General features: G+C 43.6%; 96 protein-coding genes (1 of these 96 running past the window's edge). 14 read left to right on the top strand and 82 right to left on the bottom strand.

Features of this window, described 5'->3' with window-relative positions:
• Nucleotides 1-1,762, bottom strand: partial view of a 1,3-beta-galactosyl-N-acetylhexosamine phosphorylase gene (gnpA, locus tag DW835_RS01615; protein ID WP_118730557.1) — the 5' portion only. Its footprint begins 416 nt before the window's first position; the window shows 1,762 of its 2,178 coding nt (coding positions 1-1,762); it begins with the start codon at nt 1,760-1,762; the stop codon falls past the left edge of the window.
• A gap of 289 nt (nt 1,763-2,051) precedes the next feature.
• Here gnpA and DW835_RS01610 point away from each other — a divergent pair, with 289 nt between their 5' ends.
• Nucleotides 2,052-2,894 (top strand): AraC family transcriptional regulator, encoded by an 843-nt coding sequence (locus DW835_RS01610; RefSeq protein WP_118537391.1) that lies wholly within the window; start codon nt 2,052-2,054, stop codon nt 2,892-2,894.
• A 76-nt stretch (nt 2,895-2,970) separates the two neighbouring features.
• Here DW835_RS01610 and DW835_RS01605 read toward each other — a convergent pair whose 3' ends face one another.
• From DW835_RS01605 to glnA, 5 genes are all read right to left on the bottom strand, one after another.
• The gene (locus tag DW835_RS01605; RefSeq protein WP_118730556.1) at nt 2,971-4,086 is read right to left on the bottom strand and encodes a DUF6056 family protein; all 1,116 of its coding nucleotides are present in this window, start codon (nt 4,084-4,086) and stop codon (nt 2,971-2,973) included.
• Between the two features lie 38 nt (nt 4,087-4,124).
• Nucleotides 4,125-5,345, bottom strand: coding sequence for an LL-diaminopimelate aminotransferase (locus DW835_RS01600; RefSeq protein WP_022312868.1), 1,221 nt, complete (start codon nt 5,343-5,345; stop codon nt 4,125-4,127).
• A 216-nt stretch (nt 5,346-5,561) separates the two neighbouring features.
• On the bottom strand, nt 5,562-6,449 hold the full coding sequence (dapF, locus tag DW835_RS01595) for a diaminopimelate epimerase (protein ID WP_118668976.1): 888 nt from the start codon (nt 6,447-6,449) through the stop codon (nt 5,562-5,564).
• Between the two features lie 84 nt (nt 6,450-6,533).
• A complete protein-coding gene (locus DW835_RS01590; RefSeq protein WP_022312869.1) occupies nt 6,534-7,082 on the bottom strand; it encodes an ANTAR domain-containing protein in 549 nt (182 codons plus the stop codon).
• Nucleotides 7,083-7,139: 57 nt separating this feature from the next.
• Entirely contained in the window at nt 7,140-8,474 is a 1,335-nt protein-coding gene (glnA, locus tag DW835_RS01585; protein ID WP_117464793.1) for a type I glutamate--ammonia ligase, read from the bottom strand.
• A 196-nt stretch (nt 8,475-8,670) separates the two neighbouring features.
• Between glnA and DW835_RS01580 the strand changes: the two genes are divergently transcribed.
• The gene (locus DW835_RS01580; protein ID WP_181968577.1) at nt 8,671-9,387 is read left to right on the top strand and encodes a hypothetical protein; all 717 of its coding nucleotides are present in this window, start codon (nt 8,671-8,673) and stop codon (nt 9,385-9,387) included.
• Nucleotides 9,388-9,738: 351 nt separating this feature from the next.
• Nucleotides 9,739-10,884, top strand: a complete 1,146-nt coding sequence (locus tag DW835_RS01570; RefSeq protein ID WP_118730554.1) for a DUF3880 domain-containing protein — start codon at nt 9,739-9,741, stop codon at nt 10,882-10,884.
• A gap of 68 nt (nt 10,885-10,952) precedes the next feature.
• On the opposite strand, the gene DW835_RS01565 is transcribed toward DW835_RS01570, so the two are convergent.
• The 3 genes from DW835_RS01565 to DW835_RS01555 all read right to left on the bottom strand — a co-directional run bounded on the left by DW835_RS01565 (nt 10,953) and on the right by DW835_RS01555 (nt 13,220).
• A complete protein-coding gene (locus tag DW835_RS01565) occupies nt 10,953-11,492 on the bottom strand; it encodes a hypothetical protein (protein ID WP_117464612.1) in 540 nt (179 codons plus the stop codon).
• Nucleotides 11,489-12,655, bottom strand: coding sequence for an AAA family ATPase (locus DW835_RS01560; RefSeq protein WP_118730553.1), 1,167 nt, complete (start codon nt 12,653-12,655; stop codon nt 11,489-11,491). The genes DW835_RS01565 and DW835_RS01560 overlap by 4 nt, the downstream gene beginning before the upstream one ends.
• 187 nt (nt 12,656-12,842) lie before the next feature.
• Complete coding sequence (locus DW835_RS01555) at nt 12,843-13,220, bottom strand: hypothetical protein (RefSeq protein ID WP_147353689.1); 378 nt, start codon at nt 13,218-13,220, stop codon at nt 12,843-12,845.
• Between the two features lie 611 nt (nt 13,221-13,831).
• Between DW835_RS01555 and DW835_RS01545 the strand changes: the two genes are divergently transcribed.
• The 5 genes from DW835_RS01545 to DW835_RS01525 all read left to right on the top strand — a co-directional run bounded on the left by DW835_RS01545 (nt 13,832) and on the right by DW835_RS01525 (nt 17,598).
• Nucleotides 13,832-14,194 carry a hypothetical protein gene (locus DW835_RS01545; protein WP_117464615.1) on the top strand — a complete coding sequence of 121 codons (363 nt, stop codon included), beginning with the start codon at nt 13,832-13,834 and terminating at the stop codon, nt 14,192-14,194.
• Nucleotides 14,195-14,552: 358 nt separating this feature from the next.
• Nucleotides 14,553-15,131, top strand: coding sequence for a hypothetical protein (locus DW835_RS01535; protein ID WP_118730551.1), 579 nt, complete (start codon nt 14,553-14,555; stop codon nt 15,129-15,131).
• A 73-nt stretch (nt 15,132-15,204) separates the two neighbouring features.
• Nucleotides 15,205-15,462 carry a hypothetical protein gene (locus DW835_RS17785; protein ID WP_147353688.1) on the top strand — a complete coding sequence of 86 codons (258 nt, stop codon included), beginning with the start codon at nt 15,205-15,207 and terminating at the stop codon, nt 15,460-15,462.
• A 283-nt stretch (nt 15,463-15,745) separates the two neighbouring features.
• Nucleotides 15,746-16,669 (top strand): LicD family protein, encoded by a 924-nt coding sequence (locus DW835_RS01530; protein ID WP_117464617.1) that lies wholly within the window; start codon nt 15,746-15,748, stop codon nt 16,667-16,669.
• On the top strand, nt 16,600-17,598 hold the full coding sequence (locus DW835_RS01525) for a LicD family protein (RefSeq protein WP_147353687.1): 999 nt from the start codon (nt 16,600-16,602) through the stop codon (nt 17,596-17,598). The genes DW835_RS01530 and DW835_RS01525 overlap by 70 nt, the downstream gene beginning before the upstream one ends.
• 106 nt (nt 17,599-17,704) lie before the next feature.
• On the opposite strand, the gene DW835_RS01520 is transcribed toward DW835_RS01525, so the two are convergent.
• The 30 genes from DW835_RS01520 to DW835_RS01370 all read right to left on the bottom strand — a co-directional run bounded on the left by DW835_RS01520 (nt 17,705) and on the right by DW835_RS01370 (nt 55,196).
• The gene (locus tag DW835_RS01520; protein WP_118730549.1) at nt 17,705-18,523 is read right to left on the bottom strand and encodes a flagellin; all 819 of its coding nucleotides are present in this window, start codon (nt 18,521-18,523) and stop codon (nt 17,705-17,707) included.
• Nucleotides 18,524-18,819: 296 nt separating this feature from the next.
• Nucleotides 18,820-19,344, bottom strand: coding sequence for a hypothetical protein (locus tag DW835_RS01515; RefSeq protein ID WP_118730548.1), 525 nt, complete (start codon nt 19,342-19,344; stop codon nt 18,820-18,822).
• A 377-nt stretch (nt 19,345-19,721) separates the two neighbouring features.
• Entirely contained in the window at nt 19,722-20,945 is a 1,224-nt protein-coding gene (locus tag DW835_RS01510) for an ATP-binding protein (protein ID WP_118730547.1), read from the bottom strand.
• Nucleotides 20,946-21,137: 192 nt separating this feature from the next.
• Nucleotides 21,138-21,611: a flagellar protein FliT gene (locus DW835_RS01505; RefSeq protein WP_117464620.1), complete on the bottom strand. Its 474-nt coding sequence runs from the start codon at nt 21,609-21,611 to the stop codon at nt 21,138-21,140.
• Nucleotides 21,611-21,997 carry a flagellar export chaperone FliS gene (fliS, locus tag DW835_RS01500; RefSeq protein WP_118730546.1) on the bottom strand — a complete coding sequence of 129 codons (387 nt, stop codon included), beginning with the start codon at nt 21,995-21,997 and terminating at the stop codon, nt 21,611-21,613. Before fliS ends, DW835_RS01505 begins: the two co-directional genes overlap by 1 nt.
• Before the next feature lies 1 nt (nt 21,998).
• The gene (gene fliD / locus DW835_RS01495; protein ID WP_118730545.1) at nt 21,999-24,137 is read right to left on the bottom strand and encodes a flagellar filament capping protein FliD; all 2,139 of its coding nucleotides are present in this window, start codon (nt 24,135-24,137) and stop codon (nt 21,999-22,001) included.
• A gap of 26 nt (nt 24,138-24,163) precedes the next feature.
• On the bottom strand, nt 24,164-24,616 hold the full coding sequence (locus DW835_RS01490) for a flagellar protein FlaG (RefSeq protein ID WP_117464624.1): 453 nt from the start codon (nt 24,614-24,616) through the stop codon (nt 24,164-24,166).
• 122 nt (nt 24,617-24,738) lie between these two features.
• Nucleotides 24,739-25,941 carry a Wadjet anti-phage system protein JetD domain-containing protein gene (locus tag DW835_RS01485; protein ID WP_118537415.1) on the bottom strand — a complete coding sequence of 401 codons (1,203 nt, stop codon included), beginning with the start codon at nt 25,939-25,941 and terminating at the stop codon, nt 24,739-24,741.
• Nucleotides 25,928-29,170 carry an SbcC/MukB-like Walker B domain-containing protein gene (locus DW835_RS01480; RefSeq protein WP_182430197.1) on the bottom strand — a complete coding sequence of 1,081 codons (3,243 nt, stop codon included), beginning with the start codon at nt 29,168-29,170 and terminating at the stop codon, nt 25,928-25,930. The genes DW835_RS01485 and DW835_RS01480 overlap by 14 nt, the downstream gene beginning before the upstream one ends.
• On the bottom strand, nt 29,139-29,735 hold the full coding sequence (locus DW835_RS01475; protein WP_243037003.1) for a DUF4194 domain-containing protein: 597 nt from the start codon (nt 29,733-29,735) through the stop codon (nt 29,139-29,141). The genes DW835_RS01480 and DW835_RS01475 overlap by 32 nt, the downstream gene beginning before the upstream one ends.
• A gap of 19 nt (nt 29,736-29,754) precedes the next feature.
• Entirely contained in the window at nt 29,755-31,140 is a 1,386-nt protein-coding gene (locus tag DW835_RS01470; protein ID WP_117464629.1) for a Wadjet anti-phage system protein JetA family protein, read from the bottom strand.
• Nucleotides 31,141-31,190: 50 nt separating this feature from the next.
• Nucleotides 31,191-32,444 carry an ATP-binding protein gene (locus DW835_RS01465; RefSeq protein WP_118730543.1) on the bottom strand — a complete coding sequence of 418 codons (1,254 nt, stop codon included), beginning with the start codon at nt 32,442-32,444 and terminating at the stop codon, nt 31,191-31,193.
• Nucleotides 32,445-32,634: 190 nt separating this feature from the next.
• Nucleotides 32,635-32,853 carry a carbon storage regulator CsrA gene (gene csrA, locus DW835_RS01460; RefSeq protein WP_117464631.1) on the bottom strand — a complete coding sequence of 73 codons (219 nt, stop codon included), beginning with the start codon at nt 32,851-32,853 and terminating at the stop codon, nt 32,635-32,637.
• 1 nt (nt 32,854) lies between these two features.
• The gene (locus DW835_RS01455; protein WP_022313086.1) at nt 32,855-33,313 is read right to left on the bottom strand and encodes a flagellar assembly protein FliW; all 459 of its coding nucleotides are present in this window, start codon (nt 33,311-33,313) and stop codon (nt 32,855-32,857) included.
• A gap of 32 nt (nt 33,314-33,345) precedes the next feature.
• Nucleotides 33,346-34,926: a hypothetical protein gene (locus DW835_RS01450; protein ID WP_117464632.1), complete on the bottom strand. Its 1,581-nt coding sequence runs from the start codon at nt 34,924-34,926 to the stop codon at nt 33,346-33,348.
• A gap of 206 nt (nt 34,927-35,132) precedes the next feature.
• Nucleotides 35,133-37,049, bottom strand: coding sequence for a flagellar hook-associated protein FlgK (flgK, locus tag DW835_RS01445; RefSeq protein ID WP_118537418.1), 1,917 nt, complete (start codon nt 37,047-37,049; stop codon nt 35,133-35,135).
• A gap of 30 nt (nt 37,050-37,079) precedes the next feature.
• Nucleotides 37,080-38,810 carry a flagellar hook-associated protein FlgK gene (flgK, locus tag DW835_RS01440; RefSeq protein ID WP_118730542.1) on the bottom strand — a complete coding sequence of 577 codons (1,731 nt, stop codon included), beginning with the start codon at nt 38,808-38,810 and terminating at the stop codon, nt 37,080-37,082.
• Between the two features lie 49 nt (nt 38,811-38,859).
• The gene (locus DW835_RS01435; protein WP_117464635.1) at nt 38,860-39,366 is read right to left on the bottom strand and encodes a flagellar protein FlgN; all 507 of its coding nucleotides are present in this window, start codon (nt 39,364-39,366) and stop codon (nt 38,860-38,862) included.
• Between the two features lie 16 nt (nt 39,367-39,382).
• Nucleotides 39,383-39,658: a flagellar biosynthesis anti-sigma factor FlgM gene (gene flgM, locus DW835_RS01430; protein WP_022312249.1), complete on the bottom strand. Its 276-nt coding sequence runs from the start codon at nt 39,656-39,658 to the stop codon at nt 39,383-39,385.
• Nucleotides 39,659-39,796: 138 nt separating this feature from the next.
• Nucleotides 39,797-40,909: an ABC transporter substrate-binding protein gene (locus tag DW835_RS01425; protein WP_243028753.1), complete on the bottom strand. Its 1,113-nt coding sequence runs from the start codon at nt 40,907-40,909 to the stop codon at nt 39,797-39,799.
• Nucleotides 40,910-40,941: 32 nt separating this feature from the next.
• Nucleotides 40,942-42,639 (bottom strand): methyl-accepting chemotaxis protein, encoded by a 1,698-nt coding sequence (locus tag DW835_RS01420; protein ID WP_118537419.1) that lies wholly within the window; start codon nt 42,637-42,639, stop codon nt 40,942-40,944.
• Nucleotides 42,640-42,743: 104 nt separating this feature from the next.
• On the bottom strand, nt 42,744-43,769 hold the full coding sequence (locus DW835_RS01415) for a branched-chain amino acid ABC transporter permease (RefSeq protein ID WP_022312246.1): 1,026 nt from the start codon (nt 43,767-43,769) through the stop codon (nt 42,744-42,746).
• A 1-nt stretch (nt 43,770) separates the two neighbouring features.
• Entirely contained in the window at nt 43,771-44,871 is a 1,101-nt protein-coding gene (locus tag DW835_RS01410) for an ABC transporter permease (RefSeq protein WP_022312245.1), read from the bottom strand.
• On the bottom strand, nt 44,864-46,387 hold the full coding sequence (locus tag DW835_RS01405; protein ID WP_347475407.1) for a sugar ABC transporter ATP-binding protein: 1,524 nt from the start codon (nt 46,385-46,387) through the stop codon (nt 44,864-44,866). Before DW835_RS01405 ends, DW835_RS01410 begins: the two co-directional genes overlap by 8 nt.
• 232 nt (nt 46,388-46,619) lie before the next feature.
• The gene (locus DW835_RS01400) at nt 46,620-47,678 is read right to left on the bottom strand and encodes an ABC transporter substrate-binding protein (protein ID WP_117464638.1); all 1,059 of its coding nucleotides are present in this window, start codon (nt 47,676-47,678) and stop codon (nt 46,620-46,622) included.
• Nucleotides 47,679-47,854: 176 nt separating this feature from the next.
• On the bottom strand, nt 47,855-49,294 hold the full coding sequence (locus DW835_RS01395) for a sensor histidine kinase (protein ID WP_117464639.1): 1,440 nt from the start codon (nt 49,292-49,294) through the stop codon (nt 47,855-47,857).
• A 27-nt stretch (nt 49,295-49,321) separates the two neighbouring features.
• Nucleotides 49,322-50,926, bottom strand: coding sequence for a response regulator (locus DW835_RS01390; RefSeq protein WP_118537420.1), 1,605 nt, complete (start codon nt 50,924-50,926; stop codon nt 49,322-49,324).
• Between the two features lie 127 nt (nt 50,927-51,053).
• Complete coding sequence (gene araA, locus DW835_RS01385; protein WP_118730541.1) at nt 51,054-52,550, bottom strand: L-arabinose isomerase; 1,497 nt, start codon at nt 52,548-52,550, stop codon at nt 51,054-51,056.
• 314 nt (nt 52,551-52,864) lie between these two features.
• Nucleotides 52,865-53,947, bottom strand: a complete 1,083-nt coding sequence (locus DW835_RS01375) for a GntR family transcriptional regulator (RefSeq protein ID WP_118502271.1) — start codon at nt 53,945-53,947, stop codon at nt 52,865-52,867.
• Between the two features lie 82 nt (nt 53,948-54,029).
• Nucleotides 54,030-55,196, bottom strand: a complete 1,167-nt coding sequence (locus DW835_RS01370; RefSeq protein ID WP_243036999.1) for a guanylate kinase — start codon at nt 55,194-55,196, stop codon at nt 54,030-54,032.
• Between the two features lie 385 nt (nt 55,197-55,581).
• On the opposite strand from DW835_RS01370, the gene DW835_RS01365 reads away from it, so the two are divergent.
• From DW835_RS01365 to DW835_RS01350, 4 genes are all read left to right on the top strand, one after another.
• Nucleotides 55,582-56,166 carry a hypothetical protein gene (locus DW835_RS01365; protein ID WP_182430195.1) on the top strand — a complete coding sequence of 195 codons (585 nt, stop codon included), beginning with the start codon at nt 55,582-55,584 and terminating at the stop codon, nt 56,164-56,166.
• Between the two features lie 131 nt (nt 56,167-56,297).
• Nucleotides 56,298-56,768 carry a helix-turn-helix domain-containing protein gene (locus DW835_RS01360; RefSeq protein ID WP_022311777.1) on the top strand — a complete coding sequence of 157 codons (471 nt, stop codon included), beginning with the start codon at nt 56,298-56,300 and terminating at the stop codon, nt 56,766-56,768.
• A gap of 153 nt (nt 56,769-56,921) precedes the next feature.
• Nucleotides 56,922-57,764: a DegV family protein gene (locus DW835_RS01355; RefSeq protein ID WP_022311778.1), complete on the top strand. Its 843-nt coding sequence runs from the start codon at nt 56,922-56,924 to the stop codon at nt 57,762-57,764.
• Between the two features lie 144 nt (nt 57,765-57,908).
• Nucleotides 57,909-59,834 carry an EAL domain-containing protein gene (locus DW835_RS01350; RefSeq protein WP_118730539.1) on the top strand — a complete coding sequence of 642 codons (1,926 nt, stop codon included), beginning with the start codon at nt 57,909-57,911 and terminating at the stop codon, nt 59,832-59,834.
• 142 nt (nt 59,835-59,976) lie between these two features.
• Here the strand turns inward: DW835_RS01350 and DW835_RS01345 are convergent, their stop codons facing one another.
• From DW835_RS01345 to DW835_RS01255, 18 genes are all read right to left on the bottom strand, one after another.
• On the bottom strand, nt 59,977-61,710 hold the full coding sequence (locus DW835_RS01345) for a carbon starvation CstA family protein (RefSeq protein WP_118730538.1): 1,734 nt from the start codon (nt 61,708-61,710) through the stop codon (nt 59,977-59,979).
• A 146-nt stretch (nt 61,711-61,856) separates the two neighbouring features.
• Complete coding sequence (locus DW835_RS01340) at nt 61,857-62,369, bottom strand: hypothetical protein (protein ID WP_118730537.1); 513 nt, start codon at nt 62,367-62,369, stop codon at nt 61,857-61,859.
• A gap of 294 nt (nt 62,370-62,663) precedes the next feature.
• The gene (locus DW835_RS01335) at nt 62,664-63,002 is read right to left on the bottom strand and encodes a DUF1622 domain-containing protein (protein ID WP_022152741.1); all 339 of its coding nucleotides are present in this window, start codon (nt 63,000-63,002) and stop codon (nt 62,664-62,666) included.
• Between the two features lie 89 nt (nt 63,003-63,091).
• Entirely contained in the window at nt 63,092-63,523 is a 432-nt protein-coding gene (gene sufU, locus DW835_RS01330; RefSeq protein WP_022311782.1) for a Fe-S cluster assembly sulfur transfer protein SufU, read from the bottom strand.
• Nucleotides 63,513-64,736, bottom strand: coding sequence for a SufS family cysteine desulfurase (locus DW835_RS01325; protein WP_118730536.1), 1,224 nt, complete (start codon nt 64,734-64,736; stop codon nt 63,513-63,515). Before DW835_RS01325 ends, sufU begins: the two co-directional genes overlap by 11 nt.
• 16 nt (nt 64,737-64,752) lie before the next feature.
• On the bottom strand, nt 64,753-65,853 hold the full coding sequence (locus DW835_RS01320) for a SufD family Fe-S cluster assembly protein (protein ID WP_118730610.1): 1,101 nt from the start codon (nt 65,851-65,853) through the stop codon (nt 64,753-64,755).
• A gap of 25 nt (nt 65,854-65,878) precedes the next feature.
• Nucleotides 65,879-67,291 carry a Fe-S cluster assembly protein SufB gene (gene sufB / locus DW835_RS01315; protein ID WP_118537424.1) on the bottom strand — a complete coding sequence of 471 codons (1,413 nt, stop codon included), beginning with the start codon at nt 67,289-67,291 and terminating at the stop codon, nt 65,879-65,881.
• Between the two features lie 18 nt (nt 67,292-67,309).
• Nucleotides 67,310-68,056: a Fe-S cluster assembly ATPase SufC gene (gene sufC / locus DW835_RS01310; protein WP_118730535.1), complete on the bottom strand. Its 747-nt coding sequence runs from the start codon at nt 68,054-68,056 to the stop codon at nt 67,310-67,312.
• Between the two features lie 215 nt (nt 68,057-68,271).
• Nucleotides 68,272-70,359, bottom strand: a complete 2,088-nt coding sequence (locus DW835_RS18165) for a heavy metal translocating P-type ATPase (RefSeq protein WP_207665405.1) — start codon at nt 70,357-70,359, stop codon at nt 68,272-68,274.
• Nucleotides 70,360-70,385: 26 nt separating this feature from the next.
• Nucleotides 70,386-70,685, bottom strand: a complete 300-nt coding sequence (locus tag DW835_RS01295; protein ID WP_118730534.1) for a DUF6110 family protein — start codon at nt 70,683-70,685, stop codon at nt 70,386-70,388.
• Nucleotides 70,686-70,824: 139 nt separating this feature from the next.
• Nucleotides 70,825-71,835 (bottom strand): J domain-containing protein, encoded by a 1,011-nt coding sequence (locus DW835_RS01290; protein ID WP_118730533.1) that lies wholly within the window; start codon nt 71,833-71,835, stop codon nt 70,825-70,827.
• Nucleotides 71,836-72,069: 234 nt separating this feature from the next.
• Nucleotides 72,070-73,251 carry a D-alanine--D-alanine ligase family protein gene (locus DW835_RS01285; protein WP_118730532.1) on the bottom strand — a complete coding sequence of 394 codons (1,182 nt, stop codon included), beginning with the start codon at nt 73,249-73,251 and terminating at the stop codon, nt 72,070-72,072.
• A 76-nt stretch (nt 73,252-73,327) separates the two neighbouring features.
• On the bottom strand, nt 73,328-74,905 hold the full coding sequence (gene murF, locus DW835_RS01280) for a UDP-N-acetylmuramoyl-tripeptide--D-alanyl-D-alanine ligase (RefSeq protein ID WP_118730531.1): 1,578 nt from the start codon (nt 74,903-74,905) through the stop codon (nt 73,328-73,330).
• Entirely contained in the window at nt 74,902-75,672 is a 771-nt protein-coding gene (locus tag DW835_RS01275) for an alpha/beta hydrolase (RefSeq protein ID WP_118730530.1), read from the bottom strand. Before DW835_RS01275 ends, murF begins: the two co-directional genes overlap by 4 nt.
• Nucleotides 75,673-75,765: 93 nt before the next feature.
• Nucleotides 75,766-76,059, bottom strand: coding sequence for a hypothetical protein (locus tag DW835_RS01270; protein WP_182430193.1), 294 nt, complete (start codon nt 76,057-76,059; stop codon nt 75,766-75,768).
• 7 nt (nt 76,060-76,066) lie between these two features.
• The gene (locus DW835_RS01265) at nt 76,067-77,230 is read right to left on the bottom strand and encodes a hypothetical protein (protein WP_118730529.1); all 1,164 of its coding nucleotides are present in this window, start codon (nt 77,228-77,230) and stop codon (nt 76,067-76,069) included.
• Complete coding sequence (locus tag DW835_RS01260) at nt 77,223-77,930, bottom strand: M15 family metallopeptidase (protein ID WP_182430191.1); 708 nt, start codon at nt 77,928-77,930, stop codon at nt 77,223-77,225. The genes DW835_RS01265 and DW835_RS01260 overlap by 8 nt, the downstream gene beginning before the upstream one ends.
• Nucleotides 77,931-78,092: 162 nt before the next feature.
• Nucleotides 78,093-79,487 (bottom strand): ATP-binding protein, encoded by a 1,395-nt coding sequence (locus DW835_RS01255; protein WP_118730527.1) that lies wholly within the window; start codon nt 79,485-79,487, stop codon nt 78,093-78,095.
• Between the two features lie 341 nt (nt 79,488-79,828).
• On the opposite strand from DW835_RS01255, the gene DW835_RS01250 reads away from it, so the two are divergent.
• Together DW835_RS01250 and DW835_RS01245 are read left to right on the top strand one after the other, a co-directional pair.
• A complete protein-coding gene (locus tag DW835_RS01250; RefSeq protein ID WP_118730526.1) occupies nt 79,829-80,935 on the top strand; it encodes an endonuclease/exonuclease/phosphatase family protein in 1,107 nt (368 codons plus the stop codon).
• 285 nt (nt 80,936-81,220) lie between these two features.
• Nucleotides 81,221-82,138: a calcium/sodium antiporter gene (locus DW835_RS01245; protein ID WP_118730525.1), complete on the top strand. Its 918-nt coding sequence runs from the start codon at nt 81,221-81,223 to the stop codon at nt 82,136-82,138.
• A 67-nt stretch (nt 82,139-82,205) separates the two neighbouring features.
• Here the strand turns inward: DW835_RS01245 and DW835_RS01240 are convergent, their stop codons facing one another.
• The 25 genes from DW835_RS01240 to DW835_RS01120 form a co-directional block, all read right to left on the bottom strand.
• The gene (locus tag DW835_RS01240) at nt 82,206-82,595 is read right to left on the bottom strand and encodes a DUF1284 domain-containing protein (protein WP_022312953.1); all 390 of its coding nucleotides are present in this window, start codon (nt 82,593-82,595) and stop codon (nt 82,206-82,208) included.
• Nucleotides 82,596-82,609: 14 nt separating this feature from the next.
• A complete protein-coding gene (locus DW835_RS01235) occupies nt 82,610-83,176 on the bottom strand; it encodes a biotin transporter BioY (RefSeq protein ID WP_118730524.1) in 567 nt (188 codons plus the stop codon).
• Between the two features lie 119 nt (nt 83,177-83,295).
• Nucleotides 83,296-84,873 (bottom strand): GGDEF domain-containing protein, encoded by a 1,578-nt coding sequence (locus DW835_RS01230; protein ID WP_118730523.1) that lies wholly within the window; start codon nt 84,871-84,873, stop codon nt 83,296-83,298.
• Between the two features lie 60 nt (nt 84,874-84,933).
• A complete protein-coding gene (locus DW835_RS01225) occupies nt 84,934-85,800 on the bottom strand; it encodes a TIGR02452 family protein (RefSeq protein ID WP_118730522.1) in 867 nt (288 codons plus the stop codon).
• On the bottom strand, nt 85,787-86,167 hold the full coding sequence (locus tag DW835_RS01220; protein WP_118730521.1) for a hypothetical protein: 381 nt from the start codon (nt 86,165-86,167) through the stop codon (nt 85,787-85,789). The genes DW835_RS01225 and DW835_RS01220 overlap by 14 nt, the downstream gene beginning before the upstream one ends.
• A 22-nt stretch (nt 86,168-86,189) precedes the next feature.
• Nucleotides 86,190-86,480, bottom strand: a complete 291-nt coding sequence (locus DW835_RS01215; RefSeq protein WP_118730520.1) for a cyclic-phosphate processing receiver domain-containing protein — start codon at nt 86,478-86,480, stop codon at nt 86,190-86,192.
• Nucleotides 86,477-86,707 (bottom strand): hypothetical protein, encoded by a 231-nt coding sequence (locus DW835_RS01210; RefSeq protein ID WP_022312946.1) that lies wholly within the window; start codon nt 86,705-86,707, stop codon nt 86,477-86,479. The genes DW835_RS01215 and DW835_RS01210 overlap by 4 nt, the downstream gene beginning before the upstream one ends.
• 152 nt (nt 86,708-86,859) lie before the next feature.
• On the bottom strand, nt 86,860-87,270 hold the full coding sequence (locus DW835_RS01205) for a peptide deformylase (protein ID WP_118730519.1): 411 nt from the start codon (nt 87,268-87,270) through the stop codon (nt 86,860-86,862).
• On the bottom strand, nt 87,270-87,611 hold the full coding sequence (locus DW835_RS01200; protein WP_118730518.1) for an arsenate reductase family protein: 342 nt from the start codon (nt 87,609-87,611) through the stop codon (nt 87,270-87,272). The genes DW835_RS01205 and DW835_RS01200 overlap by 1 nt, the downstream gene beginning before the upstream one ends.
• 12 nt (nt 87,612-87,623) lie before the next feature.
• Nucleotides 87,624-87,896, bottom strand: coding sequence for a hypothetical protein (locus tag DW835_RS01195; protein ID WP_118730517.1), 273 nt, complete (start codon nt 87,894-87,896; stop codon nt 87,624-87,626).
• On the bottom strand, nt 87,893-88,432 hold the full coding sequence (locus tag DW835_RS01190; protein ID WP_118730516.1) for a pyridoxamine 5'-phosphate oxidase family protein: 540 nt from the start codon (nt 88,430-88,432) through the stop codon (nt 87,893-87,895). The genes DW835_RS01195 and DW835_RS01190 overlap by 4 nt, the downstream gene beginning before the upstream one ends.
• Before the next feature lie 48 nt (nt 88,433-88,480).
• Nucleotides 88,481-90,022, bottom strand: coding sequence for a bacteriophage abortive infection AbiH family protein (locus tag DW835_RS01185; protein WP_118730515.1), 1,542 nt, complete (start codon nt 90,020-90,022; stop codon nt 88,481-88,483).
• A gap of 18 nt (nt 90,023-90,040) precedes the next feature.
• On the bottom strand, nt 90,041-90,442 hold the full coding sequence (locus DW835_RS01180; RefSeq protein WP_118730514.1) for a (deoxy)nucleoside triphosphate pyrophosphohydrolase: 402 nt from the start codon (nt 90,440-90,442) through the stop codon (nt 90,041-90,043).
• A 95-nt stretch (nt 90,443-90,537) separates the two neighbouring features.
• The gene (locus DW835_RS01175; RefSeq protein ID WP_118730513.1) at nt 90,538-92,241 is read right to left on the bottom strand and encodes an ATP-binding domain-containing protein; all 1,704 of its coding nucleotides are present in this window, start codon (nt 92,239-92,241) and stop codon (nt 90,538-90,540) included.
• 1 nt (nt 92,242) lies between these two features.
• Nucleotides 92,243-94,600, bottom strand: coding sequence for a DUF1998 domain-containing protein (locus DW835_RS01170; RefSeq protein WP_118730512.1), 2,358 nt, complete (start codon nt 94,598-94,600; stop codon nt 92,243-92,245).
• A 4-nt stretch (nt 94,601-94,604) separates the two neighbouring features.
• Complete coding sequence (locus tag DW835_RS01165) at nt 94,605-98,252, bottom strand: helicase-related protein (protein ID WP_118730511.1); 3,648 nt, start codon at nt 98,250-98,252, stop codon at nt 94,605-94,607.
• Nucleotides 98,253-98,261: 9 nt separating this feature from the next.
• The gene (locus DW835_RS01160; RefSeq protein ID WP_147353686.1) at nt 98,262-100,862 is read right to left on the bottom strand and encodes a DrmE family protein; all 2,601 of its coding nucleotides are present in this window, start codon (nt 100,860-100,862) and stop codon (nt 98,262-98,264) included.
• A 47-nt stretch (nt 100,863-100,909) separates the two neighbouring features.
• On the bottom strand, nt 100,910-103,393 hold the full coding sequence (locus DW835_RS01155; RefSeq protein WP_243036998.1) for a DUF2357 domain-containing protein: 2,484 nt from the start codon (nt 103,391-103,393) through the stop codon (nt 100,910-100,912).
• Complete coding sequence (locus DW835_RS01150) at nt 103,359-105,158, bottom strand: DUF3578 domain-containing protein (protein WP_118730508.1); 1,800 nt, start codon at nt 105,156-105,158, stop codon at nt 103,359-103,361. Before DW835_RS01150 ends, DW835_RS01155 begins: the two co-directional genes overlap by 35 nt.
• 9 nt (nt 105,159-105,167) lie before the next feature.
• Nucleotides 105,168-106,238 carry a response regulator transcription factor gene (locus DW835_RS01145; RefSeq protein ID WP_118730507.1) on the bottom strand — a complete coding sequence of 357 codons (1,071 nt, stop codon included), beginning with the start codon at nt 106,236-106,238 and terminating at the stop codon, nt 105,168-105,170.
• Between the two features lies 1 nt (nt 106,239).
• Nucleotides 106,240-108,357: an ATP-binding protein gene (locus DW835_RS01140; protein WP_182430190.1), complete on the bottom strand. Its 2,118-nt coding sequence runs from the start codon at nt 108,355-108,357 to the stop codon at nt 106,240-106,242.
• A gap of 34 nt (nt 108,358-108,391) precedes the next feature.
• Nucleotides 108,392-109,714, bottom strand: a complete 1,323-nt coding sequence (dcm, locus tag DW835_RS01135) for a DNA (cytosine-5-)-methyltransferase (RefSeq protein WP_118730505.1) — start codon at nt 109,712-109,714, stop codon at nt 108,392-108,394.
• A 90-nt stretch (nt 109,715-109,804) separates the two neighbouring features.
• Nucleotides 109,805-110,215, bottom strand: coding sequence for a very short patch repair endonuclease (locus DW835_RS01130; RefSeq protein WP_118730504.1), 411 nt, complete (start codon nt 110,213-110,215; stop codon nt 109,805-109,807).
• Between the two features lie 17 nt (nt 110,216-110,232).
• Nucleotides 110,233-110,403 (bottom strand): DNA-binding protein, encoded by a 171-nt coding sequence (locus tag DW835_RS01125; protein WP_118730503.1) that lies wholly within the window; start codon nt 110,401-110,403, stop codon nt 110,233-110,235.
• Nucleotides 110,404-110,675: 272 nt separating this feature from the next.
• Nucleotides 110,676-115,319 carry an SMEK domain-containing protein gene (locus DW835_RS01120; RefSeq protein WP_279221258.1) on the bottom strand — a complete coding sequence of 1,548 codons (4,644 nt, stop codon included), beginning with the start codon at nt 115,317-115,319 and terminating at the stop codon, nt 110,676-110,678.
• Nucleotides 115,320-115,343: the final 24 nt, after the last annotated feature.

Below are 115,343 nucleotides of genomic sequence, written 5' to 3'. Positions count from 1 at the left end.
TAAAGTGATCGTCATTTTTCTCATTATATTTGTCCGTGCTGAGAGAGAAGCACATCTCGCGGTCTACACCGAGCACATCGGACAATTGGAAATATCTTCCCTGATGCTGATAAGCGGTAGGCTCACCCACACCGATGAAGCCGCCTCCCTGATCCACAAAGCGTCTGATATTGGTCAGGACCTTTTCGTCGATCCAGTTCTCCGCGCCGCTGAATGCGGTGTACGCATCCCCGACATTAATGATGACCTTGATCTCCTCAGGGATGCCATTCCTGACATCATCAAAGGAAATGAACTCGACCTCAAAAGGCATTCCGCTTAAGCATTCCAGTACTCCCTCTGCGGAATAGGTTTCCCTGTGCCAGATCGCATGATGTACCTGATTGGACATCCACCTTCTCTGACTGCCCCAGCAGTTCAGGATCGCCACCTTGAAAGGTGCCACATAGGAAGCTGTCCCCTGCATATTTTCATGGATCTCCCGAAACTGTGTTACTACATTTTGTATTTCATCAATGAAACCGGGCCAATTACTTGCCAGCTTCAGATAACCGCCATATCCGATCCTGTCCAGAGGGGACCTGAGTAATGCACGCCTTGCTTTACGCCAGTTATCCCTTGCCTCTCCGATCGGGTCACCGCCTTCGCAGAACACATCCGGGAAAAAGTAAGGCAGCAGCCGTCCTTCGGTATAATCCACTCCCTTGATATCAGAGATCATACGAAGCGTCACACCGCTTCCGACAGAACCTACCACTGCATCCAGTCCGATGCCCGCGAAATATTTACCGTAGGGCTCTGTTCCGATCCAATGATCTCCGAGGAACATCATAGCTTCCTTGCCATAAGAATGTACAATATCTACCAGCTCCTTCGCCAGCGCACATACCTCGATCTGCTGGAACTCTATGAAATCCAGGAACTGTTTGCTGGGAACGCGGAACATGCTGTTGTGATATCCCTGATCCACAATGTACTCCGGGCGGAATTTGTAACCTGCCCATTTTTCAAACTGTTCCAGGATATAGGGGCTCACACTTGCGCTGTATCCAAACCACTCTACAAATTTTTCCCGCTTCTTGTCATCGAAGGTCAGTGTAAACTGATGGAAAAAGGTAGTGAAGCGGACCACATCGATATGAGGATTGTCTTCACACCATTTTCTCAGCTTGTCTTTCACATACTGTTTGGTCTTGGGCTGTCTCACATCGTAAGTGAGCTGATGCGGTGTATCCTTCCAGTCATTCGTGATGAAATTGTACATGTGTACCGGATCCCAGATCAAAAATGCCAGAAAGCTTACCGTATACTCATGATAGGGGATCGTACGGATCTCCACTTCACCGGATGCCTCATCAAATTCCCATGCATCCGTCGGCACCACTTCACCGGTCGTTCTGTCGATCACTTCCCACCAACGCTTCGGATCGTCCAGCGTATTGACCTTAAGCTGCTCCGTATGGAAGCCTTCCATCAGTCGGATGCGGAGTGTTTCCCCTCTGGCGGTGATGCGGTTGCTGATCAGGTATTCCTGCTGGATCTCCTCCGGATGCTTCATTGCCCACGCATTATCCTTTCGCGTGGTATAATAAGTTGCATATTTCTTCACCGGCTCTGACAAAAGTGCTTCCGGCATTTCGGTTCCGTCACAGTCTCTTAAAGCGTCTGCACCCAGAAGATTTTTTAAGCGTATCGTTTCGTCAATGATGTCTGCATCGGTCGGCAGCGTCAGTCTTCCTGTCATCGCATGGTTTCCTCCCATCACTTTTGTACTATCTTGCAGCTGATGACTAAAGTATATCGGCTTCCTGACCTGATATCAATTTCTTTGTTGCTTGTTTTGTTATGTTTATTGCTATTTTGTTACTAAAATAGTGGATTTTTTGAAATGATTATGTATAATATGCTTATCCCAATCATACAGTTTTTTATTTTTTCGTCTTTTTTACGAATGTGTTTGTAAAATATTGTTCTTTTTATATATTCATTATAAAAAATGCTGTGAATTTGAAAAAGTGCACAATAAAATAAGATAAAGAAGGTATCTATTTATGAGTAATGAATTTGTCAATATCGGATCGGCAAACAGTTCCCCGGAACATTTCCAGCTTCGTTATATCTCCATCTCCAAATACGAAGGTGACTGGCAGTCCCTTCCGCATACCCACCACTTTTCAGAACTGTTCTATGTCCTGCGGGGCGAGGGCGCCTTCTATATAGAGAACGAAAAGGTGCCTGTGAAGACGGATGATCTGGTCATCATCAATCCCTATGTAGAGCACACGGAAAAAACACTTCCCAACGATCCCATGGAATATATCGTATTCGGTGTGGACGGACTTGCATTTTCTTTTTCCGGTGCAGGGCAGGACAATCCGAAGGGATACAGCTTCTATAGCTACGGCTCTGATAAAAAACAGTTCATCAACTTTGCCCAGCTGATGATGCAGGAATTCCGCGACAAACTTCCCGGCTTTGAACAGGTGTGCCACGGACTGCTCCAAGTGCTTCTGGTATATATTTCCCGGAAGCAGAATCTGTCCGTCATCTCTGACTCCTCCTTCCAGTTGTCCAAGGAATGTGCTCTGGCGAAGCGTTATATCGATTCCAACTATTCCCAGAACATTACACTGGATTCCCTGGCGGAGATCACACATATCAACAAATTCTATCTGGCACACTCCTTTACCGAATGTGTCGGACAGTCTCCGATCAATTACCTGACAGACCGGAGGCTGGAAGCCTGCAAGGGGCTTCTGGTGTCCTCCAATCTGTCGGTAGCTCAGGTAGCCACCAGCGTCGGCTTTTCTTCGCAGTCTTATTTCTCGCAGATCTTCCGTAAAAAGACCGGCATGACACCGCGCCAGTACCGGAGCCGGTATGCCAGAAAATAATGTGTACACTCATAAAAGACCTCACTGCCGGCGCATCTGCCGACTGTGAGGTCTTTTATAATGGACATTTATTCACTTATTTGATCCAGCCCCAGCATAATCCCAGATATTCCACCAGAAAATACATCCCCCGCAGCCATATCAGCACGGCACAGCCATAGAACATCCAGACATTTTCTTTCTGCCTGTCTGCGATTTTCCCTACCATGGATAAAATCGCACAAATCAACAAAACCATCGTTCCGAAAGCCGCCCGGTCCGGATAGTGTGGGGACAGGATCATGGCACCCCAGGACAACAGTGCCCCCAGCAATAACAGCACTGTATTTCTGCCCAGTTTTTCTTTCAGAATGCCTTTGCAGACGATCAGTGCAAATACCGTAAGCAGCAGGGCAGGGAACAGATACTCCATAACTCCCTTCGCTTCTGCGTAGCAGCGCAGATACATTCTCCACAGCAGGCTGTAGGCTTCTTCCCCCGTCTCCCCGCTGCGGACAAAATTGCCCGGTGCAGCGATCATCAGAATGGTTCCCGCCAGGCAGCTGATGTTTCCCAGATACATCCACACCGGAGCTTTTTTGTGCTCTCTGTGTCTTAACAGGATCACCAGAAGACTCAGGAGCCATACCGCAGGCCCCATATTCTCATTGCTCCAGCCTGCGATCAGTCCCAGTGGAAGGATCCAGATAACGATCCCCGGCAGATTTTTCTCCTCATATTTCAGATAGCAGAACAAAAATGCCAGCAGAAAACCCGCCATATACAGATAATTCGCTGCTCCGGCTTCCCAGAACATACTCATTTTCCAGTTGGCATTCAGCCCCAGGATCATCCCCAACGCTGCAAACCAGTACGGGAGCTTACGTCTGTCTGCTATCATGCAGGCCAACCATCCCAACAGCAGTGTCATTCCTGTATTCAGGATATCCGCCCAGTGTTCTCCGGCCAGCAGGATCAGCTGCAGCAGTGCATGCGCCATGCTTCTGCCGCCCCAGTTAAAATAATGCCAGATCTGCGCACGGATAATGTCACTGAGATTCCGGATCGGTGTATCCGCATACAATACCGTCGAATACCACTCATCATCCATCATAAATTCGATCTCATAGTTGACGCGCCACACGATCAGTGCTGTCAATGCGATCAGTACCGGGCTGATCCACCGGATTGCTTTTTTCTGCTTTTCCTGCATATATCTGCTCCATTCCTCTTATGGCAAAGAACGGCTGCCTATAACTGAATCTTCTTCAGACGATCCACTGCCTCCACGGTATTCTCATAGCTTCCGAAAGCCGTCAGACGGAAATAATGCTCTCCGCTGGGTCCGAAACCGGATCCGGGCGTACCCACCACGTTGACATTCTCCAGAAGGTAATCGAAGAACTCCCAGCTAGTCATGCCGTTAGGCGCTTTCAGCCAGATATAGGGAGCGTTCACACCGCCGGATACCGTGAAGCCCGCTTCCTGCAAGCCCTTCAGGATATACTGTGCGTTGTTCATGTAATAAGCAACCTGCTCCTTCAGCTGTGCCTTGCCTGCTGCAGAGTATACTGCCTCACCGGCGCGCTGTACGATATAGGGTGCTCCATTGTATTTGGTGCCGTGTCTTCTTGCCCACAGTGCATGGAGGCTCACATCCCCGCTCTTTAAATCCTTGGGGATCACGGTAAAGCCCAGACGTACTCCGGTAAAGCCGGCATTCTTGGAGAAGGAACGGAACTCGATAGCACAGGTTCTGGCTCCTTCACATTCATAGATACTGTGAGGCACATCCGGTTCGGAAATATATGCTTCGTATGCCGCATCATAGAGAATGACAGCGCCTACCTTATTGGCATAGTCCACCCACTCCTGCAGCTGCGCCTTGGTAATGGTGGCACCGGTAGGATTATTGGGGAAGCACAGATAGATCAGATCCGGGGTCTCCTTCGGCAGTTCCGGTGCAAAACCGTTCTCTGCCAGACAGGGCATATAGATCACATCACTCCAGGTCTCGGACTTCGGATCGTAAGTGCCGGTTCTGCCCGCCATAACATTAGAATCTACGTATACGGGGTAAACGGGGTCACATACTGCAATCTTGTTGTCCAGACTGAAGATTTCCTGAATATTGCCGCAGTCACATTTTGCTCCGTCCGATACAAAGATCTCGTCCGGTGCAATGTCACAGCCTCTTGCCTTATAATCATTCTCTGCAATGGCATTGCGCAGGAATTCATAACCAAGGTCGGGAGCGTAACCATGAAAAGTCTCCGCTTTTCCCATCTCATCCACTGCACCGTGCAGCGCATCAATGATAGCGGGTGCCAAAGGCTGTGTCACGTCACCGATGCCCAGACGGATGATCTTCTTGTCCGGGTGTGCTGCGGAATACGCACTTACCTTTTTGCCGATGGTGGAAAATAAATAGCTTCCGGGAAGTTTTAAATAGTTGTCGTTTACTTTAAACATAGTACGTTCTCCTCTCTATTATCCCTGGTGCAGTATTGCTGTCACCTTGCTGGCTTAAATAAGCAATTTTTCCGCACTACGTGCTCTCAAAATTGCAACGAACATTCGTAATCCGGGCTGATCGCCCTACTTACTTATGTTCGTTTACTCCTCTCATAGAAACACGTCTTTGTCTGCAAGCAGCCACGTCGTGTTTCTATGGAGGTGTTTATTCTATCAGATGGAGTACGGGTCCACTTCACCTTCAAATACGATCTTCGCAGGACCGGTCATGTAGACCAGATTCTCCTTGCGGTCCCATTTGATGTGCAGTTCACCGCCTAATAGTTTAACAGTTATTTCCTCGTCCGTCAAACCATTTAGTACACAAGCCACCGCCGTGGCGCAACATCCGGTACCACAGGCAAGGGTCTCCCCGGTGCCTCTCTCCCAGACGCGCATAAACACATTTTTCCGATCCAGAATCTCTACGAATTCGGTATTGGTCCGGTTAGGAAAACAGGTATGATGCTCAAACTTCGGGCCGATCTTCTCAATGTCAAGATCCTTTACCCCTTCCATAAATACGATGGCATGGGGATTGCCCATGGATACACATGTCATGTGGTATTCCGTGTCGTCTACCCTGATGGGAGCATTCACTACCGCCGGTCCGTCTGCCGTCTCCTGTGTGGCTTCCACTGTTACCGGCACCTCTGCCGGAGCAAGGATGGGATTTCCCATGTTCACCTGTACCAGCGTCACCTGTCCTCTGTCCGTGGCGGTCTTTCCCTCCACGGTGAGTTTCAGATATTTTATTTTGCCGGCGCTGACGATGGTAATGTCCTTCTTGTCCGTCAGTCCCTTGTCGTAGACATATTTTGCCACGCAGCGGATGCCGTTGCCGCACATCTCCGAACGGCTGCCGTCCGCATTGTACATTTCCATCTCAAAATCCGCTTCTTCCGCCGGATTGATAAAGATCACACCGTCGCCGCCGATTCCGAAATGTCTGTCACTTAAGCTTCTTACGATCTCCGGCTTCTCTTCCGGTGAAAGCTTCTCCGTAAAGCCGTTGACATATACATAATCGTTGCCGCAGCCCTGCATTTTTGTAAATTTCATGGATTGCTGTTCCTCCTGTTGTTCTCTTTCACATATCCTGTCTGTAACGTCCGGATCCCTGTAAGCATTTCCGGGCCGTCCTGCTTACTCCGTCATCATGGACAATACCATCTGTGCCGTCTCCACCAGATTGGTACCACTGTCCATACTGGTCTTCTGAAGGTAGCGGTGGGCTTCTTCTTCCGTCATATGATTTCGTGCCATCAGTAATTCCTTGGCATCCTTGATTGCTTTTTCATCCGCTGCATTCCGTACTTTCGGCTGCATACGGCGTTTTCTTCTGCGGCGTTCCACACCTTCCACCATCAGGTTCACGGTATTGATCAGGTCCTGTACCTTTAACGGCATGGAAAGACATACGATGCCATTGCCATAGCATTCACTGATCAGATTCTGGGATGCCATCAGCAGCATCTCGAAACCTTCCGGCAGATCTTCATGTAGTTCTGTGTATATCATGTCCGCCAGCTTGTAGCTGCAGATCACAATACCGTCGTTCAGACCGTCCGCCTGACTGATAGCCTGAGTGCCTGTGGTACAGATACCCGTGACCTGAAAGCCACTGCGCACCAGAATATTCTTGACGCCTTTGGCTTCCTCCAGCTTCGGCAGTACGACAATAATGTTCGTCATCGGCCCACCTCCTTTCTTCTGTGTTTTTTATATCATCCTACAAAAGAAAGGAATATTTTAATACTTGTACAGATACTCCTGAATCTCCCACTCGGATACCTGAGAACGGTACTCATGCCACTCTTTCCGCTTGGCATCGATGTATTTTCCGGCAATATGATCTCCAAGCACTTTCTGAATGAAAGTATCCTTCTCCAGTTCCTCCACTGCCTCCAGAAGTGTGCCGGGCAGCTGATCGATATGCAATTCCTCACGCTCTTTTTCTGACAGGGCAAAAATATTGGCATTGATGCTCTGAGGCGGCTCTATTTTCTCCCGGATGCCCTCTAATCCTGCACTCAGGCAGACTGCCAGTGTCAGATAAGGGTTAGCAGCAGAATCGGGACTACGCAGCTCGATACGGGTGCCCTCTCCGTCTGCAGCAGCCGGAATACGGATTAAGGGGCTGCGGTTCGTCGTGCTCCATGCAATGTAGACCGGTGCCTCGAAACCGGGTACCAGACGCTTGTAGGAATTCACCAGCGGATTCGTAATGGCTGCCATTCCTTTGATATGTCTCATGATACCACCGATGAAATAGTAAGCCTCTTCGCTCAGACCATTGGGATCGGAAGCATCCTGGAAAATGTTTTTTCCATCCTTCTGCAAGGACATATTGATGTGCATGCCGGAACCGTTGACACCGAACTTAGGCTTCGGCATAAAAGTAGCGTGCAATCCATGACGTCTCGCAATGGTGCGTACGGCCATCTTGAAGGTCATGATGTTGTCTGCGGTATTTAATGCCTCATCGTATTTGAAATCAATCTCATGCTGGGCCGGAGCCATCTCGTGATGGGAAGCCTCGATGACAAATCCCATATCCTCCAGATTCATGACAATGTCACGACGGGCATTTTCGCCGAAATCCAGGGGACCGATGTCGAAATACCCTGCCTGCTCATGGGTGTTGGTGGTAGGCATGGTATTTTCGTCCGTATTAAATAAGAAAAATTCACACTCGGGGCCTACCTCAAAAGTATATCCCATGTCCTCTGCCTGCTGCACCGCACGCTTTAACACATAACGGGGATCTCCCTCGAAAGGCTGTCCGTTGGGACGATATACATCGCAGATCATACGGGCCACTTTGCCCTGCTGGGGTCTCCAGGGAAAAATCTCCAGTGTCGACAGATCCGGATACAGATACATGTCGGATTCTTCAATCCGTGCAAAACCGTCAATAGCCGAACCGTCAAACATACATTTATTGCTCAATACGCGGTCCAGCTGGCTGGCTGTCACCGCAATATTTTTCAGATTGCCGAACAGATCCGTGAACTGCAGACGGATAAATTCCACATCCTCTTCTTCCACAAGACGGATGATGTCTTCCTTGGTATAATTATTCATCGTTACCCTCGTTTCTGCGCCGCCTGTCTGCTCCTTTTCCACGGGGCGGACGCATCCGTGAAAAATACTTGTTTTAACTATAGCAATGCCTGTTTTGTCTTGTCAATGTGAAGTTCTCCTTATTTGCTGTACTATGAGTACCGGCCTCCGCATACTATTTATAAAGATCATCCCATCATTCCAAGGAGACTTAAGAATGAGTGCAAATACAAAGATCGTTGTCCTTCGCAGAAAAGAGCTGCTGTATACCGGAATCTTCGCTGCGCTGGGAGTGCTGTTCGTCATATTACTGTTAATGTTATTGCTGCCCGGAAAAGCTGCGGATACCTCCGGGGCACCGGATTCCCCTGACAGTACTGCCGAGACCGTTATGCCGGACAATGTGGCGGATCTCGGACGTATCCCGCAATCCGCACAGACGGAGGATGTCTCCACCGGGGCCGTTGCCGATACCGACGCTGTTCTGGATAATGCTTCCGGGCCTGTCGGTACTGCCAATACATATATCCCGGGAATCTACACCACGGAGCTGATCCTCGGCAGCGAGACCGCAAATGTAGAGGTCATCGTAAACGACCACGCCATCACATCTTTAAGCCTGGCAGATCCCGATGAGACCCTGACCACCATGTATCCACTGCTGGAGCCCACCATGGATTCCCTGAGTGAGCAGATCTGCGAGACGCAGGATCTGAGTCAGGTGACGTATTCTGCGGAGACCAGATATACTTCCCTGGTGCTGCTGGAAGCCGTTAAGGCTTCACTGGAAAAAGCAAAGCCCAGTGCCACGCCGGAAGCAACCTCCACCCCGGCAGCTTCCCCGGAGAATTCAGCGTCCACTTCACCGGAAACGGATGGGAAAACCGCGGAACCTACGAAGATGCCGACAGCGGATATCAATCCGGCAGCATAAACACTTAGAAGCTTTGGCACACTACATCCACTGTACACAAAAATAAATGCTGACGCAAAAAAGGGCGCATGCCTCCCGGCATGCACCCCGTTGTGCGTTTTATTGTAATATTTTGTTTGCAACACTGGGTTTATTTTATACTATTTGCAGAGGAGATGCAAGGGAAAATTATTTCTCTTATTTGTATATATTGCAACATTTTCATTAAAAGTATTTTTGTTCAAATTAATTTTAATAAAATGCTTTTGAATAAATCTAAGTACAAGGTTTTCCTTGCCATTTTCGTATATATGTCCCATAATATTTTTATCAACATACAAAGGGGTTTCCCGCCTCAACACGGAGATTTCCATGAACATTTTATTTTACGATATGGGAAGTTACACGTATCAGGATACGCTGTATTATCTGAAGCAGCTTGGTCATACCTGCAAAACGTTATATTACCACTTCCCCAATAAATTCCATGACGATTTTTTCTGTGACCGCTTTGAGAAGCAATTACAGTCCGATTCCTACGATGCCGTCATGAGCATTAACTTCTTCCCGCTGGTCGCAACGCTGTGCCATGCGCATCAGATTCCCTATCTGGCATGGTGCTATGACAGTCCGCTGGAAGAAAAATTGGAAGAGTGCTTCTCCTACGATACGAATCGCATTTTCCTGTTCGACCGTATCGAAGCCGAGCATTATCAAAGCCTCGGATATTCCCGGGTGTATCACCTGCCCCTGGCCGTCAATACGGACCGGTTGGACAGACTGCAGTTTTCCCCTGCACAGATGCAAAAGCACCGCTGTGATGTCTCCTTTATCGGCCATCTGTACGAATCTCCCCTGCAGGTACTTCTGTATTCTGCGGACGATTATATCAAAGGTTACATCGAAGGAATCCTCCAGGCTCAGCTGCGGGTATACGGGTATTATTTTATTGATGAATTGATCACGGACGAGCTGTTGGATTCCGTGAATCAGTCTTTCCGGAAAATAGGGCAGACTTCCCTGACCTTGAACCGCAGAGGATTATCCTTTGCCATAGCCTCAGAGATCACGAACCTGGAACGGTGTTTCCTGCTGGAGCAGATGGGCGAATTGTTCAACACCCACTTCTATACTACGAAACCGCATTCCCTCAGTGACCATGTCATCTCCCTGGGTCCGGTAAAATATATGGAAGAAATGCCCTGTGTCTTCCGCTACAGCAAGCTGAACCTGAACCCCACACTGAAAAGCATCCAGTCCGGTATTCCCCTGCGTGTTCTGGATATCATGGGAGCGAAAGGTGTGCTCCTGTCCAACTTCCAACCGGAACTCGTAGAATATTTCGAGGACGGCCAGGATCTCATCCTCTACAGCAGCATGGAAGAAGCTGTGGAGAAGGCTGCGTATTACCTGGAGCATGACGATATCCGGGAACAGATTGCACAAAATGGGTATGAGAAGATAAAAGAATACTTCACCTATCCTGATCGTATTCAAAAAATGCTGGCGACTATTTAAAACCTAAAAGGACATCATCAATCCCACTAATGATGTCCTTTTTACTACAATATGTAATTATACAATGTCTACTTCAGTAAATCCGCCAGATATATCTCTCCTTTTTTTAAAATCCTTTTTTTCTTGTATTCCTGAATCGTACTAACCAACATATCAATATCTGCAAAATACTCCCGAACAAATTCTCGGCTTTTAATCTTGTCCTTCATTTTTAGTACCTGTTTACAAAAAACACTAGGTGACATAGAACTGGACTTTTTCATGTACTCTTCGTATTTATCTTCCGCCAAAATTAATAGCATCTCAATTTCAGGAGATGTTACCACATTAATAATGTTATCCACTTTGTGTTCATATGCAAGACTTAATCGAAACCCTTCTGAGTGCGAATCCAAAACCCGAAGTACTGTAATTTTACTCTTAAATTCTTTTCTTAAATATCGCTGTTCAAACACTTTTGCGCTTCTGCAGCGGATAACTTCTTCATTCAGCATTTGTTCCCGCGTGAAAACAAGCAGGTTATTGTCCACAAGCATATCAATAATAGCAGTCTCAGCACCACCTTCGCAGATACATGCAACTATTGGAGATAAAGATGATTCTATCATTTGTTATCCTCCACTATAGTACCTGAAGCCAATGTTTTCTTCAATCTCATAGATGCCTCATAGGAAGGAACCGTCCCTTCCAGCATCCCACTCTGAAATACATCACTTTTTTTAATGTCATTTCGTTTTAAAATATGATGTAATTTTTGGATTGAAATTCCATCGTTATTTCTGGTCACGTAAATTCCGTCATTTCTATCTAACTCATCCAACAGCTCAACGTAATGAGTAGAATAGATTAATGTTGCTCCTCTTTTATTGACTTTCTCGTCCATGAAAAATCTAATCAGGGTTGCGACAATCTCCTTATTGAAATGATTTTCAATCTCATCAACGAGAAAATATCCACCTTTAATCAGCGCCATCCATGCCTGCATAAATATGTTCAGTCCCTTAATGGTGCCCGACGACAAATAGTGGCTTATGTTCTGTATTCCGCGCATAGAAATCGGCTCTTTATATTTCTTAAATTTAACAATTAATTCTGTTTCATTCGGATTAAATTTAATATATTCTATACTAGGATCAAGAAACTGAATTAAAGCAATCGGAAAATCCCCGAATGAATTCAAAATATTAAAATCTGTCCATTCTGTCATATCTCTAAAGAAAACATTTCCGGACTTTCCTAAAGCAATGACTATGCTAACATCATCCTTTAAAAACAAAAGCTGCTCTTCCGACGCATCTCTGGATTGATATAAATCATTATTCGCAAACTGAAATAAATTTGCCTTGGAAGTTATGGATCCCGCCTTACGAATATAAAGTCTCTCATGTAAAATGGTATATCTATCGACCGCGCCCTCCTCTTTTGTTACACCGATAACTGTCTCTAACAAACATACACCGGCTTTTTCATCATAAAAATATGTCTTTAATACTACTTTTGTAGATTTTTCCAAAATTACTTTGGTATCAATGGTATTGATTGCCTCCGCATTAAGCAAACTCATAACAAAAGAAATTAATTTAAGGGTGGTCGTTTTTCCGGATGCATTAACACCAACAAATGATAAAACATTATTTGTATAAGTATTCCCAAATGGATTATAAAGCATTGCTGCATTATCCGGGTATACTCTCTGCTCCGCATTAAAATCAATCACCGCTTTACCTTCAAAAAGAAAGATCCCCTCTGCTTCAATTCTCAATATTCTCATCTTTGCGTCTCCCATTATATCTACATTAATTATGATTTTGTTCTATCATTTTATCATTTTTATTTCTATTTTTCAATGCATAAAAACGTTTTTACTGTTTTTATTATATCCGTATTTTTAAAATAAATTCATCAAAAATGCTGGTGACTATTTAATAGTCCCAGCATTTTTATGTAACGTAATGTTTCTAAGCCAAATGGCATTCTGCCAATACTTCCTCCACCGCAGATCTCATAGCAGCCTCCACAGTCTCCTCTGATCCCTGCAGTGATTTCAAATACGGAATATCCGGATAGTGTTCTCTTAAGTATGTCACGTATTTCCTGTCTGCGCAGTAGAAAAACATAGAAAGACTCAGTTGCTTGGATAAGTATTTCTCGTTCTGCAGGTTCTCATGCAACAAAAAGTTCACGAACTTACTGTTGACCAAATTGTAGGAAATGCCGCCCATCAAAGTCGTCTGTTCAAACCCGACAAGATCAAACGTGATGATCAGGTCGAAGGGGTCCTTGGATAACAGTTCATGGGGATAATCTTTTTCGGAATTGCATGTTACGAGTTGCACACTATAATTCTGTTTAAGGTCATCACATAGTTTTTCTGCGTCATACAGGATTTTGGGTGTAATAATTAGTATTTTTAACATTAAGTCCGCTCCTATTTAGACAGTGCATGATCCAGCCATTTCCGCGATCTTTCTCTCTCCTGTCCTAACTTTTCACACACACTATCATAATTGATTTTTTCGAACAGTTTGTATTTGAAATACTTATGCTATACTCGTAATTCCGCCAGTCAAAAGCTCTGGCATAGTGAGTCACGCTACCGACATCAATACCAACAATTAAAGTTTTTTCAGTTATGGGTGCAATCTTTGCGTTTTGTGTGTTACAATTCATTTTAGATACCTCTCTATTTAATAAGATTTTTACTAACCGCCTAAGTCAGTAATCTTATTTTATACTGAGGTATTTTTTTCTCAACCTTCTTTCTTGGAATTCCCTATATTTGAATTATACAGGAAGCTCCTTTAGTATATGTTATATATGCCATATTATCAACGAAGCAATCTCACATTGCACGATATTTATTAAAAACAAATTATTCAAACTGCTTTTAATAAAAAGCTTTTGAATAATCATCTACAACAAGCTTTTCTATACTATGGAGATTTACATGAATATTTTGTTTTACGATATGGGAAGCTATACCTACCAGGATACGCTGTTCTATCTGAAGCAGCTCGGACATACCTGTAAGACGGTATATTACCACTTCCCCAATAAATTCCATGACGATTTTTTCTGTGACCGCTTAGAGAAACAATTGCAGTCCGATTCCTGCGACGCCGTTATGAGTATCAACTTTTTCCCGTTGGCAGCCGCCCTGTGTCACGAACATCAACTTCCCTATCTGGCATGGTGTTATGACATTCCGGCATCCCGTTACGCGCCCTGGATATTATGGGTTCCAGAGGTGTCCTGTTATCCAATTTCCAGCCAGAACTCGCAGAATATTTCAACGATGGGCAGGATCTGATTCTCTATAATGATCTCTCGGAATCCTGAGTGATCATGCCAGCAAAACTCTGGCATTGAACTTTGACAAGTAAATATTATTCTTGAACGTAAAAATAAATGCAAGAAATAAACATAACTGTCGCTATGTTTCAAAAAATGAGATATAATAATCTATAGGATTATGCTATATTCAAAATCAACTTTTTCAGGGGTGATTCAGGTGGCAAATCCCATGCATCCAGATGCTGTAACATCAGGATGTGATAGAGACGGCAGTACCACATCTTAGTTGAGCGGTGTCTGCCGTCTTCTAATTTAAAGTCTAATTTCTCGCGTTTGTTAGAACGCTCAGCAGAAGTCCTTCCTCTCTTGCTCAAATGCTCACTTTCGATACATCAGGTATTGAACTTTTTGTTACAGAAAACAATCCCAAAATCCTGAATGCTCTGATTAAAAAACTCAAGGCTTTCTATAAAGACAAACTCAACATTGATCCTTACAAGATGGCTTATGGTCTCATACCCCCACAGACTGTTTCCTGCCCGGATGCCAAACAAATGTATATCAACGGTCACTTCTACTATGCTGATAAATTTGCCGTTCTTACCAATGGACTAGGCATCGTCCGCCATATCGTTTTTCTTGATGATGAAGCTTTCAAAGCCTCCCATCCTGATCTTGTTGTTGAAAAGAAAACGGATTCTCCTGATGAGGATAAATCTGTAGGGGATGCCTCTGCTTTAGTTCCCGTTTTAAACTTCCATTTTTCAAAGGCTTTGATCCCATACAATTCCAGAAACGAAAGTGATTTAAAAAAAGTCGGTTACAATGCTTATGGTTATCCTACCTACCTGTCCAAACGATTCTTCCCTCGATATGAAATACTGCGGTGTTACCAAAGAAAAAGGACGTTCAGGCCGTATCAAATGAATCTGTCCGAAAATGCGCTACAATAAAGGCTGGATCTGTGATTGTAAAAATCCCTGCAGTACCGCCAAAAGTGGACGAACAACTTATACTTATGAAAACATGGATTTACGTATATTCCCCGGTATCCAGCATGATTCCGATGAATGGAACCGCACTTATAAAATAAGAACGATTGTTGAGCGTGCCATCAATCATTTTAAAATCAACATGTGCATCGCTGGAAGAAAGACAAGGAACCATACCACCACACAAGCAGATGTCTTCCTGGCCGGTATCGCCAGCCAGTTAACGGTAATCGTTGCGAACGCGATGAGTTGTCCACAATACATTCGAAGCCTGAAACCTTTAGTTGCCTGAAAAAATATTCAATTGTCATAATGCTGTCAGGGCTTATTAAAAAACGCCCAAAATCTGATGATTCATGTCAATTCAGAAACAATTCTGAATAATGACCTGTTTTCTCTCCTTATATAGCGGAAAGTTATCCACAGGAATTGATAAAATCATTTATCAATCACCTATAAGCCCTGTCATTATTTTCTTTTTCTATTTTGCATTTTTTATCCATCTTTCTCTATCTTTTTATGCTCAGATATGCTATGCTTGATTTGATTTTAACGATACGAGAAAGGGCTTTTGTATGGCTAATTTTCCCCCCAATTATTTTCAAGGTGAAATCCGTGACGATTTTTATATTGAACCTATGATGAAATGCGCCTGGGCCGCTGAGATCGAGGTATTGGAAGTTGTTGCCGAGATATGTAATCGTCACGACATCCAATATTTTGCTGACTATGGCACACTTCTCGGTGCCGTCCGCCACAAGGGATTTATTCCCTGGGATGATGATATGGATATTTCCATGTTACGAAGCGATTATGAGCGTTTTTTGAAAATCGCTCCTGCAGAATTGCCGGAAGGGTGGCAACTTTTGAGCATTCATAACAATCCTTTTCATCATCAGCTCCATGCAATTATCCGTAACGGTTTAAAAATAAACTATTCTCCTGAATATCTCAACCGTTTCCACGGATGTCCCTACTCTGTTGGATTAGATCTTTTTCCGCTAGATGTTCTTGCTCCAACTGTCGAGGAGGATCACATGATATGTGAATTGTTACGGATTTTGGTATATACTGCTCAAATATCGGAAGATAATCTCCAACAGGCGCTTTCTCTACTACCGGATATTGAAACTTTATGTCATATTACTTTGGATCCTACGCAAAAACTGAAACCTCAGCTTATGAGGGCTGCAGATTATGTCTGCCAGATCTATAATACTAGTGGTGGAACAGACATTTCCCATTATGCCACCCATGCTAACAGTGGAGCAAAATTGCGCCTTAAAGCTGAATGGTATCAGGACCGTATTGTACTTCCCTTTGAGACGATTACCGTAACAGCACCTGCCGGATATGATGAGATTCTCAAAGTAAATTATGGGAATTATATGACTCCTGTTCGTGGTACTCAGACTCATGACTACCCTTTTTGGAAGAAACAGGAGCGGATACTGGCGGAATGCCTCATGGAACAAAACAATACAAAGGAGAACAAATAACTATGTTAACATTTGACGATTCCTACTTTTTAGGAGAAACCAGGGAAGGTTTTTATATTGAGCCCATGATGAAATGTGTATGGGCAGCACAGTTAGAAGTCATGTGTGTCATTCAACAGATTTGTGAAAAGTATAATATTCCCTATTTTGCATATTATGGTACTTTACTGGGAGCCGTACGTCATCAAGGGTTTATACCTTGGGACGATGATACCGATATTTGTATGCTACGTGAAGACTATCAACGCTTTTTAAAAGTAGCGCCTCTAGAGCTTACCGGAGAGTATCATATCAACAGTCCTTATAGTGAAGAAAGCTATAACTATGTCTTTTCACGTATTTTGAATGCCACCAGTATTTCTTATAATTACTCGCGGTTATCTCAATTCCACCGTTGTCCCTACATTATCGGGGTTGATATTTTTCCTCTTGATACCGTGACAACGAATCCGGATGAAGAATCTATTCTGTATCAACTGATTCATATCCTGATTTCCGCTGTAAACCAATATGATGACAAACCAGAAGAGGTCATATCGATGATTCCAGACTTGGAAAAACTATGCAACATTAAATTAGATACCAGTCGCTGCATCAAGAATCAGTTATTGCGCATAGCTGATTCATTATGTCAGATATACAATGGATCCAACTCCTCTTTCATCTCTTATATACCTGAAGATTCGCAAAAGGATATTCGTCTACAGCGCGAATGGTTTAATACCTATGATTATCTTCCTTTTGAGAATATTCTGATACCGGTTCCTAAACAATATGACGACATACTCACTGCCTTATATGGTGACTATATGACTCCCATACAGAACTGCGCAGGGCACGATTATCCTTTTTACAAAAAGCAGACTAACGCAATGACTAAATATATTACGCAAACTATTATGGATGGTAAAAAACCTTTCATCTTCTGATTCTCATGCGTTGACAAAAAACTGACAGCCTATGATTTTTATAATCATAGGCTGTCGATTTTTACTGTTCTGTTAAATAATACTAAAAATAAAACTATTTCTGTCACTACTGCAGTAAAGAAAGTACTCCCTGGTTTGCCTGATTAGACTGGGCCAACATAGCCTGACCTGCCTGTGCCAGGATATTATTGTTAGAATACTTAACCATCTCTGTAGCCATATCAGTGTCACGAATCTGAGACTCTGCTGCCTGCGTATTCTCCACAACGTTATTCAGATTGTTGATGGTATGCTCTAATCTATTCTGGATAGCACCTAAATTTGATCTCTGGTTATTTAAAGAAGTAATTGCAGTTTTAATGTCATCAATCGCTCCTTTTGCATCGCCTTGAGAACCTACGTCTATCGTAGCTACTGCAAGACCGGTAGAATCCATCTTTTCAATTGTCACTTTAATCTGATTGCCTGCTGCAGACTCAGCACCTACCTGAAGCTCTACACTTGAAAATGTTCCATCTAACAAAGCTTTCTGATTGAAAGTAGTCGTAGTCGCCACACGGTCAATCTCAGTAATCAGGTTAGCTACCTCCGCCTGGATATAATTCTTATCCTCGTCTTGATTGGTACCATTTGCGGACTTAACTGCCAGTTCATTCATTCTCTGCAGCATATCATGAACTTCGTTCAGAGCACCTTCAGCGGTCTGTACTGCCGAGATACCATCCTGAGCATTAGCAGAAGCCTGAGTCAGACCTCTTACCTGACGACGCATTTTCTCGGAAATTGCAAGTCCTGCTGCATCATCTGCTGCTCTGTTGATCTTGTAACCGGATGATAATTTCTCAGTAGATTTCGACTGAGTCTTGGTGGTGAGACCTAACATTCTGTTAGAGTTCATAGCTGTAAGATTGTGTTGTACTACCATAATATATTCCTCCTTGAATTGACGAGCACTTCCCTGCGCTCCGTTGTTTGCTTTGGCAATGTCTGCTCCGGGCTCGCACTTCCCTTTACTCTCATCGCCATTGTCTTCCCTCTCTCCGGCGTGCGAAACCTTTGATTGGAAGAAGTTGTTAGGTAAGCATTTGTTTTATTTGCTTTACTTGATAAGTATATCGGAGAGGATTTTTAAAACTTAACCCCTTTTTACAAAAAATGTTGACTTTTTTATTTTGATAAGATATATTATATAAAAAGGAAGCAGTTTTTACCACTTGTTTACTATGTATTCTTGAGTGGGGTACTTGCTTCCTTTTTTATTTCCACCAAATCATATAAATACAATTTTCCGTCTTGTGTCCTATTTACTACCAGCCTCCCCATGTAAACATCATATTCTTCTGTCTTTCTATTGTTATCATAAACTGGTAGCGCAAATCTGACCGTATAATAGTTCCAGCCACCTTTTGCGTCTTTCTTATGTTTACTCTTCTTATTTTCACTATGTATTTTATTGGCAGCTGATTCTACCAGTTCTCGGATTCCTTGTGCTGCATTTGCCTTGGCTTTTGCCCGTGCTCCCCTTATATGTTCTGAATACTTTGAGCCCGTATACTCATCTGCGAATTTAGTTCCTATTTCTATTTTTTCTTTCGTTTGTTTATTCTCAATTATTTCACCAAGGTACTTCTTTAGGTATTCTTTTACTGCATCCCAGTCAATGTCCTGTTTATTCCAAAATATAATATCCGGTATTATAACAATAGCATTACCTTGTTCATCTCTTACTACTTTTACTTCGCTCATATGTTTTCCTTTCAGTATTACTCTTTCCAATCAGAAAGTATTTTTATCATTCTATTACCTTCTCATCCAGTGAAATCAATGGTGATACACCTAAAAATTTTTTTGATTTGAATTAAGATTTGGTCTGTCTGCCAGAATTGAAATTCTGTGAATTTACAATAGCATATTGTTACCGATAAATCAATCATAATTTGTGCAGTACGCCCTGACTACTCTGATTGGCCTGGGTCAGCATGGATTGTCCTGCCTGGGCATTAATCCCCTCAATTGCCAAAGTAAATTCCGGTCGATCTATCCCCAAAGCTGAAGTTACTTCGGCAAATTCTCAAGCGGAAGTTACATATGTCCCTGTCTGATATTCAGGCAGGGACTTTATTTTAGATTATCCAGACCGGTACGATATAATTGTCTCTGTCAATCGCACTAAGTCCCGGTTTCATGCAGATAACTGCGCCCTTCGCACGAGGCGTTGATGCCTTGTCGAGTAATTCAAATACCTTTACCAGCTCTGTTCCGGGATTTGCAGTTTTCTTAATCTCAATCGGATTCAATATTCCATCATGTTCCAGGACAATATCAATCTCCCTGGCATCTTTATCACGATAATAGTACAAATACGGCTCTTTTCCACAATTCAGGTAGGTTTTCCGAATTTCCGCGACCACGTAATTTTCCAAAATGGCCCCGTTCATAGCACCGCATTCTAACGTTTCCGCACTGCTCCATTTCGTCAGATAACACACCAGACCCGTATCGTAGAAATACAGTTTGGGCGTTTTCGCAAGGCGCTTCAACAAATTATTAGAATACGGATGAAGATAAAAAATAATTCCCAGCGTTTCCAGAATTGTCAGCCAATCCTTCGCCTGCGTCTGATTGATATCTGCATCTCTGGCAATCTCTGCTGCATTAACCATCTGCCCACATCTTGCTGCCACCGCAGTAATAAACCGAAGGAACTTAAGCGAATCTATGGCATCCGATAATTCTCTTACATCCCGCTCAATATAAGTAGACAGATAACTGCTGTAAAAAAGCTGACTGTTACTGTTAATACCGCTTACGATCGCAGGCATGGAGCCTTGATAAATCCGTTCAAAGATCTCTCTTGTATCAGCTTGCTCTCTCTCTTTCTGCCTCTCGTTTAAATCCTCCAGATCTACCGTAAACGGTTTCATCGTTCCTCCGGATATCTCTGCCTGTGACAGGGATGTAAGTGAAAGTACTGCCACTCTTCCTGCCAGTGACTCCTGTACTCCCTGCATCAATTTGAACACCTGTGATCCCGTAAGCCAAAATGCTCCCGGCTCATGGTTTTTATCTACATTTATCTTGATATAAGTAAACAGTTCCGGTGCATATTGAACCTCATCAATCAATACAGGTGGTTTATGCAGTTGCAGAAACAGTTCCGGATCGGTCTTTGCAATATTTCTTTCGTTCAAATCATCCAGTGTTACATATCCCCGCTCCGTTCCCTCCATCAGTTTTTGGAGCATTGTCGTCTTTCCTACCTGTCTCGGTCCCGTTACCAGGAGTACCGGATATTCCCTGGTTACCTGTCTTACTACATTCTCCAGATTTCTTTTGATATAACTCATAAAAGTCCCTCTTTCGGCTAATCTTTTTTATGATTATATTTTAGCCGGATTGTTTTAAAATATCAAGCATTTTTCGGCCAATCTATACTCTGATTATATTTTAGCCGAAACCACATTTTTATTCTATCACATTGATTCCGTCATAAAAAAGGGAAGCCGATATCTCTATCTGCTTCCCTTTATCCGTTGTATTTATTGTTTATTGTCGTACATCTGGGGCGGTACATATCCGGCGCCGCTCATGCTCTTGTAGTAGTCAAAGGCGCTCTTGGCACTCTTGCGTCTCTGGCCGATTCCGGCACGTTCTCTGGCGAAATAATTCTCGACCAGTTTCTTGTTCCGGGCTTCCTGTGCCTGTACGGACACGCTGAGTTCTGTCACTTTGGCTACCTTGGCCTGCATTTCCTTGATCTGTGCTGCGTAGCGCTGTCTGTTGCCCTCCAGCTCTTTTGCCAGCTTTTCATACAGAATTTCAAAGCCGTCATCCAGGCGTACCACTTCATCGATCAGGTGCTGTTTCTCCTCCACGGCAGCATCGAACTGACGGATATCCACCTTCTCTGCGGAAAAAACTTCCTCCTGGCGCTTATTATATTCCTGAATCTTCTGTAATACCTCCAGCTTCCGATCCAGGCTCTCGGACAATATCGTCAGCTGACTTTCCATCAGATAGCCCCTTTCTCACGGTTGATGCGCATGACTTCCTTCCAGTTATCTCTTACGGAATGAAGATGCATATTGACCTCTTCCAGGATTTCCTTATCCTTTTTTACGTTGGCCTCCAGCAATCTTTTGGACAGATAATCATAGATATTGATGAAATCCTGTGCTACGGGATATTTCGTATCCAGGGTAGACTGCAGGTATCCGATGATATTCTGTACCTTACGGATATTATTATGTGCCTTCTCAACATCTTTTTCTTCTATTGCCACTTCTGCAATATTGCAGAACTTAATGGCACCTTCATAGAGCATCAGTGTCAGTTCCGCGGGGGAAGCTGTCAACACTTTACTGTTATTGTACTGCGCATAGGCATTAGGTAACGCCATATCATGATCCTCCTAGCAAACTTGTCACCGCACTGGAATTACTCTGCAGCTTTGCAAGAGCCGTCTCCATCTTGGAGAACTTGGAATACCATTTATCCTCGTAATCGTTCAGCTTCTCTTCCAGCTCGGATATTTTCGTCTTGTAATCATTATAGTCCGAAGTCATCTTTTTGTCATCATAAAAACTTCCATAAGAACGATATCCGTCTACAGATTTGGACAGATCACTCATTTTGGTATATAAGTTTTTAGACAGAGAAGAGAAGAAAGCGATTACCGTATCGGGATCATTACTGATCATGCTCTTCAGCACATCCGATTTACCGGAGGTATTGGCATCATCCGGATCACCTGCAATGTGATAAGCATTTTTCTCATTGTCCGGTGCCTCAAAGTAACCCAGGGTCTCAACACCGAAATCACTGAGGTACATAGTCTTGCCGTTCACGTCCACGCTGCCGGACATAATACTCTTCAATGCAGAACTGATGGTAGACAAGTTACTATCTCTGCGAAGCAGAGCATCCTTGATCTTGGTCTCGTATTTCTCTACCTCAGAGTCAGACATAGAATCTTTCTCATCATCTGTCAGGGGTTCATACCCTTTGGCAGAATCCGCATTGTACAGTTTGTCCATCTCATTGATGATGGAATTGTACTCCTTCAGGAAGTTCTTCACCATATCATAGATGCCATCTACATCATCTTCGGTAGTAACAGTGATATCCTCACCGTCTTTCGTCTCACTGAGCGCAGTGAAAGTCAAGCCGTTGATTTCGAAGACATTGCTGTTGCCGGTGAATTCCGCACCATTTAATGTAATCTTGGCATCCTGACCACTGATTTTAGTAGCTCCGGTAGCCGTATAGGTTCCGTTATTGATGGATGTTACAACATCGGACGCGTATTTTGCCTGAGACAGATAGCTGTTATTTACCTGGTCCTTCAATGTCTGTGTGGCTTCTGCAGTATAAGTTGCATTACCGTCCGCATCGGTACCTTCTGTTACAGTAATATGCTTCTGTATATCTGCGATCTTTGTATCTGCATCGGTGATACTCTTCTGTGCGCTTTTCAGAGACTGGGCATCCGCCTTCTTTTCAGACAATGTCTTAATCTTCTCATTCAGCGTATCCAGTTCCTTCTGTGCAGTATCTTTTTCATCACCATCTGTCAGATTCTTGATCTTTTCTTCCAGCTCTGTCTTCTCTTTCTGCTTTGCTTCCAACTGTTTCGTATAGTTTTCTACAGTATCCAGGCTGGAATCCTTATATTTTTCATTGATCTCATCGATCTTCTTCTGTGCATCACTCTTAGTGCTGAGCAGAGACTTATACTGCTCCAGATAACTGCTTACTTTGGATTCAATATCCTTTGTGATACGGCCATCCTTGTTAATATTTGCAAGAGTAGCTGCATCATCTCCGCTTACATAGAAAGCCGCATACTCCTTATATCTGTCCAGTGTTGCCTGATCCCCCTTATCGCCGATCAGACTTGCCTTCAGTCCCAATGCTGACAGCGCTGCGTCACCGGTGCTGTCCGATGCGGTAATACTGAAGTCATTGTCTCGCCCGGATGCGGAGGCACTGACGAAGAATCTCTGGTTCTTCGCATCAAAGCTGGCATTGACACCTGCTTCCTTGATCTTATTCAGCACATCGGAAATGGTACTGTCACCATTTACCGTAATATCCACACTCTTTCCACCCGCAGTGATATTGAAGGTACCTTCTCCGGTCACTCCCAGTTCGCTTAATTTAGATGCAGCAGTCAGACTTCCCCCATCGGCAGCCTTGATCTGTGCGCCGGTGAGATAACCGGTCTTGGCCAGCTTGTTGATCTGCAGGGACTGTACTCCCTTGACGGCATTTTCACCGGTGATCACGCTGACTGCATTACTGTTGGATACTTTTGTGGTCCTCTTGCTGTAAGAAGACGTAAAACGCATATTAGCGATATATTTTGCCTGCAGATTTTTCAGTTTAGTATTTAATTCTTTCCAGGCATCCTGCTTCCACTGCAGTTTGGTCTGTGCCTTTTTTGCATCATCCACCTTGGTCTGTTTGGCAGATACCAGTTCCTTAATGATAGTCTCTGTGTCCATACCGGACATCAGACCTGACATTCTCATTGCCATAATGTGTTCCTCCTGATTCTTACTTCTTATCTCTTCTCATCTACCAGGATACCGGCTAATTCCCACACTTTGGCGATCATGTCCAGGGTCTTCTCGGGAGGAAGTTCCTTGATCACTTTCTTGGTATCCTTATCTATGATCTTGATGGTTACGCGGTTGGTTGCCTCATGAATGCCGAAGACCGCTTCGGAATGAGACATCATGCTCTTGTTCAGCTTCTCTACCGCTTTCTTGATCTGCTCATTGGTCACATGCTGTTGCTGCTCCCCATTGGGATCGGCAGAGGTATTGCTCTGCTCCTTGCCCTGAGCATTCTCAACGACTGCTGTCGTCTGATCGATCTTGTCTATTGGCTTTACATTGGCAGAATTGTATTCAGAGGCGTTTTCCTCTGTGGTCACTTTTGTAGTCGCATTCTTGACAGCGGACGTGTTCTGTGCCTGCACTGTCATGAGACTGGAAATCGGTTCTATGGTCATAATGGTCACCTCCGTGTGATAAAAAGCGCCTTCCGTGGGCGCACGACCTTGCTTCTCTAAAGATTGTATCGGTAAATTCTCCTGAAAAATTAATAGGTGCTGCAAAAATTTCACGACACCATCTATTCAATAATGCATTCCTGCTCTAATTTTATATTTTTCTCCAGCATATATCGGATAACCTCGCTGAATTCCTTTTCTTCTCCTAATTTCTCCAGACGTTTTTTATCTGTTTCTGTCAATTTTTTTCCATATTGTGAATATTGTTTCAGCGTATCCAGATCCATACGGAAGCTTTCAAATGGAATTTCTGTTTTTTTACGTAAATCCAGAAAAATAAGAAATCCTCCGGCATCTATGTCCCCAAAATGATAATATTTTGCAGCAGGAATTGCATCATAAATCTTTTGGAGCAGTTTTCTTCGTACCCTGTTATGGTATCCTCCCAGGTAAACAAGGAGGCTGTTTTCCTCATGGTATCTGAAAAAAGAAGTAAGGTTTTCAACAGTTATTACCTTCTGTATTCTGCTGAAATCCGAGAAACGAATGTTTTCAATATCCTCTCCCGAAATTCCAATTCCCTGCTTTAAAAGGGACAAATTCATCTCCTCCCCTTCCACCAGCAGGCGCACATCTCCCTTAAAATACACAAAATCAGGGGTTTGATAAATTCCATATTCCGCCAATAGTTCCACTGCATCCATTTCCTTATATTCCTCATCGAACTGCCGAAACACTCTGATAATCCTGCTTTCTATCTGTTCAAAATATTTAGAATCCTGAAAATGTTGAATGGAGAACTCTCTGATATAACAAGGTGTTTTATTTTGTTCTACAGATACACATGCACGAAGAAATTTTTCTGTTTCCTGCAGATTTTCCAATGTTATGTATTCTTTTACCGACTTGTGGTTTTCCAGTCGTTCCAACAGATATCCTACAAAATTTACCGTGACCGGAGCATCTTCATTCAGATATTTTTGAAGAAAGACTCTGTTTTCTTCCTCCAGACCATGCTTTGGTTTTCTTCCTGTATACCGGTAAATTTCATCAATTTGATCCGCATTCATCCGAACCTTTTGTATGAAATGTCCCTGCTTATGGTCCTTCCAGATTACAGTTATCATATTTTTATTTTCCAGTGCATTCATCAAAATATGAATTTTTTCATATTCTGATGAACTCTCATCATAATATGCCGGTATAGATGTTCTCGTAAAACGAAACTCTATCTGTACCTTTCTCCTGTTCTCTCCAATTGACAACAGACTGTTTTCATAGGTATCCAGCAAATGATTTAAAACCATTCTGTCATACTGTACCATTTACATACCTCTCTGCATAACTGATTTTTTCATCTGTCATTACAAGTAATGTCTCCTCCACAAAGGGACTGATATACTGTATTTTATCCGGTGGTGCAGCAATCAATATCTGTAGCGGCAACCGCCGCAAAAATTCCAGAACTCCGCCTATTCTTTCATCATCCATATTATTAAACGCTTCATCAAAAAGCACAAGTCCCACTGCCTCTCCGCCAATATTGTTCTTATACAGCTGAACAAAAGATGCCGCTACGGTGACGTAAAAAGGTGTCTGTGTCTCACCACCGCTCTTTTCCTCACACACCTTTGAATATAAGGAATAGTTTCCATCGCTGTGTATAATGCGTATATCATAATCCATATAAGTACGATAATCCGTAAATTCATCCAGTGCTTTTGTACTATTGTCATTATCAAGTGCCAGCCGTTCGAACAGTTCTTCTATCACTACCTTATGATTCTCATGAAACAGTCCACTGAAAATAGACTCTCCCTGCATCGCATTAAAATCATCCATGATCATTTCATAATATTGACGGTATTTCTTACTCGGCATATACAGGAATTCATACTTTTCATTGCTGAACGTAATATCATTCAATGCCTTGTTTAATTCCTTAAATTCAGACTGGGCTGTCTTCATATTTTCCTGTAGCTTAGACAAAAACTGCTCTCTGAATTCTTCTTCCGCTGCGCTTCTGGCCGTCTCCACCTTATCCTCATACTGCAGCAGTTCTGAATTTTTCAGTTTCAAATACTCCGCTTCAAAATCCCGATATCCTTCCATCGAAGCAGGTGCACCAAAATCATGCGCTGTTTTATATTCCCTCATTACCTCTTTCATAGAGTCCGTTGCCTTATCAATCAGTGTCTGGTTTGCTTTTCTCCTTCGCAAATAATTATCTCTGAACTGTGCATAAGACTTACCCTCTGTCTGTTTCTCATATTCCTGTCTCCATATTGGCAATAAATCTGCAGCGTCTGCCCCAAGTTTTTCATAAAATAGTGCTTTTTCTACATGATTTGCCTGATTCTCTGCAATTTTCTGTTTTGTCAGGCTGATTCTTTCCTCCGTCTTACCGGCAGTTCTGTCTAAATTACTCCTTTTTACCGTCAGTTCCTCTAACATTTTTTCCAAGGTAGACAATTGCAGCTGTTTCATGATCATATTGGAATTTTTCTTCAATGTAGCAATGTTTTCTTTGCATTTGTCAATTTCCAGAGAAACCTGCCGCAAATCACCAATAACGTCCAAACGGTACTTAATATCTGTATCCTGATCCGTATTCAGTGGCTCCAGTACATATTCCAGTTGTTTCAGCCTGCTTTTCAAGTCCGCCAGCTGTTGCTTCAATTCCTCCCGCTTCTGTTTTGCCTGTTCCAGTTGTACCTTTATGGCATTCTGTCCAATGTATGGTGTTTCAAAAACGGATGGTTTAATAGCACTCGCTACGTTGTTCTGATACTTCATGCACTCTCTTGTGATTGATATCCTATAAGTTTTTAGTTCCCGATAATGCTCACACATATGAACTTTTCCGAGAATCATATTGACATAACGTTTTGCGTATTTATTTTTGGAAGACACTACGGTAGCCAGAGATCCTTCCGGTGCGGTATCATATTCTTCCAGATTCTGTGTGTTAATAAGGCCTACTCCATATGCTTTTTTCTCTTTTCGAAGCCTGTCATAAATTCCCAATGCAATATCAAAATTTTCAGGCTCCACCAGAATATAAAATCTCTGCGTGTTTAAATAACCTTCCACAGCATTTCTCCAGGATCCATCTGTAATCTCCAACATTTCACATAAAATACGCGGTTCCGGAGTCCGTCCGATACGTTGAAACTCTTCCTTAATTTCCATTCTTACACGTTCTACATCTTCAGAATACGAAAATTTTTTCTTCATTAACTGTTCAATTTTCTTGTCCAGTTCCTGCTTTTCATCGCTGATTTCGGCTTCCTTTGCTATCGTCTCTGCTTTTTTCTGTAGCACTTTATTTCGCATTAGATTTTTGTAGGAAATAGCCTGCAAAAGTGTGTCCTTTGTCTGCGCCAGATTCATATCATTGTCTGGCATGCACAAGTTTCGATAATAAAGTTTTATAGATGTGTCCACATCCTTTACTTCCAGCAATTTTTTCAACTGCATTCTGGCAGAGTCCATGCTTTCCTGAAGGCTTTCCCGCTCCTTCAGCAAATCTGTCTTTCTGTTCTCCAATAACTGCAGTCGCTTCTCCTGTTCGTCTTTTGCCAGAAAATCTTTATCTGTTGCAAGTTCCGCACGCAAATCATCTCTGATCTGTTGTTTTTCCATCTGTTCTTTTTTCACAGTCTGGATCTGACCGTTTTGTTCTTCCAACCGCAAAGTATCCGTCTGTATCTCAGCCTGCATCTTTTCTATTTCTTCCAGGATAAGATCCGCTTCTACTCTCGCAAGATAATATCCATATTGCTTATCCTTCTGTAATCCATCCGCTGCCTGGGCATGTAAGGAATTGATTTTTTCCAACCTCTCGATACGAATTTTTACGTTTTCCAGTGTACGCTGTAAATCTTGATAAGTCCGGACATTTTCACGTAATACATCAATATTGACTTCCTTCTCATCCAATACATAGGAATACACAAAATCTTTAATATCATCAATCGGTCGAAAAGCCAGAGCCTTGGGAATCAGCCGGAAAAATTTATCTTCGATTCGTCCAAAGCGGTTTTTGATCATTGATCTTGCTTCTTTATCTGTAGTACACCATTGTTTTATTTTAGAACTATTCATTGTCCGAAACTGATTGATAGACTTTGGCGCTTTTCCTTGAAAAAACATAGAGTCCTCGAATCGTACTCCGTCCATCAAATATCTTGCCGTTTTTTCCTGTCCCTCCGAAGCAGAGTCTACCACGGCACCGATCACAAAATATTTATCCTTTTTCTCTTCATAAAATTCCAGTGCAACATGTGCACTGATCTCTCCTGTCCGTTCATAAGGTTTATTTTCTCTTCCGGTCTTACAGCGAATATACCCGGTCAGTTTTCTTTTCCCGTTTTCATGAGCTGCCTTATTAAAATAATTGGTTGAACAAATAATCACGAACTGAATAGCGTCCAAAAGAGTGGATTTTCCAGCTCCGTTTTCTCCGGAAATCAGTGTAGATTTTTCAAGATCTATTGTTGCATTAACAAAGCGATGCCAGTTAATCAATTTCACTCTCGTCAGTTTCTTCACTGTTTTTTCCTCCTCTTTTGTAAATTTCCAGCTTTTCATAAGCTGCCTTAATATCTTCCACGCGAACAGCCATCAGAATAGAGTCAAAGATAATAATCCGGGATTCTTCCTCCGTAAGGCTGGTATCCAATATCTCTATGATCTGAAACCTTTTCAATGTACTGATTGCATTGCGAAAAGTTGTCTTGTCTATCATTTTCTCTCTGATCTTCAGGCTTAAGAATTTTTCATGAATATCCCCCACATTTACAATTACTTCCTCTGTAGTAGAAAGTTCCCTTCTCTTTTCATCATATAAAATTCTGAGAATTAACAAGAGAACCGATTCAAACAGTTTCATATTGTAGCGGTTATAGTTTTGTGGATTGGTTAACTGAACCACACCATATTCTTCATTAATTTCCAAACGGTAGCCCAATAGTGCAAAACATTCCGCAAATTTTTCCTTGTATTTTGTTACAAAATAATAATCTAATCTGGTTGTTTCATTTCTTTTACATAAAAAGCAGGAACTTAGCAGCCGGTTACATATCCGTGAGAAATTATCCCTGTCTTTCTGCAACATTCCGTTTAAAATATCCATCCTACTTTTGTACCTTCTTTCGTATTGTAAAATCCGTAAATTGGTAACCTTCCTTCTGTATGGTCTCTCTTACACTCACTACATACTTCATGTTTTTTCTCTGACCGTACAATCGAACATAAATCATCTTCACGAAATCATCCGTAGTATCTAACGGTAACTCCGAAGCTAACATTTCCGGTCTTTCTCCAAGCTGTTTTTCTACATATCCATCTATTTTCTCCGGGTTCAGGACTCTTGCCAGCTTTTCAAGCATTTTCCTTTTCTTCTCATTCCTGAGTTCAGTGTCCGGTTCCTCCTGTTGGATGATTTCCGGTTCAAATGTTTTCTTTCCTTCAATCGGAGTATAAAAAGATTTCTCATCTATAACTGCTGAACTGTATATCCGGATCAGATCATCCAAAAATTCAATCCTGTAAATTCCACCAAGATCCATGTTTTCCCGATTGATTTTCTCATTCATTTCAGAAAGAATATCCTTGATCTGCCCCCTGACATCCTCGCCGCCAATCAGATAAAACTTGGCACGATTGATAGCTGCCCTCTGATATTGCGTATTTTTACGATTGATTTCTGCCAGGATTTCATCCATATTCTGAAAAGCATCTATGACCTGATGAATATAATGATAGACCAGTTCTTCTGCTTCTTCCGGCGCAATTTCCCGAATGGAAGCCAGTTCCGCACCTGCTTTTTCCACATAAGCCTTACTATGGCTTTTACTTTCCAGTCTCTCTATAATCTCCGGTCGGAATTTAGAGACATTATCTGAAGTGAGCAATCGATGATATGCTTTGTCTACAATATTTTCTATGTAATCGTTGAATAAAACATCCATAATTTCCGCCGGAGTCTTATACTTTGTCAGTTCATCAATATAATGCTTGATTCCGGAACTCAGGTTTTTCAGACCGGTAATCAACATATCTGTATTTTCCACAATTGACAAAAGAACGATTCCCGGATTGTCCGTTGTACCTCGCACCAGGCTATATATAGTGTAAATATATCCCTGATATTCGATTTGCTTACCTTCTGCAATTTCCAACAATGTCTTTATAATCTTGACGGCATATTCCTTAAAATTAACTCTTTGTACATAACTTTTATCTGTCTCGATGTCTATCCATCCATAATTTTCCAGTTTTCGCAACATCCAGTTTGCCTTATCTCTTGCATTTTTTCCCTGGAATTCTTCTTCATCAAAATCCGCTGCCTGGGTCTGTTCAAAATAATATTGCAGTTCCTCCACCACAACATCTCTGTCCACTCCAAAGGAAAGCTGATGATCCATGACGGAAAATAACTTGCAGATACATTCCCAATATACTAATTTATTCGGAGATGCCAACGGTACAAAAAAACGTTCATCTATAATATGAAACACACGTAATCCCTCTTTATTTATGCTTTGTATGGAATCTACTGTCCTAAAAACTATAAGTCCAGACTATTTTCATTCAACAGAAAATCAAAAATACTCATTGTCAATATTCCGTCATCATCATTCCATGGTTTAATAATATCTTTTACAATGATAATCTTTTTAAATGAATCACCTACATTTATCAGGGATGCCTTTTCCTGCATTCTCTTCTCATCATCCGGAAGACTGAATGCTGATTGAATATAATATCGTTTGCTTCCCTTATTTGCTACGAAATCAATTTCCAGTTGTTTTTTTTCCTGCACTCCCTCTTTGGTTCTGTTCCGTTTCATAACCACACCAACATCCACATGAAATCCCCGAAACCGGAGTTCATTATAAATGATGTTCTCCATAATATGAGTCTCTTCTGTCTGTCTGAATCCAAGTCTGGCATTTCTGAGACCTACGTCTTCAAAATAATATTTCAGTGGAGTTCCAATATATTTTCTTCCTTTTACATCATATCGATTGGCCTCGCTTACAATAAAGGCATCCTTAAGGTACTCAATGTAGCTCCGAATGGTATTCAGGCTGATATCTGACTGAATCACACTTTTAAATGTAGCTTCTATTTTCGATGCATTTGTCAGTGAACCGATTCCTGATGCCAGTATATTAATCAAGTCGTTTATTTCCTGAATTTTTTCTATATGATTACGTTCAATAATATCTTTAATGTATGTCTCTTCAAACAATCCGGTAAGATATTCCATTCTCTGCTCATCTGTATTCATCGTAATGGTTAACGGAAGCCCACCAAAATTAACATAAGAACTCCATCCTTCATATTTATCACCATCGAATACATCCATATATTCCTTAAAACTGACCGGAAAAACATGTATTTCATCTCCACGCCCTCTGAACTCGGTGATAATATCTTTTGACAAAAATTTAGAGTTGCTTCCCGTTACATAAATATCTGCATTTTTTATATGAAGAAGAGAATTCAGAACCTCCTCGAACTCTTCCAGGAGTTGGACTTCATCAAGGAAAATATAGTAATCTTTTTCATCTGTTATCCGGCTTTTAATATAATCCAATATTACATAGGGATCTCTATACCTTTTATTTTCCAACATATCCAGTTCTATCGCAATAATATGATCTTCCGGAACATTTTGGGATATAAGATAGTTTTTAAATATGGTAAACAACAGATATGATTTGCCGGAACGTCTTATTCCCGTAATAACCTTTATCATTCCATTATGCATTCTATCTACTATTCTTTGCAGATATAAGTCTCTTTTTATTTCCATGTTTTTCTCCACTTTGATATTTTGAGAACATTGTGCCCTCTTTTTTCAAATTATACTATTATATCTAAGTCCTTTCAATGTATTTTTATAATTTTGGGAAATTGTGCCCTCTTTTTTCAATATGCGTATTCAGAAAAAACTCCGGATTGCATACTCCGGAGTCTGTGTCATTTCCATTATTTTCTTTGTTTTACCCCAACAGGTTCTTCAGTGCTGCCATACCTTCGGCATCCACAGCGGCCTTGTTGGCCTCCTGGATCTGGAGGTAGACTTCCTTGCGGTAGATGGGCACTTCCTTGGGTGCGGTGATGCCGATCTTGACCTGATCACCTTTGACCTCCAGAACGGTGATCTCGATATCGTTGTTGATGACGATTGCTTCGTTCTTCTTACGGGACAATGCCAGCATCTTACTCACCCGCCTTTCCGGATTTCAGGATGTCGTATACCGGATATTTTACCGGGTATTTATCTCCCTCAAGGATGATCTGGCAGGCCTTGCGTTCTTCCACGTTGATCACAAAGGGACCCTGCAGGTTCACCGTCATCTTCGTCAGGTCAGCAGGCACCGTCACAGTAACCATGACCAGAATGTTCTCCGGAGTCAGATTGCCTACACTAGTGAGCAGTTCGTCATCCACTTCCGGATCATACTGAGGGTTGACCAGCAGCGGATCCATGACCGGCATGGCGAATCCGGGTTCTTCCAGAGACTGTAAATAGCGGATTCCTACGTTGCTGCCCTTCTCCTCATCGTGGAGCATGGTAAAATGCTTCAGTTCCGGGAATCCGATAATACCTTTGTCAAAAGTGATGATCTTGTCATCCGCAATCTCAACTTCTCCAAAAAATTTTGTATTGATCTTCATAAAATACCTACGCCTTTCCGTAACCTGTTGTTCTAGATGAAATTCAACAGTGTGGTCTGCATTACTTTACCGGTAGCCATCAGTGCCGCTTCATAGGTCATTTCCGCACTCTTCAGATCAATGACGGTCTCGGTAACATCGATATCCTCGTTTTCACTCTTTAAGGTCTCAAAGGTGGTCTTCTGGCTCTTCATGCGGTTATCGATCAGTTCCAGTTTGCTGCTTCTGGTACCGCAGTTGGTAACGCACAGGTTGGCATCATCCAGATATCCCTGGAACGTAGTAATGCCGCTTTCGAACATCTTCTGGCATTTGTCCTTTGCCAGAGTCAGTGCTTTTTCTACTGCTTCCATCTGCTTCGTCAGGGTCTCTGCATCCGTACCGGTAGCAGTCTCCTGCAGTCCCTCGATCTTGGTCTTCACATTCTCCAGATCCACCACATCCTGCATGGCCTGTACCAGATCGTCCACCGTACGTCCGATACCGTGCTGGAAGCACTCATCTGCAGTGGAATTCACCTGAATGGTCTGGTTGAAGCCTACATCATATTCGATGACCTGTTTTTCGCTCTTGCCGTCAAGATAGGACTTGTTATAATCCGTTACTTTTCCGTCTGCATCGGTACTGGTACATGCAAAATAATGCTCGGGTCTCAGATCACCCTTGACCCAGTGATCCTTCTGATAAGTTACGCGGATCTCACCTTCATTTTTTCCCGAGGTGGAAGGATCATCCTTGCAGGCCATCAGTTTATCATAACGGTTCCTGCCGAGCAGGATCTCACCGGTATCCGGCACATAGATCAGTGCATCATCATTTTTTGCTGCCTCGGTGTAAGGGTCTTCCGTGGAGGACTTTATTGTGAACATAGTGGAATCCCATGTCGGTTCTTTCATTACAGCTTCGCCGGTTACAGGGTCTTTCTCATAGAAAGAAATAGACGGGGCTGCAGCCGGGTTTGCATTCTTGTCTCTGCAGTCATCATAAGCCAGCTGGATACGGTACACCTCGGTGGACTTAATATCCTGTTCCGTGATCTTGCTGTTATTTGCATTATTATAATTTGCAGCAGTAATATCCAGCAATTTTCCGGTGTCGATCTTCGTCAGCTGTGTGATGGAGCTGTTGTCCAGCTGCTCGGTGATCTCATATTTCGTATTGTATTCTTTATCAAAACTCAGAGAAGTATCGGTACGATATCCGGTAAACACATAACGGCCCGCATAGTCTGCATCGCCGGTGCTGTACACTTCATCTCCCAGGGCTTTCAGCTGTTCCAGAATGATCTGGCGGTCTGCGGATTTCAGATCTCCGTTAGATGCCTTGGTGCACTGTTTGATCATATTCGTGATGATCTCTGTCAGGTTCTTCAGTGCATCCTCGGTTACGTCCAGCCAGCTCTCCGCATCCGGAATGTTCTTGCTGTAATACTGCGTCACCTCGGTCACATTGCTGCGTAAACGCAGGGCACGGATGGATACCACAGGATCATCGGAAGGACGGCTGACCTTCTTCTGGGTAGACATCTGGGTGCTCAGCTTATCCTGATATACTTTGTTCGTATTGATATTGGACAGATTATTACGCTGCATGATCTTGTTCGTAATTCTCATTTTCTCCGTAACTATTCAGGATTCTAAAAATCAGAATAACTGGTACGTTATGCTTGCATATAAGTAACAGTTTTCTGATTCGAATGGTGACTCGAATAGAGTCACCACACACGTGAGCAAAATTAGCTGTGTAGCAGCGAGAAAGCACGGATACGTGCGTTTTTGCGAACATATGTGGGAATCCGAATAGCTGCCTCCTTTCTAGTTTAGACTCCGGTCTCCAGAATCAGTCTGTCATAAATCTCCGTCAGTGTCTGGATCATCTTGGAAGCCAGATTGTATCCGTTCTGGTATTTTACAAGATTTACGGCTTCTTCATCCTCGTCCACGCCGGAGATGGAGAGTCTCTGATTGTCAATGGTACCGGATATATCCTTAAAGCTTGCATAAAAAGTATTGGCCCGGGATGCATTCAACGCCACATCTGACAAAATACACTGTAAAAACTCGGAGGCACTGTTGCCGCGGAAGCTCATCTTGCTCTTATCCGTAGCCAGATTCTTCAGATCGTTCAACAGGTCATTCTGTTCCACGCCGTCAGATGCATTTTTTCGGTTTGCCATCAGGCTGGGATCCTGCTCCATGGCATCCAGAATATCGAAATTCTTCGCTGTCAGACGATAGTAGCTGTCATCGTTGACTTTTACCGTAACTTTACTGTTTTTCTTCTCCTGCTTGTCATATCGCTTTGCCGCATCATCCAGCAGGAACTGCTCACCACCGGTAGCTTTATTACCGGTGAACATCTTCACGCCGGGATCCCCGTTTCCGCTGTAACCGGAGGTGAGAATATCGTTGAATTTCTGAGAGAAGGTACGGATCCACTCATTCATCTGGTTCATGTAATAAGGGATTCCCTGATAGGACAGGTTGGTACCGATCTCTGCCTTTTTTCCTACACGGTCATTGGTAATTCCCCGGGGATTCTTCTCACTGTCCGATAAAGTAAATGTATAGGAGTAAGTGGCATTGCCGTTCGCATCATATTCGCAGGTATATTCCCAGGAATCATAGTAGAATTCCTGATTGCCCAGATCCAGGATGCCTCCCTGATCCGACAGATTACATTTATTCAGATCCTGCAGATAAGCCTTGGTTACCTTCACGGTTACCGTATCATGTGTCTTGCCGTCCACCGTGGTGGTTCCGGTAGCTGTCACCTGTCCGCTGAAATTCTCGCCGTTGTTACCGTCACGCATCTGGATCAGTCCTGCCAGATCACCGCCCATGGATGCATTGTACAGGTTGAACTTCTGCCCGTCCGCCCAATAGATCTCATAGAGACCGTCAATGTCTGTCTGGTTGACCTTCTCGTAGGAAGTTCTCGCCACGCATTCCAGACCGTTATAATCACTGCCGTCCACCAGCATCTGTCCGCCTGCGATCTTGACCATATATCTGTTGGCTCCAGTCTCACGGTTCTCGTTGTTGGCATCGATGATCGGAGTCTCCTTGACTTCCACATCCACGATCTTGGATAATTCATCGATCAGCAGGGTTCTGCGGTCACGCAGCTCATTGGCCTTTGTTCCAGCCAGTTCAATGGTGTTGATCTGTTTATTCAGGGAGGCGATCTCACCGGCAAGGGAATTGATCTGATCCACCTTCAGTTTAATCTCCTGATTGATATCCTTCTGTACTTTTTCCAGATTACCCGCCATACCATTGAAATAATCTGTCAGTGCTCCGGCATATCCCACGAACTGGGATTTGGCTGTGGCACTGTTGGGATCCTTCAGGAGTGCCTGCAGTCCGGTGATCATCAGCTGATCGAAGTTCGTCTTGAACCCGGTGCTCTTACCGTCATCATCAAAATACGTCTCCAATTGCTGCATGTAATACTGTTTCATGTCATATTCGCCAAGCAGTGCATTGTTATCCCAATATCTTCCGTCATAGAATTCATCCCGTACACGCTCAATGGCCAGAGTCTCTACACCGGCACCGGCACAGCCATAGGTCTGGAACACCCGCAGCGCATTGGCGGCCTGTTGTGTCACCTGTTGTCTGCTGTAGCCTTCCGTCTGTACATTGGCGATATTATTGGAAGTGGTATTCATGGCAGCATTGCTGGCCAGAAGTCCCGTATATGCAATATTTAATCCAAAAAACTGTGAGGGCATAACTTACCTCCTATTTCTTACACTTACACATTACACACCCAGCGTGGAAAGAATGTGATCCAGCATTTCACTGATCACGTTGATATAACGGCTGGATGCGTTGTATGCGTTCTGGAACTTGATCATGTTGGACAGTTCCTCGTCCGTGGATACACCGATAACCTGTTCTCTGGCACTCTGTGTAGCCTCCACGGTGGTGACCTGATTCTCATAAATACTCCGGAATACATAGCCGGAATTGGATACCTGCGATACCAGGTCGGTATAATAATCTACAAAAGTAGTCTTTTTCTGTACATTAGGATTCAGCGTGTAGGCTTCCTCGGTAAATGCCGCTTTCAAAGCATCTGCGGTCTCCTTATCCTCGGAACCGTCTGCCAAACGGAATCCAAGCTTGGAAGGCTCCTTCGTCAGCGCCGGATTTACCTGAAGATTGCCGATGGTATACAGGCTCTCAGGGCTGTCCGGATCTTCATCCTTCATAATCCAATACTCTGTTACACCGTCTTCTCCGATCACCTTCTCATAGCCATCCGTTGTGACCTTGGTAAACAGTTGGATGGGACTGCCATCCTCCATGCGCATATAGCCATTCGGATCCGAGACACAATAGCGGACATTGGGGCGTGTAGTACCATCTGCAAGTTTCAGATCTCCGGTCTGTACTCCTGCAGCCTTCGCCAGAATATCGTTCACCTTCGTCACCACATTGTGGATCATCTGGTCGAACTCACCCTGAATATTCATGACAACGGACTGGGAGACACTGTCGTATTTTCCTTCCGCCAGATCTGTATAATTGGCTCTGTGATCACCTCTGGCCAGAAGCATTGCCTTCAGGCCGCCGATATCTGTGTTCAGGTCGGAAGAAATCTCCACGGAGAGATCAAATACCTCTGCGCCGTCAATATTATAATCTCTGGTGCCATCAGCTCTTACGGTGTAGGTGGCATCCTGCGGCCAGAACGGAGTGTAGAAGCCGGTGGCTTCATCCGTCTTCAGAGCGATCTCATAACAGGTTCCGTCCTTTACGAAATCCACGCCCTCGATCTGTACGGATACACTGCCGTATCGATCTTCGGAAAAGGTCATGTTGGTCAGCTCTGCCAGTTCATCCAGAATCTGATTTCTCGCATCTCTCAGGTCGTTGGCATGTTCAATGCCGCCACTCTCAATGGCACGGATCTGATCGTTCAGCGTTAATAACTGGTTGCCGTATTTATTGATTTTATCTACATTCTGCTTAATCTGTGTGTTCAGGTTGTTCTGGTAGGAGCTCAATCCGCTGTATACTGCTCCGGCTCTCTGTACGAATTCCGCCGCTCTCTGCACCAGCATGCCCTGTGTTACAGAACTGCTGGGATCCTTGGAAAGCTCCTGAATAGCGGTCCAGAAGTCTGTCATGGTGGTCTGGAATGCCTCGCCGTTCAATTCTCCCAGCTGGCTCTCTACCTCTTCCATGACTTCTGTGGACACTTCATAGAACATACTACGTCCGGATTCCTTGCGGTATGTCTTGTCCAGGAAATAATCTCTGACCTGTTTTACGCGGGAATATGTGACACCCAGACCTGTCTGTTTGTTGGAAATAGACTTAGGGTCTGTCGATAATGTGACATAAGCTCTGTTAGACTGCTGTACCTGTTGTCTGGTATAGCCGGTGGTGTCCACATTAGAAAGATTATGCGCTGTGGTATTCAGCGCATTCTGACTTGTCTGTAATCCGGACGAACCTATATATAAACTACCCATTAATGGCATAAACTTTCACCTCTGTATCAGGGGATCCTCAGATCCCCGGGATCCGGTCTTACTGCTTGGCATCGAATCCATGGTCAATGACCCCCATGGTATTGCCTGCATTGTAAGCTCCCCGGTTGTAATTCGCTGTCTCGGGTGCAGCCTTGGATGCCTGGAGGAGATTCATCTCGAATTCCACCATCTCCAGCGCGCTGTTTAACAGTTCACTGTTCTGCTCGTTCACGCGCTTCAGTCCCCGGACCGCTGCCTGTAATCTGTCGTGGGAATCCGCCAGTGCCTGCTGTTCCGCAGGCCGTGCAGATAACATAGTGATCAGATTCGGCAATTTCAAGTCGTTAACATCCCTGTTCAATACATCGGCTATGTCCGCAGTCACTCCCGCTCTCTGCTTGTCCAGATTGTGGATCCTGCTGACCAGCTCCTGCTCCTCGTCCGTGATCTTTTGTAACTCTGCAAGATCACCGCCTGCAATAATCGGTGTCTTGCGCTGTGATAGCTGAAGCAGAGCTTCGTACTCCGTACTCTCTCTGTCCAGTACATCTATCAGGTTTTCCATTAAACTAGCCAAGGAACTACCTCATTTCTTCCTGCTTTTGAAGCAGCTTCTCCGCAAAGCTTGCATTATCCACTCCATAAGTACCGTTCTGGATTCTTGCTTTAATGGGAGCCGTTAACTCTTCCCTGATGTCAGGTGCTGCTGCCACTGCTGCCTTAGCGGTCTGGAAATCCTTGCCCTGGCTGCTGATCTGCAGTCTGTCCGTGTGTGACGCTGTCTGAGTCTTCTGAGTCCTGCTGACCTTCTGTGACTGATACAGCTGCTGTACCTGTGTATACGCTTCAATACGCATATCGACTCCTCCTTCCCGAATGTCTTTTGATGTTTCACAATATGTATCGGACGGATTTACAATTACTTTAGCCCTCATGGAAAAAAAGTAACGATCCGGACCGCCTGCAGGGGAACGTCCGAATCGTCACAAAATCTGTCAATATGCATTTTCGTTGCGGATCTCATCGTCTACCCGCCGTACCCGGTAGGTCTTGTCTCCCACTGTCACGGCGGTCACCGTATCGTCGTGGGCATACAATCCTTCTTCCACATAAGAAAATTTTTCCGGTATCCTTCCCTCTTCCAGGATCTGGATCAAAGCCTCCACCCTGGGGCCATGCAGTGGATTGCATTCTCCGATGCAGGTGATCTCATCCTTCAGCACGCAGTCCATGGATTCTGTGCTGACACCATCAAAAGACAATATCATAATATCTCCTGCCGCCAGATTGCTGCCGACCCTTTTTCCCGCCGCCCGGATCGCTTCCATGGCGCCAAAGGCCTCATTGTCGTTTTCGCAATAGACCACATTGATATTGTCGTATTTTTTCAGGAAAGCTTCCATGACTTCCTTCCCCTTGGCCTGGGTAAATTCTCCCGATACCTGGTCTAACAGATCCCAACCGTATTTTGCCGCGCCCTGCTCCAATCCTCTGGTACGTCCGATCTGGGCGGAAGCTCCGATATTTCCCTGAATATTTACAATATGAAGATCCTCCGGTGCAATTCCCTTGCTGATGGAAAAGGAATTCAGCCACTCCGACATTTTCAGGCCTTCCAGTTCAAAGTCCGAACCCACGAAGCAGGTGAACAGACTGTCATCCTCCACATCCACCTTACGGTCCACGATGACCACCGGGATCCCGGCATCCTTTGCTTCCCTGAGCACCGTGTCCCATCCGGTCTCCGTCACCGGTGCCAGCACGATGTAGTCCACCTCCTGCTGGATAAAGGTTCGGATGGCCCGGATCTGGTTGGCCTGCTTCTGCTGACCATCCTCGAAGATCAGGTCGTACCCGGCCTCTTTTGTAAAGGTACTTTTCATGGACTCCGTGTTGGCACTGCGCCAGTCGGATTCCGCTCCCACCTGGGAAAATCCCACCACAATACGGTCTGTCTGTGTATCCTCTGGTGTTGCAATATCCTCCGCAGTGCTTTGTCTGTCGCCGCATCCTGCAAGCAGGATTCCCAGCCCCAGCAGCAGACCCGCCATCCATCGTCTTCCTGTTCTGCATTTCTTCATATCTGTAATGTCATCCTGTTCTGTCATACTTCCCGCCCGGAAATCGCTCTGTCATTCTCTCATTTTCCGGCAGGTTCTTTCTCTGTATGAAAATACGCCACAGAGCTCTCCAGTTCCCCGGAGATCTGTTTCATTTTATCACAGTTTGCGCCCACTGTCTGTATCTGTGTCAGGATTTCCTCAATGTTTGCATTCACCTGCTGGTTGTTGGCAGCATTTTCCTCACTGATAGCACTGAGGCTGCCGATATTGCCCAGAATATCCTCTTTCTGCTGTGACAGACGTCCGGTCTCTCCGGCGATCTTGCGGATCTCTTCCGCAGAATGTCTGATACTTTGCTCTAACTGCTGATACTGCTCTCTGGTTGCAATAATGTGATCCTGTTCCTCCCGGATGATATTCTTTACCACATCCGCCTGTTCCACAGTCTCACCGGATTTCTCCATAATGCCCTGGGCCAGATTTTTGATCTGCTCGGCACCGGCAGCGCTCTGCTCCGACAGTTTGCGGATCTCTTCCGCCACCACGGCAAAGCCTCTGCCCGCCTCTCCGGCTCTGGCGGCCTCGATGGAGGCATTCAGACTTAACAGATTGGTCTGTCCGGAAATGGAGAAGATCAGAGCTACCGCCTCATCGATCTTTTCGATATAATCGTTGGTCTCATGAATCTTCGCTGTAATGGTATTCACGGATTCCACAGAACGATTGCTGCCGGTCATGATCTTTTCCATGCCTTCCCCCGCCTTTTTGCTGTTGTCCTGTATTTCTTCCGAATCCTTCTGCAGCTGTCCGGCACTGACACTGATGTCATTGACCGCCTCTCCGATCTCATCCATACGGTCACTGATATTCTGCACATTTTCCGCCATTTCCTCCGCTGCGGAAGACAGCTGCTCCATCGCCTGACTGATCTGTCCAGCCTGTTCTGTGGTGGCATCGCTTCCCTCTGCCACCTGCCGTACACTGTTTAGAAGTTCTCCGGATACCTCCTGTACACCGCCGATGACCTGTGCCAGATTCCGCTGCATCTGTGAGGTATTCTGTAACAGATTACGGATCTCCCGGACAATACTGTCGGATTCTTTTCTGGCACTCAGATCACCTTCCGCCAGGGCATCCACCCTGCTGCCGGTCTCTTTCATCTTGCCCGACAGTGCTCTGCTCAGGAAAAAGCAGATAACACCAAACAGGATCACCATGCCCACTGCGCAGACCATGAATACAACCTCGATCTCCCACAGGGCATCGGTGATCTCATTTTTCCGTTCCGCCGCAAAAGCCACTGCAGTGATCTGTCCGTTATTCATAATCGGGATATAATAACCATAATAAGTATTTCCCTCAATCACTACATTTTTATCATAATATCCCTCCGTCCCAAGATCCTGATCCATGGGGATTTCACGGATACGATAGTCATTTTCATTTTTAATGGATGTGGTAGCCGGAATGCCGTCTGCAAGAATGGCCATCTCCAGGCCTTCTTCCTTCAGGCTGTCCAGGTACTCATAATAACCGCTGGCATTCATTGCCGTGATCTCATTTTCCTTACAGTATTTTGCCAGATTATCCGCAGTTACATGCAGTGTGGTCTGCACACTGCCTTCCAGATTCGTTCTGGTCAGACGTAAAGATGTGGTACTGAGGATCACTGTTGCCAAAACTACCGGTGCCAGTGCCAGCAGCATCAACAACAGGAACAGGCTGCATCCCTGCTTTTTCAGAGTTTTCTGCTTTTTTACCTTCGTTTTTTTCATAACTTCTACCCCCTGATATTCGGTGGATTCCTTTTACTAGCGGAAAAAGAGTGTGACTGCACACCAGCCACGCTCTTTCCGCTCCTCCCTATTTTCAGCTGCTTTTATTTGTTCTGCAGCATTTTCTTTTTTCTTGCGATGACCACACTCTGTACTACCAGGAACAGACACAGCATAGCTGCAATGGTGATACCGGTCCACCATGCCTGATCCAGACCTGCACTGGATACGATATTCTGGATGGTGCTCAGGGACAATACACCGAAGAAAGTTCCGATGATATTGCCGACACCACCAGTCAGCATCGTACCGCCGATGATGGAGGATGCAATGGCGTTCATCTCCATGCCGCTGGCATGAGAAGCAGATCCGCTTCCTACATGCAGGAAGTACACATAACCGCCGATACCTGCCAACAGTCCGCAGAGCAGATGGGACATGAACTTGGTTCTCTTCACATTGATACCTAACATCAGCGCGCTCTGATTGTTACCGCCTACCGCATAGAAGCTGCGGCCCATCTTGGTCCAGCGAAGCATGATAAACATCAGAATGACTACTAAAAGCGCCACAATCACACCGATCTCCACATAAGCATTGACGTAATTGCCCAGTTTGTTCACGGAGCCCATTCCTGGAACGATCACACGGGTTTCCTTCAAAGCAGTGAAACTTTCGTTGGCCACGTTGAAAGGTTTGGTATTTACGATCGTTGTCATACCTCTGGCGAAGAACATACCCGCCAGGGTCACGATAAAGGGCTGGATATCCAGGTATGCTACCAGGAAGCCCTGTACGATACCGAAAGCAAGGCCAATGGCTACTGCCAGTAACATGGATACAAATACATTACCGCCGCCGAAGTCCAGATATACGGCGCAGCTCATGCTGACCAGTGCCACCACACCGCCGACGGAAATATCGATTCCACCGGTAATCATGACTAAACTCATGCCGCAGGACAGAATGATCAGTGCTGCGTTAGCGTTCAGAATGTTGAAAAATGTCTGAGGTTTTAAGAAGCCTTTTCCCTGGAACACGATGGCTCCGATATACATTACGAAGAATACTACGATCGTGATGGTCAGCAGCAGATTGGTATCTGTCATATTTTTTAACTTCTTACCCATATCAGCCAACCTCCTTTACAGCCTTGCCCTGCTTCAGCTTCTTGCCGAAAGCGGACAGCCATTCTCTTACCTTGGGAGTACTTAAGACTACCAACAGGATAACCACTACCGCCTTGTAAGCAGGAAGTGCATCGGACTGTACGTCGAATTTGTACAAGGTGGTGGTCAGGAACTGGATGACATAAGCACCCAGAATGGAAGCTGCCATGTTGAACTTACCACCGCTTAAAGAGTTACCTCCCAGAGCTACTGCCAGGATGGCATCCATCTCGATATCCTTTGCAATAACGGAGTAGTTGATGGAGGACAGACGGCTTACTTTGATCAGTGCTGCTACCGCTACACACAGTCCCAGGATCACAAAGGTCAGGAACTTGATAAATGTGGGATTCAGTCCGTTTAACTTGGAGGAATTCTCATTGATACCAACAGACTGGGTGTAAAGTCCCAGTGTTGTGAACTTCAATACCAGGAAGATCACCAGTACACAGACCGCTGCAATGAAGAACGGTGTGGGAATGGGAATTCCCGGAATAAATCCACCGAAATAGCTGAAGGTCGGATCACTTACAATAGGAAGCTCGTTGTTGTTAATCCATGCTGCAATGGAACGTCCTGCCGTATAGAGGATCAGGGTCGCTACCATGGGCTGGATCTTGAAATATGCTACCAGGGCACCGTTAAAGGCACCGAAGAGCATGGCTACCACACAGGCTACCAGAAATGCTACGATAATGGGGGCCTGCAGGGTATCGGGTCTGGAATTCGTACCACACAGTACTCGTAAGATCACGCTGCCTGCGATGGCAATGGCAGCGCCCACGCTGATATCCTGTCCGCCGGAAGCTGCAGTGACCAGTGTCATGCCAATGGCTAAAATAGCCAGTTCGGAACCGTAGTCCAGGATCGTCATCAGGTAACCGGACAATACCGGATCTCCTGCGCTGTTATATCCCAGTGTGATCTTGAAGAAACTGGGGTCTACGATCAGATTGAATACTGCCAGGATTATCAGGGCTGCAATGGGAATGAAAATCTGCTGCCGGAACAATCCGCTCAGGAAATTTTTATTACCTTTTTCTACTTTCTTTTCATTACTCATGCTTACTTTCACCTCCGGCAATCGTACTCATAATCTTGGTCTGGGTCAGATCTTCTCCGGACAATTCTCCTACCACCTTGCGGTCTCTCATGACTACCAGTCGGGAGCAGGTACGGAGCATCTCGTCGGTCTCGGAAGAGATGAAGGTCACGCTCATGCCTTCACTTGCCAGCTTCAGTACCAGCTTCTGGATATCCACCTTGGTACCGACATCGATACCTCTGGTGGGCTCATCCAGAATCAGATATTCCGGATGGGTCAGAAGCCATCTGGCTAAGATTACCTTCTGCTGATTACCGCCGGACAGCGACTTGATGGGTGTCTCGGCCGATGCCGTCTTGATATCCAGCAGTTTGATGTATTCGTCTGCAAATTTATTAGCTTCCGCCTTGGAAATAGGGTGGAAGAATCCACGAAGTACCTGTAATGCCAGGATAATATTCTCTCTTACGGACAAGTCACCTACGATACCGTCACGCTTACGATCCTCCGGCAGATAGCCGATTCCACAACGCATAGCATCCAGAGGCTTATTGATCTTGACCTGCTTGCCGTTCTTTTTCACCGTACCGCCGATGACACGGTCAGCACCGAAAATAGCGCGGACGCACTCACTTCGGCCAGATCCCAGCAGTCCCGTAAATCCATTGACCTCGCCCTTCTTAATATAGAAGTCAAAGGGTTTGATTCCGGCATCGCTGCACAGATCTTTGGTCTCAAATAAGGGTTCTCCGTTCTCCGTCTTCTGTTCCGTGGGCTGCTCGCCTTTAATATCGGACAGGTCATCCAGTTCCTTACCCAACATTTTGGATACCAGTTGTACTCTGGGCAGATCCTTGATGGCATATTCACCTACCAGACTGCCGTCACGCATAACAGTGATCTTGTCACACACTTCATATACCTGATCCAGGAAATGGGTTACGAAGATGATACCCACGCCTCTGGCCTTCAGATCGCGCATCAGGCCGAAGAGCTTTGTCACTTCCTGCTCATCCAGAGAGGAGGTCGGCTCATCCAGGATCAGTACTTTACAATCCATATCTACAGCTCTGGCAATGGCTACCATCTGCTGTACGGCGATGGAACAGCTTGCCAGCTGCTGGGACGCTTCCGCGGGGATATCCAGATTCTGTAAGATCTTGTCTGCGTCCTCATTCATTTTTTTCCAGTTCTGATAGATCTTATTGGAACGTCCTATGTACATGTTCTCCGCCACGGACAGATTCGGGCAGAGTGTAATCTCCTGATATACCGTACTGATGCCCAGCTTCTGTGCCTCCTGCGGAGAGTGAATGGATACGGCTTTGTCATTGCCGTCGATGAAGATCTGACCTTCATCTTTGCTGTAGACACCTGTCAGTACCTTGATCAGGGTTGACTTTCCGGCACCGTTCTCTCCCATCAGCGCATGAATCTCACCTTTGTTCAGATGGAAGTCCACACCTTTCAGAGCACGTACACCGGGAAAGCTTTTGTGAATATTTTTCATTTCCAATACTGTGTTATTGTCCAAAAGTTTCACCCCTTAATCTGTAACTATTCAGAGCCATGTAAATATCATGAAATGTTCTTCGAATGCTGGCATTCGTAAGAATATTTTATGATATTTATAGGGCGAAGTAACCACATTCGCAATAAAGTGGGCTCTGAAAGAGCCTTTTGCGAATGGGGTTCTGAATAGTTACTCTTTTGATAAAAGAAGCGCGGAGCTAGCATGCGCCGCGCTTCTGGTCGTTTACGTCAGATTAGATACCGTAGTTGTCTACATCTTCCTGAGTAATGGTGGTTGCATCGAAGCCTTTTTCATCCATGATGATGGTCTTCTCGGAGATGGTCTCGCCGCTCTCCAGCTTCTTGATGATGTCATCGATGTAGGAAGCCTGGAAAGGATTGCACTGTCCATCGTAGTTCCAGTTGCCTGCCTTCAGTTCTTCCAGAGCCCACTTGTTGCAGTCAAAGCCCATAACGATAACGTCTTTACCAACGCCGTGGGAGATATTAGCCTTATCCAGAGCTGCTACAGCACCCTTAGCCATATCATCGTTCTCAGCGTAGATTACGTTGAAAGGAGTACCTGCGTCGATTACGGACTGTACGATCTGCTGTGCTTTCTCTGCGTTCCACTCAGCGGTCTGCTGTGTTACCAGATTGAATCCGTCGTTTGCTGCTGCGTCATCCAGAGCACCGGTACGTCCCTGCTGTGCTGCGGAACCCATAACACCCTGTAAGTGGATAATGTTGTATTCACTTAAGTTCTGGCTCTTTAACCAGTCAACTGCGGTCTGGCCTTCCTTTGCCATATCGGATACGATGGATGCCTCATACAGGCTCTCATCTGCATCAATGGTACGGTCGAAGAGGATAACTCTGATACCTGCATCCTGTGCATCCTTCAATACGGAATCCCAACCTGCGGTATCTGCTGCGGACAGAAGCAGATAGTCAACGCCATCCTGAATGAACTTCTGTGCTGCAGTGATCTGCTCATCGTTCTTTAAGCTGTATGCGAAAGATGCTTCGTAGCCGTTAGCCTCGGTAAAGGTATTCTTCATATCCTTATCGTTTGCGGTACGGTAACCGGACTCGTTGGGGTCGTTATTGATGATGCCGACTTTGATCATATCTCCGGAGGAGCTGGAGCTGGTCGTTCCTGCGCTTGCACTTTCGGTTGCTGCGTTTGCACTTCCGGTTGCTGCGTTTGCACTTCCGGTTGCTGCGTTGCTGCCTGCATCAGAGGAGCCGCATGCTACAAGGCTGAATACCATGGTTGCTGCCATTACTGCTGCTAAAATTTTCTTCTTCATTGTGTAACCTCCCAATTTGTTTTTGTTCCCCAAAGAACTATTTCTTTGATGATCTTATTGTAAAGCGGATCCGGGGAAAAAACCATGAAGATACCTCACGGAAAAGTTGAAATTTTTATGGTAAAAAAAACCACCGGCGTAAAAAGTTGATTTTTTTACGATAGTGGTTCATTTTTTTAATGCTGCGGAAGCCGGACCGTGACACAGGTGCCCTCCCCGTAGGTACTGGTAATGGTGATACCATAGTTTTCGCCGAAATTCAGACGGATACGTTCGTTCACATTGTACAGGCCGTAGATATCGGTCTCCCGGGCCTTCCGGTTGCGGATGCCTTTCCTCACCTGCTCCAGCCGCTCCGGCGTCATCCCCTTGCCGTTGTCCGTGATCAACAGAATGCAATCCTCTCCGTCCAGTTCTCCTTCGATCCGTATCATGCCCTTGCCACGTTTGTTCTTGATTCCGTGGTACAGTGCATTTTCCACCAGAGGCTGCAGCGTGATCTTGGGAATCTGGCAATGGTTTAATTCTTCCGGAACACAGATCTCATATTGAAGGATGTCCTGATAACGCATCTGCTGGATCTCCAGGTAGCTGCGGACGTGCTGCAGTTCTTCTTTTACATCCAGAATATCCTGTCCTTGATTCAATGAGATCCGGAAAAAGTCCGACAGGCTGCCTACCATGCTCACGACCTTTTTCTGTTCTCCCGCTTCCGCCAGCCATACAATGGCATCCAGCGTATTATATAAGAAGTGCGGATTGATCTGGGACTGCAGCAGTTCAAATTCCGCCTTGCGCAACCGGATCTGCTCCGTCTTCACCTGCTCTAACAGTTCGTTGATCTTGTCGATCATTGTATTCAGTGAATCGCTGAGCACCTGGGCCTCCACGCCCCCCGTCACGTCGGAGCGCACCGTCAGGTCACCTTTTGCCACCTGATCCGTCACCTGGGTAAGGCGTCTTATGGGGCTCGTGATACTTAACGGTATATAATAGGATAAGAATAAAAACAGAATCAGGATCAGTGCAAAGGCAATGATGGAGAAACGGATCATATTCACGAAGAAATCCTGATATTGCTGCCTGCTCTCCTGAATCCCCCGGATCTCGTAATAGATGTACTGGGAAATGGTATCACCCACCAGAGACGTCACAATCTGCACATCATTTTCCCAGATTTCCATGTTGTCCTCGTAGCGGTTGCCTTCCCGGATATTGTCCTCGATCCTGCCGATATAGGTCTCCAGATTGTTCAGATATTTTTTGACACTGGTCAGTCGTTTCAGGTTCTCCTGAGATTCCGTCAGTTCTTCCAGACCGGCCACGATGCCATCTGCCTCCACCAGCATATCATGCAGACTGGACTCTTCCAGTGTCTTGTTCCCTACAATCAGCAGATAAGTCTCATAATCGAAATCCTTCTGGAAATCCAGGCTGAACTGGCTGGCCATGACGGAGGAATTGATCATATCCTCGTATCTTCGGTTATTGTTCCATAAATTATAGAAGCAAAAGATCAGGAACAATACAAAAGGCACCAGAAGGCAAAGATAGGAATATCTTATCTTTGCCACCAGTGTCGAATGTTCATACAATTCTTTTATCTTTTTTCTCATAGGAATCCCCCTTATCCATGGCCACGGCTAATTGGTGCCGCCCCGGTACTGGGTAGGGGTCATCCCCTGGGTCTTCTTGAACAGATAGGAGAAATAGTGTGGATCCTTGTAGCCCACCTCCTGGCTGATCAGGCTGCTGCGCTTGCCGGTGCAGCGCAAGAGTTCCTTCGCCTTGTTCATACGATAGTCTGTCAGATATTTGATAAAGCTCTGTCCGGTCTGTTGGCTGAAGATCATGCTCAGATGGTTTGGTGAGAAATTCACGTGGGATGCCAGCAGATTCAGGGAAAGTTCCTCGTCTGCATAATTCTCATCAATGTATTTCATCACCTGTTCCACCACATCATCATACCGGCTGCTGGCAGCCTTATCTCTGACCGCCAGTGCTTTCTGCAGAATTCTGGTAATGTAATGGATCGCACTATCGCTGTCCTGCAGGGTCTTCTCGTCCTGATTGGGTGTTTCCAGTTCCTGCGTATCCGTCTGCAGGCTTTCCAGAAAATCTGCCACACAGAAATAGACATCCATGGTAATATACTGCCTGAAAATATTGGACTGCAGTGCCTTGTTGCTGAGATCCCGGAAAAATTCTTCCACGAAGTAGACCACTTCCTCCCGGTCACCCTGTTTTAAGAATTCCTGGATTCTTGTGCGGTCGATCTGCTTTGGATTGACTTCCTTGATGTCAAAATTATCTTCCTTCTGCGCTTCCTCCGTCATATGTCCGCTGTCCAGGATCCGGCTGTCCTGCACCAGATATCTGTGGGCAAAAGCATGACTGGCCTGTTCAAAAGATGCCGGAAGCTCCCGCAGACGATTCACCGGCTTGCCGATACCACCGAAATACCGCACATGCTCATAGCCTTCCATAATGTCCTTGATCTTTTCTATGTATTCCTGTTGCAACAGCAATAGCTGTTCCTCGGAATCGGCTTTTAGTAAGAATGCTTTTCCTTCCAGATTACGATCAAAGGTGATCACCGTCCTGCCGTCTTCCAGTCCCCGCAGTTCCTGTTCGATCCGGATCAGGCTGCCGGAATACTCATCCTGCGCATGACGCAGAGACTGGGTCTTGAACAGAATAATATTGTACCAGGGTGCCGACAGATCGATCCCCAGAATCTCTGCCGATTCCAACAGTTCTGCCACGGTGCTTTCTCCGGTGACCAGTTCCTGGAACAGTTTTTTCCGCTCTCTGAGATTGTTTTCCTCCATCTCCTGCAAATACCGCTCTCTGATCTGAATGGCTCTGCGCTTCTCCTCGATCTTCGCCGACAATTCATCCAATTCCGCCAGCAGTTCCTCACCATTGATGGGTTTGGACAGATACTGGGCCACTCCCAGCTTGATAGCTTCCTTGGCATATTCGAATTCCTGGTAACCGGACAGAATAATGATTTCTGTGTCCGGAAGCTCCTTGCGGATCAGACGGCTCAATTCCAGGCCGTCCATAAACGGCATCCGGATATCGGTGATCACGATATCCGGACGCAATTTCTGGATCATGGGATAGGCCAGCTCTCCGTCGCCGGCCTCCCCACAGAACTCATAGCCATGAGCCTTCCAGTCAATATTATTTTTGATTCCTTCACGGATGACAAATTCATCCTCCACCAAAAACACTTTTAACATTTCTACGATACCCTTCTTCTATCTGCAGGTAACTTCTACCCGCAGATTCTGCCTGCAGATTTTTATTTCGTTCTCTGCAATACTATTTTCTATTATACACGAAAACAGATTTTTCGGGTAGCATATTTTAGCGGTAGAATACTTCTCCCAGCATCAGGTCTCTCTTCAGATCGCGGATCTTCGTATCCTTGTCGATATATACAGCCTCGATGCCCATCATGGCTGCCCAGTCACCCATCTGCTCTGCGGTCAGATCGTAGGTAAATGCGGTATGATGTGCACCTCCTGCCAGGATCCATGCTTCCGCGCCGGTATACAGATCCGGTTCGGGAGTCCAGAAGTTGGTAGCGGTAGGAAGCTTCGGCATGGGTTTCTCCACTTTCTTGCAGTTCACATCGTTGATGATCAGACGGAAACGATTGCCCATGTCGATCAGGGAAGTAGCGATACCATGACCTTCCTTGGAAGTAAATACCAGTCTTGCAGGATCTTCTCTGTCTCCCATGGACAGGGGCTGGCACTTGATGCTGATGGGACCGTCCGCAATGGTGGGGCAGATCTCCAGCATATGGGCTTCCAGAATACCTTCCTTGCCCTTGATCAGATTGTAGGTGTAATCCTCCAGCATGGAAGTACCCTTGGCATCCTTTTTGCCTGCGGTCATGATCTTCATCAGACGTACCATGGCGGCTACCTTCCAGTCACCTTCTGCGCCGAAGCCGTAGCCCTTCTCCATCAGTCTCTGAATGGCCAGTCCGGGCAGTTGCTTCAACGCACCCAGATCTCCGAAGTGGGTAACGATGGCCTGATAATTCTTCTCTTCCAGGAAACGTTCAAATCCCAGTTCGATCTGTGCCTGTACAGCCACATGTTTTTTAAACTCTTCGGGGTCTCTTCCCTCTAATAAAATATTATATTTCTCGTAGTACTCGTCTACCAGTGCATTGACATCGGATACAGATACGGCATTTACACTCTCTGCGATCTCGTTTACAGGGTAAGCGTCTACTTCCCAGCCAAACTTGATCTGTGCTTCTACCTTATCACCTTCGGTTACCGCTACATTGCGCATGTTGTCAGCCACACGCATGACACGGATATGGCTGCTCTCCACCACGCCGACTGCAGTACGCATCCAGGATGCGATCTTGCCCTGTACCACAGGATCAGACCAGTGGCCTACCACAACCTTACGCTCCATGCGCATGCGGGTCACGATATGACCGTACTCTCTGTCACCGTGGGCAGACTGGTTCTCATTCATGAAATCCATGTCGATGGTGTCATAGGGCAGTTCCTCATTGAACTGAGTATGGAAATGCAACAGGGGCTTACGATACTCCTGTAATCCCAGGATCCAGGATTTTGCCGGAGAGAAAGTATGCATCCAGGTGATAACACCGGCACAAGTGTCATCCAGATTTGCTTCATTAAAAGTACGGCGGATCAGTTCGTTAGTGATCAGGGTCGGCTTCCATACCACCTCATAAGGTAACATACCGGAAGCGTTCAGGGCATCCACGATCTTGTGAGAGTGCTCCGCTACCTTTGCCAGGCACTCGTCCCCATACAAGTCCTGTGATCCCGTACAAAACCAGAATTGATATTTTTTTGTCTGTAACATAAGTAATACCTCCTGTAGTTGAATACAATGATGTCGGGGTCAAAAGCCCCCGACTTTGATGCCTACGGATTGTTCCGTGCTACGCACTCCCACGTCTCCGCTCCGCTTCGGTCCGTGCTAAACATGTGCCACTGGCACATAGCACCCTACCCAATATTCGCATATCGTGGGATTATCATCCCACTTTTATGCTCATATCGGGGCGGGTCCTAAGGTCTTTCACCCACCTATGAGCAAGCTCATGTGGGCTTAGACCTTTTGACCCTGGCATCATACAATTTCGATATTACCATATTACAACTTGTATGCTTCTGCTAACAAGTTGTATTTCCTACGACAAGCTCCGGCTGGATGAGAATCTTTCTCTCTTCCGGTCCCAGAGATTCCCCATGAAGCAGTGACAGTAACAGCTGTGCCGCCATTTCTCCCAGTTTTTCCTGGGGATGAACGATAGTGGTCAGTTGAAAACCTCCGCCGATGGCCATGTAGGAATTGTCATAACCGGTGACGGAAATGTCCTCCGGGACGCGAATCCCCCGTGACGTCAGCGTCGGGATGACCTGCATGGCGATCTGGTCATTGTAACAGACCACACTGTCGAGTCTGGTTCCCTTGGAGATCAGACGCCGGATTCCCTCCTGTGGGTGGACTTTACGATCCTCGGTATGGAACCAGATCACCTTGTCCGGATCGTAGAGGACACCTGCTTCCTGCAGGGCCTGTACATAGCCCCGGTGACGGTTCTGTCCCTGGATGTCATCTGCCTTGAACACTCCGGCAATATCGCGATGCCCGGTATCCAGGAGATATTTTGTGATCAGATGACCTCCCCTGCAATCGTCCATCAGCACCTGGGGCTTGTCTTCCATCTGGTCGAAGCAGCCCTGAATAAACACATAGGGAATTCCGTATTCTTCCAGCCGCTCATACAGATGCAGATGTCTGCAGCTGATCTGGCTCTTACTGGGTTCGATGATGACCCCGTCGATATCCTTCTGCAACAGTTCCTCCAGACACCGTGCCTCCTGGCTCCGGGAGTTTCTTGTATTTTTTAATAAAATGCTATACCCCTGTGCCGTAAGAACTTCATCGATGCCCTGAATAACCCGGGGAAAAATATAATCCGACAGATAGGTGGTCACCACGGCAATGTTGTGAGACTTATGCTCCGGGCGGACCCGCTCCGACACAAAGGTGCCTTTCCCGTGTACCGCATAGATGTATCCCTCCTGTTCCAGAATGGCCAGTGCCTTGCGGACGGTCTGGCGGCTCACCTGATAAGCGGCAGCCAGCTGATTCTCCGAGGGAACACGGTCACCGCTGCGCAGTTCTCCCAGTCGGATCTGTTCCTGTAAATCATGATGCATTTTATAGTATTTCAGCTGTTTTTCTTCCATACGTATCCGTCCGCCCCGCTCCTTCTCTATCCGGTTTTGTGCAACTCTATTCCGTTTTCCGGGTATCGCTCCCCGGTACATTTCAGTATTTTTCGCCTTCCAGCAGGATCAGCCGCCGGATTTCTTCCGCTCCGCTGACACGTTCCCCTTCTATGGTATCATTATGGATCACATAATCACAGATCTTGCGATTACGCTTCTCCGCATCGATAGACAGGATCCGAAGTGTCTTTTCCTCGGTGTCATAGTCGGAATCAATGATATCGGCGATCAGCTTTTCTTTATCTCTCGCCACATAGATAATATGGGTGGGAAAGGAACGCTTCATGGCAATGGCACCGCACATATCCACGGGGATCACCGCAAACTTTCCCTGATCCAGCAAGGTCTGAATGTCTTCCTTTCTGGTGCCGTACCGTACCCCGGCATAAGCCGTTTTTTCAAAAAAGTTCATCCGGTCGAAGGCTTCCTCCGGGACGTACTTGTGGCCGTAGCGCCCCGGTTCCGTGCAGTAGTTCACCGGGCGGACAAAAATCTCCCCACTCTCTGTCCTTTCGCTCGCGCCTGTCCCGCGGCTACCGCACAAAGCTTCCGTAATCTCCCGTTTGCCGGAGCCGGACGGCCCCACCAGGGCCAGCACCGCCGGAGCAGTGATCTTCTCTGTCTTAGAAGTGGATGCTTTCATGATCTGCTTCACCAGAGAGACAAATTCCGCCATGGTATTTACGGACAACAGCCCCGTCATTTTGGCATTCCAGGGCTTCCGCATCAGCACCGGATACTCCGCCTTGCTCTCCAGAATATTGTGGATGGCATCATCCAGCACAATATCAAAATGGACACGATCCTTGGCACTTCCCAGAATAATATTTTCCGGTGGAAGCTCCGGGAACTGGGTCATGATCTGTTCTGCCCGCACTCCCATAAAATGTGGTGACACCGCAGTAATGAAAAAGACATCCGCGATCTGCATCAGTCTGCGGATCCCTCGTTTCGTCTCCTCGGTCGGGATCTGCCTTCGGTACAGTTCCGGATCGTTATAGAATTCTTTGATCACCGAAGTCCGCCCTTCGTTGGCCCAGGAAGTGATTTCCTCCATGCGATAGGGTTCCTTCGGATGATATTTTTCATTTGCCATACGGATGGCGATACTGTTAAACGGGGCGGTAACATCGTCCCAATCAATACCGATGCTGGGTCTGAGCATGCTGTAGTCCTCACTCTTTCTATGTTCAATACGATCTATCACACCATGTGATTTTAGTGCATTATGCTTTTTGCACATTGTGCATTCCCGTTTCCGGAATACTTCTGCTATTTAGCATAGCATAAACGAATACGCAGTACAATCCATACCGTAGCCGCTCTCTCTGGCTCTTCTACCGTTCCAATCGGCATTGTTTATTTTGCCGTACTCTTTTTCCTTGGATATATCATGTTTTTGGGGCTTATCATCCATTTATCATATTTTTTGTTGTAATAATTCACAATCGCTTTTTTCTCTATATTGCCCAATTGTCAACACTTTTGAACTGTGCTAGTATACATGTACAGGAGGAGAATTCATGACCAACCGGGAATTATTAGAGACGATAGTAATTAAATTAGAAAGTATAGACCAACGACTGGGCAGGGTGGAGCAACGACTTGATAAGGTCGAACAGCGACTCGACAGGGTGGAGCAACGACTTGATAAGGTCGAACAGCGACTCGACAGGGTGGAACAACGACTTGATAAGGTCGAACAGCGACTCGACAGGGTGGAGCAGCGACTTGATTCACTGGAGCAAAGATTCGATTCTTTGGAACAACGTGTTTCCAATCTGGAATCCGGTCAGATTGCCATGGAACAGCGCCTTGCCAATCTGGAATCCGGTCAGATTGCCATGGAACAGCGCCTTGCCAATCTGGAATCCGGTCAGATTGCCATGGAACAGCGCCTTGCCAATCTGGAATCCGGTCAGATTGCCATGGAACAGCGCCTTACCAATCTGGAATCCGGTCAGCTCTCTATGGCGAATCGCCTTACCAATATGGAGTTGACTCTTGAGAATGAAGTCAGTCGTAATATCTGTACAATTGCAGAAGCTCATTTAGATTTATCCAGAAAATTCGACCGGGCCTTAAAAGTAAAAGAAGATGATGAACTGGTTCGCGTCCGGCTTAATGTATTGGAAAATGATGTCCGAAAAATAAAGCAGCGGCTGGAAATTGCATAGTTTATTCTTATCAGTACCTTATCTTAATGGATAAGGTATTTTTTTGCCCTTCTTTTTGTTGACTTATCAACATCCTTGTGTTACACTTCATAAAGTTGTTGCAGTGTCAACATTTTACAGGAGGAACCTTCATGCAGGATCGTTTTGAAAGATTTGTGGTATCTATCACAGAATTGCACCGTTATCTGCAAAAATTGAAAGAACTGGAAATGGGACAGATGGACTTAAAAGCCGGTTATACCATGTGTCTGTATTATCTGGGAAAACACCCGGAAGGGCTGACCGCCACGCAGCTGACGGAGCTGTGTAAGGAAGACAAGGCCGCAATCTCCCGTACCTTAAGCCAGTTGAGTTCCAAGGGGCTGGTGTCCTGCGAGCTGCCGGAACATAAACGTTCCTACCGCACACTGTATTATCTGACAGAAGAAGGCAATACTGTAGTCAAAAAGATCAGTTCCCGGATCTATTCCGCACTGGCTCACGGCGGTGATGGCATGACGGAAGAACAACGGTTGAATCTCTATGACTCTCTGGAACGGATCTCCCATAATCTGGAGCAGTATCTTACAGAGTTTTCTGTCAAGCATCCCACAGAGAAATGATCCATCCGCAACTCACCCTGACTGGCTTTCCAACAGAATTAACAGCAAGGTGACATGAACGATGTCGTATGTCCATCCCGATGGATGCCCCGGCGCATTTCCGCCCGAAAGAATATTCATCATAACTATATATAGAAAGTACAGGAAACAATTATGGAAAAAATACGTTTTATCACGGACTCCGCATCCGATATGAACAGTTCAAGAGAGGACGTCACGATTCTCCCCCTGCATATCCGCTTCGGTGAGGAGGAATATGCTGACGGTGTCACCATCAGTCATAAGGAATTCTATGAGAAACTGATCGAATGTGATACTCTGCCCACCACCAGTCTGGTATCTCCCGCAGTCTTCGAAGAAGCCTACGAAAAAGCTGTATCGGCCGGAGAAACTGTCATTGTGGTTACTATTTCCAGCAAGCTGTCCGGCACCTGCCAGAGTGCCCGGATCGCTGCCGAGGATTATGAAGGCAAAGTCTTCGTCGTAGACAGTCTGAATGCCACCATTGGGGAACAGATTCTGGTAGAATACGGCCTGCAGCTGAAAAAGCAGGGAATGACCGCGGAAGAGATCGTAAGCGTTCTGCAAGAGCAAAAGCATAAGATCCACACCATGGGACTCTTAGACACTCTGGAATACTTGAAAAAAGGGGGCCGTATCTCCCCCACTGTGGCATTCATCGGGGGCGCTCTGGCCATCAAGCCCGTGGTAGCAGTCGTAGACGGTGAGATCATTATGCTGGGAAAAGCCCGTGGTTCCAAAAACGGCAGTAACTTCCTCATCCGTGAAATTGAAAAAGCGGACGGCGTGGACTTCTCCAAGCCCTTCTGTCTGGGCTATACCGGTCTGAGTGACGAACTTTTACAGAAATACATTCACGACAGTGAGCATCTCTGGAAGGATTATGCCAAGGAGCTTCCCGTCAGCACTCTGGGTGCCACCATCGGAACCCATGTGGGCCCGGGTGCTGTTGCCGTTGCATTCTTCGAACATTAAATCTATTACAATTTTTCCCATTTGCTCAAAATAGGACTAATTTCCCACAGCTGCCCCACTGACAAATTTCTCCTCTTATGGTATATTGTAAATTCATTTTATATTGTTTGTTCATTTTCTACATTACCAGAGAGGAGAATTTTTATGGGGTTGAACCTGTTACTATCCACAAATCATATCGTCATCCACAGTTACTCTCCCGTGGCAGATTTTCTGTTGGTGGTTATGTGTCTTCTGGCATTGTTACTGATCCGACAGACTTTCATTAAACAGAGCCGGACCTTTCGGATCTTCAAGGCCTGTTTTGCCCTGCTTTTCATTGCCGCAGTTTCCAATATCGCCTTTTATTATGCCGACCTTTTTTCCAGACAGAACACCCTTCTCTGGATCCTCCGGGCCGTCTACCATATCAGTCTTCTGTCCCTGTTCTGTCTCTATATTGCTTACCTGAAAATACTGATCGTCTTCCCGAAAAATATCGGCAGGAAATATACCTTTCTGTCCTTCGCCATCCTTGTGGTGACCGGAGTTGCCGATCTGGCATCTCCTCTGACCGGCTGGGGATTTCATCAGGATCATTACGGAATCTGGTATGAAAATATCCTGTCCACTCCTTTTATGGTCGGATATCTTCTGTATCTGGCGGTGATCCTCTTTCTGTTGGTTCGCTACCGCCGCAGACTTCCTACCGCACTGTTCCATATGCTGATATTTACTGAGACGGTCTGTGGATTGATCGTAGTCATGGAAGCTGCCATGAATACGACTTCTTTCCTGGCCACAACCTATTTTCTGCCGCTTCTGGTGGTATTGTACATGCTCCATGCCAACGCCTACGACCCGAAGACCGGTGCCCTGGGTTCCGCATCCTTGGATGAATATCTGCGCCAGCAGCGGCAGACCGCTCAGGATACCTACTACCTGTGCCTGCGCTTTGACATGGATTTCGAATACGTCATGACAGAGGAAATGGGAAAGCTGTTCTACAGCTTCTGGACGGATTATTTTCGAAAGGGTATGTTGTTCAATCCTTCCACCAGCTTCTTCGTACTGGCAGTGGACAGCCACAATATCCCGGATGCCACAGAAAGGGCAGTATCCCTGATTAAAAAGGTGTTCCAGAAATATTATGAAGAATATAAGCTTCCCTACAAGCTGGTGCTCTTCGACCATCTGGACTTTTGTGAGAATCTGGAACAGTTCTACGAGGTATTCAATTACTTTTCCGAAAAAGTAGCGCAGAATTCCTATCGTGTCTTCGGGGAAGAAGATTACCAGACTTATAAAGAAATGCATTATGTCAAGTCCCAGTTGAAGGATATTGCGGAACACGGCTCCTTAGATGACGAACGCATTCTGGTCTATTGTCAGCCGGTACGGAATGTCCACACGGGTACTTACGATACCGCAGAATCCTTGATGCGTTTGCGTCTGCCACAGACAGGACTGGTATTCCCGGATCGTTTTATTCCTCTGGCAGAAAAATACGGCTACATCCACCGCCTCAGCATGATCATTCTGAATAAGACCTGTAGGCAGATTAAGCAGATGCAAGATGAGGGCTATCAGATCTCCCGTGTATCCGTAAATCTTTCTGTGGAAGAGCTGGGCGAAAAGGACTTCATGGAAGAATTCAAATCCATCGTACGAGCCACCGGAATCGACTTTCACACCATTGCCGTTGAATTTACGGAGTCCCAGAACGATACAGAATACGAACTGGTACAGGAATGCGTCAGTGAGTTCAAACAGTTGGGGGTATGTACTTATCTGGATGATTTTGGAACCGGTTATTCCAATTTCGACCGGATCTTAAGCCTGAAACTGGATGTGGTCAAATTCGACAGAAGCCTTTTACTGATGGCGGATCAGGATGCCAATTCCCGCTTCATGCTGGATTACTTCTCTACCGCCTTTGAGCGTCTGGGTTACAAGGTACTGTACGAAGGTGTAGAGACCGATGCCCAGGAAGAACTGTGTATCATCAGTCATGCAGATTATTTACAGGGCTATAAGTTCTCCAAGCCGATTCCCATTGAAGAATTGCCCCGGTTCCTTACGCGGGGCTGATATTGCGATTGCCGCATCCATTATTATTCCGGACACCGCTTCTGCGGTCCCCGCATACACAATAAAAATCCCGAAGGCCTTTCACAGTCTCCGGGATTTCTCTTTGCTAAACTTTATTTATCTTTTGTATCTTGCGCTTATATTAAGCAGCCTTCTTAGCCTTCTTCTCTTTCATCTGTTTAGCGAAGGTCCGTGCACCTTCCACTACCAGGAAGATTGCCAGCACTGCCATTGCAGTTGCGAAGAACAGCTGGAACCAGTCACCCCATGCAGCGGTGCCGGCGCCAATAGCCTTACACTTGTTGATTACAGTGATCGCCAGGCTGGTCAGGGTTGCAGCAAGCATGAATACCATAGGGAAGTAGAACATCTTGTTGTTCTTACCAACTTCACCCAGCCATGCAGCTACTGCCATCAGTGCGATACCTGCCAGCAACTGGTTGGCTGCACCGAACAGACCCCAGATCTGGCTCAGAGACAGACCACCCAGGATACAACCGATCAGTACCATAGAAACAGTACCGAACAGAGGATGAGCCAGCACTTTACGTGCGCCCTTGGCATCCTTGTAGGTAGCCTCGCCTTCCTTCAGGAACAGCTCGGAGAACATGAAACGGCTCAGACGGGTACCGGTATCCAGACTGGTCAGCGCGAATACGGATACAGACAGAGTTAATAGTGCGTAAATGGTGCCATATGCCTTGGAAGTCTCGGTACCGAACATGGATGCGATACCTGCAGCGAATGCAGCTGCGGGAGATCCGAACTCACCGTTTAAGTACTTCTGATATACTGCACCGACTGCTACCAGAGCGATGATACCCAGAGCAGACTCGATCAGCATGGAGCCGTAACCGATTGCCTTGGCATCCTTCTCGTTAGCTAACTGCTTGGAAGAAGTACCGGTAGCGATCAGGCTGTGGAAACCGGAACATGCACCACATGCTACAGTGATGAACAGCATAGGGAACAGGGTCTGTCCTGCCTTGGGCTCCCAGCTGGTGAAAGCGGGAATATCAAATGCAACAGTACCGGTGAAAGCACCTGCAACCACACCGATGAATGCCAGACCGATCATAGCGTACAGCAGGAAGCTGGACAGATAGTCACGGGGCTGTAACAGGATCCATACGGGAACCAGGGAAGCTACAGCGATATACACACCTACGAATACGATCCATGCGATACGGTTCATTGCAAAACCAACGTTCAGGCCAAGAACAGTGATCAGTACGATACCGATGATGCCACCGATGGTAGCGGGCAGAGTCTTGACACCCATTCTGTTGGTCACATAACCATAAATAACAGCCAGAACGATAAATAACAAAGAGATCATAGCGGTAGACTGGTTACCGGTAGGATTGGTCACAAAACCGAAAGCGGTCTTGCCGGCTTCGTCTGCCACAGTCAGGAAAGTACCTGCCACGATGTTAACGAAGGAAGCGATTACCAGAATCAATACCAGAAGCGCGAAGATGATGAAAAGTTTCTTTGCTCTGGATCCCATGGAATCCTCGATGATCTCACCTACAGATTTACCGTCATGTCTGATAGATGCGAATAAAGATCCGAAGTCCTGCAGACCGCCGAAGAAAATACCACCGATAATACACCACAGGAATACGGGAACCCATCCGAAGATGGAAGCCTGGATCGGTCCGTTGATCGGGCCTGCTCCGGCGATAGAGGAAAAATGATGTCCCATAAGTACGGCGGGCTTTGCTGCAACATAGTCTACACCATCCTCCTTCTCAATAGCAGGAGTCTTCTTAGTAGGATCAATGCCCCACTGTTTTGCCAGCCAGGAGCCATAGAACACATAGCCGATAAACAATAATACGATAGCGGCCAAAACAATTAATAATGCTGTCATTTGTGTTTCTCCTTTTCTTATACACAGATTTAATTTTTCGCAAATACACGAATTGCTCCGCTAAAATCCGCTCTCACAATTCTAAAACTGTTCGGAATCCGTTAATTTACTTTGTAAATTACTGCTTCCTCACATGTCCCTTGTATTTACTGTATTGCCTTTTTCACGAGCTTCTTCAGAATCTGTCCGTGGCGGTTGTGGACGATCCGACCCGAAGATAACTCGGCGACAATCAAACGATAATTACTCCAGCCATGAAATCCCCAGAGGTAACTCTGATAATGCTTGCACTTTTTCACCTGTGTAAGCGCATCCTCCTCTGCATGACCGGTCAGAATGATCAGGGCAACATCGCTGTTCCGATGATTGGATGAGGGCTGCACGTTGGCAGTTCCCCGTTCCCAGGCGATGGAGTCCAGTTCCAGAAGGCGATCCTTTGATAAAGATTCCTCTGTGGCAAAATACACAGTCTCGTTGGTGTCAATATCTGCCACCTTAGCTTTCTTGATCAGAAAGTACTGCTCATTATGGGATCCGAAGATCGCTTCGGCTGCGAATGGCGGTTCTACAGCCTCTGTTTTGATATTGTAGTAGGTCTGATAAGATCGCAGGACGCGTTCCAGCGCTTCCCCGGGAGTAAGTGTCTTTTGTAATTTCATTCTGCTTTCCTTTTAAGCATGCGTAATCGATTACATTTACGTTCATGCTATCGATAACTTTAGTACGTCGAAGTGTCAAATGCAACGGATTTTTTAGCATTTCTTTACACTTTTTTGTAAATACATACTTTATCGTTATATGTTAGTCCTCTGACAGCTTTTTTCCAAGGTGCAAATTTAACCTATATACCATTACAAATTTAATCTCTTTATCTGGATAAACTTATTGACTTTTGTTGGGTAACCGGAAATCATTCTAAAAAAAAGCAGCCGATTTTCATCAGCTGCCGATTTTTAGGAATGATTCTTCTCTTCCTTGATCTCCCAATGGATCAGGAAAGTCAGTGCCGCACGAAGTCCGATGATACCGGCTACAGTAACGATCTCCTTCCAGTCTCTGACAATAACGGTCTTAAGGATCTCACTGCACAACTTGAATTCCAGCCCTACAGCAAGCCCCTGCGCCAGGGTGATCTTCATATCCGGCACCCGACGCACATAATTATAAAACCCTTTCAGACCGGAGAGAATAATAACGATCACTCCGACAAATTCAAAGAACAGTATTGCCACCTGGACAATATTGTTCATCACATTTTCCAGGAATTCAATGATAAGCTCTATGTGGAACATGCACAGCCCCCCCGCTTTTCTTACACTTCTTTTTTCATTGTAGCGTATCCAAAAAGGGCGTGCAAGATGTATCTTTATCTTTTTATCAGCTATTTTTCTTCTGTTTTCAATAATTCCTGCATAGTATGCCAGCCAAGCACCGCGCATTTTACCCTGGCAGGCATGTGGGCGATATCCTGCAATACGGAGGCTTCCTCCAGTTCGTCCCGCTCTTCCTCGGTAATACTTCCCTTGATCATCTTGAGGAACAGGTCTGCCAGATGCAACGCTTCCTCCTTGCTTCTGCCAATGACCAGCTCCAGCATCATGTCCGCGGAAGCCTGGGAAATGGCACAGCCGTCGCCTTCGAAGGCACCGTCAACTACCACACCATCCTCCACTTTCAGCTCCAGAAAAATGTCATCACCACAGCTGGGATTAACGCCCTCCAACACCAGATTCGCATCCTCCAGCTTGTGCTTGTGATACGGATGCAGATTGTGCTCCGTCAGGATTTCATTATAAAATGTCTTATTCTCCATAGCCCATCTGTCTCCTTATCTTTGCAAGGCTTTCTAAAAATGCCTGAATCTCTTCTTCCGTATTGTAGACACCCAGGCTTACTCTGGTGGTGGACAATACTTTCAAATGTTGCAATAACGGTTGGGCACAATGATGTCCCGCCCGGACCGCGATATGATCCGCATCCAAAATAGAAGCCACATCATGGGGATGCACACCGTCCAGTTTGAAGGTCACAATGCCGTGATGGTCTTCTGCTTTCTGTGAGCCCAGAATGTGTACTGCGGGAATCTCTTTCATGCCATCCATCAGCATGGCTGTCAGCTTCGCTTCTCTCTCTTCGATAAAGTCAAAACCGATCTTCTGCACATACCGGATTGCCTCTGCCAGTGCATAGGCTCCGGCACCGTTTACCGTTCCTGCTTCGAACTTATGTGGCACTTCCGCCCACACGGCTCCGGTACGGCTGACGGAATCGATCATTTCCCCGCCGCACAGGAAAGGAGGCATCTGCTCCAACAGTTCTCTCTTCGCATATAACGCACCAATTCCCATGGGAGCATACATCTTGTGTCCGGAAAATGCCAAAAAATCCACATCCAGATCCTGTACATCCACTGCCATATGGGGAACGCTCTGGGCTCCGTCCGCTACAAAATAAGCACCGGACTCATGGGCGATCTGTGCAAAATGCTTGATATCATTTTTGCAGCCCAGCACATTGGATACCTGGGTCATGGCAACGATCTTCGTTCGGTCGCTCAGTGCCGCGCGGAATGCTTCTTCGGTATATTTTCCATCCTCGGTACACTCCAGATATTTTACCACAGCTCCTGTTCTGGCTGCTGCCTGCTGCCAGGGCAGGAGATTGCTGTGGTGCTCCATGATGCTCACCAGGATTTCATCCCCAGGCTTCAGCACCAGGGAACTCAGACTGTAGGCCACCAGATTCAAGCCTTCCGTGGCATTGCGGACGAAAACGATCTCCGCCGCCTCTCTGGCATTTAAAAACTCCCGGACCGTCTCTCTGGCTTCTTCGTATTTTTCGGTTGCCGCCTCTCCCAGCTCGTATAATCCGCGCAGGGGATTGGCATTGTATTTTTCATAAAATGTTCTCTCTGCCTCCAGAACACAGGACGGCTTCTGGGAAGTCGCCGCCGTGTCCAGATAAATCACATCGTTACTCATAAGCAGAGGAAAATCCTTACGGATCTCGCTGATTGAAGTCGTCATACTTCCTCCTGTTATCTTACTCTTCCGCTTCCTCTTCTTCCCCGGCTCTGCCAAGGAACTCCTGTACCTTAGCCCGTGTAGCTGCATCAGGAATCTTGCGGCAGACCGCATCCACCTTGGCCATAGCCATCATCTCATAGATCTGCTCTCTGTTCATGCCGCGGCTCTCCAGGTAGAGCAGCAGCTCATCATCCAGTTTGCCAATGGTGGCGCCGTGATTACCTTCCACATCTTCCTCCGCGCAGAGGATCAGGGGAATGGTCTGGTTCACCACATCGTTGGATAATAACAGTACATCCTCTTTTTCATTGCCTACTGCGCCTTTAGCCCCCCATTTGAAATCAATGGTGCCACGATACAGCTTGAAAGCATGATCCCGCAGAACGCCGCCGGCCTGCATATTGCTCTGGGTCTTTTTGCCTTCATGCACAGCTACATAGTTCATATCCAGTCTTCCGTCACCGCCCACGATATAAGCGGTGTCGGCATTCAGGCTGCTCTCTCTGCCCTGTAAGGTAGTCTTGCATCCAAGGTAAGTATTCTTTCCGCCGAGGATCAGCTGGATCACTTCCAGGGAAGCCTTCTCTTCACACAGGGCTCCGATATCATTCATAAAGGTAAATCCATTGCCCAGTCTCTGAATCTGGATCAGGCGGATCTTCGCTCCCTCTTCCAGATGCAGTCTGGTGGATACTGCCGCCTGCCCTGACGTCTCCCTGTCGGAAGCAAAGTCCTCGATCACAGTGATTTCACTGTTTTTCCGGGCTCTCACTGCTACGGCACCGGCCTGTAAACTATTTTGTACGTAGGTATAATCCAACAGCAACGGCTGTGCTTCTGTGGTTTCCTCAGACACCTCATAATGCTGTGCCTTCACTCCCGCTGCTGTCAGAAGACCGTCCATGTCCTCTCCCATGCCGGATGGGATGCCTGCAAAATCCGCATTCCAGGGCTGGGATCCCTCATTTTCTACTGTTGTTATTTTTTCCGGCAGGCTTACCTTTACCCCTCCTGCCGTAGGTACTTCTATCTTTTCCAACTGCGTCTCGTTCATGCGAAGCCAGTTCCAGGTCTTCGCCGGCAGTCTGTTAATGGTCATATTATATTCTTTTTCCATACTGATCTCCATTCCTCCTGCCACATTAACCGATGCTGCCCTTCATCTCCAGACGGATCAGATTGTTCATCTCCACCGCGTATTCCAACGGCAGCTCCTTCGATACATTGTCTGCGAATCCGCTGACGATCATGGCTCTGGCATCCTCTTCTGAGATACCGCGGGACATCAGATAGAACACTGCTTCATCGCTGATCCGGCCGATCTTCGCCTCGTGTCCAATATCGGCATCCTGGGTACGGATATCCATGGCCGGGATGGTGTCGGAACGAGACTTGTCATCCAGCATCAGGGACTGACAGGATACGGCGGATTTGCTCTTTGCCGCACTGTTCTTCACCACTACGGAACTTCGGAAAGTACTGATACCTCCATCCTTGGAGATGGACTTGGTATTGATATAGGAAGTGGTCTCCGGTGCATTGTGGACCACTTTGGTGCCGGTATCCAGATTCTGTCCGGCTCCCGCAAAGGTGATACCGGTGAATTCCGCTCTGGCCCCCTTACCGTTCAGCACGCTCATGGGGTACAGATAGGATACGTGGGATCCGAAGGAACCGGATACCCATTCTATGGTACCGCCTTCTTCCACCAACGCCCGCTTGGTATTCAGATTGTACATATTCTTGGACCAGTTCTCGATGGTGGAGTAACGCAGTTTTGCATTTTTCCCCACGAACAGCTCCACACAGCCGGCATGGAGGTTCGCCACGTTGTACTTCGGGGCGGAACAGCCTTCGATAAAATGCAGGTATGCACCCTCGTCCACAATGATCAGGGTATGCTCGAACTGTCCGGCTCCCGGTGCGTTCAGTCGAAAATAAGACTGCAAAGGGATCGTCACAGACACTCCGGGGGGAACATATACGAAGGAGCCGCCGGACCACACAGCACCGTGCAGCGCTGCGAATTTGTGGTCTCTGGGGGGCACCAGCTTCATAAAATGCTTCCGCACCATATCCGCATATTCCCCATTCAGGGCACTCTCCATATCGGTATAGACTACACCCTGGGCTGCCACTTCTTCCCTGACATTGTGATATACCAGCTCGGAATCGTACTGGGCGCCCACACCGGCGAGGGACTTCCGCTCCGCCTGCGGGATTCCCAGCTTCTCAAAGGTATCCTTGATATCCTCCGGTACCTCGGACCATTTGGCGCTCATATGGGTATTGGGTTTTACATAGGTTACGATATCTTCCATGTTCAGACCCTCAATAGAGGGACCCCAGTCGGGGACTTCCATCTCGTTATAGATCTGCAATGACTGCAGACGGAAATTCGCCATCCATGCGGGATCGTTCTTCTTCGCGGAGATCTCTTCCACAATGGCGGGCGTCAGTCCTTTCTGAATGCGGTAGACGTCTTTTTCTTCATTGCGAATATCATAAATGCTTCTGTTGACGTCCTCCACATAAGTCTTTTCTCTTTCACTCATTCGGATCGTCGACCTCCTTTACGCTTCCAGAAAACGTTCAAAACCATGCTCGTTGATCTCGTCTACGAGAGAAGCATCGCCGGATGCCACGATCTTACCATTCACCAGTACATGGGTCTTGTCCACATGGAGAGACTCTAAAATTCTGGTGCTGTGGGTAATGATCAACAGCGCACCCTTTTTGTCCTTCTGGTACTCTTCCACGCCCTTGGATACGGTACGCACTGCATCCACGTCCAGGCCGGAATCCGTCTCATCCAAGATTGCCAACGAGGGTTTTAACATAAGTAACTGTAAGATCTCCGCCTTTTTCTTCTCACCGCCGGAGAATCCCACGTTCAGATCACGGTCACCATAGGAAGGATCCATCTGCAATACTTCCATGGCCTGCTCCAGTTCCTTTTTGAAGGTCCACAGCTTGATACGGGAACCGCTTCTCTGTTCCACGGCATTACGAATGAAATTCCGAAGCGATACTCCGGGTACCTCCAGGGGATTCTGGAAGGACAGGAAAATACCATCCTTGGCTCTCTGGTCTGTGGTCTCCTCCAATAATTGTTTTCCTTTGAACAGGATCTCACCACCGGTCACCTCATAACGGGGACTTCCCATGATGGTGTAACCCAACGTGGATTTGCCTGCACCGTTGGGTCCCATGAGGACATGGGTCTCTCCGGGACGAACCTCTAAATCTATTCCATGAAGGATGGGCTTGTCCTCTACACTTACGGACAAGTTACGCACCTGTAATAATTGTTCTGACATATACTTCCTCCTATCTCTAGCGTCCAACTAGGAATTACTATATCATTATATACAAGCATATACAAATATGCAACATATAATTCCTACAAAAGTACCGTACATTCTCGACGAATTGTATTACACTTTGTGGTTAGTTCAGACTTACTATAAAGCAAAATGCAGGCCACCGCAAGGGGAACTCATCCTTCCCCTTACAATGGCCTATGTTTTTTTCTTTATACTTCTTCTTTGTCCAGAAGATTCTTCATGCTCTTGGTGCTGATCCACAGAGTGGATGTATTATGCAGCAGAGCGGAAGTGGTGGGCGGGATCATGCCTGCCACACCCAGAACGATCAGTCCGGTGTTGATGCCCACGATCATGCGGTAATTTTTATGGATCCGCGCCATCAGGGCATTGCTCAATTCCTTCAGGGTCGCTACTTCATACAGATTGTCCGCACCGATGGTGACATCGGCGATCTCTCTGGCGATCTGTGCGCCCTCGCTGATGGCAATACCAACATCTGCCGCAGACAATGCCGGGGAATCGTTGATGCCGTCACCGATCATAATGACCTTATGACCTGCCTGCTTCTCCTGCTCCACGAATCTTGCCTTATCCTCCGGCAATACCTCGGAATAATACTCATCCACGCCGACGGTACCCGCAATTGCCCCGGCGATACGATCGCTGTCTCCTGTCATCATGACTACCTTGTGGATTCCGAGATTCTTCAGCTGTCGGATGACCTCCGGGGCCTCTTCTCTGAGAGGATCCTCTATGCAGATCACTGCAGCCAGCTTGCCGTCAATTGCCATATATAGGCGGGAGTATTCCTCAGGCAGCTGGTCGAACAGTTCCTGCCTGCCTTCCGGAATCTGTGCCTGTTCATCCTCGAATACGAAGTGATAACTTCCGATAATGATCTTCTTGCCATCCAGGGTAGAAGAAATACCGTGAGCCACGATATATTCCACTTTGGTATGCAGTTCTTCATGCACCAGCTCCTTGCGGGCTGCCTCACGTACCACTGCCTTTGCCATGGAATGAGGGAAATGCTCCTCCAGGCAGGCAGCAATCCGAAGCAGCTCATCCGCAGACTGCCCGTTAAAGGATATCACATCTGCCACCGTGGGCTGTGCCTTGGTCAGTGTTCCGGTCTTGTCAAATACAATGGTGGTGGCATCTGCCATAGCCTCTAAGTATTTGCCGCCCTTCACCGTGATCTCATAGGTGCTTGCCTCACGGATCGCAGACAATACCGCTAACGGCATAGACAGCTTCAATGCGCAGGAGAAATCCACCATCAGCACGGATAATGCCTTGGTCACATTCCGTGTGAACAGCCATACCAGACCGGTGCCTAAGAAAGTATAGGGTACCAGCTTATCTGCCAGGTGCTCTGCCTTACCCTCCAGAGAGGATTTCAGCTTCTCGGATTCCTCTATCATGGTCATGATCTTCTCATATTTGCTGGAGCCGCCGTTTTCTTTCACACAGATAGTCAGCTCACCTTCTTCTACCACAGTTCCGGCATAGACAGTTCCACCGGGAATTTTTCTCACCGGAACGGATTCTCCGGTCAGAGATGCCTGATTCACCATACCTTCTCCATCCGTCACTGTACCGTCGAAAGGAATCACATTGCCCATGTGGATCCTTACCAGATCACCCGACTTAATGGATGTGGATGGCACCAGGATCTCCTGTCCGTCGCTCACAACCCATACCTTGTCAATGTTTAAGGACATGCTCCTCGCCAGATCACCGACAGACTTTTTGTGCGTCCACTCCTCCAAAATCTCACCGATGCCTAACAGGAACATCACAGAGGCTGCGGTGTTGTAATCACCACGCAGCACAGATACACCGATAGCAGTGGCATCCAGTACCGGTACTTCGATCTTGCCCTTCGCCAGAGTCTTCACGCCGTGCCAGAGATATTTGAAAGACTTCACTGTGGTGATCACGGAACGGATATCCATGGGTAAAAACAGCCTGATCCCATAATGCATTACCACTTTATTGATCAGCTGATCCTTATATTCCCGGTTCATCTCTCTGCCGGAATTGGCCAGATAGTTCTCCGGCACTTCCGTACTCTGATACGTAAAATTCTCCAGTGTCTTCAGTGCCTCCTCCCTGGAACCGGTATAGACTACCGTAACATCCAGGGTGCGCTCCTGAATTTTGGCACTGACAATATTACTCTGTCCATCCAGATAGTATTGCAGTGTATCTGCCTGTGCAAAGCTCATACGGCTCTGCAGAATGTGAACCCTGAGTCTCCCCTTTATCTCATGCTTGATCACAAATCTCATAGTTTATGCCTGCTTTCATGAAGGGATTATTCTTCTGTTGCAGTCTCTGCTGCCTCAACCTCACCGTCGAACTCCTGAGCTGCCTGTGCTGCTCTCTCCTCGTTGATCTGCTGAGCTTCTGCGTAGATGTCCTCTGCGTTCTCCTGAATGGTGGTAGCCGTCTTCATTACGCACTCTTTTGCACGCAAAACAGCTGCGGTGCAGTTGGTGTACAGCTTCTTCGCATCCTTGCTGGACAGAATCTTGATGCCTGCGGTTCCGAAAAGAACGCCTGCTGCGAAGATACCGGTTTTAGCTTTATCAATCTTTTTTAAACATTTCAACATAATTCATTTCCTCCTGTGTGAAGTCTTTTGTTTATTCTATTTATGAATGAATATTATAAGCACCTATTTTTCCTATTTCCAGCTTTTTTCGTTTAATGAAAAATTTTATCATTTATCAAAAACACAAAAGGCCAGTGGATCAAAATCCACTGACCTTCTTGTATTCCTGTAATTTTTCTTTTGCTGCCGGGGTCAGATTCTTAGGCACCTGAATCTGGATCACGACATACTGATCGCCGTGGGCATTTTTATCCTTCATGGATACCACACCCTTGCCTTTCAGACGGATCTTGCTGCCGGACTGCGTACCTTCCTTCACTTTGCACATGACATCGCCGTACAACGTGGGTACACGGATCTCGCCGCCCAGGGCTGCGGTAGTATAGGGGATATTGACCGTGGTATACAGATCCTGTCCTCTACGCTCCCAGCCCGGCTTCTCCTGTACCGTCACCTTCAGATACAGGTCACCGCTCTCACCGCCGGAGTAACCTTCACCACCCTTACCTTTCAGGCGGATACTTTTACCGGTATCGATACCTGCCGGAATGTGCACCTGCACGGATTCGGACTTGCCGGTAGCCGGATCTCTTAAGGTAAAGGTCTTGTCGCAGCCATGCATTGCTTCGGCAAAGCTGATGGTGATGCCGGATTCCACATCCTGACCTTTGCTGCGGTAGTTCGCCCGGCTGCCCCGTCCGGATCCTTTCTGTCCCTTGAAATACTGTCCGAACAGATTGTCGAAAATATCCTCATCCCCGCCGAAGCCGCCAAAATCACCGGTACCGAAACCGCTTCCTCCTGTGCTGTAATGGAATGTGCCGTTGCCAAAGCCGCCGAATCCATCGGTGCCGAAACCTCCTCCGTTCTTAAACTGCTCCTGATACTGTCTGGCTGCCTCCTCGTTAAATCCCTCCTGGAAAGCAGCAAAACCGTAAGTATCGTATAGTTTCTTCTTTTTTTCATCCCCCAGCACATCGTAAGCTTCGTTGACTTCCTTCAGCTTCTCCTCTGCCACAGGGTCTCCTGCATTGGTATCCGGATGGTATTTTTTCGCCAGTTTCCGGTATGCTTTTTTTATCGCTGCGGCGTCCGCTGTCTTGCTGACACCCAGTACTTCATAATAATCTCTTTTTGTTGTCTTCGTCATATTCCCTCCATTCTGCCCAACCGGTGAGCCACACAACCAAGACGTTCTCCATGTAAAAATCAGCCACACAGTTCCCTGCGCGGCTGACCACTTCACATCTCTTTTCAAACAATTGTCTGCTGTTGCAGTCGCTTGTTCCTCTTACAGAGATTATATTATCACTACTGCTTAGCACTCGCAAGTCCCGAGTGCTAAAAAATATATTAAATAATCATAAAATCCATAAACCGGCTATTACAATTTACCACCCTTAGAACCGCCAAAGCTTGCGGAATTCAGGATATTGGTGTCAAAGGTAAAGGTCAGTCTCTCCTCAGTGCGGGCTCTCTTCAAAGACAGCTGGATCATACGATCCAGAAGCTCTTTGTAAGGAACTCCTACCGGCTCCCACAGATAGAATGCCAGTGATCCGGGGATGGTATTGATCTCGTTAAAATACAGCTTACCGTTGTCCTCATCGATCATAAAGTCGATACGGGACACACCGTTACAGCCCAGTGCTTTAAAGGATCTGACTGCCAGCTCCCGGACTTCCTCCCTCTTCTCCGGAGACAGTTCTGCCGGAATTTTGCGGGATACGCTGGCCATGCCCTTGGAGCCGCTGCCCTTGGCATTGCTGACGTATTTATCTTCATAACTTAAGATATCTTTGGTGTGCAGGGGTTCTTCGCACTCGGAAGCAATAGCGTCATTTTCATCTCCCAGTACCGAGCAGTTGATCTCACGTAAATTGGTGATGGCGTGCTCCACCAACACTTTGGTCGCATACTTGAACGCATCATCGACGGAGTGCGTCAGCTCCACACGATTTTTAGCCACGCTGATACCTACGCTGGAACCTAAGTTGACCGGTTTTACGATCACCGGATATCCCAATCCTTTTTCCACTTTGTCAAGGAGGTTTTCTATCTGTGCATAATCCGACAGCGTATACAGCTGTGCATCCAGTACCGGAACATCACACTCCTTTAATACTGCTTTCATGATGTATTTGTCCATGCCGATGGCAGATGCGGTCACATCACAGCCCACGAAGGGGATGCCCATGGTCTTCAGGTAACCCTGGAAAGCGCCGTCCTCCACATTGGTACCGTGGACTACGGGGAAAGCCACGTCGATCTCTACCGGTTTCTTCCCGCCGAACAGCTTCACCGGGAACGGCGTCAGGAATACCTTTCCATCCTCATTGGTCATAATGACTCTCTGGGATTTTTTCAACAGTTCGTCGATATTTTTATAGGATTCGATCTTGTCGATCTCCTCACCGATGTACATTTCATTACGCTTGGTCATATAGACCGGGATCACTTCGTATTTGTCTGTGTCCATGCTCATGACAGCCTGGATGCCGGAGATCACGGATACCTCGTGTTCTACACTCTTGCCGCCAAACAGCATTGCTACTCTTGTCTTCATTTATTTTCCCTCCTGAATTTTCCTACTCTCTCTGTCAACGATCCGAACCACTTTCGCAAAATCGCCTCTGAACCGACTAATAGTTATCCGTCAGGTCATTCTCTAATAAAATATACTTATGTCCCTGCCCTTTGATGGCATAGGCGTAAGATACAGCTTCCTCCAGCTTGTCGAATACCAGGCATTTCTCTTCCGGGAATCCCTTCTCCAACACGCCCTCCCTGATGGGCTCGGTGTGCCGTCTGCCCACTAACAGGATGTAATCGCAGCAATCCGCTGCGTAGTTACCGAATTTATGATTGTATTCCGCTTCCTTGTCACCCAGCTCTACCATGCCCGGCGTGATCAGGATCCGGATACCGTCAAACATAGCCAGCGTCTCGACCGCTGCCCTGGAACCTACGGGATTGGAATTGTAAGCATCATCGATGATCGTCACCAGACCGTGCTCCCGCATCTGCATACGATGGGGCACCGGCTCGATCCGGCGTACCGGGATCCGCAGTTCCTGCAGCGTCATGCCCATTTTATGAGCGACTGCGATAGCCCCCACCACATTGATGACATTGTGGGCACCGATGAGACGCATTTGGAATCTCTCGCTCTCGCCGTCCGGGGTCACTACCGTGAACTCCGTACCTAACTGGGATACCTTCACATCTTTGGCACAGTATCCTGTCCCTTCCGTCTCAGAATAATAGAAGATCTTCTCCGGGGTCTGATCATACGCGGGAGAAGCTGCCTGCTGCTGAATATAATCGTTGTCACCGTTCAAGAACAGCATGCCGCCTTCCGGCAGGGCATCCGCCAGCTCGAACTTCGTCTTCTGAATATTCTCCATGTTAAAAAAGGTCTCTAAATGCTGCGGTCCAATAGATGTGATCACACCGTGATCGGGATGCACCATATCGCAGATCTCCTTGATATCGCCCACATGGCGGGCACCCATCTCACAGACGAAGATCTCTGTGGTGGGCTTCAAGGAGCCTCGGATGGTCCGCACCACTCCCATCGGAGTATTAAAGCTCTCCGGAGTCACCAACACATTATATTTTTCCTGCAATAATGTCTGCAAATAGAACTTTACGCTGGTCTTGCCGTAGCTGCCGGTCACACCGATGACGGTAAGTCCCGGGACGCTTTTCAGCTTTCTCACAGCATCATTGATATAATACTGATTGATCCCCGCCTCCATGGGATGATTGATGACATTAGCCACAATATCCAGAAACAGATTCACAGATACCAGGATCATGCACAGTCCCGGGATCCGCTTCATTCCGCCCAATCCACACACCAGAGCGAATACCGCAGCCGTAAGGATCAGCTCCGTAGTGAGCAATCTCTTGACCCGGGCGGTATACACCAGCTTTTTCTTCGTGTTCATCCGCTTCATGGCACGATATACCACGATGATCACGAGCAGTACCAGATACTCGAAGATTTCAAGGGCAAGGTATGGGAACACACAGGTCACAATGCCCAGTGCCAGGCCAAAATAGAGAATCCATTGCAGCCGGAACTTCTTCTTCAGCCAGTGAAGGTGTTCTTTATTCTTATAGCCGTTCTGCTGGAACATATGAATATTATACCTCATGGTATAAAAATATGCCGGAACAGCAAGCACGACCGCTATCAGCACACGTATGATCATTTCAGATATGCCTCCATAATTCCCCGGAACTGTGCCGGTTTCTCAAGGAAAGAAAAATGACCGGTTCCCGGGATCACTGCCAGGCCGCAGTTGGGTATCTTCTCTTCCATAATATGTGCATCCCGGATAGGAGTTGCCGTATCCTGATCTCCCCAGATCAGCAGTACTTCCTGACGGATCTTCGGAAGCAGCTCCGTCAGATCCTCATTCACCGCCTTCACCATACACTGACGCATCATGGGTGTCGCATTGCGGTAGTCTGCCGATCCCTGTCGGCTCCTCCAGTCATCGATCACCTCCGGGAACATGGCATAGATCAGCTTCATGTTCAGGAATTTCTTCAGGATCTTGTATTTGCGGATCTTCCATTTCTGCGCAGTAGTACGCACCGGCAGGACACCGGCGCTGTCGATCAGGATAATATTCGTGATCTCAAAAGGGATGCTCTCTCTGGCTGCCAGCTTGATGATCACTCGTCCGCCGTAGGAATGCCCGATGAGGGTGGCCTGCTTTACCTGCATTACTTCCATAAATCTGCAGAAAAAGTCCGCAAATCCGTCCACATCCCAGGGTTCCTTCGGTTCATCGCTGCCGCCGAAGCCCGGGAAATCGAACTGGATCACACGGTACCTGCTGCCGTCAATCACACCGGCTACGGAATCATACACTCCCAGATCCGTACCCCAGCCTTGTAAGATCACAACCGTCTTATCGCCGGTACCGGTTGTTTTATAACATATATTATATCCGTCTACTACTATATTCATTGAAAACCTCAATTCAGTGTCATTGCTGTTACAATCTTTTATTATAATCGGAATCTGCTACAATGGCAACCGAAAACAAATCCGTTTATTTCCTCAGGTTTCGTCCTCCGTGTCCAGTCCCTGCATCAGAATACGATTCCATTCCGCATTATTACTTTCCAGTTCTTTCTTCTGCATAATACGATTGCGGTCGCTTAAGATCGCCAGCATTTCGTCCGCGATCTCCTCCGGCGGCAGATCAGAATAATGACACAGATAACCGATCATACGGCTCGCCGTAAAATCCGTATTCAGATTCTTCGTCACCAGATCACAGAACGATTCCGGATAACCGCGGGATAGGAGCATTTTATATAATTGCATACTTTGGGAAGATCTTGGTTTCATATTTATTCTATGCCTTCTTAATATGAAAGATCACGCCGCTCTTGGGGTAGATCCACTCGTCCTTGATCGCAATATCATAGAGTCCGGCTCTCTGAATGCAGGCTCCGACATTGGCAGTGCTTTCCTTATTGAGATAGGAATACATAGTGACATCCATTCCATTCTTGTATTTCAGCTTGATATGGGGCTCCTTGGTCGGATCCACCAGAGTCACCTCGAAAATAGAGTTCCATACCCGGGGCATCTTGAAATAGATGCTGACCAGATGCTCCCCGCTTGCCTCGTTGCGGTCAAAATCCAACTTGAATTTCAGGATAAATCCGTTGCTCTTGCGTTCTACTTCAAACTGCGCTTCGTCTTCATTATCTCCGCTGTTGTCAATTCGCAAAATCGGCATGAACAGGTCATTGATCACATCCCGTATCTTATCCGCGGGAATACTGTTGATGAAGTCCACAGCTTCCGGTTCCACCACCAGATCCTCATTGAAAATGCTCTTGGTGAAATCCGCATCCTGTCCGGTCTCCAGCAAACCACCGTCCAGACTCTTTTTATCATAGGCGAAACCGAGTCTGATCACATCGCCCGTGTAGTTCTCGTCTGTTCCTCCCAGACACTTTACGCTGAACTTCAATTCCTCATCGATCAGGTAATACTTTCCGTCTGTGGCTCCGGGGAATCCGGCTTTTACATATTCCTCTGTCAGATTCGGCTCCAGATTGATCGTGTAATCGAACATTTTCCGGATCCTGGCGCCTCTTGCCCTGTCGAAATATTTCTCCATATTGGTAGAAAGCATATCCACCGCATCTTCATCCTTTATCATGGAGGTAATGGTGGATTTCAGGAAAGTCTTTTTATCTTCATCGCTGAAGGAATCCAGGATCTCCGGCTCCCCCATCAGCGTCTTGGTGATCTGCTGGGAGGTCTCTCTGGCGTAGGCATCCTGGGTCAGCTTGTTATTCAGTATATCGAATAACAGAAATGCCGCCAGCACACCGATGAGATTTCCCACGATATTGTCGATCAGGTCATCCAGCGTGTAACCGTTCTTCAGTGCCAGATACGTATATCCCACAAACACCAGCAACAGTGCGATCAGCACCAGTACCATAGTGGCGGACAGCGTATCCATCACTCTTTTTTTCTTCTTTTGTTTCTGATTATCCATGAATTTCCTCCCTCGTAAATACGCCCTCATAGATGGCCGGCTGTTTCCTGTAATATGCCCAGAACCGGTCACCGTAGTCATAATGCCACCATTCCGACGGCAGATTGGTAAATCCCGCATCTATCATAGCATAATAAAGCAGACGGCGATTTTCACGGACCTGCTCGTCCTCTGCCCCCTGTACATGCTCCGGTGCCTCAAAATACGCTGCACAGGTCTTATCCGTAAAAGCATCGAATCCACATCCCATAGGAAGCTCTCTGCCCTCCGGATCCAGAAGCGTCAGATCAATGGCTCCTCCGGTGGTATGGGCGGGAGGCACCTTTGTATCCGGTACCGGGTCCGAGACAAATTTGCAGATCGCAGCTCTCCTTTTTGCCTCCGGCAGCTCTTCTAAATGAAAATCCCGGATGATGTCCACAGAATACTTTTCAAACAATTCATGCTGCAGCGCAAAGGGGCGCCAGGCATCCCAGATGCGGAACCGGTAACCATCCGGCAGATTCCCCGCCGCCTTCACCAATTTCTCATACATCTCCTTACGGACGAAACACTTCTCTTCCGCATGGTCCATATGCAGGATCGGATACAGCATTTTCACATCCCACAGATCACAGCTTTTCAATTCTATAAACGCGGAATCCACAAACGCACTGTCTATATAGCGCTCCGGATCCCCGATCGTCGGTATCGGCCTCATGGGATCAGCCTCCTTATTATTTATATTTATCATAATACCCCTTTTCCATCAGATATGGCAAGTATCTGGCACATTTCATATAATCAGATGCCCGGTGTTGGCCTCGCTCCGGTCAAAATCAGTATTTGCAGCCCTGTTTCGCTGACAAATTATATCTTTCTTTTATTTTTTGATTTTAATAAGTGCCGTTGGTGATTTTGGCTTACCATCCCTATATATCTCCCCTGATTTCATAAGCGGATTTATAACTTCATTTAAGAATTGACTTCTACTCCGATAGTTAAGAGACATCTGTAGTTCCTTTATAGGCTTTGGTCCTTCCATCTTAAGAATAGCCATAACTTTTTCCGCATCTGTAAGGTTTTCTAAATCCAGTTCTATAGCCTCATCTCTAAATAATCTGTCATATAATCTCAAATTCAAAAATCCGGGATATATAGATACTACCGGCTGTAATTCATCTGGACTGGACTTGTAAGATTCCATCATGGTTTGAAAACCAGTTCCACCTCTCTCCATCAGATTTGCCACATCCAGACAAGCTGCTATGATGGCATTTCTTCTGATAGACGGTATAGAACCGGCTGGATATGCATTGTAATCTTTTGGCAGTAACCATGACCCTGGTGAAACTATTTCAATTCTGTCTGAATAGATATCAACATCAATCTGTGTTCCCGAAATAGAATAATCCCTATGGGCAATGGCATTTACCAATGCCTCTCTTACAGCTTCCTTAGGATACGATCTGATTTCATCCCGTCCACCCTTTTCTGTTTTTACCCAGCCTGTTTTGGTGTTTCGTTCAATAAAGTTTAATGCATTCTCAAATACGTTTGCAATAGAACCTCTTAATCTGCTGCTATCTAAAACAATACCTGTCTTGTTTTTCCCTTTCCATAAACGGCAGCATATCATTGTATCATCTTCATTATAGTTGTCTGAAAACATTATAAATCCTGATTTTGCATACCCATCTTTTGAAACTATTTCTTCGTTCTGCAATTCTTTCATTGTTGGAGCAGATTTATCTTGTCTGTATTCCTTACAAAGATTAAGGTATTCTGACCACTGATTATCAGTATATGCCACCTCGCTTGTCTCATTATCTACACCATATTTTCTCTTTGAAAGTGAAATAATTTCTTCCGGTGTTGCAGGAGTCGCATTTCCATCTCCCTTTATAAAAACTGTTTCATTGTAATCTCCTTCTCTATATCTTATTACAGAATCTGCAGGAGCAACTTTAACAGCTAATACAAAATGTTCCGCATTAGAATCCACACTTCTCATCATATATGAAATCTTAATGTGTGGAAAAATATGTCTATCATTAATCCTTGAAATTAATAGTTTTGTTTTATCAACTTCTTCAAGATCAATTCCAAAGGCCTCCCCATCGTTTGATACACCTATAAATAAGGTTCCTCCTTTATCATTTGCATATCCAATAAGAGTTTTTGCCCATTTAATGGGATTATCCGGATTCAATACTGCTTTATATTCATAACTTGTATCTTCTGTAATAACATCTGGATATAGCTCTTTGATTTTCATGAATCTCCTCCATATAATAATGTTCTTGGCATAACTATATCAAACATTACTAAACATTACAACAACATTACAATTACATCATAGGTGAAAATTTACTTGCATTTCTGCCTATGATACAGTAGGATAAGGATTTTAAATAATATATGACATTATATAAACATTATTACAACATTACTTAAACATTATTCACTATAATGACAGGTACAAGTCCCATTCGTAGGCATCAAAGTCGGGGGCTTTTGACCCCGACATCATTAAATACAAAAACGGCATGCGAGTGCCTATTTCTCATAGAAATTTTAACATTTGCCATTTCCCGCAAGGCTTGTTAAAATAAGGATATGAAAAAGAAAAATTTATGTAAAACGTTATTAAAAACCATGTGTATCGTGCTGGGGATCCTCATCCTCGCACTGTTGGCTTACATCGTCTACCTCTATGCCAGTTATTACAGGATCGAGGACAATCAGGAACTGGTGGTGGAGGCACCGGTCGACGATACCACCACAGGTGCGGCTGCGGTGCTGGCTACGGATACGGAATATTCCGCAGTGACCTACAACATCGGCTTTGGTGCGTATCTGCCGGATTACAGCTTCTTCATGGATGGCGGTACCTCCTCCTGGGCGGAGAGCCCGGAGACCGTACAGTATGCCATAAACGGTGCGGGAGAACTGGTGAAGTCATTAGACCCGGATTTTGCGCTGATCCAGGAGATCGATCTGGATGCCACCAGAAGCTATCATACGGATGAGTACGAGATGCTGCGCAGCCTTCTGCCGGAATATACTACTGTATTTGCGCAGAATTATGATTCCGCCTTCCTGTTCTATCCGTTTACACAGCCCCACGGCAGCAGCAGAGCAGGACTCGGACTGTTCTCGAAATATCCGGTGTCTTCCGCCCTGCGCAGAAGCTTCCCCATCTCCACTTCCTTCAGCAAGTTCTTCGATCTGGACCGTTGCTACAGCGTCTCCCGGATCCCTGTGGACAATGGCAGAGAGCTGGTGATCTTTAATCTGCATATGTCTGCCTACGGCAACAGCGATGAGATCCGCAAGGGACAGATTGAGATGCTGTGCAATGATATGGCAAAAGAATACGAAGCCGGCAATTACGTGCTCTGCGGCGGCGACTTTAACCACGACCTGAAGGCTTCCGAAGAGGATACGGAGAGCTGTGAGTCCTGGGCATTTCCTTTTCCGAGAACGGAACTGCCGGAGCATTTTGCTTTCTGCCTGGATCTGTTAAGTACAGAGGAGCAGGCAGCGCTCTGGAACAGTGCCAGAAACGCGGATATGGAATATGTCCCCGGTGTAACTTATACCGTAACTTTGGACGGATTCATTATCTCCGACAATATCGAGTGCCTGTCCTATGAGAATGTAAACACCGGCTATTCTTACTCCGACCATGATCCCGTGAAGGTGGAGTTCGTGTTAAAATAATGTCAAGATTTACAAAGTCTGTTGACAGTGCTTGTCCTTTTTTGTAGAATGAGGGCACAGTTAAGAGGGAGTAGTTCCCGGATGGTTTCTGATAGAATGGTAACCTAGAATGGTAACTGAATGATACATGAAGCTGTCCGGAATGATAATCGTCATCACGTCCGTCGGACCGGTTATTATTGTAAGCAACGAGACTTTTATCGATCATTTTTGATGCGGTAAAAGTCTCTATTTTTATACTTTTTTCTAGGAATACAGACGCTATGCCGCAGGAAAGGACAGCTTATGGAATACATATTGTTACTCGTAGGATTTATACTTCTGATCAAAGGTGCAGACTTTTTCGTGGAGGGAAGCTCCTCCCTGGCAGGGATCCTGAAGGTCCCCAGCGTCATCATCGGTCTGACCATCGTCGCCATGGGCACCAGTGCTCCGGAGGCCTCCGTCAGCATCAATGCCGCACTGGCTGGCAGTAATGATATCGCCATCAGTAACGTCGTCGGCTCGAATATCTTCAACGGGCTGGTGGTCGTGGGTATCTGTGCATTTCTGCACAGCTTTATGCCCCACGGAGAGATCCTGAAGCGGGATATGCCGTTAAATATCCTGATAACTGTCGTATTATGTCTGATGTTTTTAGATGGCAGCTTAAGCCGGATTGAAGGCGCTGTCCTGTTGCTGGGCATGATCGTATATCTGGGATTTATGATCTATTCTGCCCGGAAAAACAGAGAAGAGGGCGAACCCGGCAAGATTCTCTCCCTGCCCCGCAGCCTTTTGTATATTGCCGGAGGTCTGGCTGCCGTTATCTTCGGCGGTGATCTCGTCGTGGATAAAGCCTGTATCATCGCTACGAATTTTGGTGTCAGCCAGAATTTCATCGGACTGACCATTATCGCCATCGGCACCTCCCTGCCGGAGCTGGTGACCTCCATCGTTGCCACGAAAAAGGGAGACAGCGGGCTGGCGCTGGGCAATGCCATCGGCTCCAACCTGTTCAACATCCTGTTTATCCTCGGAATGTCCGCGGTGATCAGCCCTCTGCATGTCCTCGGAGAGTCCGTCATCGACACTGTACTGCTCCTTGGCAGTGCCATTCTGCTCTTCGTATTCGCCCGTACCGGCAGACGCATGACCCGCAGTGAGGGGGCTGTGTGCGTGCTTCTGTATGTTGCATATACGGCTTATCTCTTCGTGAGATAACAGTGCGGCTATAGACGCACTAAAAAAGCGCACCTAAGGGGAGGTGCGCTTTTTTATCCTATTCAGGCTATTTGTGGCAGATATCTCTCCACTGGCAGTCTCCGCAGATGACCTTGCCATATCCCGGCTGCAGAATTTTTTCTTCCACGATCCGCTCAAATTCCGCAAAAGTCATTTCCTGGCCTGCCTTTAATCCGGTGTATTTCAATACACCCGCATCATACCGGTCTACCTTCTCCGCAGACTCGCAGCTGCCACCCTTATTATGGGGGCAGGCGCTGCAGATTTCATCCGTCGCTCCGACCAGCTGCAGGGATGCCGGTCCGTTTTTCCCCAGAAGCCATTCCTTCACCTCCGCCATATGCTTAGTGAACCCTTCACTGTATCCTTTCCCTTCGAAAAAATACAGACACATGCCGTGATGCGGACGGATCCGGTAAGTTGTTGTCACTTCCATATCCAGTGTATCCTTTATTCCTGTCCGTTCAGCTTCAGAGCCTTAGACAGTCTCTTGCTCAGAGTCAGTGCCAGTGCGATCTTCACCAGATCCGGAATGATGAAAGGAATTACACACCAACCCAGTACGGTAGCCAGACCGACAGCTCCGGAATTCTGCGCATATACAACCATGAACCACACCGTTCCGATAGCATAGCACACGATCAGACCCAGTACCATGGACACACCAAGCACCCATGTCTTACGTCCGAACAGCTTCTCGACCAGCCACATCAGCAGTGCGGAGAATAAAAATCCGATAATGTAACCGCCGGTGTTGCCCAGCAGAACACCGATACCACCGGAGAACCCAGCGAATACAGGAATACCTACCGCACCCAGTAAAATATAGATCAATACCGCAAGGCTTCCTCTCTTACCACCCAGTACGCCGACTGCCAGGAATACTGCGAAGGTCTGTAATGTAAAAGGAACCGTCATCGGGATGGAGATCCAGGAGCAGATTGCGATCAGAACCGCAAATACCGCAATGTACACCATGTCATAAGTCTTGCTACGAGTTGTTGTCTGTGTTGTCATAATAAAAAACCATGCCTTTCTGTCAGATGTCTTTTGTAAAAACCTCTGTTAGAATAGCATGGTGTTTTTCAATTGTCAACCTTTTTATAATATGGTTAACAATTGAGTAGATTCTCTGGTCAGGACTGCTTCATCGCCTTCTTATTCCGGTACATATCCTCATCTGCACGCTCACGCACCTTCTCCGGATCCGTATCATCCGCCGTGAATACAGCATACCCATAGGCAATTCCCACAGGAACGGGAATGATGTTCTTATGATTCAAGATCTCTACATCCTGATCGATCTTATGCATCACACGTTCTATCTTAAAATATCTTCCCTTCGGAATGATACAGCAGAATTCATCTCCGCCAATGCGATAACATTTCCCATAGCGTTCAAAATTGTCCTCTATGATATGTGCCGCGTTGATAATATACTCATCCCCTGCCCTATGGCCATATTGATCGTTACACTGCTTAAGATTATTCAGGTCAAAGGTCACTATGACATACCCTTCAAAATCCTTCTCATTTTTCACAAAATAATCATAAGCATTTCGATTGTACATGCCGGTCATGGAATCATTCAGGGCAAACTGTTCCAGCTCCTCCACCCTGCGACCTTTTTTCAGCCGGGCAACCGTCTGTCTGGCGGATTCTATTCCCAGCACCACAATAAAGATCAAGAAAGAGATTCTGCCAAAGACACCTACATCATTGCTGGTTTTATAATAACCACTCACATCTACAATGGTAGCAAAAAATACAAGCAGCAGTGCCCCTACACATGCCTTCAGCCTCTGATCCAGCTGCCTTCTGGCAATTTTGCTACAGATGACCACCAGCAGGTATAGAATCGTCAGAATGATCAACGCATGCGTCATCCACAGGCTTCTCCGGAACTCATATATCTCTGTTGCATTCAGTATATGCGTCAGGACGATCAATGCCAGATTAGCATTACAGATAATTCTACAAAACCGGTCATCCCTAATCTCCAGGAAGCTCTTCACAAACAGGATAAAGGACATCGGCAACAGCATGAGCGTAGCAAATGCCAGATAAGAGCATCCCTGCCTGTTGGCCAGGAGCAGCGTTGCCACATCCGTCTCATTGGCCGACCATGTTCCCAGCAGGATTGAAAAAATACCCAGATACAATAAGGTTCCGTCGATCCGGCTGCCGCAGCGGATAACGATCCAATAAATACTAATATACAATCCTATCAGTATCACCATCATGCTGATGAGAAAGGCAGGCATTGCCCGGCGCATCACCCCACGATAAATATTATAGCCGCCACCGATATAAAACGTCTTCTGCTGACCTGCCGCTTCCGGATAACAGGGGGTGAACTGTACCTGCAAGCTGCTCACATTACATGAAAACCTGACAATATTCCAGGTCCAGCCCGGAGTATTTCCCCATATGCCGGGCACAGCATCCAGCCGGTAGATCAGCTTCCCATCTGCATACACCGCAATCTCCTGATGTGCCGAATAAAACACGATCGAGTTCGTCTCATCATCGTTTTGATCCAATATAAAATCGTACAGCTCCCTGCCGTCATCCAAGACGCTGACTGCTTCCGGCGTACATTCCTGCAATGACTTTACCTCCGGCACACTGTCTGAGGTGCAGATCATGCACAGAAGCACCATGGCAAATACGACTGATACAATTATAATAAGCTTTCCCTGTTCCTTCTCCATTACTTTCCTCAATATCCAACGTACTATCTAGTACCATGGTACTAGTTTTCTTGTCATTTGTCAACACAGTCTCGTGGATATCTCATGTTTGAAAATATTGTAATTTTGCTCATCCCTGGGGGAACAATAAATGGCCAGTTCTATGATTTTAAAACATTTTCTGTAACGAGCGATCACATTGGAAAACGCAGCTGCCACAGCCTCCGGATCATTCTCAAAAGCTCCGCATCCGAACGCTCCCAGAATAACCACTTCATTGCCTCCCGCCACAGCCACATCCAGGATCCTGGTCAGACGTTTCTCATGCAGAGCCTGTTGCTGCGCTCTCGTCATCTTCACGGTCTTATTACCGTCTCCGGGATTCATCCCATTGGCCGGGAGCAGACGCAGATTCGGTGCTGCACAGGTGATCACATTAACGGAGTACCAGTCTTTTTCCGGAAGCGGTGACGGTGACGCAGTATCGGATTTGAATACAATGACTTCCGGCGTATAGATGCAGTCATCATTGTGGATCGGATCCTGTGCATATCTGTGGGGAGAATAAAATCCAGCCCACATTTCCTTCGTGTTCAGGCAAAAATACAACGTAGAACAACGGCACAGGCATTCCTCCTGGGCAGAGCTTCCCTTGGTCACACCACCTCCGGGATTCGTCGCTGATGCAAAATTGTGAACACATACCCTTTCTCCCGGATACCCGGCAGCTGCCTCATAGCTTCGCTTCTTCGACACTATGATTTCCGCATCCTTCTCATATCTGTCACGATTCTGTGCAAGCTCCGGCATCAGGTCCGTGACTTCCATCATCTCCGGGATCAGCACCTGCTCCGCCACGGAATACTTCACTGCCTCCTGCAGTCCGGGATCTTTCTTTACCCTTTCTTCTGTATCCTGAAAAATTTTTACATTCTCATCTCTTGCCATGATTCGTTTCTCCTTCTGTCTGTCCCGGTACCGGCACTGCAACTGCACTTTCCTTCTGTTCCAGCGGCAGTATCGCATAGTATACCAGCGTGTGCTTGTCATCCGGCTGACAGTCCCGGTGATAATGGCCGAAATACCAATGCCTGTAATGCAGCTTCTGTTCCAAAGTCCCCAGATAGTCCGTCAGCAGATCCGGAGCACAGGAGCGTCCCGTCCCGGCATTGATCAAGTCCTGCAACGTGCTGGCACAGCAGTGTGTGATCACATAATCTACCTCGTAGTGATATCGTTCCAGATTGCGCAGGCCCTCCTGCAGTTCTCCCTCTGTCGGCAGCTCCTGGGGCCACCAGCTTTCCCGCCATGCCATTCTTCCAGCGGATATTCCCCGATCATATCATAATTCTCATGGTTCCCCTATACCCACAGAATCGTGTAGGGCTTCTCCGCAAAATTTTTACAATAATACTCAAAGGTTTTATCCTTCGCCCAGCACAGTCCAGCAGCCGGATGGCATCGCCGCCCTGATCCGCATAATCTCCCAGATCATGATCCAGATCCAGAGCCTCTATTTCGATCCCATTGTGCTCCGCTTCCAGGATCAACTGTTTTGCCTCGTTTACCGATCTTGCACCTTCGTACCCGTAGGGCACCGGGCGAAGGTCATCCAGCCATAATTTCATAGTCCTCTCTCCCACATCATTTCCAGGTTATCTTCCGTTCCGGGCAACACTGCGCGTATCCTGTCCGGTAACAATATCACGCGTTTCCCGCACTGAGGGCATACTGCCGTATGGAATGTCTCTCCGGTCTCTACAGACCGGTATTTTTTGATCGTCGGTCCCTCTTCGACATCCATCCACATGAAACGATGGCTGCAGGAAGGACAAATCACTTCACGTACCTGCATTTTTGTTCCTCATCCTATGGGCTCTCTTGCTCTCTCCTTGCTGTAGGATAATATTAGCATACTGCATGGAAAGAAATACTGTTTCAGGTAAAGTTTACAGGAGTTATTCCAATCATTGTGTGTGATGAACTTCCATACCTGACTTGCCAATGTTATATCACCACACCACAACAATGATCTACTTCATGCTGGATGATCTGGGCTGTCCAGCCAGAATACTTTCCATGTTGTTTCTTAAAGTTCTGATCAAGATAGTCCACTTCTATTTCCTGATATCTCGTACATGGTCTTACACCTTCCAGAGAAAGACATCCTTCCTCAGTCTGATATTCTCCGGATTTCTTTGTTATTATCGGATTTATCATTGCAAACTGAAATGGTCCGGCTGCTACTACAATGATATTCTTTTTTACTCCAATCATATTGGCAGCCATACCAACACAGTATTCTAAATTTGCCTTAAGTGTATCAAGCAAATCTGTCACAATCTGTTTATCTGCCTCTGTTGCATCCACCGACTTCTGTGCCAGAAACAGCGGATCATGCATTATCTTCTTTACCATTAATTCCATCCCTTCCATACATCAGGCTGATATCCAAGTGTAGATTGCTTTCCATTTCTTACTACCGGTGTTTTAATTACCTGCGGATTATCCAGTACCTTTTCCAGTTTATCTTCATCTGCAATATACTTAATAAGAGCAAGTATATCCTGGTCTTTTCCATCCCAGTTAATCATATTTTCAAGACCGCCATTAGCCTGTGCAACAGAAGTAAACTCTCCCTTGCTCATGCCTTTTTCTTTCATATCTATGAACTGATATTTGATGCCGCGCTCCTTGAAAAAACGCTCGGCCTTCTTGGTGTCGTTACACTTTTTTGTGCCAAAAATCTGTATGTTCATTTGAATCTCCTGCTATCTTATTCCATACTTCTCCTGCATTGCATTCATTACTTCCGGATCATACAGCGTTGCAATCTGGTCCGCATCTCCTCCGGCACTCATTTTTGCAATCAATGCCAGCAGTGACTTTCTCTCCTCCATGCGTCCCTGCTGCAGCCCTTCCTTTAGACCTTCCTTTAGACCTTCCTGTAACCCCTGTTGTAAACCCTTTTCCCGTCCACACTCCCGTTCAGCCTTGCGGAACTTCTTTTCTTCTTTTTCTTTGTCGTGCTCAAATATACTCACTTTGTATACCTCCGCTCGATTATGTTATTTTTCTCAAACTCTAATGTCTGTCTGATACTGTATCCGTCCTTTTTCAAATCAGAAAACAGCGCATCTATCCTGGCCGGTGTCACGCAGATCAGGTTCATGGGATGCTCTAATTTTTTCAGTGCCTCCAGTGGAATCTTCTTGTATTCCGCGTGGGCATTGTAGCTGTCTGAAAACGGTTCTATGATCTCTGCCCGGCCCATGATCTGCAGGCTTTCCAGATTACCAAATCCATCATACTTGTCAAAAATGGCCAGACTTACATTTGCATTCTTCTCCAGACCTATGAATTTCTCGCCGCCTTCGGAAAATATCCAGAATTTCTCATCGTGGTAACTATACTCTATCGGCGTGCACCTGACATAATCACCGCTTCCCGTGGCAAGCGCACAGGTGTTGTTCTCGTGAATATATTTTTCTACCGCCTGCTTCAGTGCCTTCTCCGGCATGGTGATCTTTTCCTTCTTGTTCCAATATTGAGCTGCCTGTTCAAATTGTTCGTGGGTCATAATGCCATCTCCATACTCCTGAAATTCACACTTTTATTCCAGAAAAACTTAATAAAACCCTGTTCTGTATATCCCTTTAAACTTTTGTGTCAAATCTTCGCCTTCTGACTCGAAAGCATGCCTTACGGCCTTATTATATACCAGTTTCCCCGTTTCGACATCATATTTTCGGATTCTGCTGTTATATACGAAAATCAGCCGGTTGTCCCTCAGCAATATTTTTTGCAAGCGTTTGGTAATCACTCCCTGATGTGGAATGGGTTCCAATTCCCCTCTATATTGCCACTCTCCGTTGGCGAACCGAAACAAAAATACCCCGGCCCCCAGTCCTCTTGCCACCAAAAGTAACACCATACCGCTGCAATCAAAAACAGCCCCGCTCATGTATGTCAAAAACATTCTGGAACAGCTGCAACTGTTTGCTGTTCTATCAATAATATTGACCTTCCTGCCCTCGCGGACAACCTGCCACCTTCCATCCTCAGAGGAAGCCAATACCTTCCGATGCTTAACATTTGCCTTGGACTTTTCCCTCTTATTATCCGCCAATAATGTTACAGGAATCGTATCCGTCCGAAAAATTGCGACTTGATCTTTATTTATCCCAAAGGTATTGATAAAAGTCTGTACCCGCTCCAGATCTCCATTTCCATAACAGCCAAAGAACCATTGCATCCGGTTCCTGTCTTTATTACACTTTATGATCTCTGCAAAATAATCCCAGTCCACCGGATACAGCGAATGCCCTATGGTGACTATCTGCCGGATATCCGCTAATCCATCAAAAAAAGGCTGATTGCTCTGAATGATCTCCTTACATTTTTTCGTCAATGTATCATCAGCCTCCACAACCATCTGCAAAGCGATCTGCTGCACATCGTATAATAGCTGGGCATGCTCATCCAGATTATCGATTGCAGAGTAATCATCTTCAAATTCATAGGCCGCATCATTGGCTCCCGGAATATGCCCCAGAATCAACCTTTGCCGTCCCCTGTCAGTCTTCTTCCGGCAGCCATGGATATAGCAAATATTCCCGGCATCTGCGCCATACAAATCTTCCACGAATTCCGTATAATTAAAATTTAATACTTTCCCGTCTTTGATCACATTGCACAGCGGCCTGTCAATCGTATTGGTATGCAGACTGCCGATCCATTTGCGAAACCGGTCCATTAATTCCGTCGACATGGAAATGATCGGCTCCACCGCCATTTCTGCGGACATATAGATCTCGGCCGCACCTGCATCCTCATCGTATGCCCCGTTTATGTCCAGAAAATTATCAATGATGTACGGCTGGCACATAGCCTCTATGTTGATCTTCCCCAATGCCCCTTCAAAATCCGCCCACAGGTCATCGGTTTTCAAATATTTTTCCAGATAAAACCGAACAGAACTTCTCTTTCCCAGAGTCCTGCTGAAATCGTAATAACTGGATCTGACGCCATGCAGCATATCAAATCCGTTGCCAATCACATAAAGAGAACCCTCCTTAACAGATTCCCCCATCTCTTCCAGAGATAACAGATTCCATTCTTTCAGATTCTCTTCAAAACTTTTACTACGTTGAAATTCTTCGTTGGTCATAAATAGTTTTTCTTATCCTCAAGACATACAGCTTTTGATCTTATCAATCAGTGTCACATCCGCCGGAAGCCACTGTACGGAATCCAGTTCTTCCTTCATCAGCCACCTGGCGGCTTCCGCCTCAAGAAGCTTCAGTTCTCCCGACGCAACCTCACACCAGAAACAATCCATGGACAAATGGAATGCCGGGTAATCGTACTCTATGGTGTCTATCAGATCACCGACCCTGACCATAGCATCCAGTTCCTCTTTGATTTCTCTAATAACTGCCTGCTGTGAAGTCTCCCCGGCTTCGATTTTACCGCCGGGAAATTCCCAGCCACCTTTAAATTCTCCATAACCTCTTGCGGTGGAAAATATTTTTGTTTTGTGCTCTATGGAATCGCAGATTACGGCTGCGACTACGCGGATGGTTTTCATACTGCTTTATTCTCCCTTGAGGCAATACTTTACGGCAAACCTCAGGCTGTTTTTCATTCTGAAAAAACAGCCTGTCGTCATCTCTGCAACTGATTTCACTCTATAATCGGCATTGCATTAAACGCTAATGCCAGCTCTCTTTTTGAATTTTTGATCTTCTTTTTATAATCAACCACTTCACGAAGAACTTTCTCACAGTTTTCATCTGTCATTGTCGTTACTATTTCCAGGCGAAGTCTGGCTCGTGAAGCGCCAACATAAAAACGCTGAACAGCCTCACTGCCAAAAGTATCCTCATCGACATCTATAAGAATAATTGCATCCGCCTCCAAACCCTTAAATTTTCTACATGTTGTAAAAACTTTTTTCTTGAAAGTACCATTATCACTGTTCTCATTAAGGATACTCTTAAACTCACTTTTACAAGTCAAAATGACAACGTCTGTAATACCTTCATTCTTTAATTCATCTATTAGTGTTGCGATTCTCTCTGTAGCTTCCTGTGAATCTTTTCTAAAATGAATTCTTGCCGGTACACCTTTTATTGCCCCGTCATACAGTTTAGGAGTTCTCTGTGATATCGGTTTCAATGATGTTATCGCAATATTTTCTGTATTTCTGCAATTCTTATATAATGTTAGTTTGCAATCGGCTTCACTAATATACTTCGGAATTCGAGAGGCCTGAATAAGTTGTAGTCGATCATAAAATACATAAAACGTGCCTTCTACCTCATCATTATCAACAACAGCATCGTGAATTGTTTGAAGCAAATTAGCTTCCTCTATTTCCTCACGTCCAAAATCCTGACCTTCGTCTACGATCACATGTCTATATGGGAATGCACCTGAAATGTACATATCCAAAACTCTTTCTTCCGCAATTTGGTAATTCGGCTCTTCTGTCTTCCCAATTTTGCATGCAAATTTATCTATTGTCATATAATCTATCATATCATGATGATATTCACGATCCAAATAATTTCTAAGCATAACATTGTAGCAAAGGAATAAAACTCTCTCTCCGTTAACTGCATGTCGAGTTGCTTTTTCAACAGCAATCATTGTTTTTCCCGTTCCCGCTGCGCCGTTAATAACCGCTGTTTTTTGCTCAACCAAATAATTTAACAGTCCTTCTTGTTCTTTTAGCAATCTATGAAAAACAATTTTCTTTAAATCACTGTCAAAACTTTTAGATGGAAAAATGTTAAACTCCGGACATATAATCTCTCTGATAATGCGTCTTACATCTTGGCTGCTTAAGTCTGTCTTAATATGATTTTCAAGCTCAATAGCAAATATCGCACTAATATAAGGTTCCGGATTTTCCAGTGCTTCCATAGTAAGTGTAATCTGCCGATCTGCTTCTTTGGGGAATTTAATACCACGCATTTTTTCTTTTGAAATTGATGGAAACCAAACTGCATGTAAAAACTTACATCTCGGGACAATATCTTTTAATGCACTGTTTTGTACAGTATTCAATAAATCCCACTTATTTCCTGCTGCCTGATTATAAGGGCCTCCGTGTTTCATAATATGACCACTTGCATATTTCCAATATCCGTCCTCATAATTTACAGCGCCCGCTTTAGCTTCTATACATAGCAACCCCTTTGTTGGGTTGAAAATAACAAAATCTGCCTCCCCCTCATGAAGTACATTTTCTTCTACATATACATTCTTAAAAGAATGTACAATATAATAATCTTCCGGTAATTTCTTCAGTGCATCAAACATAGCTCCTTCCAAACTGACCGGATCATAATCTCTCGGCATTTCCGGTATCATTATTGCCATATCATTTCTCCTTCAACGCAGACAATATACTATCAGCATTAACATCCTCGGAGCCCAAATAATAACACTTCCACTCGCTTTTTGCTGCTATAGTATACTCTTCATCATTCTCAGCTCCAAATATCATTATTTTAGTTTTGGGCCAATACAGGTCGACATTATAGTAGTTCGAGTCTCCCAACACTTGAAAAGTTCCTGCTTGATATGGCTTTTCACTGTTCTGATACTCTTCTGCTTTGGAAATCATTTCTTTAATCACTTCTTTTTCATGCTTATTCAAAGAAAACTGAAGCATATTCCTCCATACATCGGTATAATCTACATTTTTCATATCCATTCCCACTTCAGTTATAAGAAGCTGATTCTTTCTCTCGTTTTTTTCTTCATCCCCCTTTTTTAACACTGTCGCATTTTCTTTTTGATAAATATAGTGTGAGAAAAACCCTATTTCCGGTTCTTCGTAAGTTCCAACTATTACTCCTCTGTCTAAAAACACATTAAATTCCTCACAACTTGTTTCAGGCACGAGAGTACAGGCATAACAAGCAGACAAATTGAGAGAATCTCGTCCCTGTCCCATACTTAAACTACACACTGGATCATTCGAGCAAGTCATAGCACTTTCTATAGCTCTCTTAAAAATTGTAGGAAATGTATCTGGTCTTCCTTGCCGGACGAGTCCTCCCATAGTTCCCTCTGAGTCACCACTTGCCGTATAAATCAAAATACCTGACATATTTTTCCCTTCTGAGGCCTCACTGCAATAGATTCTTTCTTTAATTGATGCTATACTATATCCGCATTCAAAACTCAGTTGTTTCATTAGCAAATGAGACAGTGTATGTAACAAAAGGAATTTAGCAGATATAGTTCTGGGGCGAATATCTCCATAATACGATTTAGCATAATTTTCATTAAGATGATCAACACGACGTTGTACTCCGATATTATTTGTTCTCCATGCATCAATGACATCCTCATCCAACTCTATAAAAATACCTTCACCGCGAACATCATATCCGGGATACCAATTCGTACTATCCTCTTTTATCAAAACCTTCTTAATTTTTCCGCCATTATTCGAATTATCATCGTCCAATGGTTCCAGTCTCGAAAAACCTACTAAAGCTTGAACTTCTCTTACCTTGTGAATCAAAGATATATTTTTTACACACGGCAAACCAAATTGTTCCACATATGTAGCTTCACGTATGAATTCTCCGTTTTTATCCTCTTGTACCACTTCTCCGCTTAATGCTTCATACTCTTCTGCTCTGTATTTAACACCTGTGGTAGTGTAGTTATCATCAGCTGTGTTACTCCATCTTCTCATCAGTATAGGTTTTACAGCATCTTCTGTTTGTCCTATATCTCGCCCTATTTTTGAGGCATATTCACTGATCTTCTGTGAAATGACTTTTTCTTTCATTTCCTGTGAAGTTTCAATCCCCATATCGGATAATGTTTTTATCGATTCGGTTATTGCCTTTTTTAAGTCGGAGAAAAAAACACTTTTCTGTATTTTCGCTGTCAATTGACTCGAGTAAGGCGGAATCACCAGCGAACTGACAATCATCGGAAAATATACCGAAGATCCACCACGCTGCAAAACATGCGGATATTCTTCACAAAATTCTTTTGTATTCTTCCAGGGATGCCGTCCTGTACACGCAAACCCATATTCATATCCTGTAGCCTTATCAAGATTCGCTAACGCATTTTTATCAAATGCTCCCTTAAGTGTTGCTCTTGCATGACAATTTTCACATGTAATTGTTAGGCCTTCCAATCCCTCTGTCGATGAAGCACTTGTTGTAAACCTAAGTCTTGGATTTTCACAGATTTTTTTTGCTCCGAAAAGATTTTTGGCATGAACCCACTTTATCCAAGGGAAATCATCAATGTGTCCGTGTCCGCAGGCAACTATGATACGTGCTACCACCAACTCTTGAAAACACGATGGACATTTTAAATTTTTAACCATATAGGGATCATTTGCATTCAACTTTTTACATTTGGGGCTGGCATTATATTCCTGTATCCAATCTTTCAGGGGTTTAAAAGATCTACAACGAGGACAAAAATACCACTCCGGAAATCTTGCATATGCAATACCGCTCTGATATCTTCCGTCATCCTTGCTTCCCGGCATCCCAAAGAAATCAACATGAAGCACTTTTTCCAATCGTTCATCATGTATCTCAACCACATTTCCTTCCCATGTTTCAGGTGCGGCAGTCATTAACGTCTGCTCCGGGAAGTCAACCATTGCGCCGACTCCGTATTGAAGAACCGCTTGGGACGCTCTTACCGAATGTGTGATTTTATTTAATTGAATTTTTTCATATTCAGAGTCCATATTCTTAATCCTTCCATATTAATACGCTGCTTCCAACCGAAATATCGACATTTCTCATGGATGTCATGGTATCAAATGCATTATCATTTTTACCGGTGTTATATGCTTTCATCAGCCTAGCATCACCGTCTTCAGGATAGTTAATCATATACTTTTCACCATAAAAGAAATGATCATCTTCGTATCCTTCTTCTAGATTCTCCCAGCCATCTAAAAATACAGCTATTTCCTCTCGAATTTCATTTTCCTCGGTATCAGTTCCGGGATTTATCTTGCTGATAATATCATTATTTCTGGTAACAATATATTCAACAATCGAATCGATCTCCTTCTTATATTTTTCACGAGTAAATTTTCCCGCAGCATTCTCCGGAGTTAATTCCGGAACCAACTGTCTCAGTAAAGCAATTATAATAGCATGTAGTGCTCTGTCTCTTGCTGGTTTTGAAAAAGGTGTAACCCCCGTCGGCTCCACATGTTTGTAAAAAGATTCATGGTATCCCACAAACTGTTCATAGTGTGATCTATCCCTACTCTTAGAGCCATCATACATAGTAAAAGCTACCCCCGGATATGATCTTCCGACACGACTCGATGCTTGAATATATTCACTTGTCAGCTTAGGTTGCCCGACAAGTAGCATTACATTCAATCGTGCCACATCTATACCAACGGAAATCATGTTTGTAGCCAACAAAATATTTGATGGCCATCTTTTGTTTTCAATGTTTTCTTTACTGTATGTAAGTTTTTCGAGTTTATCTAAAGTTTCATTTAAACGAGTAGTAGATACTCGACTTGTCAATTCGTCCGCATTAGTAATAGTTCGAGCATCTTTATTTGTTCCCAAACGATACGCCATTCGTTTAATAAAATCTTTAACATCATCATCAACAAGCGTTGAACACTTTCCTAAATCTTTCAAACTATTAAAATATACAGTAAGTGTCCAATATTTATCTTTAATTTCATCCGGTAAATTCATTGTATGAATTTTCTGAAGTAATGCTGCTATAGACCTAATCTCCATCATTGCCTTTGTCTTACCTGACGGCATTAATCCAACATACTTTCTTCCATATACCCCTTTTTCGTAATCAATTACTGATTCTCTTGCAAAAAAAGAGTCTTCTGCGTCAATTCCCGGATGTGGAAATTGACAAACTTCTCTGTCATACAGCGATGAACATTGCTCTGCAGCACGTCTGATAGTAGCTGTTGACGCTATAATTTTGGTTTTGTTCCCTTTGCTGCTGCAAATAGCATCAATAGCCGCCTCATATAGCCCAACCATTGTACCTAACGGACCTGATATTAAATGCAATTCATCTTGAATAATAAGTTCGGGAGCTCTATTTTTTCTGCCAATTCCAAAAAACACACCTATTCTGGGATTCCAAGGTAGCATGGCAAACTTATCTACTGTTCCAAACAATAATGTCGGCGGATTTTGATACAATTCTTCATCAACAATCTGTATTGGCAACTTTCCTTGTATATTAAAAAAACATGCTTCCTGAGGACAGAATAATTCAAAATGAGTATTATTTTTCATTCTGTATCCCCATTCTCCTATCTTCTTATGTCCTCTCTTATCTTGAACCATCTTTGTTCCACACCATGGACATTTAAGAACTTGAAACTTATTATGTCGGTCCTTTTGATAATCCAATTCCTCTACAGTTGCTTTATACAACTGTGTTAGTTCAAACTTGGCCTTAACATTTTTGTTGGGAGTATGATCACCGCCAATCCACAAGCCAATAGTTATTGGTTCAGCCCCCAAATCATATTTTCCGTAGATCGGCTTTTTATCCGTTGCATCAACTCGGATATATTCACATGCGCAAATAAGAGTAGACGCACGTGTAAACTGTTGGGCCGCTAAAAGTCTTAACGTATACCGCATAATAACTGTAGTTCCGTCTGAGTCTTCCTTATGGGCAAGTCGTCTGTAAAAAATAGAAAAGGCAGTCAGTCCAAGATAAGCCTCCGTTTTTCCACCACCTGTCGGGAACCATATCAGATCGACCAGCTCCCTGTCATTCGAGCTATCCTCAACTATGGATTTTATACTCATCAATAGAAATGCTATCTGAAAAGGTCTCCATGAATATGGATCTTCCAGAATTTCTTCAACGTTATAATAATTTATTCTATCCAACAAATCCGTCAGTTGTTCATCATAAGGATATCTGCTTACATCAGCGGTTTTTTCTTGGAGTTTTAAATGAGCTCGTTGCATAAACATAGCTCTGTTCGCCAATTGAAATGCATTCCACGATAGTTCATCGGCTTCCAGTATTTCAATTCCTTCGTGCATTCTCTCGGAAGCAGCTTCACAACCGGAAATATTCTTTTCAGCAATATGCTGATACTTTGCATCTAAAGACTCTGTCCTTTGCTTAATGTCCTCTATCCACTTATCATAAGCTTCTACAATTAATAAAAGTTTGTCACATTTAACTTTTTTTTCATCTTTTACCAAATCCGACATGTACTTCATGGACAATACTTCTTTAGTTACTTTCGAATCTGACGGAAGATTAAAATCCATAGACGGAACTTCACTCACGGGAAAATAATTACTATATACCTCTCCCCTTCCCACTTCATCTACATTCCACGAAATCGAAGTCCCGAGACCTGTTCCGTATACTTTTTTATTTCGATATTGAAGTGCAAGTGACTGTTCTTCATCATTTAAATCAAAGATATCAACATTTTCTCCATACTCAACATAAGTAAATTCATTATTTTCGCTGTTAATCCTTATTTCAGGCTGAAAAAGGCAAAGTTTTGCGCTCGATTTCCCAGTATCATCATTAACAAACATAATCGTTAATGACCATATATCATTACCCATATTTCTCCGTAGTGCGGTAATCTTTGCTCCCGTTTCATCCAACTTTTTATTTTGATCAATATAATCGGAATTAGTAAAATCCAATTCAACATCGCAATAATGCGGTTCTCTGACATATCCCTTTCCAAGCTGATCGGAAAGTTTGTACATCATAGTAATTATGCCGTATTCATCCCCTCCGAGCAAATCTCTTTCTTTTATCGCAATTATAGATTTTCTTTTCAATCCTCCGGATGTTAACCGTAAAGTTTTTTCTTTTCTGTCTAAATAAACACAATAATCGAGTTCCTCTGGGAGTTCATAATCTTCCGGTATATTGTCATATGGGATGCGGCAATCAATAGCCAATGCTTTTCTATATGTTGCAAAGCTTACGCTGCAATTAACCCTATTACAGTCTCCTTTAATAAAGAAAGTAATTCCCATGGAAGATGGCATATTTTGTGTGGCCAATCCAATCTCCTCATCAAGGTTTTCTTCATCAGCGTTCTCCTCTGCATGATGGTGTTTCACAAATCCTTCTTCATTATCGATTTTTATCGTTTCCTCTTCAGGCTGCACATCACTGTCTAATTCCTCTACACGCGACGCATCATTGTTATCAGCATTCATTTTGGTATTCTGAGTAAAAAGAACACCTACAGAATATCTCGTATTGGGAGCATCTGAAATAAGCTCATGTTCCTCATCGGGAATAGAAATTTCCGATCCCGGTCCCATAAGTTCTTTTTTTACTAAATCGATATATTCATCTCTGGTTTTTATCATCTTCTGTTTGTCTGTCATATATCCCCCTTAAATAGAAATCGGTCTGTTGGCCATTCCCGCGGGAACAACCATTTCGACTTGTGCAATGCGTTCTACTCTCTTTATTTCCGCTAGAGTATCTATTTTTTCAAAAATAAAATTCATACCGGATCCCTCTTTGGTAATCCTCCCGCTCAATTTATTAACGACTGCAGTTCCTACTTGGTCCAAAATTTTTCTTCTGATTGACCTTATCTCTCGACAAGCTTCGAATATCTCTTCCGGATTATCTTTAAGTTCGTCAACACCGGTAATATTTCCTATATGTCGTATTGAATCTACATTTCTCGGACCCACTGTGTGCGAGTCCTCATCAAGCCAATTTAAAATTGTTTGCTCATGAACGGTTGCACCATCTTTCAGCAATAACTCCGCAACTTTCCTTGCTGTAAATCTTTGTGCATGCATAAAGTCAACTAATGAATTTTTCCATAAATTAGCCTTTATGTAATTTTTCTTTGAACTATCATCCAACCAGCCGTCTTGAAAGAGCTTTGTTAAAATCGAAGTAACAATATCTTTGGTATCATCATTATTTTTTGTAAAAACTATAGAATCTCCTTCGCAAATCTCTTGTACTTCTACCTCCTTTACAACACCTATTGTTTCATCCAGTACATATGCCTTATAATGCTTACTTAGGTACGCTTTTGTATCGTCATCAAAAGCAGCTACCACAGCAATGGCGGTGTTTACCATACCCTCACATCCCGTATTACTTCTATATTCCGAATTAACAGAAGTTATATCAGCATTGAAAATATACTCCTCCATTTCCTTTTCAAAATCTTCAGTCTCTTTTTCCTCAGATGTTATTGCTTCGCCTTGCTCCTGCATGGTAACAATAAGCGTCGATTTTTTCTGCAATTGATTAATTCTATTGTGCGATGACTTATTCTTAAAATAGTATCCTGCTTTTTCACTTTCATACAAAACCGAAATGATCGTTGATGCAGCATTACACGTGAATGTATTGAATGCTTTTCCCTCATAATCTCCGAGCACAATAACACATTCATACATTTGTGAATTATCAAATCTATTTGGAGTAGTAAAATATTTTTTTCTGAAAAAATAATCGGAAAACATTCCTGAGCCCTTCAACATAGTTATATAATATGCCTTTGGAACAACAATTGCTGTTTTTTCACCAACATGTGAATATAAGTACCGCCGTAACCATTCGTATTTACCTGTAATCTTCTCCTCTTGCTCTAATATCTTTTCCAGTAAATGAATCGTTATCTCGGCTTTTTCTTGTAAGACTTTTGGAAATTCGGATAATAGTATTTCCATTTCTTTAATCTTTTCGTTTGGAGTGTTTACATCAATAATTCCCTTTTCTCTGGCTACGGAGAACCTATCCATTGGAAAAGGTGCTGTAACAAACAGTTTCATTAACGAATACGCCAGCAGAATAAAACGTTCTTTTTCATCAGTAGTATATTCATTACGCTTTATGGCAATAATGTGCTTTTTAAATTCGTAAACAATTTCTTTCTCAAGACCATTTTCTTCAAGTACGATTAATTTATTATCCTTTTCAATTATTGTATTGACTTGTTTCGAAAGTTTAAGAGTATAATCATTAATTTCCGCAATATCAGTAGTACTGTTTTCCAACAAGAAATCTTTTGTACATGCAAAAACCTCTGTTTCCTCAATATCCAAAGTTAATTCAAAAGCCAATTCACTGTCTATTGAAGAAGAAATATAAACATATTGAAGTGATTTACGATTTATTAACTCGTGTAATTCCGAGTACCCTCTGGAAATAGAATCTTCTCCCAATACTATTAACCCTAAATGTCTGTTTCCTCGCCTTGACAAGAGTAATTGTCTTGCAGCCGAAACTTTTGCTGTAAATTTAAGTGTGGGTTCGTTCTTTCCCGTATTCCCACCGTACCGATACTCATCTTCTTCCGTAAAATATGATGCCGTTACTAATTCCAATAAACTAATTTTCTTTTTACCAAAAGCCAGGCTAATATTTTTGACTAAATAATCCACCCTGTCACGAGGTGCAACAATAACACATGACGTATCTAAAACACTGGGAATGTTTTCTTTTGTAAAGCCCAATACTTCCACAAAAAAATCATCTCTTAGTGAAGACTTTTTTCTTATACCTCTCCCATCCATCCGAACCGAGTCGCCATTATAAGGTTCAATATTTCTCCAACTTTTTTCCGGTATATAATTTACAGAAGTACCACCTTGTGTAAGTTTAATATATTTCTTACCACTTTCAGCTCTTATCTCACTACCATCTACAAATCCGCCAAAAAAATAGCGACTCTTCTTGTTCTGGCCATATAAAACTATATCCCCCTCTGAAAATGAATTAACGACATCTCCCGTTTCCACCTTATTGGAAATAAGGTTAAAAATCATAGCATACGTCACAAGCATTGCGTCAAAACAAAACGACCCTGTATGCATGATAAGACCGATATTATGATCTCGTTTTGAAAATGTCTGTGTTAAATACTGTCCGAAAGATTTTAACAGTTTTTCTTTTGATATCGTTTGCCCTTGAATTCGTATTTCGATTTTTTTTAAAACTTCGTAAATTTTATTTTCCTCCAATTGCACTTTCCCCTTCGCAAAGTATATTTGTCGTGTTGTCCTATCGATTATGTTATATATTTCCTGAGTCCCTCAAATACAATACTTGGCGTTTTTACAAATGACGATGTTTTGATTCTAAATAACTCTCTTCCCGAATTATATATTCGAATATAAAGTTCATCGTTATAAACCGATACCGTGTCATTAATTTTTACAAACAATTCTCTTGCATTATCCTGAACTCTCAAATTATCTCGAATTCTACGGAGTTCATAAACTAATCTATAATCCGCCTCTGTCCTAATATTAAACAACTCAAAGGTAGATTTGCTGTTATGTAGCAAAAAGAAATTACTGTATCTTGGTCGATACACCCAATCTTTTTCAAATTCTATCTTTGAATTAAGCCTTACCCATTTCTTTATAGTGAACTTATAGCACATAGCGCTCGGATTAGTTCGTCCGCCAAGATCATTAATCTCTTTTCGAGGAACAACGGCAGTTTCTATCACCTCACCATAGTAACTAACTCCTGCATCTTCTCCGAATAATTTTTTTGAATGATAAATTGCAATATAATCGATCTGATGATAATTTTCGTCCATACTTCCAACCGGAACATAGTAGTATTTTTTATTAAAACATTCCTTCCATTGTTCTCTTGATCCCAGTGATCCAACAAGAACATCTTCCCTTGTCCAATCAACTTTTTCTAATTTTTCTTCAATTCCCCTTGGCAAAATTGCTTTGTCATATGCACTGGCATCTGATTCCCCAACAAGCTTTGTCAATAATTCTTCCGCTATTTTAGTTTTTCCGGGCATAAACGGTAATCCGCCAATGTTAACCGTATCTATACTTTTACAAAACTGATGGGATCGATACTCTTCTTCGTCATTTGGGTACGGAAAAAGTACATATGCTCCAAACATCAATTTTTCACTAATATTTCCATCTTTTACAACAATTGCATCCCTATATCGATGCATAGTATTGATATCTTCCACTTTCGGTCCCGGTTTCTTTTCATTGTCCGGATAATGTTCATCCGGGTTCATTTCAACTTTATATTTTGCATCAAATACATATTGAAATTCAGCTTTTTTTCCTTCAACACCTACTCTTTTTGTAAGTTTAAGTACAGTATCGGGAATTTGTTTTGCTGTATCCGACGGGTACTCACCGGGATTATAGATTAGTTCAAAAACATCCCCTGTATTTGTATCAAGAAAGCGCACCCGCGATTTGCTGTCTTTCGATATCGTAACTGTAATCCCTTTTCTACTCGTTTTTATAATATTACCGCCATCATCCAAAAGTGTATATTTTCTCTTCATAATATCAACGAGCTTAATGAAACACCAATATTCATATAATGTAGAGGTTTCTTTTACCGAAAAGCTAAATATCTCGCCACTAAAGGATATTCCCCTCTGAATTAATTCAAAATATCTGTACAATTCTCTGTATCCCGGTGCCATTTGAAATACCAATGACATAGTATTGACGTCTTTAAGTCTTGAAATATCTGAAAAAATCGGATTTTTCAATTGTACGCTAATCTTAGATACCATATCATCAATTCTTTCCACCACCATAGAATCCGCCATTTTATCAGGTTCTTTAAAACTTGCCAAATACATGCGTTTAAACTTAAGTAATTGCTTAACAGTGTTTATAAACATAAATTTAACCAGCTGATTTTCAGTTGTGTCATATGTAATAGTCTTCTGAACCCCAAGAGCTCTGTTAAACATCTTTTTCCCGTTATTACAACTTATCTGCTCCGGGTGCTTTTCTAACCACAATATGGTTTTGCTATCCGTCTGCTTTAGTTTATGACTCGGAACCACTGTGTGTTTTTTTAACAATTTATGAGTCGGAGATTGCATTATTACCTTAGTTGCTCTATAGTACTTATCAAAAAGCTGATTAATAAGCGTAAAGAAAATTGCCGGCACATTAGTTCTTGATTCACATGTTGTTCCTAATGAATAGGTGGAATTAATGAAATCAATAACCGCCCCTTCAACCATTTCATTTATATCGTTTCGAATCAATTCGTAATCATCTTTATATGAAAGTTTAGACGGAAATACCTCTATTTCAATTAACAAACGATTCCCAAAAGAATCATAAAAGATAAGATTTGAGTACCCTACGTCATTACCGAAATTAATTACTCCGGTTAAGCGATTCGGTTCATCATCATCTACCGTTGTAATCGCTTCTCTTATATGCTTATTTGCATGTTCAAAATACAATGGTTTGTTTTTCAATGACTTAGCGCTTACGATATAATCCGATTGCTCAAAAAATAAAGGTTCTGTTTCCTCAAGAGCATAATTTTCTCCGGATACACCACACTCATTTCCCGCAATATTAAGTTTTTCAATTTTACCCCATATTTCAATCTTGGACTGCTGTTGTGAAAGAGCATCAGAAGAAAGAGGAGGTTCCTTTCTTCTCTTAACAGTGACGCGTATATCCGAGGCAACCACATCAATTATTTGATTAGACCCAGAAAGAGGTAAAATCATCGTCTTCATATCTCCTAAGCATCTTACATATTTTCTCAGCACTTTTGGGGAAATCAACCGTGTTGTTCTCCATTAAATAATTTTCCATCTTTTGAGCGTCTGTCTGTCCGTTTTTCTGTGCATACGGTCCAGCACAAAGTTTGAATAATTCCCTTAAAATATTTGCTAATTTTTCCGAACTTCCTTGAATACGCGGAAGTACTTTCTGCATTATCTGGTTATCAAACGCCTCTCTGTCAGATAGCAGCCCAAACTTTTTGTTATACAGCATGTAGAAGACTATCTCATCCCGCACTCTATATCCAAAATGTGCATCTCCCTTCTGTAAAACAGAATTTATGTTAGATATCCTATCATTTATTGTTATGACATCTTCCCATTGATCGACGCAATCTATTCTTAATCTCAAATAATTTGCTCTTAAAAATTCATTGTCTACAACTACGGCTTCAGGTTTTTTCACTAAAATCTCATCAGACAAATCAAAATCAACATATGAAAATTCTATGGTATTTGCTCTGTCTAACACCTTTTTGCTAAACGGAAATGTGGTTTCATCCATATTAACGGTTCCCACTATGTACAAATTTTCAGGTATCATTAAATTCGAATATAGGTCTTCTGCGTTCTTGTCCCCGCAATAACAACTCCTTGGGATCAACTTGTCTGTAATTATCTCATGTTCATCCCAATCCCTTGTTTCCATAACAGAAAGAAAGTCACTGAAATAATATTCAACACGAGCCAAATTCATTTCATCAAGACACAAAATATAAGGCAGTTTACGTTGATCATCTGCAGCCTTTTTTATAAATTCAATAATTGCTCCCGGGATAAAATGATTATCCAAATTTACATGTCCAAAAAGATCCGTAGAATCAGACCAATCAGGTTTCACCGCCACTTGTTTATAACGACCATCACCATATGCACCTATTGCCTCAGCAAATAATCGAACCAGTCTGGTTTTGCCGGTTCCGCTGGTTCCGGCCAAAAGGACAAACGGTTTTGCCTTCAAGCTAAGATAGAAATTGGCTAATAAATTCTCATCATATTTGAATCCTTTTGCATTAATATATTCAGATATTTTATTGATCTGATCTCTCGGCGACAACTTTTCACCTTCTTTCGTATTCTTACTTTTCCCCAATTTTACATAAACTTTGTCATAATACGTCTCGTATGCTTCAATGAATTTTAACAAGTCAGCATATAATTCATCATCTTCAGGCAATGTCTCCAAAGTATACTTTATGTAATATATGCATCCTGCATCATACGGTTTAGATCCTGTATCAATCGGGTCAAATTGTAAGCCACTCAATTGACCTATTTTACTTCGTATATTACTTGCCCGTAACCGAAGGCTTTCTGTTGTTTTGCTATTGTTTGCAGTAGCAATTCCCGTAAAGGCAAGCTTTCCGGAACCGTCTCCTCCCTGTGCTATATCCGTTGCTCCCTGGTTTAGAGTTAAAAATAATTCCTTTGTATCCTTATTAAGAAGGTATACTATGTAAACCCCTTTTTGTGCTGATGTAGTTATACGCTTATCAAAAACCGCAATCCAAGGCACATCGGTCCACCTACCTGCTCCGACACTCCCTTTCACTTTATATATCTCTTCATCACAATGTGATTGTATTTCATTCGCAATGTCTCTTCTCACAAGTTCACCAAATGGGCGCTTAAAATTATCCTTATCACGAGCAGCAGATAGTTCGTATGCATACTGATCAATGAACTTATATAACATTTCTTTTAAACTATCTCTCATCCAATACCCCTATTCTACGATTGAATCCACCCACGCATCCACATCCCTATCTGGCATGCCTGGTCTACAGGAATTTATCATGTGTGCCCACACAACATTTTCACGAAAAGGGCTGCTTAACGAAGCAACTCTATAATAATCTTTTCCGTCAGCTTCTTTTTCATCAAGTGCGATCTGACTTAATTGAAGTCGTTCTATTGATTTTAAATTCACCGTCATATAAGGTATCTTCTGTGGCAATTCTGGTAACGGGACCTTAGCATAATTATATCCTGTATTGATATATTTCTTGACATCTCTTTTTACATTATCCCTATCTGGTGTTTCAGCAGTTGTTTTGTACAATGATCCAGCATTTTCGCATTTTGCCACTAAAATATAAGTATCTAATTTTGCTCTAGCCATATCACATGATGGAGTCAATATAACATAATACTTTGCTGCCTTTGCCACTTGCGAATCATCCCCATCATTTTTCCTAATTATATCAGCCGCCATAAGTTTTTCATTCATTGGCGGATACTCATACTCAATCCACGCAGGAGGGGTGAACTCTTCCTCCACGTGAGAAAATGAATTTTGTATCCTTTTTGTTAACATATACTTAACAACATTTACATCTGTATTTCTAATATTAAAAAAATATGCCATAGCACGTGCCGAGGCTAAAAGTGATTTATTTAATTCCCTTTTTGATTCTTTCACAGCCAAAATATATGGTTCCCACTGTTCAATTTTATTAATAACTACTTGTTCATCACCCTTAGGTATTATTTCAATCATAGGATTGTTTTCAGCAATATGAGTCACAGCATCCGATATAGTTGATGCTATTGCAGAAAAAACTATAATCGGTACAAAATCTCTCTCATAAATGGCATTAAAAATAGGATCTCCTTCATCAGTGCTTTCTGCATCGTACATCCAATCCATAACAACCAAATCCGGATCATACATAGTTAAATTACCAGCTGCATCACCGAATGTGCAATTCTTATACTCCCACTCGTTTTTTTCTTCAATAAAATCAACTATTCCTTGTATTGCTTCTGTTTTATCTTCTATAAATAGTATTTTCATTTTATCTTTTGATCGGAATATCTACCACCAAAGAAGCTCCTCCTATTTTTCCTGGTTGTATTACTCCAACTTCTCCTCCGTATGCTTTTATGATCTCTGTTACTATTACCAAGCCCATCCCAATTCCTTTGGGTTTTGAAGTGACTCCTGGTACAAATATACGTTCTGAATTATTTTTATCTATGCCTTTTCCATTATCATTTACTGAGATACGGCACATTCCCTCCTTGCATTCTTCTACATTTACTGATAACTGCTTTGAACCATCGTTTTCTTGCATCCAATAACAGGCATTATCAAACAAATTAATAAAAACAGTCTGCAATTCACTAATCGGTACTAATGCCTCCAAAGTTTCGCCAACTTTATTATCGAGTAGCACACCTTCACTCATTTTTTTGGATGAAATAAGATTAAAACTTTTATCTATTGCACTTCTTAGGTTCACAGGTGGAATTCGTTTTCTCAAATCACGTTTATATAATGGTGCAAAACTGTTAGTAACGTCTAAAATCCTTTTGTGGCTGCTTAATGCTCCTGAGTAGTATGCATGGGTCCTCTCATCTTCTGGCAGAAATCGCCCTATACGATCTAAAAAGCGCTTGATTGTAGTCATTCCCGTTAGTATTTCATGCATGATTACAATAGCAATTGATCCCAACGAGGCTGTTTGTGCATAATAAACAAGGCGTTCATTCAACTCTTGTAGCTGCAACTCATTCTTTTCATGATAGTCTTTTATATACTCTACTATTTCATTTGCATTGGCACCATTTTTAGCTGCATTTTCTACTGATTCAACTAATTCTCCAGACGACAATGGTGACAATATTTCTGACAATGCCTCGCCTTTTTTTCCTTCTTCTTTATCTATATTTCTTTCTCTTTGAAGCGAATCTACAACTTCAAGCATTATTTCAACAAACTGTTTATATTGAAAAGTATCTGCTAATTTTTCTCTATCTGTCGTATCCTTAATATTAGGGTTTTGTTTATTACTTATCTGAACTATTCCTATAATCTGATTAGTACTTAATCTACGTCCAATTTGACTAATACGTCTTGCGTCCAATCCAAGCCAGTCTCTGCTTGTCTCTGATTTTGGCAATACAAGAACTTTGTCCCTATAAACCGATATTCCCTTATACAATTTTATACTTGCTCTAATGTCCCTTTTACCAATAGAAAAACGTTCCGAAACACTCTGTAAACTCTCTGAATCCATATCCCAAGCTCTAAGTTCAAACGAAAAAGGACCAGCTATATATTCTTTCAACTCCTTTTCAACATTCAGCAAATCAGAATTGTCCTTATAATTTTCAAATGTCCACTCTATTGTTTCAACATTTTCTCTTCTCTTAGTTTCTCCTTCAAATAAATACTTATATTTTATAGAGCCTTTGGAATCAACTTCGCCCACAATCTTATAGGTAGGCTTATCAATAAAACTCTTAGGCTTAACGCCAATACCTTCTGTATCATTCAATGTTGTAACTCGTATATCGAAATCATTTATGCCTTCAAACGGTGTAATCAATCTTGAGAGTTCATTCATTAAGTCAGCAATTTTTTCTGAATTATCCCAATTTTCGTTTAAATTTTGGATAATAATTGTTGTTCCTGTATTTTTAACATCATCCAACATTCTTAATTCCATTTGACAATCATCAATTTTATCAATTTCATTAAAAAGACTCCAGTCAAAAAATGCTTCCATCGCAGGACCATTATCCGTTTTGGTAATCATTGTCATCGTTCTTCCAAGTCGTGCTGCTGAGAAACGCCCTAATCCCTTATTTCCAGAAACAACCCTAGTATGTTCAATTCCATTAATTATTCGCTTGACCGTTGGATTATTTTTTTTGTATGGTGTCGCAATAGTAGCCCATGCATTAACAATTACATCCTTTGTCATTCCACAGCCATCATCTTTTATAACAATTCTAGGATTTCCTCTTTCGTCTTTGTCAAATCGTATATCAACCAATAATGCATATGCATCATATGCATTTTTAACAAGTTCCAAAACCGCTACACTATCACTTGTAACCAATTCTTCACCAAATGCTGCAAACGCACGTGGATGAATCTGAATTTTTATTTTTTCAGAGCTTTCCATATATAAACACCTCTCTACGCAAACATTTTGGAAGTTAATTAACAAAATAATATTTTGTTGATCTTCCTTTCTCCGTTCGATTAATTTTTTTCCCTTTTTCCAGTTTTCTAAGTATATAAGAAGCATTCTCTGGTTTTATTTGAAGAGTTTTGGCTATAGATTTTCGGGTTATACCTCCTTCGCGTCTATCAAGATTCTTTAAAACTACTTCATAATTTTTATTTAAAACACTTAACTGTTTATATATAAACTCAGCCATTGTTTCTATTACAGGTATAGAGACAGCATTTCCAAACTGCTTATACTGTTGACTTTCTGGAACATTCTTTGGAAATGCAAATGTTTCCTTTCCCGTTTGTGAATCAATAAACCCATACCCAATAAATCCTTGCAATCTTCCCCATTCAGTAGGAGTCATCATTCTCACATTCTTTGAATTTAACCCTCCCTTTTTTCTAAGACTTGCTTCCTCTTCAACTGTGTGTTCCGGCATTGTTTGTATAATAAGATTACGTTCCCTTCCAGACCCCCCCGTTGCCATTATAGTATTAGCATAGGTTCTATGATGATCTAGACTATTCAATATATAATATCCATACCCATTTCCATTATCCTTTTGTCGTTTTTCATGTTTTTCCAACGTCTCCAGATATTTTGCTGACATGTAATAGTGCAAATCAACATCATGATCTAATATATCATTCAAGTACTTGTTTAGATTTGGATTATTCAAAAGATGAGTGTTCAATCCCCTTGGTAATTCATTTATAAATTCATCCGAATCCAATAACTCTCCATATAAATCCCTATCAAACGCAATAAAATATGCTCTTGGCCGGTTTTGTGGTAACCCAAAATCCTTAGTGTTACGCACAAATGAATCCTTGTTGTACTTTAATACTCCATCATCTTCATGAGACACCCCAATAACCTTGTAATTTAACCTCTTTTCCAAAGTATCAACAATCACCTTAATTGTCCTTTTCTTGTCATGAGATACAATATTCTGTACGTTCTCCAAAAATACAACCTTAGGTCTTCTACGTTCTATAATTTGCGTTATGTGAAAAAATATAGTTCCTTTAGTTAGATCACCAAACCCTTCCAAATTTCCCTGGCTACTAAACGGTTGACACGGAAAACCCGCTAACAGAACATCATAATCACACTGTGCAACTACTTCCTTAAATTCTTCCGAAGTCAAATCATTTCTAGGATTTTCCTTAAATAAAGACTCATATGTACGCGCAGCATATTCATCAATCTCTGCTGATAATACATTTTCAAAGTGACCAGTTCTCCAGAATCCTTGCCTTATTCCACCTATCCCAGCACATAAATCTATTGTTTTATACATATATCACTACTATTCTCCATCTACTAATATTTTCTCCAGTAATATCTTCAGGAGTGACAGTGTATATAATGCGCACACTTCCACTCCAGATCACTCTTCTAACGCCTTCTGTATTACATCTGCGCATTCCTTACAATGTGTCTTTATATCTCGTCCCCAAAATCGTAATACCTTCCATCCATCATCTTCCAGGGCCTTGTTTACTTCTTTGTCTCTCTCAATATTTCTTTCAATTTTAGGTATCCAAAAATCCTTATGAGATTTGAAATCTCCTTTTCTGTTCTTCCAATCATATCCGTGCCAAAATTCACTGTCACAAAAAATGGCTACCTTCTTCGATTTAAACACAATATCGGGTTTCCCAACTATTCCATTTACATTCTTTCGGTATCTTAATCCTCGATTCCATAGTTCTTTTCGCAACATAATTTCTATGTCTGAATCTTTATTTTTTACTTGTTTCATATTAAAACTTATTTGTTCTTTTGTTTTTTTTGACATAGATATTCCTCAATCTGTTACATTTTTACCTTTCTCTTATCTTTCGGTTTTTGAGCATTTTTAGGAATAAGCCATCTATTTCCAAGCATAATAGCTCCCTCTACCCTTCCTTCTTTGCACAAAATATCAACACGTCTTTGAGAAATGCTCCACTCTTTTGCAACCTGCGCCGTAGTTAGTAAATCCATTCATATTCTCCTTTAGATTTGTCCCTATACTAGATATTATTCCTCTTTGCGAACAATTACAAGAAATATGACTGTTTAACCATTAATTTTATTCCCATCTTACTCAAATCACATTACTCTATCATCCATTCTGTATCTTCAAAACTTCTGCATGTAATGATGTAATATGAAACATCAAATGTTAATATAATCATTTATAAAGACATAATGCTATCCCTACAATAATCTACTACTTCCAAAAGTTTTAATCTCTTGCAGCAATGTACCTTCTCTCAATGCACTCTGAATTCATCAAGTATAACGGCAGCCTCTTCTATATTGAACTCAATCAACATCTCTAAAAATTCTTCAAATGCTTTCATTAACTCTTTATCTGCTTTAATATCGTCATTAAAGTCCAAAAAAGCCTTGGTAATAATTTTATTTATTACAAATTCACTATTTATTATAACTTTTTCACATTTTGAAAAATCATGTTTGCACTTTTGAAACGACTCATTTATCGGGATGATCACCTCTGGTAAGAGTTCCGTAATATGCATTTGATCTATTACATATAACAAATTTTTTAAATAAAGCCACCCATACTTCACCCAAAGGTTATTCAAAAACATTTTATCCTTATAGGAATATTTTGTTTGTAACTCATTCCAATCATGCATATGGTATTTTCCCAAAGTAAGAAACATCATAACATAAAGATTATGCTTCACATTTTCATCAGCAATTAATGCTATTTTGTTTTCAATCCTTGCCACTATTACCTCACACTTCTTTCTAACAGCTTTATTATCATATCCGTCAAAATACACCGTTAACAAATGGCATGAAATATCTTCATATAATTCATATACGTCAGAATTCATTTGTGCAAAATCAGGGAAATCAAACAGCATATCTATTATAGCTGAATAATATTCATTGCCCGTTAATTCATTATTAATAAATTCCTTTACTTCTCCAATCGCATATGCGTCTAAATATTCATAGTAATCTTTTACACTTGCAATAATTGACAAGATGTATGGAAAGATCTTTCCCATTATTCTTCTAAACTCTTCATCTTCAAAATTTAATCCGCAATTTGATATATAACATAATGTTTGAATATCACTATCCTCTATATTCCATGTGCTCAAATCCTTTTTTTCTTCATTCACAAGTAATTTTTTTATAATTTCTTCTCTGCTACTTTGGTAAAATTCAATTTCATTCTTCTCAAAAATTTCTTTTACCCAGATAGGTGGTTTTCCTCTATTCGGCTGATATTCAATATTCTTGCTCTTTTCATTGAGTTTAGATACATTATATTTATAGTATGTCATTTTGTCCTCTGACATTGCAATAATTGTATAAAATAAATTTTTGGCCAACTTTTTATTCTGTGGCAAATATCCCTTTAATTGTGAAGTAATCTTAGAAATAATTCCTTGTTGCCCTTTATATAAAAGACAATTTAGCATTTGACGTTTCATTTTCTCCTTTACTGAAAAATCTAATTCAAATTCAATTTGTCTATAAAGTACTTTAACCAAACCTATTTCAAATGCAAAAATTCCATTATTAAAAATACTCTCTATTCCATCCAGCCAAATATTGCATAATCTAGAGCGTTCCTCTAATGTTATTTCTTTTTGGGCTAATACATATGCAATTATCATTATAAGATCATTTTGTAGTTGTCCAGGAACATCCGTACTTTCTATTAAATCTTGTAATTTAGTAATCGTCTCAAAACAATCTTGTAATCCAATTTTTCCATCTACCATCAAAGAATTACAATTACATATTATTTTTTTGAAATCGTCCTTATCTCTGTTATATTTACTTTTAGCATTTTCTTCAACAATTTTCCTAGCTGCACCCGTTATTTTAGGAATGACTGCATATGTATGCTCATCAACTTTGTTCATAACAGCGTTTCGTAAATCCATTTTCTGTATTTGTAAATGTTGTCTGGCATTATCACCTTTATTTGGAATAATTGAATACAAATAATCAAGGCGCTTCTCTGCTTTTTCCTTATATTCACCACCTAAGAGTTGCATCTTTATAGTTATATCTTGCAATGAATCATTTGATTTTACTTTAATGTCATACCTTTGTTTAATTTCCGGAATTCCTACTGACATAAGCACCAGTTTTTCATATAATTGTCTATTCGAATCAGGAGACAATATTCCGATTTTCTGACTATCTAGCATAACCAATTCAATACTTGACGCTAAAAAAGCCGAATATCCTGGAATAACTTCTTCGCAGTTTCGTCCTATTTCAGCGATAACAGAAAGCATCATAATATTGTTAGCCTCTTGTAAAATCTTAGACTTAATATAGTCTGCAAATTTTATTACTACTGTTTTATCATTATGTTCAGAGTTTATTTCACGTATAGCTTTTTGAGTAAATAAATAAATTCCGTCGCTTAATAATGCATGGACTCGATTCTCCTGAATTCCTACCAACCAAAAAATCGGATTGTATATAAAATTCCTTCCTTCATTGGGTGAATTTTCCCATACACTTATATTATATACACTCTCGGGAGATAATGCCTTTATTGAATCAGCCACATGATTTGTAAGTCTAATCAACCATTCAAGTGCAACTATCCAGTTATATTGTACAAGTACATTTAAAAATCCATTTTCATATACCTTTTTATATTCATAACTATAGTAACCAGCTTTTCTAGACAATCCACATTCTTCAGTATCCTCTATTAAATTTTGACTATAACAAAAAGCATTTTTATCATATTGGGGATTCTTTATCCAATACGTATCTGCCACTTTACACAAATCTTCAGGAAGTTGCAGTGCAAGTGCCGGTACAGTGTTTTTTAAAATATATTTTATTATCTCCTCATCTAGGTGATGTTTTCTATCCTCTATACTCAGATACCCGCTGATTCGTTCCTCCCAAAAATGTTTAATCCATCCTTTAGACTTTTTTGCCATTCTATATATTGGCATTAAACATATATTTATATCATCTGACAAATGAAACTGATTTTCCTGCAAAGAATTATGCATCTTCTCTTCAATATAAAATTCAAGTATACTGCAAGCATGTTCCAATGCGGCATCATCGTTCTCAAAATTTTGGGAATAGTCCTCGCACAATTTTAATACCTTTTTTTCTACACCATTTTCTTTATATATACCGCTGTTAAAAATTATATTAATTAAACATGGTCTGCCTATTCCAATTGGCTCTAATTTTGAATAAACGTTTTCATATTTTAAATTAATTATAGTTGTTTCAAATGCAAAATTATTAGTAAGCCTAACAAATTCCCATAGCAAATCACCGGAAATAGAATCAGCATACTCCTCAAAAAATTCACTGCAAAAATTTGATTTCACAATTCCTATCATCGTCTGTTCTTTCCAATCCATAGGAATTTTATTTGTCTCTAACAGTTTATATAAGAATTTCTCTCTGTTTCCTTTCGAAAAAAGTTTGTTTTCTACCCATATTTGATATCTGCGATATATACATCTTCCCATATTCATTAGATTTGAAAAGAAAACATCATACTCATTTTTGCAATCATCATACTTTTCATCAATAAATCTTTCAAAACAAATATCCTCAAAAATATCATATTTAAGACGTATTGTATTATCTGCACAAGAGGTAATAATATTCTCCGACTGCAAAATATTAACTATTTCTTCCCCTACTTCTTCCTTTCTTACACCCAGAAGGAATTTTTTAGCTCTATCAAACACTATTTTTTCTACAGCATTTCTAATGTCCGAAGTTTTAATTCCATATAAAAATTGCTTTCCACTCATGCATATCACTTGTGTCCAAATTAAATTTCTAAAGCTATCTACATCTTCAATTTTTTTAGAATCCTTTATTTCCTTAATAATCAAATTAAGATAAAACGGCGAACGTAAAAGTTGAATATATGATTTTGTGCTCCATAATTCCTGTATTATTTTGTATTTTTTAGCCACCCCGATAATTTGATTATTTGTAAGCAGGGAAATATCATATTTCTTTATCTTATAAATATTTTCAATTTTTACAAATGCAGTCCTATCACAAGATCTGCATGACGTTACTACATATATGTTATTATACCCCTTGACAGTTTCATAAATTTGCTGTAAAGTATCCAATTTTGTTTTTGCACCGTCAGCTATAAACTCCAATGCGTCAATATAAATAACAAGTTTTTTTTGACCTATATATTTAGCAACCTTATCAACATTCACTCCCCATATGTCTTCCAAGGATCTTGCTTCCGAAATTTTTTCTGCCCTAGCATAAAGTAATAATTCTTCATTTTCAAGCATAATCTTACACAAGGCAGATTTACCAGAACCAGCTTCTCCTTGTATGGAAATAAAATTTAAATTATCTTCTTGTATTTGTTTTATCTCTTCCGATCTATCAATTATATATTCATCATTAATAAAGTAATCAATGTTGTTATTAATCAATGCTTTACTCAGTGTAATAGCTTTTTCAAATTTATCGCCTATTTGAATCAATAAATCATTCTCGCTCTGCAAAAAATCATATAACGCAGTTTGAAATTTAATATCTGTTTTTGCCTTCTGGATTATATCATCTGTTGTAATCAGATTGTCTTTTTTAGTGAATGCAATGCTTCCTATTTGAAATTCACCTGTATAATCTTTTACATCGTTCACACTATCATTGCTAATAACAAAGAAAAACAACTTCTTCACATCTTTAAATTCTCTCGATTTACTATCTCGTATTTTTTCTAGAGTTGATTTCACTTTTAAAGGTATATCCTGGATTGTGCTTACTTGAACATACAATTTATTATCTTCTGAAATCAAATCAACATATGGAAAATTTGATTTTGCTACATTTAAATTTAAGAATTTCTGTCCAAACCACAGTTTGCAAATCTCCTGTGCAAAAATTTCGTAAACGTCAAATCCTGCGCC

This window comes from Clostridium sp. AM34-9AC, assembly GCF_003480225.1.
GTDB classification, from domain to species: domain Bacteria; phylum Bacillota; class Clostridia; order Lachnospirales; family Lachnospiraceae; genus Acetatifactor; species Acetatifactor acetigignens.
This window is presented reverse-complemented; position numbering and strand designations above follow the sequence as displayed.

What these genes read in the sequence shown, in the direction of transcription:
- DW835_RS01420 (WP_118537419.1), bottom strand. Translation starts at nt 42,639, where the DNA reads ATGAAAAAAACGAAGGTAAAAAAGCAGAAAACTCTGAAAAAGCAGGGA.
- DW835_RS01265 (WP_118730529.1), bottom strand. Translation starts at nt 77,230, where the DNA reads ATGGATAATCAGAAACAAAAGAAGAAAAAAAGAGTGATGGATACGCTG.
- DW835_RS01415 (WP_022312246.1), bottom strand. Translation starts at nt 43,769, where the DNA reads ATGGGTAAGAAGTTAAAAAATATGACAGATACCAATCTGCTGCTGACC.
- DW835_RS01345 (WP_118730538.1), bottom strand. Translation starts at nt 61,710, where the DNA reads ATGACAGCATTATTAATTGTTTTGGCCGCTATCGTATTATTGTTTATC.
- DW835_RS01240 (WP_022312953.1), bottom strand. Translation starts at nt 82,595, where the DNA reads ATGGAAGTGACAACAACTTACCGGATCCGTCCGCATCACGGCATGTGT.
- DW835_RS01355 (WP_022311778.1), top strand. Translation starts at nt 56,922, where the DNA reads ATGGAAAAAATACGTTTTATCACGGACTCCGCATCCGATATGAACAGT.
- DW835_RS01250 (WP_118730526.1), top strand. Translation starts at nt 79,829, where the DNA reads ATGAAAAAGAAAAATTTATGTAAAACGTTATTAAAAACCATGTGTATC.
- sufU (WP_022311782.1), bottom strand. Translation starts at nt 63,523, where the DNA reads ATGGAGAATAAGACATTTTATAATGAAATCCTGACGGAGCACAATCTG.
- DW835_RS01205 (WP_118730519.1), bottom strand. Translation starts at nt 87,270, where the DNA reads ATGGTAAAGAAGATAATGCATGATCCGCTGTTTCTGGCACAGAAGTCG.
- DW835_RS01610 (WP_118537391.1), top strand. Translation starts at nt 2,052, where the DNA reads ATGAGTAATGAATTTGTCAATATCGGATCGGCAAACAGTTCCCCGGAA.
- DW835_RS01490 (WP_117464624.1), bottom strand. Translation starts at nt 24,616, where the DNA reads ATGACCATAGAACCGATTTCCAGTCTCATGACAGTGCAGGCACAGAAC.
- DW835_RS01600 (WP_022312868.1), bottom strand. Translation starts at nt 5,345, where the DNA reads ATGTTTAAAGTAAACGACAACTATTTAAAACTTCCCGGAAGCTATTTA.
- DW835_RS01215 (WP_118730520.1), bottom strand. Translation starts at nt 86,480, where the DNA reads ATGAAATTATGGCTGGATGACCTTCGCCCGGTGCCCTACGGGTACGAA.
- sufB (WP_118537424.1), bottom strand. Translation starts at nt 67,291, where the DNA reads ATGAGTGAAAGAGAAAAGACTTATGTGGAGGACGTCAACAGAAGCATT.
- DW835_RS01145 (WP_118730507.1), bottom strand. Translation starts at nt 106,238, where the DNA reads ATGAAAATACTATTTATAGAAGATAAAACAGAAGCAATACAAGGAATA.
- DW835_RS01180 (WP_118730514.1), bottom strand. Translation starts at nt 90,442, where the DNA reads ATGAAAACCATCCGCGTAGTCGCAGCCGTAATCTGCGATTCCATAGAG.
- DW835_RS01485 (WP_118537415.1), bottom strand. Translation starts at nt 25,941, where the DNA reads ATGGTACAGTATGACAGAATGGTTTTAAATCATTTGCTGGATACCTAT.
- DW835_RS01590 (WP_022312869.1), bottom strand. Translation starts at nt 7,082, where the DNA reads ATGACGAACATTATTGTCGTACTGCCGAAGCTGGAGGAAGCCAAAGGC.
- DW835_RS01185 (WP_118730515.1), bottom strand. Translation starts at nt 90,022, where the DNA reads ATGACCAACGAAGAATTTCAACGTAGTAAAAGTTTTGAAGAGAATCTG.
- DW835_RS01510 (WP_118730547.1), bottom strand. Translation starts at nt 20,945, where the DNA reads ATGAGTTATATCAAAAGAAATCTGGAGAATGTAGTAAGACAGGTAACC.
- DW835_RS01560 (WP_118730553.1), bottom strand. Translation starts at nt 12,655, where the DNA reads ATGAGAATATTGAGAATTGAAGCAGAGGGGATCTTTCTTTTTGAAGGT.
- DW835_RS01220 (WP_118730521.1), bottom strand. Translation starts at nt 86,167, where the DNA reads ATGGCATGGCGGGAAAGCTGGTGGCCCCAGGAGCTGCCGACAGAGGGA.
- DW835_RS01245 (WP_118730525.1), top strand. Translation starts at nt 81,221, where the DNA reads ATGGAATACATATTGTTACTCGTAGGATTTATACTTCTGATCAAAGGT.
- DW835_RS01410 (WP_022312245.1), bottom strand. Translation starts at nt 44,871, where the DNA reads ATGAGTAATGAAAAGAAAGTAGAAAAAGGTAATAAAAATTTCCTGAGC.
- DW835_RS01395 (WP_117464639.1), bottom strand. Translation starts at nt 49,294, where the DNA reads ATGAGAAAAAAGATAAAAGAATTGTATGAACATTCGACACTGGTGGCA.
- DW835_RS17785 (WP_147353688.1), top strand. Translation starts at nt 15,205, where the DNA reads ATGGATTTACGTATATTCCCCGGTATCCAGCATGATTCCGATGAATGG.
- dcm (WP_118730505.1), bottom strand. Translation starts at nt 109,714, where the DNA reads ATGTATAAAACAATAGATTTATGTGCTGGGATAGGTGGAATAAGGCAA.
- DW835_RS01270 (WP_182430193.1), bottom strand. Translation starts at nt 76,059, where the DNA reads ATGAAACCAAGATCTTCCCAAAGTATGCAATTATATAAAATGCTCCTA.
- DW835_RS01170 (WP_118730512.1), bottom strand. Translation starts at nt 94,600, where the DNA reads ATGGACTCTGAATATGAAAAAATTCAATTAAATAAAATCACACATTCG.
- csrA (WP_117464631.1), bottom strand. Translation starts at nt 32,853, where the DNA reads ATGCTGGCATTGTCCCGTAAGAAGAACGAAGCAATCGTCATCAACAAC.
- flgK (WP_118537418.1), bottom strand. Translation starts at nt 37,049, where the DNA reads ATGCCCTCACAGTTTTTTGGATTAAATATTGCATATACGGGACTTCTG.
- DW835_RS01340 (WP_118730537.1), bottom strand. Translation starts at nt 62,369, where the DNA reads ATGAAATTACAAAAGACACTTACTCCCGGGGAAGCGCTGGAACGCGTC.
- DW835_RS01175 (WP_118730513.1), bottom strand. Translation starts at nt 92,241, where the DNA reads ATGGCAATAATGATACCGGAAATGCCGAGAGATTATGATCCGGTCAGT.
- DW835_RS01565 (WP_117464612.1), bottom strand. Translation starts at nt 11,492, where the DNA reads ATGATAGAATCATCTTTATCTCCAATAGTTGCATGTATCTGCGAAGGT.
- glnA (WP_117464793.1), bottom strand. Translation starts at nt 8,474, where the DNA reads ATGAATAATTATACCAAGGAAGACATCATCCGTCTTGTGGAAGAAGAG.
- DW835_RS01295 (WP_118730534.1), bottom strand. Translation starts at nt 70,685, where the DNA reads ATGTTGAAATGTTTAAAAAAGATTGATAAAGCTAAAACCGGTATCTTC.
- DW835_RS01255 (WP_118730527.1), bottom strand. Translation starts at nt 79,487, where the DNA reads ATGAAAATCAAAGAGCTATATCCAGATGTTATTACAGAAGATACAAGT.
- DW835_RS01350 (WP_118730539.1), top strand. Translation starts at nt 57,909, where the DNA reads ATGGGGTTGAACCTGTTACTATCCACAAATCATATCGTCATCCACAGT.
- DW835_RS01260 (WP_182430191.1), bottom strand. Translation starts at nt 77,930, where the DNA reads ATGAGGCCGATACCGACGATCGGGGATCCGGAGCGCTATATAGACAGT.
- DW835_RS01235 (WP_118730524.1), bottom strand. Translation starts at nt 83,176, where the DNA reads ATGACAACACAGACAACAACTCGTAGCAAGACTTATGACATGGTGTAC.
- DW835_RS01335 (WP_022152741.1), bottom strand. Translation starts at nt 63,002, where the DNA reads ATGTTCCACATAGAGCTTATCATTGAATTCCTGGAAAATGTGATGAAC.
- DW835_RS01325 (WP_118730536.1), bottom strand. Translation starts at nt 64,736, where the DNA reads ATGACGACTTCAATCAGCGAGATCCGTAAGGATTTTCCTCTGCTTATG.
- DW835_RS01190 (WP_118730516.1), bottom strand. Translation starts at nt 88,432, where the DNA reads ATGACCCACGAACAATTTGAACAGGCAGCTCAATATTGGAACAAGAAG.
- DW835_RS01225 (WP_118730522.1), bottom strand. Translation starts at nt 85,800, where the DNA reads ATGGCAAGAGATGAGAATGTAAAAATTTTTCAGGATACAGAAGAAAGG.
- DW835_RS01290 (WP_118730533.1), bottom strand. Translation starts at nt 71,835, where the DNA reads ATGACGAAGACAACAAAAAGAGATTATTATGAAGTACTGGGTGTCAGC.
- DW835_RS01285 (WP_118730532.1), bottom strand. Translation starts at nt 73,251, where the DNA reads ATGAAGACAAGAGTAGCAATGCTGTTTGGCGGCAAGAGTGTAGAACAC.
- DW835_RS01130 (WP_118730504.1), bottom strand. Translation starts at nt 110,215, where the DNA reads ATGTCAAAAAAAACAAAAGAACAAATAAGTTTTAATATGAAACAAGTA.
- DW835_RS01360 (WP_022311777.1), top strand. Translation starts at nt 56,298, where the DNA reads ATGCAGGATCGTTTTGAAAGATTTGTGGTATCTATCACAGAATTGCAC.
- araA (WP_118730541.1), bottom strand. Translation starts at nt 52,550, where the DNA reads ATGTTACAGACAAAAAAATATCAATTCTGGTTTTGTACGGGATCACAG.
- DW835_RS18165 (WP_207665405.1), bottom strand. Translation starts at nt 70,359, where the DNA reads ATGAGATTTGTGATCAAGCATGAGATAAAGGGGAGACTCAGGGTTCAC.
- DW835_RS01545 (WP_117464615.1), top strand. Translation starts at nt 13,832, where the DNA reads ATGAATATTTTGTTTTACGATATGGGAAGCTATACCTACCAGGATACG.
- DW835_RS01390 (WP_118537420.1), bottom strand. Translation starts at nt 50,926, where the DNA reads ATGTTAAAAGTGTTTTTGGTGGAGGATGAATTTGTCATCCGTGAAGGA.
- DW835_RS01530 (WP_117464617.1), top strand. Translation starts at nt 15,746, where the DNA reads ATGGCTAATTTTCCCCCCAATTATTTTCAAGGTGAAATCCGTGACGAT.
- DW835_RS01455 (WP_022313086.1), bottom strand. Translation starts at nt 33,313, where the DNA reads ATGAAGATCAATACAAAATTTTTTGGAGAAGTTGAGATTGCGGATGAC.
- DW835_RS01465 (WP_118730543.1), bottom strand. Translation starts at nt 32,444, where the DNA reads ATGGAAATAAAAAGAGACTTATATCTGCAAAGAATAGTAGATAGAATG.
- DW835_RS01275 (WP_118730530.1), bottom strand. Translation starts at nt 75,672, where the DNA reads ATGAATATAGTAGTAGACGGATATAATATATGTTATAAAACAACCGGT.
- DW835_RS01475 (WP_243037003.1), bottom strand. Translation starts at nt 29,735, where the DNA reads ATGTTGCAGAAAGACAGGGATAATTTCTCACGGATATGTAACCGGCTG.
- DW835_RS01450 (WP_117464632.1), bottom strand. Translation starts at nt 34,926, where the DNA reads ATGAGAATTACGAACAAGATCATGCAGCGTAATAATCTGTCCAATATC.
- fliD (WP_118730545.1), bottom strand. Translation starts at nt 24,137, where the DNA reads ATGGCAATGAGAATGTCAGGTCTGATGTCCGGTATGGACACAGAGACT.
- DW835_RS01155 (WP_243036998.1), bottom strand. Translation starts at nt 103,393, where the DNA reads ATGAAGACGATGATTTTACCTCTTTCTGGGTCTAATCAAATAATTGAT.
- DW835_RS01425 (WP_243028753.1), bottom strand. Translation starts at nt 40,909, where the DNA reads ATGACAGAACAGGATGACATTACAGATATGAAGAAATGCAGAACAGGA.
- flgM (WP_022312249.1), bottom strand. Translation starts at nt 39,658, where the DNA reads ATGCGTATTGAAGCGTATACACAGGTACAGCAGCTGTATCAGTCACAG.
- murF (WP_118730531.1), bottom strand. Translation starts at nt 74,905, where the DNA reads ATGATCATACGTGTGCTGATAGCGGTCGTGCTTGCTGTTCCGGCATAT.
- DW835_RS01125 (WP_118730503.1), bottom strand. Translation starts at nt 110,403, where the DNA reads ATGGATTTACTAACTACGGCGCAGGTTGCAAAAGAGTGGAGCATTTCT.
- DW835_RS01580 (WP_181968577.1), top strand. Translation starts at nt 8,671, where the DNA reads ATGAGTGCAAATACAAAGATCGTTGTCCTTCGCAGAAAAGAGCTGCTG.
- DW835_RS01605 (WP_118730556.1), bottom strand. Translation starts at nt 4,086, where the DNA reads ATGCAGGAAAAGCAGAAAAAAGCAATCCGGTGGATCAGCCCGGTACTG.
- DW835_RS01230 (WP_118730523.1), bottom strand. Translation starts at nt 84,873, where the DNA reads ATGGAGAAGGAACAGGGAAAGCTTATTATAATTGTATCAGTCGTATTT.
- DW835_RS01535 (WP_118730551.1), top strand. Translation starts at nt 14,553, where the DNA reads ATGCTCACTTTCGATACATCAGGTATTGAACTTTTTGTTACAGAAAAC.
- DW835_RS01570 (WP_118730554.1), top strand. Translation starts at nt 9,739, where the DNA reads ATGAACATTTTATTTTACGATATGGGAAGTTACACGTATCAGGATACG.
- fliS (WP_118730546.1), bottom strand. Translation starts at nt 21,997, where the DNA reads ATGGCGTTACCTAATGCCTATGCGCAGTACAATAACAGTAAAGTGTTG.
- DW835_RS01435 (WP_117464635.1), bottom strand. Translation starts at nt 39,366, where the DNA reads ATGGAAAACCTGATAGATGTACTGGACAGAGAGAGTACGGAGTACGAA.
- DW835_RS01515 (WP_118730548.1), bottom strand. Translation starts at nt 19,344, where the DNA reads ATGAGCGAAGTAAAAGTAGTAAGAGATGAACAAGGTAATGCTATTGTT.
- DW835_RS01200 (WP_118730518.1), bottom strand. Translation starts at nt 87,611, where the DNA reads ATGAACATACAGATTTTTGGCACAAAAAAGTGTAACGACACCAAGAAG.
- DW835_RS01505 (WP_117464620.1), bottom strand. Translation starts at nt 21,611, where the DNA reads ATGGAAAGTCAGCTGACGATATTGTCCGAGAGCCTGGATCGGAAGCTG.
- DW835_RS01375 (WP_118502271.1), bottom strand. Translation starts at nt 53,947, where the DNA reads ATGGAAGAAAAACAGCTGAAATACTATAAAATGCATCATGATTTACAG.
- flgK (WP_118730542.1), bottom strand. Translation starts at nt 38,810, where the DNA reads ATGCCATTAATGGGTAGTTTATATATAGGTTCGTCCGGATTACAGACA.
- DW835_RS01140 (WP_182430190.1), bottom strand. Translation starts at nt 108,357, where the DNA reads ATGGAAAGCTCTGAAAAAATAAAAATTCAGATTCATCCACGTGCGTTT.
- dapF (WP_118668976.1), bottom strand. Translation starts at nt 6,449, where the DNA reads ATGAAATTTACAAAAATGCAGGGCTGCGGCAACGATTATGTATATGTC.
- DW835_RS01165 (WP_118730511.1), bottom strand. Translation starts at nt 98,252, where the DNA reads ATGACAGACAAACAGAAGATGATAAAAACCAGAGATGAATATATCGAT.
- sufC (WP_118730535.1), bottom strand. Translation starts at nt 68,056, where the DNA reads ATGTCAGAACAATTATTACAGGTGCGTAACTTGTCCGTAAGTGTAGAG.
- DW835_RS01320 (WP_118730610.1), bottom strand. Translation starts at nt 65,853, where the DNA reads ATGGAAAAAGAATATAATATGACCATTAACAGACTGCCGGCGAAGACC.
- DW835_RS01210 (WP_022312946.1), bottom strand. Translation starts at nt 86,707, where the DNA reads ATGCAGGTACGTGAAGTGATTTGTCCTTCCTGCAGCCATCGTTTCATG.
- DW835_RS01400 (WP_117464638.1), bottom strand. Translation starts at nt 47,678, where the DNA reads ATGAAGAAGAAAATTTTAGCAGCAGTAATGGCAGCAACCATGGTATTC.
- DW835_RS01520 (WP_118730549.1), bottom strand. Translation starts at nt 18,523, where the DNA reads ATGGTAGTACAACACAATCTTACAGCTATGAACTCTAACAGAATGTTA.
- DW835_RS01150 (WP_118730508.1), bottom strand. Translation starts at nt 105,158, where the DNA reads ATGAGAGATAGTTTAAAAGAAATGTTATATAAGTTCATTGATCAGTAT.